We start from the raw sequence: 115,343 nt of genomic DNA on the forward strand, positions 1-115,343 counted from the left end.
AACTTCGCCGGTTGCTTTCATTTGCGTGCCAAGCTTACGGTTCGCGTTAACGAACTTGTCGAATGGCCAGCGCGGGATTTTCGATACGATATAGTCAAGGGTAGGCTCAAACATAGCGTATGTTTGACCAGTAACCGGGTTAACGATCTCGTCAAGCGTGTAGCCTACAGCGATCTTTGCCGCCATCTTCGCAATCGGGTAACCCGTAGCTTTCGATGCCAGTGCCGACGAGCGGCTTACGCGCGGGTTAACTTCGATAACGTAGTATTGGAAGCTGTGCGGATCCAGCGCGAACTGTACGTTACAGCCGCCTTCGATGTTCAGGGCGCGAATGATTTTCAGCGATGCCGAACGGAGCATTTGATACTCTCGGTCGGACAGCGTTTGGGATGGCGCTACAACAATACTGTCGCCAGTGTGCACGCCAACCGGATCGAAGTTTTCCATGTTGCAGACTACGATACAGTTGTTGTTCGCGTCGCGCATAACTTCGTACTCGACTTCTTTCATGCCGGCGATCGATTTCTCGATCAAGCATTGGCTGATCGGGCTGTAACGGATACCCGATGCAACGGTCTCGCGGAGCTCTTCTTCGTTCGCGCAAATACCGCCGCCCGTACCGCCCAGCGTGTAGGCCGGACGAACGATGATCGGATAACCGATTTCGTTGGCGAAGTTAACGGCATCTTCTACCGTCGTAACGATAACACTTTCAGGTACCGGCTGTTCCAGCTCGCGCATCAGGTCGCGGAACAGGTCGCGGTCTTCCGCCTTCTCGATCGCAGTCAGCTGCGTACCGAGAAGCTTCACGTTTTCCGCTTCCAGAACGCCTGCGCGGGCAAGCTCAACGGCCATGTTCAGGCCGGTCTGACCGCCGAGCGTTGGCAGAAGTCCGTCCGGACGTTCCTGGCGGATGATTTGGGATACGAAATCAAGCGTGATCGGCTCGATATATACTTTATCCGCCATGTTTGTATCCGTCATGATGGTTGCAGGGTTGCTGTTGATCAGAACGACTTCATAGCCTTCTTCCTTCAGCGCTTGGCAGGCTTGCGTGCCTGCGTAGTCGAATTCCGCCGCTTGTCCGATGACAATCGGGCCGGAGCCGATTACGAGAATCTTTTTGAGTTCCTTATTTTTGGGCATATTGAAGCTCTCCTTTCAACGTTGCCGCCAGCACAGCTTGACGAGGTTTTTGCGGGTTGTTTTGTTTGTGGTCGCGGATCATGTCCAGGAATTCATCGAACAGATAGCTGGAATCAAACGGGCCGGGCGCAGCTTCCGGATGGTATTGCACCGAGAATGCCGGGTATTTGTTATGTTTCAGACCTTCAATGGTCTTGTCATTGTTATTAATGTGAGTAACGGAGAGCTCCGTGCTGTTGATCGAATCTTCGAGAACCGTGTAACCATGGTTCTGCGAAGTTACGTAGCAGCGGCCGGTTGCCAGTTCTTTAACCGGATGATTGCCTCCGCGGTGACCGAATTTAAGCCTTGTCGTATCCGCGCCGCAAGCCAGAGCGAACAGCTGATGACCAAGGCAGATGCCGAAAATCGGAATCTCGCCGAGCAGCTCTTTGATCATTTGAACCGCGTAAGGAACGTCTTTCGGATCCCCAGGGCCGTTGGAGAGCTGAATGCCGTCCGGAGCCAATTTGCGAATTTCGTCCGCCGTTGTGTTATGAGGAACAACCACTACGTCGCAGCCGCGCTGCGTAAGCTCGCGAAGGATGCCGCTTTTCGCGCCGAAGTCGACAAGCACGATGCGAGGACCAAAGCCCGGGCTCGAGAAGACCGATTTGGTCGATGTGCGCGCAACTTGATCCGTCATCAGCTGAATGCCGCCAAGACGTTCTTGAAGCTCTTCCACGCGTTCGGTGCCGGTTGTCAGAACGCCTTTCATTGTACCGTGCTGACGGAGAATACGAGTCAGCATGCGCGTATCGATACCTGTGATACCCGGAATGTTGTATTCCTTCAGCAGGTCGCCGAGCGAATATTGCGCGCGCCAGTTGCTTGGCACCGGCTCATAGCGGCGTACAACAAACCCGTGAATGCTTGGGCGGATCGACTCGAAGTCATCGCGCGAAATGCCGTAGTTGCCGATCAGCGGATAAGTCATCGATACGATTTGTCCACAGTAGGACGGGTCGGATAATACTTCTTGGTAACCCGTAATCCCTGTATTAAAAACAACCTCTCCGAACGTTTGCGTCTCCGCGCCGAAAGATTGTCCGGTAAACAACGTTCCGTCTTCCAACAATAATCTTGCTTGCATCCGTATCACTCCTCATCAGGTCTTCGTATGTTCTATTAGTTAGCGGATTCGTTGTATACGATCTTGCCGTCAACGATTGTAGCCACTGGCCAGCCTTGCAGCTTCCATCCGCCAAATGGCGTGTTATTGCTCTTCGATGCGAAGGTAGACGGATCTACCGCACGCTCGCTATCCAGATCGACGATCGTCAGGTCGGCAGGCGCACCTGCTTCAATGCGGCCGGTAGGCAGGCCGAACACGCGGGCCGGGTCGGCTGTCATGCGGTCAAGCAGGAAGCCAAGCGTCCATTTGCCTGTTTGCACGAACTTCGTGTAGAGCAGCGGGAAAGCTGTCTCGAAGCCTACGATGCCGAACGGCGCAAGCTGCATGCCGCGCGCTTTCTCTTCCGCGCTATGCGGTGCGTGGTCGGTAACGATCATGTCGATCGTGCCGTCCTCCAGCGCTTCGATAACCGCTTCTACGTCGCGTGGCGTGCGCAGCGGGGGGTTCATTTTCCAGTTCGAGTCAAAGCCCGGGATATCTTCGTCGGACAAAACCAGGTGATGCGGGCAAACCTCAGCCGTTACCCGTACGCCAATCTGCTTCGCAAGGCGGATCAGGCGAACCGATTGCTCGGTGCTGACATGGCACACATGGTAGTGCGCGCCTGTTGCTTCGGAGAGAAGAACGTCGCGGCCGACATGAATGGCTTCCGATTCGTTCGGAATGCCTTTCAGCCCATGCTTGCGGGAGAAAGAGCCTTCGCTTACGTACAAGCCTTCAACCAGCGTGTTGTCTTCGCAGTGCGCAATGATTGGCATATTCATCGATTCCGCCAGCGCCATCGCGTCCTTCATCATTTGCGCGCTTTGAACGCCTACGCCGTCATCCGTGAAGCCGATTGCTCCCGCTTCTTTCAATGCGGCGAAGTCCGTCAGTTCGCGGCCCAGCTGGTTTTTCGTGATGGCTGCGTAAGGAAGAACCTTTACAACGCCTTCCGCCGCGTTTTTATCCAGAATGTATTTCACCGTCTCTGGCGTATCCACCGAAGGGCGGGTATTCGGCATGCAAGCGATTGTCGTGAAGCCGCCTTTGGCTGCCGATCTTGTGCCTGTCGCGATGTCTTCTTTATATTCGAAGCCCGGATCGCGAAGGTGAACGTGCATATCGATAAAGCCCGCCGATACGAGCTTGCCTGCTGCGTCGATTACTTCCGCAGAGCCTGTGTCCGGTGCTGCGGAGCCGTCAACGATCTCCGCGATTTGTTCGCCTTCGAGGCGGATATGTTTCTTTTGCAAGCTTCCAGAAGCTTTATCCCATACGCTACCGTTGATAATCCATACTGACATTGTTTTGTTCACCTTCCGGAATTTATTCGTGTTAGCTCAGTGCCCGTTCTACAACAGCCATCCGAATCGGTACGCCGTTTGCCATTTGCGGGAAGATACGCGATTGAGGATGCTCTACCAGCTCATCGTCGATCTCAACGCCCCGGTTGATTGGAGCCGGATGCATGATGATGGCGTGGTCAGCGATCTGGCTTGCGCGCTCGACCGTCAGGCCGAACTGCTCGCGGTAAGCTTCCGCCGAGTTCAGCATGCCGCTCTCATGGCGCTCGAGCTGCACGCGGAGCATCATAACAACGTCGGCTTTCAGTGCTTCATCCATTGTTACGTACGGTACATCAAGCTCGGGTGCCGTCATGTTGCTTGGCGAGCAGAACTGAACCTTCGCGCCAAACTTGCGGAGCGCCCACAGATTGGAGCGTGCTACGCGGCTGTGAAGAACGTCACCGATGATCGATACGGTCAGACCGTTCAGATTGCCGAAATGCTTGCGCATTGTATATAAGTCGAGCAGAGCCTGTGTCGGGTGCTCGTTGTTGCCGTCGCCTGCGTTAATAAGCGGCACTTGAATTTTTGTTGCCAGCTCGGCAAGAACGCCGATTGGTTTGAGCCGGATAATCCCGACGTCGATTCCCATCGATTCAAGCGTGCGGACCGTGTCGTAGATCGATTCGCCCTTCTGCACGCTGGATACGGCAGCCGAGAAGTTCAGAACTTCCGCTCCGAGGCGTTTCTCCGCTACTTCGAACGAGAAGCGCGTTCTTGTGCTGTTCTCGAAGAACATGTTCGCCGCGAATTTGCCCTGCATCACATTGTGAACTTTGTTCGGATGCTGTTCCCAGTAAGCCGCACGATCCAAAATCGATTCAATTTCTTCTTTGCCAAGATCTTTAAGTCCAAGCAAACTGCGTTGTTTAAGTTGTGTCATCGTCGTCATCAGACCTGCCCCCTCTGGTGTATGATCATGACTTGGTCCTTCAGATCGATTTCCGTTAACGAGACGTCAATTTGCTCTTGCTTGGAGGTCGGTACGTTTTTGCCTACGTAATCAGGCCGGATTGGGAGCTCTCTGTGGCCTCTGTCCACCAGAACGGCAAGCTGAATGCTTTCCGGTCTTCCGCAGTCCATCAGGGCATCCATTGCCGCTCGGATCGTGCGTCCGGTGAAGAGAACGTCGTCGCACAGGATAACTTTCTTATCATGTGCGGAGAACGGTTCGCCATTCAGATCGCCGATTACCGCAGCTAGTTCAACGCGTGTATCCACGAATGCTTTGCGGTCGTCCCGGTAAGAGGTAATGTCGAGCTCTCGCACTTCAACCGGCTTGCCTTCGATATCCTGAATGCGATCCGCAATTCTTCTTGCCAGGTAAATCCCTCTTGTGCGGATGCCAATCAGAACGCAGTTATCAATGCCTTTGTTCTTCTCCACGATCTCGTGCGCAATTCTTGTGAGTGCTCTTCGGATTGCTGTCTCGTCCATTATGACCAGATGCTCTTCTTCCACCGTTGCCGCCTCCCTCGCTCTCGGATTATCAATCGCGCCTGCCGGCAAGAAGACGAAAAAAGGCTCCTTGCCAACAACGCAAGGAGCCTGAGACCAGCCACACATAGAGGGTCGACTTAATCGCCGCTATCCCAGCAGGATACGGTTAGACTAAGGCCCTGTTCTAAATGTGGCAGATCTGTTATTCACGCTACCTTGCCAGCCTCACGGGGCTGATTTAAAGGTACTGCCATATATCAAAGGAATTGTACCGCGTCGGGCAAAAGTTGTCAAGAGGTGATGACAGTTAAACGGCAAACCGCGCAATCGAATGTTCTTTCAACCGCTGTTGCTCGGGGATTCCTTTGAACAATTTAAAGTGGTATGTATCCCCGAGCAAAGGCGGACTAAAAGCTTTCTGAAAGAAAGCTGCAGCGGAAGCATATCGAATAGCTCCGTTTGTATTTAACTGTAGGGGTAAAAGGAATAAAGAATGTGCTCGCATCTTATCATCTGCACCGCAGCTTAATTTATGACTGGGACATTTTATGACTCAGTCAGACTCAGTGAGAATACGACGATCCTCCCTACCCCTCTCGAAGTGTCAAGCCCTTTATGTTAAGATGAATACCATCCATAACGTACATAGACGGGACAGGTGAATGCAAGCATGGAACATTTAATTAGAGCGGATGTACGCGGAATCGAAGTTTCCGGCATTCGGAAAATGGCGAACAAGGTTAGTCAGTACGAAGGCGTGCTGTCTCTTACAATCGGGCAGCCGGACTTCCCGACGCCAAAACATATCCTCGAAGCAGCCAAGCATGCCATCGACAACGGAGAAACGGTATATACTCCTAATGCAGGGACGCTGCAATTGCGAAAAGCAGCAGCGAACTTTATGCAGCTCAAATACGGTCTGACTTATGATCCTTTAGAAGAAGTTATCGTAACGGTCGGCGCGAGCGAAGCGATTGACGTTGCGTTCCGTACGATTCTGGAGGAAGGCAGCGAGGTGCTGCTGCCGGGTCCGATCTATCCGGGCTACGAGCCGATTATCCGTATGTGCGGCGCTACGCCGGTGCATGTGGATACAACCGGCAACGGATTCAAATTAACGGCCGATTTGATCAAAGCGCATTTGACGGAGCGGACGCGCTGCATCGTGCTGGCGTCGCCTTCGAATCCGACAGGCTGCACGCTGACCCTGGACGAGCTTAAAGCGATTGCCGCGCTGGTGCAAGAGCGCGAACTGTTTGTTCTGTCCGACGAGATATATAGCGAGCTTGTGTTCGACGGTACTCATTCTTCTATTGCGGCATTGCCGGGTATGCGCGAAAAGACGATCAATATCAACGGATTGTCCAAATCGCATTCCATGACCGGATGGCGCGTTGGTCTTTTGTTCGCTCCGGCTTATTTGGCGCGGCACATCGTAAAGGTGCATCAATACAACGTAACATGCGCAAGCTCGGTCAGCCAGGCCGCAGCGGTAGAAGCATTAACGGTCGGCATCGATGACGCGCTTCCGATGAGGGACGAGTACGCACGTCGCCGCGACTATGTGTACGATCGGCTTGTTGCGGCAGGATTTGATGTCGTGAAGCCAAACGGAGCTTTCTACATTTTCCCGTCGGTGGAGAAGTTTGGACTAGATTCCACGACTTTCGCTCACCGGCTGCTTGAGGAGAAACGTGTTGCGGTCGTGCCCGGTGCCGCGTTTGCGCCGTATGGCGACAATTACATCCGCATCTCGTACGCCTGCTCCATGGAAGTACTGCGGGAAGCCATGGAACGAATTCATTCTTTTGCAGAAGGACTTTAATCTATCCGTCATACAAAAAAGCTGCTTTGCGTCACGCGCAAAAGCAGCTTTTTATTTAAGATGAACGATGCCGCAAGTAATTCGAGACAACCTCGATCGCGACTCCGATCGCGTCCTCCTGAGGCTCCAGCTTCGCATGATGCAGGCCATACGGCGTATCAACTCCAAGCCAGAACATTAGGCCCGGGATATCTTGAAGGAAATAACCGAAGTCTTCCCCGGTCATTGCTTCCGTGCATTCGATGAGCTGTACGCCGTCAAAAGCACGAACCCAATCCATAAAGCGCTCAGCTTCTTGTTCGTTATTATAGACCTGATAATAATTCGAGCCGTAATCGAGCTCCGTCTGGCAGCCAAAGCTGACTTTAAGCCCGTCGAGCAACGACTCGATACGCGCTTTTACATCGCTCATCGACTTGGCGCTCAAGGTTCTGATCGTACCTTCGAGGCGTACCCGTTCCGCGATAATGTTCTGCTTCGTACCGCCTTCGATCTTGCCTAACGTCACGACTACAGAGTCGAGCGGATCCACGTTCCGCGAAACAATCGACTGCAGCTGCATGATAAGGCTTGCCCCCGCAACGATCATATCGTTGGCACGGTGCGGATACGCCGCATGGCCGCCTTTGCCGATGATATCGATAAACAGCTCCGACGTGTTCGCGAATAATATGCCCGGTCGCGTTGCGATTGTGCCTACCGGATATTCCGGGGCGATGTGCAGCGCCATCATAAAATCCGGCTTCCACTCTTTAAACTCTTCGCTTTGCAGCATTGGCAAAGCACCGCCTGGCCCCTCTTCGGCCGGCTGAAAGACAAAAAGTACATCGTCATTGATCGGCTGCTCCACGATGGCCGTCAATACCCCAAGTCCAATGGCCATGTGCAAATCATGTCCGCAGGCATGCATATAACCGGAATGCGTTGAACGAAACTCGTAGCCGGTATCTTCTTCAATAGGCAGTCCGTCCATATCCGCCCTATAACCTAAACAACGCTCGCCGATCAGGCCCTTCACGCGAACCAAGATGCCGGTACGCCAAGTCCGCACTTCCAGCCTCTCCTGCGGCAGTCCGTTAATATACTCGAGCAGCAAGGCTTGCGTCTTAAACTCTTGAAAGCCCGGCTCGGGAATCTGGTGAAACTTCCGCCTTAACTCTACAAATTTGCTCACTCGATCAACTCCCTCCCGCAACATGCGAAAGCCAACTACAAGTATCCGTCAGCCTCTCCAAACAAGGAAACACGCGCCACATAGATGGCGCGCGCTGAAAACCTATTATTTCAAATCGCGAAGACCTTCAACGATAATCGTCTTGGACTTCGTTTTCTCGTCAACCATCTTAATGATGCGAGCAGGAACGCCTGCGACAACCGCATTTGCAGGCACGTCCTCAATAACGATGGCGCCCGCTGCGATAACAGCGCCTTTGCCTACGCGAACGCCTTCCAGAACAACCGCGTTAGCGCCGATGACAACGTCATCCTCGATAACAACCGGCAGAGCGGATGGCGGTTCAATAACGCCGGCCAGTACGGCGCCTGCGCCAACATGGCACATTTTGCCGACTTGCACGCGTCCGCCAAGCGTTGCGTTCATGTCGATCATTGTGCCTTCACCGATCGAGCAGCCGATGTTGATTGTAGCGCCCATCATGATAACCGCGTTGTTGCCGATTTCGACTTTGTCGCGAATAACCGCGCCAGGCTCGATACGGGCGTTGATGCCCTTCAGGTCGAGCATCGGAATCGCGGAATTGCGGCGATCGTTCTCCACTTCGTAATATTGAATGTTTTCTTTCTCGTTCTCGAGCAATACTTGGACTTCCGCCCAGTCGCCGAACAGCACGCCGCCGTCGCCGAAATCGAATACTTTTACTGCGTCGTTAGCCGACGAAATTTTGCCTTTGAAGTATACCTTCACCGGCGTAACTTTCTTGCCGTTCTTGATGTAATTGATAACTTCCATTGTTTGTTCCATGTTTTGCATCGCTTTTCGTCTCTCCTTCATCACCAGCAACTGTTCATTAGGACAAGCCGCTTTTTCCCGAACATTGTAGCACATGCCTTTGAACAGAGTCCATGTTTTTGATGGCTATTTATTGTAAAGCATCGTTTCTTAGAATAGCTTACTTTCCGCGTTGTAATAATGAATAATTTGCTGAAAAGTTTGCATTTTTCCGCATATGCCTTTGAACGTTCCCCCAGGCTTATTAACGAAGACGGAGAGAATTAATCACATGCTCCATGTCGGCAGGGATAGGCGCTTCGAACTCCAGGAACTCTCCCGTCCGCGGATGCTTGAAGCCCAGAACCGCCGCGTGCAATGCCTGTCCCTTGAGTGCCACCGTCTTGTTGCGGCCGTACATCGGATCTCCCGCCAGCGGATAACCGATGTATTTCATATGAACGCGAATCTGATGCGTCCGTCCTGTCTCCAGCTGCAGCTCTACAATCGTGTAGTCATCAGCAATGCGCTCGAGCACTGCAAAATGAGTAACGGCATGCTTGCTGTTGCGGTCCGTAACCGTAAACAGCTTCCGGTCATTCTGGTCGCGGCCGATCGGAGCATTGATTGTGCCTTGATCATGCGGCAGATTGCCGTGGACAAGCGCTATATATTTGCGCGAGACCGAATGATCCTTAAGCTGCTCGGCCAAGGAAACATGAGCAAGGTCATTTTTGGCTGCCATCAGCAGTCCGGATGTGTCTTTATCGATACGGTGTACAATGCCCGGGCGAAGGACGCCGTTAATGCCCGACAGATCCTTGCAATGAAACATCAAGGCGTTTACGACCGTTCCGGAGGAATGCCCGGGTGCCGGATGGACAACCATGCCTCTTGGTTTGTTGATGACGATAACGTCAGCATCCTCGTACACGATATCAAGGGGAATGTCTTCGGCCAAGATTGCCGCATCTTCAGGCTCGGGCACGCGAACGGCCACCTGATCGCCGGAAGACAGCTTGTAGTTCGGTTTTACGGTATTCTGATTCACCAGCACCGCGCCGGATTTGATCCATTCCTGCACTTGCGTGCGCGAGATGGAATCCTCGTTAAGGCTGTCGGTGACGAATTTATCGATTCGCTCTCCTGCCTGCTCCGGGGCTGCTTCAAATTCCAACAATTCTTCGTTTTCATTAAACAGGTTGCTGCTCATGCTCGTTTTGGTCCTTATCCTCTCTGTTGCCGATTCGTTTGGAATCTTCCTTCGAATTCAGCAAGGTATCAATTAGAATGCATGCTACGCCTACGCAAATAGCGGAATCCGCTATGTTAAAGATCGGGAACGTATAGCTGCCGAAATTAAACATCAGGAAATCAACCACTTCTCCGGCAATCGCCCGGTCAAGGAAGTTGCCGACCGCCCCGCCAAGCACAAGGCCAAGCCCGGTCAAAAGCCATATTTTTCCTGATTTTCTGGAGGCCTGGATATACCAGATAATTGCACTGACGATAAGAACAGTGATGATGATGAAAAACACCCGCTGTTCCTGCAAAATGCTGAATGCCGCGCCGCGGTTCCGATACGAGGTAATAAGAAAGAAATTGCCGATCACGCTGATTTGCTCACCGATTTCAAGCTGAGCCACAATGATTTTTTTGGTGATCAAGTCCAGCAAAAAAGCTGCTACCGCGATCCAGTAATAATAAAAACGCATCGTATCCCTCCTAGTTTGTACCAAACTACTGTATTGTAGCATAATGGCCCGCTTCTGAGCCAGTAGTCCCCTTTCCAAAGAAGTCCTTTATAAAAAAAGCCGGTTTGCGAAAACTATACTTAGATATGTAACGTCTTACCTATTTCATCTAAGGAAGGTGCAACCGATGCCGAATGCAACCCAGCTCGCACAGCTACGAAGCCGGCTTGAGGCTGAGAAACGGGAGATCGAGGAGCGGCAATCCCATAACGAACATAATGGACTTGCTTCTTCGCTGCGCGATAATACGGGCGAGCTATCCCCTATAGATAATCATCCGGCGGATCTTGGAACGGAGATGTTCGAACGCTCCAAGGATCTGGCTCTTCTCGAGAAAGAAGATCTTCATTTGGCCCGTATTACCGAAGCGCTTGCGGCTATGGATCACGGGACTTATGGCCGATGCCGCGCATGCGGCAAGCCTATTCCCGATGAACGGCTGGAGGCTCTCCCCGATTCCCTGTACTGCGTAGAACATGCGCCGCGGCAGGAGACATCCCATAAACAGCCGGCCGAAGAGGATTTTCTCGCTCCGCCATTCGGAAGATCCAGCCGGGATTACGACGATTACAACGGCTTCGATGGCGAGGATGCTTGGCAGATTGTCGAGCAGTGGGGTACTTCGGAATCTCCTGCTTTTTCGGAAAATAACAATGTCGACGATTATGATCATATCGGCATTGAAGCGGACGAGAACGACGGATTTGTTGAATCGTACGAAAGCTTTGTCGCCACGGATATAACCGGCAAGCATGTTTCCGTCATCCGCAACCGCCATTACAAGCAGTATATGGATCATGACGAAGGCGATCACGAGCTCGAGCAGGACCATTAAAAAAGGCGGACGGTGCGTGGGCACCGTCCGCCTTTTCCGGGTTTAATATATTTTTCCTTCCAACTGGATTTGCACAACGCGTACGATATCTGCTATGTAATCGCCGATGATCGGCAGATTAAGCGCGCCGATAATCCGCAGCACATACAGAATGGTAGCTGCAAAAAACGTAAATCCAATCGCGATTCCGACGCCCCTTGAGAGACCGCCAAGCAAATTGCGCCACATGAGCCGGAGCGGATGATTGAGCAAATCCACGTAATCCGCGATTTGAGTCCGTTCCATATCGGTAGCGATTTTGCTTAATCGCATGTCCAGTCTGCTTAATGTATGTTCCATCGTTCCATCGTCATTCTTATCTTTGCGGTCTTTCTCCAGGTCGTTATCCAGCTTTACTCGGACCATGCAGCGTCCCCCTTTGCATTCATACATCCGCTTCCGGGAAGAAAAAAACGAGGCCTTGCCATGAAGGCACTCGTTTTTTTGTGGCCATGCTCCTTATACTATATCCCGATCCCTGGCGTCTATATGCCTAAACGCGGACAAGAATACCGATTTCTTTGTCGCCAAGCAGTACGCGTTCCATACCTTCTGCTTTCTCGTAAGAAACGCTGTTCAACAGAACATTCTCATTGAGCACGTTACTGAATGTCTCCAGTGCGGCTTGCAGCTCTGCATCTACGTCGAGAACAAGATCGATGCGTTTCTCGATCGGCAGATCCAGCTTCTTGCGCGTATCCTGAACCGCGCGGATAACTTCGCGAACCCAGCCTTCCTGCTCCAGCTCAGGCGTAATATCCGTGTTAAGCGCAACGGTTACCCCGTTTGCGGAAGCCGATGCGAAGCCGGATTTCGCCTGTTTCTCTACGAGCAGCTCTTCCGTGGTTACCGTGATCGCTTCGCCTTCCGCCGAAGTGAAGACCAAGCTTCCGGATGTGACTGCTTCGCGTGTCGCCTCCGGTGCCAGACCTTTCAGGTAGCCCTGGATTGGTCCGACATGCTTGCCGTATTTTTTGCCCGCTACTTTGAGGTTGAGCTTGAGGGTGAAATCGACAAAACCGCTGTCGCTGTTTTGAACCACGATAGACTTCACGTTGATCTCGTCCTTGACGATATCCTCGTATTCCGTTACCGCAAAATCACGGTCAAGCGATACGATCAACTCGGACAATGGCTGTCGCGTCTTGATACCGGTCTCGTTGCGCACGTTGCGGGCAAGCTCTACGATTTGCTTCGCGCTGTCCATGTCGCGCTCCAGCGTCTCGTCGATTGCCGATTCGTCCGCAGCCGGGTAATCTGCCAGGTGAACGCTCGACTCGCCGCCCAGATTGCCGTATACGTCTTCCGCGAGCAGAGGAGCGTAAGGAGCAATAACGCGGGAAAGCGTCAGCAGGACATGGCGCAGCGTTTGGTACGCTGCCACTTTGTCTTCTGTCAGCCCGCTGCCCCAGAAACGGTCGCGCGAACGGCGGATGTACCAGTTGCTCAACTCGTCGACGAATAGTTCGATTGCTTTCGCAGGGTTCAGGAAGTCGTTGACTTCAAGACCTTTCACAACCGTCTTGATCAAGCTGTTCAGGCGGGATACGATCCAGCGGTCAAGCTTGCTTGCCGATGGGCGTTCTTCGTGCTCATCCGGATTAAAGCCGTCGATGGATGCATACAGGGCATAGAATGCGTGAGTATTTACGATCGTATCGATGACTTTCGATTTCGCTTCCCCTACGATACCGCGCGAGAAACGTTTGCTGTTCCATGGGGCGCTGTCAGCAAGAAGCGCCCAGCGGAAGGCATCCGTGCCGTACTCGTTGATGATCTCCCAAGGGTCGATAACGTTGCCTTTGGATTTGGACATTTTTTGCCCGTTCTCATCCAAGATATGGCCTGTAGAAATAACAGCCTTATACGGAGCTTTGCCGTTGTACAGGGTCGATACCGCCAGCAAGCTGAAGAACCAGCCGCGCGTCTGGTCGATGCCTTCGCAAATCATATCCGCCGGATACTGCTCCGCGAACTCTTCCGCATTCTCGAACGGATGATGCTGCTGCGCGAACGGCATCGAACCGCTGTCAAACCATACGTCGATAACTTCCGATGTACGGGTCATTACCGCGCCTTCCTGGAATGGCGATTTCAGCTTGATTTCGTCCACGTAAGGCTTATGAAGCTCGATATCCTCAGGCACGTAATCTACGGCGCGCTCGCGTAGGTCGGCAATGCTGCTTGGTGCATATTCTTTACCCGTCGCTTCGCATACCCAAACGTTAAGCGGTGTTCCCCAGTAACGGTTACGGCTGATATTCCAGTCCACCAGATCCTCAAGGAACTTGCCGAAGCGGCCCTCGCGGATATGACCGGGATACCAGTCAACCGTGCTGTTATTCGCGATGAGTTGATCTTTCACTTTTGTCGTTTCGATGAACCAGCTTTCTGTCGCATAGTACAAGAGCGGCGATTTGCAACGCCAGCAGAACGGATAGCTGTGCTCGTAACGCTCTTTGGAGAAGAGCAGGCCTCGTTCGCTGAGCATTTTGACAATGTCGACATCGCAGTCTTTTACGAAACGGCCGGCAAGATCCGTAACTTCGTCAATGTAACGGCCTGCGTTGTTTACAACGCTCAGCATGCTGATGCCGTTCTGACGGGAAACTTTGTAGTCATCCTCACCGTGGGCAGGCGCGATATGAACGATACCCGTACCGCTTGTGTCGCTGACGAAATCGCCCGGGATTACAACGTGACCATGCTCGATAGGCACATAGCGGAACGGAGGCTCATAGGAAAGGCCTACCAGCTCGGAGCCCTTCAGCGTCGAAAGCGTCTCGTAACCATCTTTAAGCACGCTCTCCGCCAGGTTCTGAGCAACGATGTACACTTCACCGTCCTTGGAAGCGCGGATGTAATCCAGCTCCGGATTTACCGCCAATGCCACGTTAGCCGGCAGCGTCCAAGGCGTTGTCGTCCACGCGAGAATGGATTCGCCGCTCGCGAGCTTGAATTTAACCGTTGCGGAAAGATCCTTCACGTCTTCGTAGCCTTGCGCAACCTCATGGGAGCTCAGCGTTGTCTGGCAGCATGGGCAGTACGGGCTTACGCGGTGACCGCGATAGAGCAGCCCTTTGCTGTGGATCGTCGAGAGGATATGCCACACGCTTTCGATGTACTCGTTCTTAAGCGTGATATACGGATTATCCAGATCCGTCCAATACGCGATAGCTTCTGTCAGCTCGCGCCATTGCTTCTCGTAGACAAATACGCTGTCTTTGCATTTCTTGATGAATTCTTCAACGCCGTATTTCTCGATCTCTTGTTTACCGGAGATGCCAAGCTGCTTCTCTACGCCAAGCTCCACCGGAAGACCATGCGTATCCCAGCCTGCTTTGCGGACTACGCGGTAACCGGACATGGTTTTGTAACGGCCGATAAAATCCTTGATTACGCGGCCCAATACGTGACCGATATGCGGCGCGCCGTTCGCGGTCGGAGGACCTTCGTAAAATACATAGTTCGGCTTGCCGGCACGGTTCTCGATGGATTGTTTGAACGTATCGTTCTCTGCCCATTGCTTCAGTACGCGCAATTCGCGGGCTCTTGCTTTTTCTTTGACGTCTACACGTTGCATTGTCATTACCTCCTGAAAATAATAAAGCCCCGTCCCTGTAAAGGGACGAGGCTGCGCTCGCGATACCACCCTAATTCCGCAAACAGCTGAAAAAACAACCGGATGCGGCACCTTGGCGCGAATTGTGTAAATTCGCGGTCCCTGTAACGGGGGACAAGCCGTCAGTCCTTAATAGTGGATCCGGCAGGATCTCATGTTCAGCACTGCTTCTCGGAGATGATTTTCCGAATCGGTTCGAACGCCGCCTCTCAGCAATCGACGGCTCTCTGGTGAACGAACTTGGAATCGTACTCGTTCTCGTCAATGAAGTTCCAATCAACTATCATGCAATTAATTTATTTATAGCTTATCGCAAAGCGGTTGTCAAATGACAAATGCCTATCCGCGCTGCAATTGCTCCGCCGATAAATGGGTAACGGAAGACGAAGCATGCGAAGAATGCGAGGAATGGGAAAGCTGCGGAGCTGCCGAATCCAGTGAATCCCATCCGTCTTGGCTTAACAGCTCAAGCTGTGCTTCAACCAAAGTACGGAAGCGTGCACGGTAGATCGATGCCTGCTTCTTCAGCTCTTCCACCTCAAGCGATACTTTGCGGGACTTGGCCAGCGACTCATTAATAATGCGGTCGGCATTCTTCTCCGATTCCTTGATAATGAGCTGGGCTTCTTTCTTCGCGTTGTTTCTCACTTCATCCGCAGCTTCCTGCGCAACGATAATCGTCTTGCTGAGCGTCTCTTCAATATTCGAGAAATGATTCAGTCTTTCTTGCAGACCAAGAATCTGATTCTGAAGCTCTTTGTTCTCGCGAATAATCGATTCATAATCTTTGATAACCTGGTCAAGGAATTCGTTGACCTCATCCTCGTCATACCCGCGTAATCTTCGTCCAAATTCCTTGTTATGAATGTCCAATGGCGTCAACGGCATTGGCGCACCTCCTAAAGCGTATTTGCCGCAATCGCGGATGTACTCGGAAACATCATTGTGGAATTGGATTCGACAGCTGTTTCCAAAATCCTGCAACGAATTAAATAAATTTACCAACCTTGACGCGAATTCTTCCCTTTTTTGTCATGCCGTCAATTTCCAGAACCTTAAATCTGCCCAAGCCTTTAAAAGAGACGACATCTCCCATTTTCAGCTGTTCGGACGGATTCTCGGCGGTCTTCCAGTTGACTCTGCATCTGCCTGCGCGGATTGGATCCACAATCTTCGTCCGGCTGATCCGGTAGACGTCACTAGCGATTCCATCAAGCCGCATCGAAGCGACCGTGAAGGACATTTCTTGAAGGGCAGGTACAACGGGCTGAAGCTCAGTGATGGGAATTATATCCGTTAGTACGCTCGCACGATGCACTTGTCTTAAGTGTACATTTAAGTAATCGGCAATTTCGTCCAAAACGATTATATGTGAATAGTCCTCATGAACATGAATATCTCCAATTCGATCACGTTTGACGCCGAGCCCGAGCAATGCGCCCAGGTAATCGCCGTGATCAAGCTCGCTTCCTCCGCCGGTTACGGCGAGAACGGACAGCCCTATTGGTTCATCGTCCAAGTAGCGGTACTCCGGGCCGATAATCGCTCTGCAGCGTTCAGCCTCGGGATATCCGCCGGCAAGTCTAAGCTGGACATCCGGATTCCGGTTCGCAAGCATCTGCAGGATTTGGACCTGCCTCGGATCTAAAAAATCGGTCCGCTTCAGCTGATGCAGCTGCGCGGACCGTTCAACCCACTCCAACGCCCGGTCGACAAATGGCTTCTCATCCGGATGGAAATGTTCGTATACTGCTTTATTCATAAGCTGTCCTTCCTCTAGAACATGTTCAGAATAAAATCGACAACCGCGTACAAGCCGTAAGCGATAAAGCGCAATGCAAAAATAGCAATAATCGGGGAAATATCAAGCATCCCGCCGATCGGTGGAATGAATCTGCGGAAAATTCCGAGATACGGTTCTACCAGCCGGCCCAGAAATACACCGATAAAGCTTTCACGCGCATTTGGCAGCCAGGACAGCAATACGTAGCCGATAATCATAAAGCTGTAAATGTTCTGGATGTTCATAATCAAAGAATAAACACTCAACTCAAGGTCACCTCATCTTATTGTAATCAATATCCTCTGCCAGCATTTCGGTAATGGCGCCTTGAATTTCTACGGAATCCGGCGTGCACAGGAAGATGTTTGGCCCAAGCTTCGAAATGTGGCCGTTAAGCGCGTAGACTGTGCCGCTTAAGAAATCAACAATCCGCACAGCCAAGTCTGTCCGCACACGCTGCAGATTCACGATAACCGCCCGGCGCGAACGCAAATGGTCGGCAATATCCTGCGCTTCATCGTAAGAACGCGGCTCGCTCAGCACGACGCGTACGCTCTTTTGCGTATGAATGCTCACAATATTGTTATTGCCGCCTTTGGAGTTTCTACGTGCTTCGAACGGAGAAGTTTCAACTTCCGGTTCTTCCGGATGCTGCTGCTGCGTTACCGTTTCGCGCTCAACTACCTCTTCTTCCTCCTGAAGACCAAGAAAGTTCATAAATCGGTTCATGACACTCATCGTTATCCCTCTTTTCCTACTAGTATCGTTCCTAAGCGAATCCAGGTTGCGCCTTCCTCTATCGCTACTTCGAAATCTCCTGACATGCCCATGGACAATTCCGTCATCGATTCCGGGAGGATTGCACGCTCATTCATCTCATCTCTTAGCTTGCGCAAAGAGCGAAATATGGGCCTAGTCTCTTCTGCTTCCGTCTCATAAGGCGCCATCGTCATAAGCCCGATAATACGCAGCGATGATAATTCCTTGAGCTCTGTTAGAAATGCCGGCAGCTGTTCAGGGTCAAGACCATGCTTGGATTGTTCGCCCGATACGTTAACCTGAACAAAACAAGGAACGGTAAGACCAAGCTGGGAAGCCCGTTTGTCTATCGCCTGCGCCAAAGACAGACGATCCAGCGAATGAATGTATGTAAATTTGCCTATGACTTCTTTCACTTTGTTCGTCTGCAGCGAGCCAATGAAATGCCAGACAGCTTGTCCGGCTTCTTCACCCGTAGCGCTGCCGCTAATGGCTTCCCATTTTTCCTTGGCATCCTGCCAGCGGTTCTCGCCAAGATGCCGGAGACCAAGCTGATGAGCAGCCTGAGCCGTATCCAGCGACACATATTTCGTTACCGCAATTATATTTACTTCTTCGCGGCTGCGGCCGCTACGCTCGCAGGCCTCCGCGACCCGGCGCCCCACTTCTTCGATTCTTTCCCGCAATGCTTCTTTGATTGTAGTCGTCATTCGTTCACCTTTCCCGGATACCGATCCAGCTGGCCATACGGCCCGTTTTGCCGCCTTCCTTCCGGTGGGAGAAAAATTGATCCGTGCTGCATCCCGTGCACCACTCGGATAATTCGATATGAATCGGCAAAATTCCTGCTTCAAGCATAATATGTCGGTTAATTTGTTTTAAGTTTACCATAGCTTTACCGTTTTCCACCAATGTCATCATCAGTTCCTGACTCGAATGCAGCTTGTTTGCAAGCCTTTCTACAAGCGGCTCAAGCCTGTCAATGACAAAACCGTCCACCTCGTAGCAGCAGTCGCTGATTGACGGCCCGATCGCGCAAAGCAGCTCTTCGGGCTTCGTTCCGTATTGCCGTCCCATCGCTTCGATCGTCTTGGCGGCAATTTGTTGAACCGTCCCTTTCCAGCCTGCATGAGCTAAAGCTACTGCCTGATGCTGCGGATCGTAGAAATAAAGCGGTACGCAATCGGCATAAAAGGACGCCAGCAGCACGCCCGGGATGTTCGTCATCAGACCGTCCGTGTCGGCAATTGCCGAAGCGCGCGACAATCTGCCCATTCCCCTCTCGCTCTCGGTAACCGGGAATACCTCGCAGCCGTGTACTTGTTCCCCGCAGGTCCATGCTTCAAACGGCCATCCGATGGCTTCGGCGATAAGCTGACGGTTTCGCACAACGTCTTCATCCGAATCCCCCACATGCAGGCCAACATTCAACGAAGTCCATGGCTGCTCGCTTACACCGCCGCCCCTGCCTGTAAATCCGGCGGTGAGCCTGTCGTTTTGCTCCAGCCAAGTTGACAATAAAAAAAGCGAAGGTCCCTTCGCCGTAAGTACAGATTTAAACGATTCCATACGGTCACTCACCTCTGTAAGCAGTTTAACCTGTTATGTGCGCGCGTGCAAATCTTCGTCTTCCAGCTTCTTGCTTGAATCATCCAGCCGGACCAGCACAACATCCGCCCCGATCTTCACGATATTGCGCCAAGGGATAACAACCTCCGTGCCTCCATTGCCGAACACGCCCAGAAATCTTGTAAATTGGGGGATTACGATCGCATCGATACGTCCTTGACGGAGATCCAGCTCCAGGTCGCTGATTTGCCCAAGCTTTTTGCCGTCCACGATATTAATGACATCCTTCGTTTGGAAATCGGATATCTTCATATGCTCATCACCACTTTTCTTAAATATAAGAACGCCGGTGCAGTCGTTTACGCTTGACATTGACAGGGATAAACATCCTCACTTATCTATATGTACAAAACGCCCAAAATGTCCTGTTCCCGCAAAAAAACAAGTTAGGCTTGTCTTCTTGTGCACATAAAAAAACGGCGCCTTTCGGCGCCGTTCATGTTTTTACATGCTTTTGCATTTGTTGGATGGCCGACTTCTCGAGCCTGGATACCTGTGCCTGAGAAATGCCGATTTCGTCGGCTACTTCCATTTGCGTCTTTCCTTCAAAGAAACGCATGGATAAAATCATTTTTTCGCGGTCATTCAGCTTATGCATCGCTTCGCGAAGCGCAATCTCCTCGATCCACGATACATCCTTGTTCTTGTCGTCGCTGATCTGATCCATGACATAGATCGGGTCTCCGCCGTCATGATAGATCGGCTCGAAGAGCGAGACGGGATCCTGGATCGCGTCAAGCGCGAATACGACATCTTCTTTCGGTACGTTCAGCGCTTCGGAAATTTCAAAAATCGTTGGTTCACGCGAGTTTTGATTCGTCAGGCTGTCACGAACCTGCAGCGCTTTATAGGCAATATCCCTTAAGCTCCGCGATACGCGGATCGGATTATTGTCACGCAAGTAACGGCGAATTTCACCGATAATCATCGGCACGGCATAGGTGGAAAACTTGACGTTCTGGCTAAGGTCGAAATTATCGATCGCCTTCATAAGTCCAATGCAGCCGACCTGGAATAAGTCGTCCACAAATTCTCCCCTGTTATTAAACCGTTGAATCACACTTAGAACCAGCCTTAAATTGCCGTTAACTAATTTCTCTCTGGCTGCCCATTCGTTCTGGGTTTGTAGTGCGGTAAACAACTCCCGCATTTCGGCATTGGTCAGGACAGGCAGTTTCGCGGTATCCACTCCACAGATCTCGACTTTATTTCGGGTCAACGTGATTACCTCCCAAGGAGAAACATTAATGTACATTATCTCCCTGGACCCCTATTTTATTCTTCCGAAATAGGGGTATCTGTTGCCCCGAAAATGGGTATAACATTACACCATTTTGTTAAATTCTTTGCGGAGCCGCTTAATAATACGCTTCTCCAAGCGCGAAATATAAGACTGGGAAATGCCAAGAAGATCAGCTACGTCCTTCTGGGTTTTTTCCTCGCCGTCGGCAAGCCCGAAGCGAAGCTCCATAATGATCCGCTCGCGCTCCGACAGCTTATCAAGCGCTTTATGAAGCAGCTTGCGGTCAACCTGCTCCTCGATATTCCGGTAGATGGTATCGTTCTCCGTGCCAAGGACGTCCGACAGCAGCAGCTCGTTGCCATCCCAGTCGATATTAAGCGGCTCGTCAAAAGATACCTCTGTCCGCGTCTTGCTATTGCGGCGCAGATACATTAGAATTTCATTCTCTATGCAACGGGATGCGTAGGTGGCTAGCTTGATTTTTTTCTCCGGGTCAAACGTATTTACAGCCTTGATGAGACCGATAGCCCCGATAGACACCAGGTCTTCGATATGAATGCCGGTATTTTCGAACTTGCGGGCAATGTAGACGACAAGACGCAGGTTTCGCTCAATCAGCATCGCGCGGATCGCGGTATCACCGGAAGGCAGCTTATCCAGCAAGTATTCTTCTTCTTCGCGGGTAAGGGGCGGAGGTAGCGCCTCGCTGCCGCCGATATAATAGATTTCTTCGCTTTTTAATCCGAATAAAAACAAAACACGATAATAATATAACTGCAGGACTAATTTCCATTTGACGAGCATCCGGCCCATCCCTCCCCAAAATGATGTAAACGTTCGTCTTCTTAATCCAATCATTGGCTGTTCTGAACGAGTGACGGATGGATAATCGCTTGGTAAGTGCTGTCTGACGAAAGCTTGCCGCCGTCAATGCCGACAAGCACCTTCCGTGAGACGTACACTTGCCCTTCCCGCTCAATCTGAACAAAGTCCGGCTTTAGTGCCAGCATAAATTGCGATCCGCGATTGATTCCTCTGTAAGGTACAAGTCGCAGCCGATCCTGCCAGGCAAAAGATTCATCGCCAAGGCCCGCAACAAGCCGATCTACCTGCGCTTCGCGAATGCTTTTCAGCCATGCTTCCGGCAGGTCATCTTGCCATACGTTTGCTTCCACAACCATAACCGGCGTCCGCGTCAGCGGATCGTACAGCTGGTTGCCCGTGTCGATCAATCCGGTGCAGGTATGCTCCCGGTCGCCGATCTGAATTTTCACTTCGGCCAAATGGGTTCTCACCAGCTCCCTCTCGCGCCGCTGAACATAAACCGAGCGGTATATGTAAATGCCGATACTAAACGCAGCGAGCACATAAATAAATCCCATCTTCAGCTCGACCTGCATACCGCCATTTATAAAGGTGATCGTACGCCATACTTCGCCTGAACCCTGCATCAGCAAGTAATGAATACCGATTATCGCCCCGGCCGCAACAAAATTCACGGTGTAGAAAGCTGCGATGTTCCTGAAGAAGTTCTGGATCGAGAAGAAGCCAAACGCAACCCATAACATAAGGAAAGAGATCAGTATTTTTACCGCTAACGTAAAAAGAATCGATAAGGGCGGAAACAACATCAGAACAACGTAACAAGCACCAATGCCGGCTGCCGTCAGCACCCGCCAAGGACGGGCCCGGATATGACGCACCCAGGCAGTCGTCAGCAGAATACTGCCGTCAACTAGCAGCTCCCGCACAAACATGACATCGACATAAACAGTCACAGCTTCACCTTCCAGCGGGTTCGAACGACAGAACGTTTGCCCTCCCCTCTGGAGAGAACGATTGAACCTAGTATATAAAAATCCTATTTCAAAGTCTGTCTAAACATGACGGCATGACATAGCTTTTTTTGTCGAGGGTAAAATGCGAGTTATAGGCTAACGGGTTGTTGCCATACCGGGAATATGGTAATCTTTATCCATATAATGACTATGGCTGTGAAGCACACGCCGCGTCTTCAGGATCGATTTCGGTCCTGTGACGCGGCTTTTTTATTTCCATTTGAAGGGGAGCGTGACCGGATTTGTCGTATGAGGGAGATTTTAATAGTTGGTTTGACGAGCATCTTAAGAGACGCAGCGGCGAGAATAAAAGAAGACTGATGGAAGGATTGGGATATGAGAGCATGCTGTTTCTTGAGAAAGTGTGGTGGCCTGCTTTCACACAATTCGACCATCTTCATCCGGAGTACGAGCTGGTAGATTTTCGAGATGGAAGGAGGTATCTCGATTTTGCTTACCTTTGTGATCCCGTTCGCCTTGCTATTGAGATTGACGGATATAAAACGCATGCAGCCGGCGTGAGCAGATGGCAGTTCTCGGACCACCTTGTACGGCAGAATCACCTGGTGATCGACGGCTGGAACGTCCTTCGCTTCTCTTTTGATGATGTGAAGGACAAACCGCGGATGTGTATCCAAATGCTGCAGCAGTTCTTTGGCTCGCGTCTGGGACGCGGCGAAGCATCCGCGGTTAGTGCGGATGAGATATTGGAGGCTGAGGTGCTGAAGTATGCGCTGCAGCTAGGACGGCCTGTGAGGCCGATAGATGTGGAGAAATATCTGCAAATCGGAGAAAAGCATACTAAGTCTATTCTGCAGCGCATGCTAGCGAATGCAAAACTAGCTAAGCACGGCAGCGGTGAACAACGAGTTCGTTGTTACGTTCCTAACAAGAACAAGCTAATGTGACTGGCTGTTAACCACTAGAATAGTGCGAGGAGCTGGATTGGACAAGGTAAGCCTCCTATGGAGCTTACAGCGGGCATTCGCGGATATGGTGGGCTCGATTGGACTCTGTAAGCTTCCTTTGAAGCTTACAGCACGGCATATTGGTCACTTTCTTGTGCTGTTAGCCTCCTTTGGAGCTTACAGCGTGGCATTCGGGGCTATGGTGGACTCGATTGGACTCTGTAAGCTTCCTTTGAAGCTTACAGCACGGCATATTGGTCACTTTCTTGTGCTGTTAGCCTCCTTTGGAGCTTACAGCGGGGCTTACGGTGTTATGGTGGGCTCGATTAGACTCTGTAAGCTTCCTTTCAAGCTTACAGCACGGCATATTGGTCACTTTCTTGTGCTGTTAGCCTCCTTTGGAGCTTACAGCGGGCATTCGGGCTATGATGGGCTCGATTGGACTCTGTAAGCTTCCTTTCAAGCTTACAGCAGCCATGATGGTTACTTTCTCGTGCTGTTAGCCTCTTATGGAGCTTACAGCGGTCATTCGGGGGCTTTAGTGGGCTCGATTAGACTCTGTAGACTTCCTTCGAAGCTTACAGCACGGCATATTGGTCACTTTCTCGTGCTGTTAGCCTCCTTTGGAGCTTACAGCGGGCATTCGGGCTATGATGGGCTCGATTGGCTGCTGTAAGCTTCCTTCGAAGCTTACAGCAGCCATGGCGGTTACTTTCTCGTGCTGTTAGCCGCCTTTGGAGCTTACAATGTCCAGCCTGTGCGGTAACATCCTCACACGCAAACAAAAACGCCTGACCGGCTCACCGGTCAGGCGTACAAAGATTAGCGGTCGTTGCGGCGGTTGCGCAGGAACGCAGGGATTTCGAGCTGGTCGCTCGAAGTCGATGCGCCAAACGGCTTCACAGGGGAAGCCTGCTGCTGCGGAGACGACGCGGATTGCGTCGTCTGGCGCGCTTCCGGCTCGGCTTGCGGCTGCGCTACTCGGCGGGATGCCGCTGAAGGCCTGGTTTCGAAGCCGGTTGCAATAACCGTAACCTTGATTTCGTCTTTCAGGTCTTCGTCGATAATCGCACCAAAGATCATATTAACTTCCGGATCGGATGCCGAGATAACAATCTCTGCTGCTTCGTTGACTTCATACAGGGACAGGTTGCTGCCGCCTGTGATGTTCATGATAACGCCGCGGGCGCCATCGATGGACGTCTCGAGCAGCGGGCTCATGATCGCTTTTTTCGCCGCTTCCGCAGCACGGTTCTCGCCTGTAGCGATACCGATACCCATCAGCGCCGAGCCGCGCTCCGTCATAATCGTCTTCACGTCGGCAAAGTCAAGGTTGATCAGACCAGGTACCTGGATCAAGTCCGAGATACCTTGAACCGCTTGGCGAAGCACGTTGTCCGCCTCGCGGAACGCTTCCAGCATTGGGGTCTTCTTGTCCACAATCTCAAGCAAACGGTCATTCGGGATAACGATCAGCGTATCTACTTTTTCCTTCAACGCTTCGATGCCAAGCTCCGCTTGCGCGGCGCGTTTGCGGCCTTCGAAGGTGAACGGACGCGTTACTACGCCGACTGTCAGAGCGCCGCATTCGCGGGCAATCTCGGCAATAACCGGAGCTGCACCGGTACCCGTACCGCCGCCCATGCCGGCTGTAACGAATACCATATCCGAGCCTTTCAATTGCTGCATAACCAGCTCTCTCGACTCTTCTGCCGCTTTCTTGCCCACTTCCGGATTTGCGCCGGCGCCAAGACCGCGAGTCAGCTTATCGCCGATTTGCAGCTTATGCTCGGACTTTGCCAGATGCAAAGCTTGCGCATCCGTATTAACAGTTATGAAATCGACGCCTTTAACGCCGTTTTCGATCATTCGATTAACCGCGTTGCTGCCGCCGCCGCCAACACCAATTACTTTTATTTGAGCGAGTTGCTCCAGATCCAAATCGAATTCCAACATCTTCCATTTTCCCCCGATCAAATAAATTCGCTAAACATATTTTTCAACCGTTCGAACATACCGGGTTTGGATGAAGCGGTGGTACCCGACTTGCGGCTTGCCGTTTTCTTCCCTGTACTTGCTGCTGCTCCCCGTACTCCCATATATTTCGACACGTATTGGATCATTCCTACCCCGCTGCTGTAAGCAGGGTCGCGCACGCCGATATAATCCGGCGATGCGATACGAACAGATGACTCCAGCTCCGCTTGCGCAAGTGCCAGTGTACCCGGCATCGTAACAGAACCTCCAGTCAGTACGTATCCGTTCACTTTATCCCCATAACCAAGCCTGCGCACCTCTTGACGGACAAGATGGAATATCTCCTGCATGCGCGGCTCGATAATGCTTGCCAGATCAACCTGGGAAAACTCTTTTTCTACATTGCTTCCCATGCGAGTCACTTTAAACCTCGCATCGTCAGCCGCATCGCTTACAAAAGCACAGCCATACTTCAGCTTGATCTTCTCGGCTTGCTCAGACTGCGTCCGGAGTCCGTAAGCAATATCGTTCGTTACGTACTCGCCGCCGATAGGCAAAGTCGAAATCGCAGCGAGGCTGCCCTGCTCGTAGATCGTAATGGTTGTAGAGCCTGCTCCGATATCCGTCAGCACGGTTCCGATGGTCTTCTCGTCTTTCGTCAGCGACATGACGCCTGAAGCAAGCGACATCAGGATTACACCAGAAATCCGAAGTCCGGCCTTTTCTACGCAGCGCATTAAATTATGTATAGCCGTCTTTGCCCCCGTTACAATGGTCGCCTCAACCTCTAGCCGTACGCCGATCATTCCACGAGGGTCGGATATTCCTTCCAAGCCGTCAACCAAAAACTGCTTAGGCACTAGATTAATAATTTCTCTTTCGGGAGGAAGCGCGACTACCTTGGCCGCTTGAATTACGCGTTCGATATCTTCCTCTCCTATTTCACGGTCCTCATTGGATACTGCAACTACGCCACGATTCGTCTGAAGTGCTATGTGATTCCCTTGAATCCCAACATAGACGTCTGATATTTGAATGCCAACCATTCTTTCCGCATGCTCAATCGCACTGCGAATCGACTGCACGGTTTGGTCAATATCTACAATAGCTCCCTTGCGAATACCCTCTGAGTCGGCAGATCCAACTCCAATAATATTAATGGTTCCGTTGTTCACTTCACCAATAATAGCACGAACTTTGGATGTACCGATGTCCAAACTGACGATGATGTCGTTACTGCTCAACCCGCGGCACCTCCCGTTTCAACTGATAAAATACACACAAGAATAGGGTTATAAACATTCGTCCTTCTACATATTCAACGCCTTTGATATATTCCCTCTTTTTTCAACAAAATTTTCATTTCCCTAATGTCGCGGTTCTGAGCTCTTATGTTATGAATCCTTATGAATGCTTGTTAGTCCTATGAAAATACTTTAAATCCGTGAATAAAATTCTACCATTGTTTCTATCTATTGAGTAGTCTCTTTTTGATCAGATTCCATATTTTCTGAAGCATTACTATTAAACGGAACATAAGTGTCCGCGAGCAGCATCGTAATCTTTCCCGGCTCCTGCGTCTCGATAACCGCATTTAGCGCTTCGATCTTCTCCGGCAGCAAGGATACCGCCGTGACGACCTCAAACTTGGTCCTGGTATAGATCTTAATCCGATCCGGATAAGCCTTAGAAGGATCAGGAATAATCTCCGACAAGTCGGACAGCTGCTTTTCCGAGATTTTGCCGAGCTGCTTCGTCAATTCCGCCCGGTTGGGATCATCGGGCTTCCATCCGGAGAGAACGGGCTTGTCCATCAGAAATTCGTCGCTTAATGCCGAAACGTTGGTTCCATTCGACATAATTGCGGTCATTTCGCCGCTTGCTGACAGTTCGAACGCGACAACGGGAAACTCTTTTACCGTAATTTTGACATTACCGGGGAAGGACTTGGAAACGCTCGCCTCCTCGATCGGCTTCAAGGCTTTGACGATATGCTTCTCCGACTTGGTTTCAGATACGCCAAAATAAGCGTCCCCTGCAGTAATGCCTGCCGCCGCTTGAATATCGCTTTTGGAAGTATATTGCGCGCCTTCTATTGTTATCGTCGTAATCTTGCTAATTGATGAGTTGAAAAATAATACAGATAAGAGAATAACAAACAACAAAAAAAGAACGGCCAGCAGTTTGCGGCTGCCCTTTCTCTTTCGCTCGGGCTCTTTTAATACAGGCACTAGCTCGCTCATAACTTGTCCCTTCCTTCTAAAAAAACATCCGGACCTCCTTGGTGGCAGGGCCGGTCGTTTCTAGCCAGCTGCGATTCGAGTCATCCCCGGTTAATTCTTCGGCACGGGAGAATAACGCGAAATGCGCGCGCCGAGTCGGCTTAACATCGTTTCAATGCAATCATAACCTCGGTCAATATGATGGATTTGCTCCACAATCGTCTTGCCTTGCGCGGCCAAGCCGGCAATGACAAGCGCCGCGCCCGCCCTCAGGTCGGTAGCTTCCACCGTTGCGCCGTACAGACGCGGTACGCCTCGGATAAATGCCGAGTTGAGATCGACGCGGATATCGGCGCCCATGCGGGATAATTCATCCACATGCTTCAGACGTCCCTCGAAGATCGTTTCTTTCAATATGCTGACTCCGTCCGCCAGCGCAAGCAGTACCATCACCTGCGACTGAAGATCGGTCGGGAAGGCAGGATACGGGGCCGTGACGACCCTTTCCACTGCTCTTGGCCGCCCCGGGCAGCCCACTTTGATTATATCACCGTCAACCGCGATTTGAACACCTGCCCGGCGGAGCACATGGATAAGCGAAGATAAATGCGCCGGATTCGTATTTAATAACGTGACCTGCCCTCGGGTTGCGGCTGCGGCCACCATGATGGTGCCGGCAACAATGCGGTCCGGAATGACTGTATACGTGCAAGGCGTTAGCGACTGTACCCCTTCGATCGTAATCGTATCCGTTCCGGCACCCATGATTTTTGCGCCCATCGCGTTCAGAAACTTCTGTAAATCCTGAATCTCCGGCTCGCGCGCTGCGTTACTGATCGTTGTCCGACCTTCGGCAAGCACGGCTGCCATCATAATGTTCTCCGTTGCCCCGACGCTTGGGAAGGCCAGATGGATATCAGCCCCGTACAGCTTATCTGCACGGCAGATGATCCGGTTGCCGATCTCCTCAATTTCTGCGCCGAGAGCTTGAAGACCTTCCAAATGCAAATCGATTTTTCTCTCGCCGATTGCGCAGCCGCCAGGCTGATACACCTGCGTTTCTCCAAATCTAGCTAATAACGGCCCCATCAAAAAGATAGACGAGCGCATCTGTCCCATTAACGATTCCGGCACATGCGAGGTGTGAGCAGTTTCCGTATTCAGAATAACTGTATCCCCCACATGCTCAGCGCGGCATCCTAGTTCGCGCAAAATGTTAAGCATTACGTCGATATCAAGCAGCCTAGGCACATGTTCAATGGTTGACGTGCCTTCCGCAAGCATACAGGCTGCCAATATTGGCAAAGCGGCATTTTTCGCTCCTTGGATAACAATGGATCCTGAGAGAGGTTTCCCGCCTTCAATCACCAATTTGTCCAATGTATCACCTCCGAATTACCGCTCACCCACCACCAATACTTCCGGTACCAGTTGAACGCCGTAGCGGTCTGCAATCGTACCCTGGATGTGAGTCATGAGGGTGAGAACATCTTCAGCTGTCGCTTGCCCTCTGTTTACTATGAAATTGGCGTGAAGCTCCGAAACTTCAGCTCCTCCGAATCGAACGCCCTTTAAGCCCGCCTCCTGAATGAGCCTAGCGGCAAAATCATTGGGCGGATTGCGGAACACGCTGCCTGCGCATGCGAGCTGCAGCGGCTGCGTGCGTAACCGCCGTTCTTGATAAGCAGCGAGTGTTGCCGAAATTTCATTGCGGTCTCCTTCCGCAAGCTCGAACGTAGCTTCTACGACAACGCCCTTCTTTTCGTGAAGGATAGAGTGGCGGTAAGAGAATTGCATCGCCTCTCGGTCGAATCGAACCAATTCACCTGTCTCCAGCACAATCTCAGCTGATCTAAAAATACGTGACACATCGGAACCATGCGCGCCTGCGTTCATATAGACAGCTCCGCCTACCGTCCCCGGAATTCCCCCCGCGAATTCGAGACCGGTAAGCCCTTCCCTGCCTGACATTCTTGATAACTTTACGAACGAGAACGATGCGCCCGCATGAACGAGCGTTCCTTCAAAGCGCGCATAATCCAGCCCTTCGCGCGTTTTGATCACAACGCCGCGGATTCCTTTGTCGCTCACCAGCATATTGGAGCCGCGTCCGAGATTCGTCCACGGTACGCCATGCTTATGAAGCAGGCGGATGGCCGACACGAGCTGATCTTTGCCGTGTGGGATAAACAGAACGTCAGCGGGTCCGCCGATTTTCCAGGTCGTATGTTTAGCAAGCGGCTCATTGTACAGGATCTGACCGAGACCTGCTTGTTCCAATTCCGCAATATATGTTTCCATGTTGTCGAACCTCCTTATAGCTTCTTGTTGAGAGAATCAGGCTCCGCTTTCGGCTGCCAGCAACCGGTGCTAACCGCCTCAGCGTTTGTGACAAACGGCCCGAGCAGGGCGACGGTCACGATTTATAGAGTATCTTATGCCCTCTCCATTCCGAATGTGACAATCGCCTAGGCCGCCCGTAAACACAAAAATGGACGTCAGGCGGCCACCTCGAAAGGCGGCGCCATGCCGGCCATTTAAGCCAATATGTCTTCCTTCGTCATCTTGAATAACGGGATATATTGAGCAAAATGCCAAGAGCGGTAAGCAGCAGTGTCAATGACGATCCGCCGTAACTGATCAGCGGCAGCGTAATCCCGGTTACCGGCATTGCGCCGATAACGACACCTATATTGATTAGCACCTGAACGCCTATGATCCCCGTAATCCCTACCGCAAGCAGGCTGCCGAATGTGTCGGGAGCCGATATCGCGGTCCGGACCCCTCTCCAGACGAGGATCGTGAACAGGATAATAAGCGCGGATCCGCCTATAAAGCCAAGCTCCTCGGATATAATGGAAAATATAAAATCCGTCTGAGGCTCCGGCAAATAGCTGAATTTCTGGCGGCTCATGCCAAGCCCAAGCCCTACGAGGCCGCCTGGCCCTATCGCGTATAGGGATTGAATGATTTGATAGCCTGTACCAAGCGGGTCCGCCCAAGGATCGAGGAAGCCTGTAATCCTCTTCATCCTATAAGGTTCGGCAATAACCAGCGCTATAAGTCCAAGCAGCCCGCTTGATCCAAGCAAGGCCAGATGGCTGACTCTTGCGCCAGCCGCGAAAATGAGAATAAGCGCAGCTCCTACCATAACGGCGCCGGACCCCAAATCCGGCTGCAGCATAATGAGGCCAAAGGCTAGTCCAACCAGACCAAGGGGCGGAAGCAGGCCTTTCGTAAAATGGGTAATGGTCTGCTGCTTGTCTGACAGCCATTTGGCCAGGAACAGGATCATCGCCAGCTTCATAAACTCGGAAGGCTGTATGCCAAAGGAGCTGATGCCAAGCCAGCTTCGGGCACCGCCGCGCACGACGCCGATACCGGGGATAAGTACGATTATAAGCAGAACGAAGCAAATAAGCAGAGCCGCCTTCGCCCAATTTTTCCATATGAGATAATTCGCGTTCATCGTAAATAGTAACGCACCAACGCCAAGTACGGCAAATATAAGTTGGCGCTTCACGTAATAGAATTTATCGCCGAATTCATGGAAAGCGAGCACTGCGCTCGCGCTGTATACCATTACTAATCCAATCGTAAGGATAAGCGCAATCGATACGATCATCCAAACGTCCGGGGCGGACCTGGCTTTGGCCATAGCAAACACACCTCTTGTTTAGCGTAAAGTAGGGACAAGCCCCCTACTTACAAGGTATGCGCCGATTCTTTAAAAATGCGTCCTCGATCCTCAAAGGATGCAAACATATCCCAACTTGCGCAGGCGGGCGACAACAAAACAATGTCTCCGGGCTCCGCAAGTCCGGCTGCCTCCCGTACGGCCCTCCGCAAAGTGGACTCGGCGTCCTCCTCAGGTTCGACCATTCGGACATTCGTTAAACCTGCAAGCTCCGCCACCTTCGCCAGCTTCCCTCTTGTTTGGCCCAGCGTTACGAGTCCTTTCAGCCGGTCCCGGAATACCGGAAGAAGCTCCATATAGTCGGAGCCGCGGTCAAGACCGCCGGCAATAAGAATAATAGGCGCGCTCAAGGATCCGACAGACATGGTGGTTGCCGTTGGATTTGTCGCCTTGGAATCGTTGTAATATTTGACGCCGCTCACTTCTCCCGCGTATTCAAGACGGTGCTCTACGCCCCTGAACCCTTTCAAGACAGGCAACATCGCTTCGGGCGCAACTCCCGCTGCGAGGCAGGCCGCAATAGCCGCCAGCGCGTTTGCGGTGTTGTGGCGGCCCGGAATGCCCAGCTCCGAAACCGGCAAAATCGTCTGTTCGGTACCGTCTTCCTTGCGCCATACGATCATATGGTCCGCATCGGAATCCTTGCCGCGCTCAAACGGCGGTTCGATGCCAAGCCCTTTGTCCAGCCGCACATAAAGCGAGAACGGCAGAACTTTTGCGGCAAGCCGGTCGGCAATCGCCCGGCAGGTCGCATCATCCCAGTTCAGAACGGCAATATCGTCCGCCGTCTGATTGGCGAATAGCTTCGCCTTCGAAGCGACGTAATCCTCCATTCCGCCATGATAGTCCAAATGCGTCTCCACAACATTAAGCAACAGGGCTACACGCGGACGGAACGCGGAAGTTCCTTTTAGCTGGAAGCTGCTCAGCTCCGCCACAATCCAATTGTCTTTTGTCGCTTCGGCTGCCGCTTCGCAGAGCGGTATGCCGATATTGCCCGCCACGATGGGATTGAAGCCCGCACCGCCAAGCAGCTCGCCGATCCAGGTCGTTGTTGTTGTTTTACCGTTTGAGCCGGTAATACCGATAATCGGAGCCGCCGACAGCCAATAAGCGACCTCGACCTCCGTCACAATCTCCACGCCATGCGTCTCTGCCTGCTGAACGGGACTTGCCGTGTACGGGATGCCCGGGTTTTTCACCAGCAACGCCGTTTCGCTTGTAACAAGATCGTCCGGATGATAACCGCATAGCACAGAAATGCCCAAAGCAGTTAATTCATCCGCTTCGGGGCATAGTTCTCGTTCTTTTTTATCGTTTACAATTACTTCCGCTCCAAGAGCATGGAACACTTTTGCTACGCTCACGCCGCTTCTGGCAAGTCCTAATACAACGACGCGGCGGCCCCGATAAGTCGCCGGATGGTTCATAAGTACAACTCCTTTGTATAAGAAGCGGAGCTAGCCGCTTAGTAGTCTTCGTTATGTATAGTCTGGCCTCTTACCAGACTTCCATGGAAGCCGGCAAGAGATCCGCCATACTATTGTCATTATACCTTATAGGGCAAGAAGAAGTCCGACTACGGCAAGCAGCAGGCCTACCGACCAGAACGTCGTTACGACGCGCCATTCGGACCACCCGCTCAATTCGAAGTGATGGTGAATGGGACTCATCTTGAAAATCCGCTTGCCGCGGAGCTTAAACGATCCAACCTGCAGAATAACCGAAAGCATTTCCAGTACAAACACGCCGCCTACAATGACGAGCATAAGCTCCATCTTGGTCAATATCGCGACGGCCGCGATGCCGCCCCCAATACCAAGCGAGCCGGTATCTCCCATAAATACTTTTGCCGGATGGGCGTTGAAGATCAGGAAACCAAGCACCGCGCCAACCATTGCCGCGGAGAAAATAGCCGATTCATGCTCGGATACTTGAAGCGCTAGAATGGTAAAGGCGCCAAAGGCAATTGCGCTGGTACCCGACAAAAGGCCGTCCAGGCCATCCGTAAAGTTTACCGCGTTGCTCGCCCCGAACAGGATGATCACGACAAACGGATAATAGAACCAGCCAAGATCAAAGCCCCAGGAAGTACCCGGTACCGTGATCATCGTGCTGTGATTCATATTGTACAGCTCCGCGCATACGATGATGGAGAACAACAGCTGACCGAACAGCTTCTGGCGCGCCGTGAGGCCAAGCGAACGTTTAAATACGATTTTAATATAATCATCAAGAAATCCAACAAGTCCAAAACCTAATGAAGCCGTAAACAGCACCCAAAAATCAGGGGTCTTATCCGAAAATTTCAAAAAGGCGATTAGCAGCGCAAGCATAATGATAATGCCGCCCATTGTTGGGGTGCCGCTTTTCTTCAAGTGGCTTTGCGGACCGTCGGTCCGGATTTGCTGTCCAAACTTCATGCGCCGGAGAAGCGGAATGAACAATGGTCCAAGCAGAACCGCTATTAAGAATGATGCACCTAATGAAAATAAGATGACCATCGTGTCCATTATCTATCTCACCCCGCTTCCAAAGTTTGGACAATCTGTTCCATGCGCACGCCGCGCGAGCCTTTGACCAGGACAAGATCCTGCGGCTCTACATGCTCTTTCAACCATTCTCCAAGCTTCCCTTTATCATCAAAATGTACAATCGCCGTTCCCTTAGCTTCCGCCGGGAATTGCGACAAAGCTCCTGCTGACGTATGCTCCGACAAGGGTCCAAACGTAATGACCGCATCAGCCTTGTCCGGCGTAATATAAGCTCCCGTCTCGAAATGAAGCGATTCTTCCTCCGGACCAAGCTCCCGCATATCGCCAAGAACAATCCATTTGCGCCGGAATCCGGTCAACTGGCCGACAAGATCGATTGCTGCGCGCACGGCGGTCGGATTGGCGTTATACGCGTCATTGAGAATCATCGCGCCGTTATAGGCCTTCACCGGCTGTATCCTCATGCCCGTCAGTTCAAGACCAATCAGCCCACCCCGGATATTTTCCTCCGAAATGCCGAACCGTCGTCCAATCGCAATGGCCGCAAGCGCGTTGCTGACGTTATGCTGGCCGGGAACCGGAATGGTGTATGGCGAGGACGACGTATCCAGCCCTTTACGCTTAACGGCAAAGGTTGAGGATACAGCCCCTACCTCGATATCGGCTGCCGACCAATCGTTCGTTTCTCCAAGGCCGAAAGTCTGAAGCTGCGTGCCTTCCGGCAAGCTCATTCTCGCAAGCTCTGCCGCCAGCAGAGGCTCATCGCCGTTATAAAGAAGAATGCCGCCCGAATGAAGCCCTTGCGCAATCTCCAGCTTTGCCTTGGCAATCCCTTCGCGGGAGCCGAGCTGAAGCAGATGCGCATCGCCGATATTCGTAATAACCGCAATGTCTGGACGGGCAATATTCGTAAGCAGCTCAATCTCCCCAAAGCCGCTCATGCCCATCTCGAGGACCGCCGCATCCGTTTCCTCATCAAGCTGAAGGACGGTGAGAGGCAGGCCGATATGATTATTCAGATTGCCAGCGGTCTTGTGAACTTTATAAGCTGTTCCAAGAACGGCGGCAACCATGTCTTTGGTTGTTGTTTTGCCGTTGCTGCCGGTAATGCCGATGACGCGGACATACAGCTCTTCCCGGTAGGAAGTTGCCAGCTGCTGCAGCGCCTTCAGCGTGTCTCTCACAAACAGCAGAGGTGCGCCCGCCAGTTCCTCCGGCACTTCGCGCTTCGTTTCCCACAACGAAGCGGCCGCTCCCTGCTCAAGCGCTTGAGCGACATAGTTGTGACCGTCAAAGTTTTCTCCGACAAGCGGAACGAACAGCTGACCCGGCTGAATGCTGCGCGTGTCCGTGCTGACGCCGGCAATCCGGACGGGCTCGCCTTTATAAGCTCTTGCGCCGCACATGTCGGCGACTTGCTCCAATGTACGATTGATCAATGTAATAATCCCCTTATCGCTTCTTTCGCCACTAAACGGTCGTCAAAAGGATGCGTAACGCTTCCTATAATTTGATACGTTTCATGACCTTTCCCCGCAATCAATACTACATCTCCCGGGCTTGCCATTTCAACCGCTTTTTCAATCGCGGCACGGCGGTCAACCATCAGTTCGTAACGGTCGGAGGTTACTCCGTCCTCGAGGAGGCCGGCTTCAATATCCTTCAGAATAAGGTCCGGATCCTCCGTTCTCGGGTTATCGGAGGTGACAAGCACGTAATCCGCGTAACGGGCGGCAATCGAGCCCATAATCGGACGTTTCGTCCGGTCGCGGTCGCCGCCGCAGCCAAATACGCAGATGATCCGGGGCGGAGCCAGCTCCTTCACCGCGAGAAGCACATTCTCCAGACCGTCAGGCGTATGCGCATAGTCCACAACAACGGCGAACTCCTGCCCTGCCTGCACGGATTCGACACGGCCCGGCACGCCGGGAACCGCTTCAAGACTTGCCTTGATCCGCTCAAGCGCAACGCCTTCAATGAGAGCTGCCGAGAGGGCTGCCAGCGCATTATAGACGTTAAACTTGCCGACCATCTGCAGAGCAATATCCGTCTCGCCGCGGAACGTGCTTACGCGGAACGTTGTACCCTGCGCGGAAATCCGGATATTCGAAGCCCGGACATCAGCATGGTTGTCAATGCCGTAAGTAATGACCTCGGCTGCAGTCAGCTTGGCGAATTGCTCGGATACGGGATCATCCGCATTCAGAACCGCATAAGCGCGATCTTCGGCATTTGCCGCGTATTCATTGCCGAGACGGGAGAAGAACAGCCCTTTTGCCGCCGCATACTTCTCCATCGTTCCGTGGTAGTCCAGATGATCCTGGGTCAGGTTCGTAAAGACCGCCGTACGGAACCGGCAGCCCTTCACGCGTCCCTGCTCCAGAGCATGCGAGGAGACTTCAATCGCGCAATACGCCGTACCCTCCTTACGCATGTCAGACAAATATTGCTGCAGCTGAAGCGCTTCTGGCGTAGTGCCCGACATCGGGAACGATTTTCCCGCATATCGCATTTCTACCGTGCCGATTACACCGGAGCTTCTGTCGTTATCGTTTAAAATCCGTTCGATCAAATAAGTCGTAGTCGTCTTGCCATTCGTCCCCGTTACCCCAATCAATTGAAGAGCCTTGCTGGGATGACCGTAGAAATGATCGGCCAATATTGCCATTGCCAGCCGGCTGTCCTTCACGATCAATTGAGGAGCTTCCAGCTCCAGCTCACGTTCGACGACGAATGCGACTGCGCCTCTGGCTGCCGCTTGAGGCGCGTAAGCATGACCGTCAACCGTATGACCCGGCAGACAGATGAATAACTGTCCCGGCTCTACTTTGCGGGAATCCGTCTCGATCCCCGCTATTTCCGTATCGCCTGCTCCTGTTAGCCTCGCCGTAATAAGCAGTTCTGCCAATTCGCTTAATCGCATGTTGTTTTCCTCCCGTATGCTGGTCGTTATCCCTCATTATAGTCAAGGAAAATGAAGAATATCATCTTCCTTGACTATGGTTAGTCAAGGAAAATAAAGAATATCATCTTCCTTGACTATGTAAGTCAATGAGAATCCGCTATATCATCCTCATCGCCCAAATAAATACGTATCGTGGAACCTTTCTCTACCCTCGCGCCAACTGCCGGAGCCTGGCGGATGACCGTATTGCCCGAACCGGCCGAGGTCAAATTGAAATTCATGTTCATATCCTCGTAAATGTCCGATACCGATTTTCCTACCAGATTAGGAACCGTAACGATCGGCGTCTCGCCAAGCTTATATTTCTTGTTGATCTGCTTGTCGCGAGGGGGTACCTGCAGGATCGTAAGGGCATCCTCCATAATATTGCGTACGATAGGGGCCGCCACGACGCCGCCGAACTGAATGCCCTGCGGATTGTCTACCGCCACATAGATGACGATCTCCGGCTTATCGGCAGGAGCAAAGCCGACAAAGGATACGATATGCTCATTCGGAGAATAACGTCCGTTGATTACTTTTTGCGCGGTACCTGTTTTGCCTCCCACTCTGTAACCGTCGATAAACGCATTGCCGCCCGTCCCGAGCGCTACGACGCTTTCAAGCGCTTCGCGCACCTGCTTCGACGTATCGTCCGAAATGACCTTGCGGACAGCCTCGGGCTCAATTCGCTGCACCGTCTCGCCGGTTTGCGGATTAATCCATGCCTTGGTTACATGAGGTTTGTACAAGGTACCACCGTTGATTGCGGCCGATACGGCAGCAATCTGTTGAATCGGCGTTACCGATACGCCTTGACCGAAAGCGGTAGTCGCAAGCTCGACGGGACCAACCTTATCCAGCTTGAACAAGATGCCGTTTGCTTCTCCAGGAATATCAATGCCTGTTTTTGAACCAAATCCGAAGTTTTTAATATAATCGAAAAGCTTCTCTTTGCCAAGCCGATTACCAAGGTTTACAAATCCCGGGTTGCAGGAATTTTGCACGACCTCGAGGAAGGTTTGGCTTCCGTGACCGCCTTTCTTCCAGCAGCGCAGCCTGGCTCCGCCGATCTCGACGGCGCCAGGATCAAAGAAGGTTTCGTTCTTGAGGTCTACCTTTTTCTCTTCGATCGCTGCTGCAAGAGTAATAATCTTAAACGTCGAACCCGGCTCGTACGTCATCCAGATCGGAAGATTCCGGTTATAGATCTCGCTTGGGAATTCCCTGTAATTGGCAGGCTCATAGGTTGGCCGGCTGGCCATCCCGAGAATTTCTCCCGTGTTCGGATTCATCGCTATCGCAATAATATCGTCCGGCTGGAGCGCCGTCATTGCCTGATCGAGTTCCCGCTCCATGACCGCCTGAATCTGCTTGTCGATCGTTAATTCCAGTGATAAGCCTTGCTGCGGCGCCTGATAGGTATCCGTGGAATTCGGCATTGTTTTGCCCGATGCCGTAGACAAATAAGAGACGTTGCCGTCAATCCCCTTCAGCATATCATTATATTTGGCTTCCACGCCTGTTAGCCCTTTATCCACTCCCGTGAAGCCCAGCAAATGCGCGGCGAGGCTTCCGTACGGGTAATAGCGGTTATTATCCTCTGCGACGACAACGCCGTTAAGATGCAGGTTTCTTACCTGCTGCGCCTTATCCAGCGTCATTCGTTTCCCGCCGGGCTTTAACTCTACAATACTTGTTTTCTTGGAGAGAAGCTTGACCAGCGTTTCCTCCGTCATGTCCAAATAAGGCGCAAGCTTGGCCGCCGTTGCCTGTTTGTCCGGAATTTGCACGGGAATAGCCAGCACGGTTGGCGTGCTCACGTCATAAGCCAGCTTGGTCCCGTTGCGGTCCAGAATATCGCCGCGCTTCGCCTTATAAGGAATTTCGCGCCGCCAGTTATCTTCCGCTTGGGCGGACAACTTCTCGCCCTGCCACAACTGAACGTAAGCAAGCCGGAAAATCAGCCCCGCAAAAGCTGTCACGCTGATTAATAGCACAATAAACAGCCGGCGACGCAACGTTACATTTGATACCTTCATCCTTGTTCCCCCTTACGCCTCATCCTTCGGCTGAGCGTACGCTGACGCTCATTCCCAACCTATGAGGGACAAGTGGGGGATAGAACAAGCTATCGATTAATTATTGCGTATTGGCCGTATCGACTTTCTGATCGTCTGCCGTATTCGTCCCGTTGGCCGTATTTGCGTTGCCATCCTCCGTGTCTGAAGAATCGGCCTGACTGTTCGCCGGGTCCGTCTGCGGCGAGAGCGTGAGCTCAACGAGACGTTCGCCGTTTTTCGTCACCTGTTTCTGGGAGACCACGTAGCCTTCCCCCTTAACCGTTACGCGGATGTTCAGCACAGAAGCGATTTCGAGTGCGTCACGCAATGAAATACCCGTCATATCCGGGATTTTCAGCTTGTCCCGCTGTTCCGTAATCAAGTATACCTTCTGGGCCGGATGAACGGAGGCCCCGGATGCAGGCACTTGCTGGATGACTTTTGTTCCGCCGCCGACTACCTCAACGTTCAAGCCGCGCGATTTCAATTGCGTTTTTGCCTGGGATACCGTCAGGCTTTCAAGCTTCGGCACGGAAACCGTTACTTCTTTCTTCCCATTCTCGGTGACTTTAATATCCGGCGCAATGCCCATATGCTTTAAGCTCTTGTAAACAATATCCTTGAACGCAGGGGCCGCAACGGCGCCGCCGCCGGCTTTCGGATCGTTCGGCTCGTCAACGACGATATAAAGGACAATCTTCGGATTCTCGACGGGTGCGTAGCCGATAAACGATACGACGAACTTGTCTTGCGAATATTTTCCGTTAATGACCTTTTGCGCCGTACCCGTCTTGCCCGCTACCCTATAGCCTTCGATATAGGCATTGCGGCCGGTACCGATCTCTTGGTCCGATACAACCTGTTCCAAGTATTCGCCCACCTTCTTCGAGGCTTGCTGCGAAATGACCTGTCTTACAACCTTAGGCTGCGTCTTTACGGTTGTCTTCGTGTTAGGATCATAAATCTGTTTTACAATATGCGGTTCCATCAGCTTGCCGCCGTTCGCAACGGCGGCAACTGCCGCAATCTGCTGAATGGCGGTCACTTGTACCTTGCCTTGACCAAATGAAGCGCGGGCAATGTCGGAAGGAATGGATAAGTTCACATTGATTGCGCCCGATGCTTCACCGCCAAGCTCGATACCCGTTTTTTGGCCGAACCCGAACCGGTTGATATAATCCATAAGCTTTACGCCGCCAAGCTGCTCCCAGCCGAGCTTAACAAACGCAACGTTACTGGAGCGCTTCAAGCCTTCCAGATAGGTAATGGTCCCCCAGCCGACTTTGTTAATGTCTTTTACCGGAGCGCCCGGTACCGAGATATAACCGGACTTATAAGTGGCGTTCGGGTTAAAGATCCCTTCCTGTACGGCGGCAGCAAGTGTTACAATCTTGAACGTGGAACCAGGCTCGTACAAGGATTTGATCGAGTGGTTATAGGCATTCTCATAGTTCATATTCCAATATGCATTTGGATCAAACGTCGGATAATTGGCCATGGCCAGAATATCCATCGTATTCGGATCTGCCGCAATGGCGGTAATACTTTTTGGATGATACTTCTGATTGATGTCCTCGAGTGCTTTCTCGACGTAATTCTGAATGTCCATGTCGATCGTAAGAGCAATATCCTGACCGTCTTTCGCCGGTTTGTATTCGACTTGGCCTCCCGCAAGCTGGACGCGTTTGCCGTCTTTTTCGTACTTGAGCTCCCCGTCTTCGCCTTTCAGTTTATCGTTATAGAACGACTCAATCCCCGAGGCTGCCTGGCCTTCCTTCGTCACGTAACCGAGCAGCTGCGAAGCCATGGAATGACGAGGGTAGTACCGCTTCTGATCTTCAAACAAATAGATGCCGACGTCTTTCGTCTTGTATTTGTCGTAAAGACCCTGCCGGAACTTAACCACCTTGTCGGCAAGCTCCTTGTCGATCTTCCAGCCTTCCTCGTGAATCTCGCGCTGCTGATAGTAGTCGCCGTTATCCTTTTGCGCCGTCACGATCTTGAGCAGATCGTCTTCCGGCTTGCCCAGCAAAGTATGTAATCCCGCTGCTACTTCGTCGGCTATATTCAAGGAATGGATCACTTTAGGGTTAACCGCGATATCATAAGCGATGGAGTCCATGGCGAGCATATTGCCGTCTCTGTCTGTTATAGACCCCCTCTTCGCTAAGAGCTTCTCTTCAGCCGCCCATCTTGTCTTGGCCTTATCGTACCAAAAGTCTCCTTTGACCACCTGCACCCAATAGATTCTGCCGATTAGAACAACAAAAAGGAGGGTCATTATCCCTCCAAACAACAACGTACGAAGTTTAATTCGTTTCACCATATGCGTCACCTATTCCGTCTTGGCGGATTGTGTATTTACCATGATGTCCGGCTGTTCAGTGCTCGCCATGCCTTGCGTTTCTGCCATTTTGCGGATCCTCTCCGGATCGTTAAGCATTTCTACTTGCTTCTGCAGCTCTTTCATATCAATGTTCATCGTTGCGTATTGCGTCTTCATTTGCTTGATTTGGACGCGCATATCATAGTTTTTCGCGTATTGATTGACAATGACCCCAAGTACGATTACGCAAAAAACGACCGTAAACATGTACAGCAGCTTCTCTTGAACCGGAATCGACTTGCGCTTCACAACAATCCGTTTCGTCTCGCGGACGACCGTCCGCTGATCCGGCTTACGCTTTGGCTGCATGGCCAAATTGCCGTTGATATAAGCCAATGAAAGAACCCCCTCTAACCTACAATTTTTCTGCGACACGCAGCTTGGCCGAGCGAGAGCGAGGGTTAACTTCAAGTTCCTGCTCTGTCGGAACAATCGGCTTGCGGTTCACTAACCGAAGCTTTCCTGTGCCGCCGCACACGCATTTCGGGAAATCCGGCGGACAAGTGCATTTTTCAACATAACTCGCAAATAATTGCTTGCAGATGCGATCCTCTAACGAATGGAAAGTAATAACGGATATTCTGCCGCCTGGACTAATGCATTTCACTGCTTGTTCCAATGCATCTTCCTCGGCGCCGAGCTCGTCATTCACGGCAATCCGAAGGGCCTGGAAGGAACGCTTGGCCGGATGACCGCCAGTTCGTCTTGCTGCAGCCGGAATGCCGGCTTTGACCAGTTCAGCCAGTTCACCGGTTGTTTCAATCGGCGCATTCTCGCGGGCCTGGACAATTTTACGTGCGATCGATCTAGCGAATTTCTCTTCCCCGTACACATGCAGAATCCGGGAAATCTCCCGTTCTTCCCAGCTGTTTACGATATCATAAGCCGTTAAGGCTCCTCCTTGATCCATCCTCATGTCAAGAGGAGCATCATGGTTGTAGCTGAAGCCGCGCTCCGCCTCGTCCAGTTGGGGACTGGAAACGCCAAGATCGAACAATATACCGTCGACCTGAGGGACACCGTCTACCGTTGGAACATCACACGTGAGAAGCATTTCTTCCAAATAACGAAAATTGCTCTTGACTAGCGTTACTCTATCCATATAGGGAGCAAGCCTTACGCGTGCGTTATCCAGCGCAGCATCATCCTGGTCAAATGCGATCAAACGCCCTCCACCGCTCAGCCGGGACACAATTCTTTCACTATGACCTGCGCCGCCAAGCGTACAGTCGACGTATATGCCGCCTGGCTTGATCGCCAGTCCGTCAACCGCCTCTTCCAATAGCACTGTAATATGCTGAAACACGCTAACATCCTCCCATTCCTGTTGTTTACTCTAGAAGTTGAAGTCGAAATCGACCAATTTCTCCGCGATTTCGTTGAACGCCTGCTCGGATTGCTCATAATAGCCTTCCCACGTGGATTTGCTCCAAATCTCCACGCGGCTCGAAACGCCAAGCACCATACAATCCTTATCCAGCTTCGCATATTCGCGAAGGTGGGCTGGTATGTTTACCCTTCCCTGTTTGTCGAGCTCGCATTCCGTTGCCCCGGAAAAGAAAAACCGGGTAAACGCGCGGGCATCCGACTTCATGAGAGGCAGTGACTTCAGCTTTTGCTCCAGCACGCTCCACTCGCTCATAGGGTAAACAAACAAGCAGTTATCCAATCCGCGGGTTGCGATAAAGCTGGTACCGAGTGATTCCCGGAACTTTGAAGGAATGATGATGCGGCCCTTCTCATCAATGGTATGTTGATATTCACCCATAAACATGAGATGCGCCCCACTCCTTCCCCCATATCCTCCACTTCGCACCACATTTCCCCACTAAGATAGAGTAGTTCGCCACCTAAAATAAAAATCCTGCTCAGTGAGCAGGATTTTTGAAAAATAATTTATATGATTAACCGTTAGGCTGATTCGGATCTTCTTCCTTCTCCTCTTCTTTGACAGGAGGGGCTGCAGGGTGCCTTGGCGGAGCTTGATATTTCGGCTTGGAGCGGAATTTGCCACGCAGCCAGTATACCGGAAGACCAACAATAACAAGCAGAAGCAGAATCGGCAATGCACCGGCAACAAAGATAAGCAGTCCCTGCAGGACGGTGATCATGGCGTTTACGCTGTCTTGCAGCGCTTTAGACATTTTATCGCCAAGACCGTCTTCCACCGACAATGTATCCGACTTCGCGTTTGGCTGATACAGCCTGAGCTCAACCGTAGAATAAGAAACGTTGTTATCCAGGTAGCGGATGCGGCCCTTCAACCGCTCGATATTTTCCTGAACCGTCGCAAGCTGCTCCGAAAATTTCACCAGATCATCCGCTTTTGTCGCCTTATCCATAAAAGCAAGCAGCCTTTCCTCCACCACCTGCTGCGCTTTCAGCCGCGACTGCAGGTCCACATACTCTTCGGTTACATCCGTTCCGCTGATCTGCCGCTCAAATTTCTTATGCTCGATACCGGCAAGGCGGTCAATAAAATCCATAAAGCCTGCCGCCGGCACTTTGATGGTATAGGTTGAGCTCTTCTCCCCGTCGTATTGACCATCCTGGAATTGCAAAATATATCCGCCTGACTGGTGGATCGTGTTGCGAAGCGCCGTTGCGGCCTTATCATAATCTACGGCTTCTATCGTTAAATTCGCTTTGTAAATCAGTTTTTGATTCAAGCCCGTTCCCGTGCCGTCTGCGGCAATCTCTCCAATAGAACCGCCGCCCGCTTCGCCGCCTACCGCTGCAGCCGGCGCTTGGGCAGAGCTTGCCGCGCTCTCCGAATTGACGGCCGCCTTGGCATCCGAGGATTGTTCGGTTACGGCCGCGCCGCTGTTCGCCGTTGAAGATGCCGAGTTCATGTCTCCGCTTCCTGTTGAGCACCCTCCGAGAAATAGCGCAATCGCCATCATCATAAGCAAGAACGCGTAACCGTACTTTTTGATACGCATCGATACTCCCCCTTTTCTCTGGTTCACCGTCCTAGACGCACAAGATCTGGAAAGGTTGCACAGGGGAGGAAATACAATATCTAACTTTTCATGCTGCTTAAAAAGAGCACGATCAGCTCCATTGCAAGCATTGAGGTCTGATCCTTGCGGTCAAGCATAGGATTCACCTCCACGAACTCGGCGGAGGTCATTCGTTTCGATAACCCGAGCAGGCGGATAGCCTCCCGCGCTTCGTCTGCAGTTAAGCCATCCCGTACGGGCGTTCCCGTCCCCGGAGCAACGGATGGGTCAACGCTGTCGATATCAAAGCTCAGATGGATGCCGTCAGCCGCATTTCCCGCAAGCCGGAGCGCTTCGGAGATGACCGCATGAATCCCAAGCCGTCTAATGTCGGCCATGCGGAAACAAGCAATTCCTTCGGCTTGGATAAGCGCTTCCTCCGCAGGATCCAGGTCGCGCGCTCCGATAAGGACGATATTGCCGGGAGCGATTGTACCCGCTCCCGGCAAGAAGTGCGATAAAGACAGCTGGGCCCTTCCTTGGGCGACGGCAAGCGGAATGCCGTGCATGTTGCCGGAAGGGCTGGTTAACTCCGTGTTCATATCGGCATGCGCGTCTATCCATATGACGCCAAGCTTCTTGTAATGCGAGGTCAAGCCGGCTAAGGTCCCCATCGCCAGACTATGGTCTCCGCCAAGAACGAAAGGAAACTGTCCGGAAGAGACAACGGCTTTTACAGCCCGGGCCAATGCGGTTCCGGTCTTGATGACTTCCTCGGAATGGTTCATCGCGACCGGGATAGCAGGAGCAGGCATTCCGGCGTTAATGATCTCCTTCAGCTGTTGAATCGTGCAGCCCTGCTGCTGAAGCTTCTGAAAAAGACCCAGCCGAAAGATGTGGCGGGGGGCCTGCTCACTGCCGGGGATTCCGGCGCCCAGGCCAAAGGGAACGGATAACAAAGTAAGCTTATTCATATTTGGAACACTTCCTTGATCCGCTCCAGCGCCCAGTCGAGCTCATCCTTCGATATGACTAACGGCGGAGCGAAGCGGATGGCCGTCTCGTGGGTTTCCTTGCACAGCAGTCCGATCTGAAACAAAGCTTCGCAATAGGCCCTTGCTTGCACGGATAGCTGCAACCCGATAAATAAACCTTTTCCCCTTACTTCGATAATATCTTCATGGCTTAGCGCCTCAAGGGATTGTTTGAAATAATGGCCAAGCCGTTCCGACCGTTCAGCCAGCTTCTCATCTTCCATTACCGCAAGCGCGGCCAACGCCACTGCGCATGCTAAAGGATTGCCGCCAAAGGTTGAGCCATGCGAGCCAGGCTCGAACAAGCCAAGCACGTCATCCCCGGCCGCAACGGCCGAGACAGGCAGAACGCCTCCGCCAAGCGCCTTGCCCAATATATACACATCCGGAACGACGTCTTCCCAGTCGCAGGCAAACCGCTTGCCCGTCCGGCCAAAACCCGTTTGTATCTCATCGGCCATAAACAATACATGATGCTGTCTGCATAATTCATAGGCCTGCTTCAAATAACCGTCAGGCGGCACAATCACACCGGCTTCGCCTTGAATCGGTTCTACAAGAAAAGCCGCCGTGTTCGGCGTTATCGCATTGGCTAGCGCTTCGACATCGCCGTAAGGGATAATTTTAAATCCCGGCGTAAACGGCCCAAAACCGGCACGGTACTGCGCATCCGAGGAAAACGACGTAATCGTAATGGTCCGGCCGTGAAAATTGCCTTCGCAGACGATAATTTCGGCTTGGCCGGAAGGGATCCCCTTAATCCGGTAAGCCCAGCGGCGCGCTGCCTTTAACGCTGTTTCTACCGCTTCGGCCCCCGTATTCATCGCTAGGATTTTGGACTTGCCCGTAAATTCAGCCAGCTTCTTGGATAACTGGCCAAGCTGCTCGCTATGGAAGGCCCTTGAAGTCAACGTCACCTTATCCGCCTGTTCCTTAAGCGCACGAATGATTGCGGGATGCCGGTGACCGTGATTCAACGCGGAATAAGCGCTTAGCATATCCATATAACGTCGGCCTTCCGGATCCTCCACCCAAACACCCTCTGCCCTCTCGATTACAACAGGAAGCGGACTATAGTTGCGTGCACCGAAACGATCCATGAGACGTATCGTGTCAACGGAGCTTTTCATTTGCACAATCCCCCCTGAAATGAATTGCGAAGCAACTCATTCTTCGTAAGCATGCTCTTGTTTCATTGTACGGTGATTGCCGCAAGTCCCATGACCGCAAAAAAAAAAGAACGCGCCAAACGGCGCGTCCCTTTTAAATCAAATCTATTCTTCTTTCCAGCTGTCAAGATAAGCAACCTGCTCGGGCGTAAGCTTGTCGATGCTGATGTTCAGCGAATCCAGCTTGAATCGCGCTACCTGCTCGTCAAGCTCGTAAGGTACGTTTACGACTTTTTTGCCGATATTCGCATATTGTTCGTTCACGTACCTAAGGCCAAGTGCCTGAAGGGCAAACGTGGTATCCATGATCTCTGCCGGATGCCCGTCGCCTGCAGCCAGGTTGACAAGACGTCCTTCAGCCAGCACATAAATGCTGCGGCCGTCCTTCAGCTTATATTCTTCGATATTGCGGCGTACGGTGCGGATATGCGTCGACATCGCCGCAAGTTCCGGCTTGTTGAACTCCACGTCGAAGTGGCCGGCGTTCGAGAGAATCGCGCCATTTTTCATGACTTCGTAATGCTCGGCACGGATGCAGTCTTTATTGCCCGTTACGGTGATGAACAATTCGCCTACTTTGGCCGCTTCCGCCATCGGAAGAACGGTAAAGCCATCCATGTAAGCCTCAACCGCTTTGATGGCATCCACTTCGGTTACCACCACGTTCGCGCCAAGGCCTTTGGCACGCATCGCAACGCCCTTACCGCACCAGCCATAGCCGACCACAACGACCGTTTTGCCTGCAACAACGAGGTTTGTCGTCCGGTTGATGCCATCAAAAACGGATTGGCCGGTACCGTAACGGTTGTCGAACAAATATTTGCAATAAGCGTCGTTTACGGCAACCATCGGGAAGCTTAGCGTGCCTTCCTTCTCCATTGCCTTCAGACGGATAATTCCCGTTGTTGTTTCCTCTGCGCCGCCGCGAAGGTTCTCGCGGAGATCCGGACGTTCGGTATGCAGAATCGTAACCAGGTCGCCGCCGTCATCGATAATCAAATCCGGCTTGGTCTCAAGCGATTTGACAAGCAGCTCCTTGTACTCTTCCGGCTCCGGATTGTATTTGGCAAACACCGTAATGCCGTCTTCCACAAGAGCCGCGCAAATATCGTCCTGCGTGGACAACGGGTTGCTGCCCGTAATGGTCACGTCGGCGCCGCCTGCTTTTACCACCTTCGCAAGATAAGCGGTTTTGGCTTCCAGGTGGAGCGAAATGGTAACCTTCAGGCCTTTAAAAGGCAGATCCTTCTCGAATTGCTCTCGGATCCGGTTCAAAACCGGCATATGCGCGCTTGCCCAGTCGATTTTCAAATGCCCTTCCGGTGCAAGGGCGATATCGCGGATAATGCTTTTTTCCAATGTACTCATGCTTTTTAATTGCCTCCTACAACATTCTTACCACAATAGAACTTACAAGTTTCAAGACAATCGAAAAATTGAAGTTCTATTTGGCGATTAAACCTACCTCTAAACGCGGTCGCCCATCTTCGAATTACCTCGAGAAAGGTTTACTCACATCACAAATAGACAAGCTGATGTCCGCCTGTTGGGCTGAACGGAAGCTCGAGCAGCTTCTCCAGCCAAGCGGAGCCGTATCGGTTCCAATAGCCGGTCATGTTGATGACTCTCTCCTGCGGTTTGCCGCTCGGCCAGAGCGAAAGCGCGATGCGGTCAAGCTGACGTATCGATGCGTCGTATTGCTTATGGAATGCATCCTTCGTTTTCGATTCCAAATATTCGATCTGTTCAACAATCTTCTGGCGGTTCGTCTCGCCCAGCTTCAGCAGACCAGGCTGTATGGAACCGGCAAGCTCAAGCAGCGGTCCATACATCGCAATAAACGACTGCTTCACCTCTTGGAACCGCTCTTCGATGGAAAGCTGGTCCTGCTCGGACAGCCACGCTTGCTTGCGGTCTTCGAATCGTTTGGCCACATCCTCGAAAGACAGCTCATACTTCAGCATATGCTTCGCAATGGTACCTTCTACAAGGGTGAAAGACATCCGCGGCACAATAATCGGCATTTCCATTCCTAGCTTACGGAAAGCTTCGCCGGTTAATGCCCAATAAGCTATTTCGCCCGGACCCAGGACGGTACCAAGTACCGGGAACAAATAATCCTGCATAATCGGTCTCGTGAGCACGTTATTGCTGAGCTGGGATGGCTGCTCCTCCGCCAGCTGAAGCAGCTGCTCCTTCGTCCAGAAAGCGGTCGCCTTCCGGTCCTGGAACTGCCCTTCCCGCTTGTGCAGCAAAGTCCGCTCATCTCCGCTAGCCGGGTTAAACACAAACAGGTTCGCGCTTCCGTCGACTACATCCGCCTGCAACTGGTAGCCAAGCGATTTCACTTTCTCCGCCGCGGATTTATAAGCCGCTTCCAGCTCATCGTTCTCCTCGATCATCCGGCGGAACATCGGAGCTTCGAGTTTACGGAGTTTAGGATCATCCGCATCCAGCAGCACGAGTCCTTCCTTGCCGAACAAAAAGGCCAGAATGCCGGCGAACATGTCCGATAACGACCGGGATTGACCTGCAATTTGCCTTAGCTGCTCCAGAAGCCCAGGCTTAAAGTCGGAATGCGGAAGCGTCTGCTCGAGCTCTTCCAGCAGCGCGTTCCAGCTGTCCGTATCCACAGCCGTACGGCTGACGGATGTTCTTGGACCTTCAGGACGCTGCACGATCAGCTTGCGCAGCTCATGCTCCGCATTCAGCACGTAAGTATGATTCGCTTCATCCCAATCATGATCCTCGCCGGCAATCCAGAAGACCGGCACAACCGTGCGGCCCAGCTTCTCCGAAGCCCATTTAGCCCCGCTGACGATGGAGACCGCTTTATGTATCACAAGCAGCGCTCCTGACCACAAGCCGGCTTGCTGTCCGCCGATAACAACCGGTGCGCCTTCCGCAATAGCGCGAATGGAAGCGTCCACTTCCGGCGTTGTGTACGGACTGTTGTATTGGCGCAGCACTTCGGCCAATTCTGCCGCGTTTGCCCGGCTTCCCGCAAGCCCTTCCAGTTTCTTAAGGCGCTCCGCCCAATCCTGCTCGCGTCCGGCATGATAGCCGTACAGCGAATCGATATTTGCGTCCGTACAATGTATATAAGCCTCTGTTAAAGGCTGGGCGCTTGGCAAGTCATAATGTTCCGTATTCATAGCGCAGCCAGTTCCTCCCAAATCAATCATTTATTTTTGTATAACTGTAACCATTCAAGCAACAATTTGATTGTACACAAAGGATAAGCCGCGCGTCAAAAGAAAAAAGACCCGCAACCTCTTGGTTACAGGCCAGCCGTACTTAAGCGGAAAAGATTTTTTGTCCGATCGCAATAAACATCAGAAGCAAGTACGCCATGCTCATCGCAAAAAATCCCAGCCGCCACACGGCGCGAAACACCCGCTTCACATTTACGTTCCCGCGTTTGCGGAACTGCATATTGCCCAGCAATCCGCCGCCAAGCAGCATAAAAAGAATTATGGCATACAGTCCGAATGAGCTGTTAAATATGGAATCAAACAATACGGCCACGCATCCGATCAGAAGCGCCGTTGTAACATCCATCGCCAGCTGGAACGCTTTTTTTCTATCGTCCGAAAACATGCCATACCCGAAATAAACCAGAAGAAACGGAATGACAGGTATGACTGCCAAATAGGCGTAGACATATTTTATGCTGTCCCATAAAAAGCCCATGTCATTCGCACCTTTCCTCGTTTTCTTATTGAAGCTGCTTTACGAATGCCGTAACAGCATCATTTAACGGAGAGGCCATACCGTGGATTCTGGCAAGCCCGGAAACACCGCCGTTGATCCAATCGACTTCCGTCTGCCTCCCAGCTCTGACGTCGCTGAGCATGGAGGATACGTTTGCTGCCGTAGCCGAGCAGACCTGCATTACAAGCTGCCATCCGTCAACGCCCGGCTTCATTCCGTCTGCCGCAAGAATGGCAGATGTTTCCTGGAACAAGGACCTCATCAGCTTCAGCCTCGACGGATGCTGCGGGAGCTCCCCGTTTGTCGTATCATAAATTGCCGTAAGCGGATTAATAACCGCATTAATAAGCAGCTTTTGGTAAATCCGGTCCTTCATCTCATTCGACAAACCCGCACGTAATCCTGCCGATTTCAGTATATTTAGCAACAAATTTTGGAGATTATCGTCCTTTTTGTCTTCCGTATATGGTCCAAACCATAAAGGACCGTCCCCTGTATGCCTCACCTGGCGGGCATCGTCCAGCCGTCTGGCTCCAACGGAAGTGACGCCCGCATAGAGGAAAGCGCCAGGCAGAGCGGCAGCCAGCTTTTCCATATGGCCGATTCCGTTCTGAAGGCATAATAGCGCCGTTTGCCTTCCGCCAAGCTTCTGAAGCTGACGCAGCAGCCGTTCGTCGATATGGCTTTGCTTGACCGTCAAAATGATCCAGGCCTCGGATTGCCCGGCATCCATTCGAGCTTGTCCCGCTTGAGAGGCCTCAAGGCTTGCAAGAGAATGGCTGTTCACTCCTATATCCCGTATAATCCCATTCAGCATTTCGAGCCTAATGCCTTCCGTCCGAAGCCGCTCCGCCTGCATCTCGGTTCGTGTCCACACGGTAACGTCTTCTCCCGCCTGAGCGAGCAGACCGGCATGCAGGAGACCAATCGCTCCGCCTCCAACTATATGTATTTTCAAACTCGGATCACCACTTCAGAAGTATTGGGCATAAAAAAAAGTATGCTCGTATATATAGCATACTTGTTTCTTGATAAAAAGCGAACACCCCGCCGTACATCGACAGGCGGGGCACTCACCTATTCAATTCGTTCCAAATTTCCGTTTGCATCCATTTTAAAGCGAGGCTTTGCTTCCTCTTCATGCGTCAACACCGCCAGACGGCGTGCCCGGTCCATAATTTGAATCAATGTTTTATAATCATCATTGACGGCCCGGTAATCGGTTTGAACATTATTTACTTCTCTAGACAATCTTTCATTCTCTTCGCGCAAACGGTCGATTTCATCGTCCTTTTCCTTCAGCTCTTTTTCAAAGGACTTGATCTGACGGCTTACATCCTGATAAGTGGTCTTGAACTGTCTAAGAAAACGAATAATGGAATCAACGGATAAACCTTCTTCCGTCGTTACCGCATTAGCGTTAAATGCTCTTTCTTCTGCATCGTAAACGGCAATAGAAGAGACATGAGGGGTTGCGACGATCGCCTGTTTTTTCAAATAATTGCGCTTCTGGCGCTGCTGCTTGGCGATTTGAATCGCTTCTTCATAACGTTTGCGGACACAGCTGTTCCAGCGGAATCCGCAAGCGGCAGAAGTCCGTCCTATACGTTCCCCTACCTCTTCAAATGCCGCTAGCTGGGTACTACCTTCGCGAATATGGCGTAGTGTAACTTCGGCGAGTATAAGATCGTCGTCGGGACTCCACGCATCTTGTCTGACTGCTGTCATGCGACCAAAACCTCCTTACGTAAAGGCGCTTACTTTATCTCTATGCCCTTGGTAGAGTTCATAGAATCTATCGGATACTAATTTGTATAACCAAATTTCAAAAAGCTCATACATAATTCATCCGATTAACGAGCAAACTGATATCGTAACGCTTTCAATTTACACAAAATAGTTGATTTTGTTCGTACTTGCTTGTTTACACTGCCAAATTCAACCGTTATAATGTACAATAGAAATTCGGGTCAGAGCGAAGGGGGGATGGTTTCATGGCACGCATGTATCGGGTACTCGGTTTTTGGACTCTTGTGATCGGCTTGATGGCCTTCGCAGGTCACATGACTGAATTCGCACTTCTGTTTTTTGCACAAGCGGTAGCTTTCGTTTTCCTGGGTTATCTCAAATTTAGCGAACGAACATACATACTCATGTTCTGGGGATATATGGTTATTTCGTTTGTAGGCTTTACTTACTGGACCGTATTCAAGATGGGCAACCCATTCTAAAGTTTGCGAACGACAAAAAAGGTGCGGCTCCTGAGGAGCCGCACCTTTTTTCATTTATCCAGCACGAGTACCTTAAACGTCTCGCTCATTCCGTCGCTCAGCAGCAGCTGACGAACCGCCCGGTTCGTTCTTGCCGCTTGGCCGAACGGATCGGTTTCCGCATGGTTTTGCAGGAGCTCAAAAGCCCCGTGATCAATCAGAAATTGCTTCTGGGTACCATAATAGGCAATTCGCCAACCTCCGGCTTCAGCGGCATGGCAGAGCGATGTAAACGGCACATGCGCCGTTATATCCTGCTCCCCGATCCGAAGGTAGGGCTCGTCGGACGCGGTATGATCCGAATAGCACAGCAAAGTCCCCTTCATGCGGTGCCCCGCCGTATATTCCTCTGCCTCATGACCGTAATCGATGATGATGACTCGCCCCTTTCCCATCGCTTCGGCCAGCCCGGCAAGCCATTGTTCCGCATCAAGGTTAATCTCCGTCTGTTGTCCTTCCATTATCCGAATCCCGTCTCTTTGCATTGCTGCAGCAATCCGATCATCCGAGAGCGGCATATGCACCTCGTAAAAGCCGTCTTCCGCATTACCGGTCACGCCAAGCTCAACAAGCTCCCCCTGCTCCATCGTCACCCGATGCACCGGAAACGCATCCAGCAGCTCATTGGCGAGCACAACCGCAGGAAGCTCCTGCCAATGTCCACCGCTTTGCATGGCTTCGTCAGAAGACAGGAATAACGCGGTACCGCTTGCATTTGAGCCCAATGCCCGCTTCGCTTCTTCCAAGTGGCCCGGATGATCGTCAACCAGAACAGGCCGGCATTGAAGCGCGGAGGATTCTGCTTTGGCTTGCCAGGCTTCTTGCATTTGCATCGTCAGCCGCCCGGTCCCCGCTCCCCATTCCACGAGCTGAATATCTCCCCCTATAGCCTGGACCGCGTAGTCATACACATAATTCGTCAAGCAATGCGCCATCACGGCACCTACGGCAGAGCTGGTGTAAAAATCGCCTTCCCGCCCCACTCGCACAGGTCCTGAGCGGTAATAGCCGTCATTCTTGTCATATAAACATAAACTCATATATTGTTTGAACGTTATGCAGCGAAGGTCTGAAGAGTCCTTGCTGCCCGCCCGCCAGCCGACCGCAGGCATTCCGGCTATCTCATCCGAAATCCGGTTGATCAACGATTTTTTGCCTATTTTCACCTGCTCAACTCCCGCTTATAAGATATAATAAATGGAACCGTCGCATACAATGTTAGCTGTACAGGCCTAGCAACGTAAGAAAGGAGGCGGCTGGTGGCATTCCATCGCATTTATGTTCGAGGCAGATGGCTCTTTATCCTTCTTATCGTTCTTATGCTTGCCATGTGCAAGCTCCCCGTCATGGCCGAACCTCAATTAACGGAGGACGAGCAGGTTAATCAAATTTTAGAGAAGAGCTTGTCTATCGTTGAGATAGACAAAGAAATTGCACGCATACAAGCAGAAAAAGAGAAGGTTGCAGGCGACATGTCCGTCACCGACAAACGGATTGCGCAGCGTGAGCAGGAAATCAAGGAGAAGCGTGAAGAAGCCGGAAAAGTGCTTCGCGCTTATTATATGGGCGAACGCGAAATTCTGCTGCGCGCGGTTCTTTCCTTCAATTCGATCCACGATTTATTCGCTATGCTGGACTATGTGGACATTATTTTTTCGCAGGACCGGAACACGCTTGATTCTTACACGCAGGAATATAAGAGCTTGAAAGAGGAATACGCCCAATTGGACGGAAGAAAAACGGAGCTTGAAGATATTGAAAGCCGGCTTCAAACCCAGCGCAGCCGGGTTGCGCAGCTGGAGCAGCAGATTGACGGCCAGCTCGCCGGACGTTCCGATGCGGATCGGCTTCGCCTGCTGATGCAGGAGCTGACGAATTATTGGGAATCGGCCGGACTTAAAGAAGTAGAGCAGTATTTCGGCGCTTTGTCCGAAGCGATGAACAAGCTGCCTAGCTGGATTGAGGACAACAAGCAGTACCTGGAAATAAACGGGTTTAATTATACGATTCATATTCCGGAAGACGCTTTGAACACTTTCCTCAGGGAGCAGGATAAACGATTTAACGATTTCTCCTTCCGCTTTGAAGACGGCAAAGTAATCGCGTCAGGCAAGCACGATAACATGGAGATTGCCGTCTCCGGCCATTACACTGTGGAAGAAAAGCCGAAGAACGGCATTGTATTCCATGTCGATGAGCTGTTGTTCAACGGGTTTGCGCTGCCGGATACGACACGGAAAGCGCTTGAGAATAAATTTGATCTCGGCTTTTATCCTGGCGACATCATTAAATTCATACAAGCTAAATCGGTTGAAATGAAAGAAAAGGAACTTATTGTTTATTTGAAGATGAAGCTGTAACCGATTGGATAAAGGCGGTAATGTCTGCTGACCCGCTCGTATAGAGCTGCCATAAAGCTTCCCAATGGCTCCATTCCTTATGCCAGTTCGGAGCAGGAGGTTCTCCGATAGGCTCATCATTCAGTAAAGACAACCACCATGTAGGCGGATATTGGGCCGTTGAGCCCGAATATCCGCCTATTTCGTATATCGAATTTTTCGCAGGCAGTTTGCCAAGGCGTTCATAATTACGCCCCTGCTCGGTCACGCTCGTCATCTCTTTAATCCAGGTGAACGCCGCCACTGTCCGATCCGTATTTGCCGAGACCACAAAGCTGCGGCTCCCGAGCCACAAGTTGCGTAGCTTGATCTTGTCGATTAACAGCTTATCCTGCTCCGATTGCGAAAGTCCTTTATAATCCGACCACCGTACAACCGAGACAAGCACACGTTGATTATCCATCTCTGTGCCAAGCAAGCGGTTGTTTACGGCTATTGACGGAACCGTCAAAGAAGCCGTCTCCTTTAGACGGTTAGCAGACTCTTCATTCAGGATTAAGGCAGCCGCTCCGCGTTTGTCCGCGCTGCTCCAGGCATCCAGCCAAGCTGCCGTTCCGCTGAAATCCGCAGGCAAATATAGCAAGGACTCCGGCGAAGCCCCACGAGCCGATAGGCGGTCCGCGAGCTGCAGGAAGCTTGTCCAATCCTTAGGAGGATCGCTCATGTTCTGTTCAGTCAACATGGCCTTATTCCACACAAGGATGAATGGGTCCGCATCAAAAGGAATACCCCAGAGATAGCTGTTCCACTTGAGCGGAGCAAGCAGCTTCGCCGGCTGGTCGGACAAAGTGCTTGCCGTATTGACGCTGTCAACGGGCTTAAGCAGGCCCATGACGGCAAACTCTCTTACCCAGCCGCTGTCCATCAGCATAATATCGGAAGAAGAGCCAAGCAAAAGATCCTGCTTCCAGGTCGCATAAGCCTCTTCCTTCGATTCGATATTCATCAGCTCTACATGGATGTTGGGATATTTGAATCTGAATCGTTCATTTGCCTCTTCTAAATAAGCAAATTGCTCAGGCGGCATGAAAACGGTTACAACAATGGATTCCACCGGTTCGTCATCAAGCTCGTTAGCGACGGGTCCAGTGTTTGAGTCATGGGAGCTGCCGCCGGATGATGCCGGCTTATGCGGGTCCATGTTGGGAATAAGCAAAATAACGGACAACAACACTGCTCCTGCAAGGATCATTACGAATCTCCTTGTAGCCACACACTTCTCCCTTTCCGATATGTCTTAAGCCCCCGCACTCTAGTCTATTAAAACCTATCATAGCAATAAAACGCAGAGTTGTCCAAACAAGTCTAGGACTTTATCCCCCCCGGCCTATAGGTTAATGAGGCAAACTGCGTATTTGAATGTTCTTTCGATCGCCATTGCTCGGGGATTCCTCTCATCCACAATGACAAGGAAGGAATCCCCGAGCAAAAGCGACCACTACGTTTCTCCAGAATCATTCAAATACTCCGTTTGTCCTATTAACCTTTGCCTTTAAACCGCATAGAAGCGGTGCTGGGATTTTCCCGGCACCGCTACATTTTTAAAGATTATAACAAATCCGCTGCGAGCTGAGCGAGCTTGGAACGCTCGCCTTTTTCCAGGGTGATGTGACCGCTGATCCCTTCGCTCTTGAAATGCTCTACGATGTGCGTAAGCCCGTTGCTCACGGCGTCGAGATAAGGATGGTCGATCTGCTCCGGATCGCCCATCAGAACGATTTTGCTGCCCTCCCCTACGCGGGAGACAATCGTTTTGACTTCATGCTTCGTTAAGTTTTGAGCTTCGTCGATAATGATAAACTGACCCGGAATCGAGCGGCCGCGGATATAAGTCAGCGCTTCGACCTGTATGCTTCCGAGTCCCATCAATATTTTATCGATGTCGCCGGATTTTTTGGTATCAAACAGGTACTCCAGATTGTCGTAGATCGGCTGCATCCATGGGCGCAGCTTCTCTTCCTTCTCGCCCGGCAGATAACCGATATCCTTGCCCATCGGTACGACCGGACGGGCAATCAGCAGTTTTTTGTATTTATGCTCATCCTCCACCTTCAAGAGGCCTGCGGCAAGCGCGAGCAGCGTCTTGCCCGTGCCGGCTTTGCCGGTCAGAGTGACAAGCGGGATTTCGTCGTTGAGCAGCAGCTCAAGAGCCATGCGCTGCTGGGCGTTACGGGCCGTAATTCCCCAGATCGGATCATTGCTTAAGAACAACGGCTCTAGGCGTACGCCATCCTGGCTGACCTTCAGCAGAGCGGATTTGGAGGTTCCCATCTCATCCCGCAGGATCACGAATTCGTTTGGCTTCAGCCTGGCGATATGCTGCAAGCTTTTGACCGTCAGGAACCGGTACGTATAAAATTCATCGATAACAGACGGATGGACGAACAAGGTCTCGTAGCCGGCATAAAAATCAGTCGTGGACACGGTCCGGTCGGACAAATAATCCTGGGCTTTCAGGCCCAGCACATCCGCTTTGATTCGGACCAGCACATCTTTGCTTACAAGAACGACAGTGCTGGATTGTTCATTCTCCAGCTGTTCCAAGTGATAGTTGAGCGCGACCGCAAGAATTCGGTTGTCATTGGTCATTTCTCCAAACATCTCTTGCACGCGCATGAAACTCCGATGATTAAGCTCCACCTTTAACAGTCCGCCGTTAGGAAGCGTTATGCCCTCGTGTAGATGCCCTTCCACACGCATACCATCAAGCAACCGGGATATGGAACGCGCATTGCGCCCTAGTTCGTCTGCCAGCCTCTTCTTGGAGTCGATTTCTTCGAGCACCACCGCGGGAATGATGACTTCGTTATCATCGAAGGCAAAGAGCGATTGCGGATCATGAAGCAGCACATTAGTGTCGAGCACGAATATTTTTTTCATGAGAACCCTCCCGGCGTCGGTCATTCAATAGATAGACATACATAGCCATACTTGGCTGCGGGTACACTACATTCTGATTAGACGATGTGCAACAAGATAAAAGAGGTGGAATCAACAATGTACCGGAAACTTATTGCGGCGATCGCTATTGCGGCAATTACGGCTGGCTGCGGCACCGTCGCTCGAAACAAAACATCACCCTCTCCTCAAAATAATGGCTCCGTTCACGCACAGCAGACAAATCCTCAGAAGAAAGAAATTACGAATCCTGAGCAAGTCTCCAGGCATTTGGAACAGCTGGCCATGGGCATCAAAGGTGTTACGAATGCGCACTGCGTGGTACTCGGAAACACCGCCGTGGTGGGGATCGATGTCGACAGCAAGCTTGATCGCTCCAGAGTAGGCACAATCAAATATTCCGTCGCCGAAGCTTTCCATAAAGATCCCTACGGCATTGATGCTATCGTAACAGCCGATATGGATTTGTCACAGCGGCTGAACGAAATCGGTGCGGATATCCGGCGCGGCAGGCCGATCAGCGGCTTTGCCGAAGAGATGGCTGACATTATCGGCCGTATCGTACCGCAGATCCCTCGAGAGGTTATGCCGCAGGATCCGGAAGTACAACAGCGGGTAAACAATTTACACAATCTTCATTAGCTTGTATACCGCGCCATAAGACACAAAAAGCCTAGTGATCAAATCACTAGGCTTTCCTTACGACAGTGTGCCCCTTCGGACAAGCCTGTCATCAGTTTATTCGGTTCCATCCGGATACATGCCGAGATCGGCACACAGATGCAGTCGTCAACCGCCAGGCTCAAGAATTTTCCAGAGCGCTTATCCCCGCTTCTTCTTTTAAGTGTGAATGTCGCGGTTACGGCGTTGGGCATCCGCATGACCTCCTCTTGAAAGGAATTCATATCCGTACACCCATTATAGCGGTAAAAGAACCGCCAGTCTATGGTTATTCAGCCATTTTTGCTTGCAATGCGGCGCGAGCTTCGCTCAGCTTGGCCTCATCCAGGTAGACGTAAGGGCTTTTCCATACGCCCTCCAGCGGAATAAACTGAACATCCGAGCTGCTAATGCCGAAATACGTCTTCATCAGGTTCTGAATTTCCTTCGGCGGCATATCGATTTCCATGTTGTCGCCGACAGCGTCGATAACTTCGCCCATTTTCGTAATTCCGCTCAGCGATTTCATCTTGTCCACAATCTTCGCTACAACTTCGCTCTCGCGCTTGTTGCGGTCGAAATCGCTGGACATGTTTTTGCCGTCATTGGATTTCCGGTAACGGACAAAGTCAAGCGCTTGGTCTCCGTTAAGCTTCTGGAAACCCTTCTTCAGATTGATGTTGGTGCCGTCATAATTATCGACGTATTTCATATCCATATCGACGTCCACTTCAATACCGCCAAGCGCGTCAACAACGTCCTCGAAACCTTTGAAGTTAACAACCGCCGTATATTTCAGATCTACGCCAAAAAATTTGCCCAGCATATCCCGAATCGCGCGTTTTGCATCCTCTTCGGCCGCTTCCTTGTCCATTCCTTTCTCGGAACGGGCTTGGCTGAAGAACGTAGCATAGTTGGCATTCGCCTTACGCTCCCCATATCCCTCCAGCTGCAGCAAGGAGTCGCGCGGAATCGAAATGACCGTAGCCGATTTGGTATTCGGATTAAAGACGGCCACCATCATGACGTCGGTGTTCATGCCGCCGCCCTTGGCCCTTGTGTCGAGGCCCAGCAACACCATTCCGACTGCTTTCTTCTTGACGGATTCCGAACTCGGAATCTTTACGTCATCGTTTGATACTGTGCCAATTTGCTGAATCGCATTGTTCGCCTTGCTAGCCAAAAATCCGAAGTACGCCACGATAATCAAAATAACAGCTAATAATAGCAGTAATACGACTTTCCACACGCGTCTTTTCTTCGGTTTCTTAGGCGATCTAGGAGCGGTCTTGGCATTTGCTCTACGGGAGGGCAGTTCAGCCGAGCCTTGCGTCATGAGATCATCACCTTTATGTCAGTTATATTTCGGATTGGACCGGATATCAACGAGAAGCTGCTCGGCAGCCTCCCGCGGATACATTTGCAGCTTTGTGCGTCCGTTGCGCTCATATTTGACATGAACCATAGTCGCATCCGTTGCCGAAATATGCGGACCGGCAACCCCGTGATCTTCCGACAAAATTTGCGCGAAAAAGTCACGGGTATCCAGTGCCGCCCGATCATCCGGCCGGTCTTCGGCTACGATATGAATCTGCAGCCAGTTGAACAAGGCATCATCAAAGGTCATTTGCCCGAATCAGCTTCCTTTACGGCGCCGCTCTCGGCCCGGTTATTTTTCCATTTGTCGTAGATCTGCCGGCCGCGAAGCATAAGCATCATCAGCACGGCAATTCCCATACATTGAATAATAGGAAGCTTGTCGACCTGCAGGACCATCAGCACAAACGAGCCGATGGCCATCAGGATGTAGACAAGAACCTCTTTCAGGATCGGAAGCTTCTGATTGTTAGCCCTGAACACTTTGTTGAAGATATAAATCGTAAATCCAAGAATAAGCAAATACGATACGGCGTGATGGTCGCTCAACCATTGCTGCATGCCGTGACCCCCTTATGCCTGCCAGGTGATTATGCGTTTGCTTGCGCCATTTTGCGGTGCTTCTCGGCACGCTCGCGCTCGCTCTTATTCAAGATTTTTTTACGCAGACGAATCGATTTCGGCGTAATTTCGCAATACTCGTCGTCGTTCAGATACTCGAGCGCTTGCTCAAGGGAGAACAGACGAGGCGTTTTGAGCTTAACGGTATCATCTTTACCGGCGGAACGCACGTTAGTCAGTGCCTTCTCTTTACAGATGTTTACAATGATGTCGTTATCGCGGGTATGCTCGCCAACGATCATGCCTTCGTAAATTTCGGTGCCTGGCTCAACAAATTGAATACCGCGGTCTTCTACACCCAGCATGCCGTAGAAGGTCGATGTTCCTGTCTCGCTCGATACGAGAACGCCCTGGTGACGTCCGCCAACTCCAGCTGCCAATGGACCGTAGCTGTCGAATGCATGGTTCATAATGCCATAGCCGCGTGTCAAAGTCAGGAACGAAGTACGGTAGCCGATCAAACCGCGTGCGGGAATAATGAATTCCAGACGAACTTGGCCGTTGCCGTTGTTGATCATGTTCACCATTTCGGCTTTGCGTGTTCCAAGGCTCTCCATAACGGCGCCCATGCTGTCTTCCGGAACGTCAATCAAAAGGCGCTCGTACGGCTCGGACTTCACGCCGTCAATTTCCTTAACGATTACTTCCGGCTTCGATACTTGAAGCTCGAAACCTTCGCGGCGCATATTCTCGATCAGAATGCCGAGGTGAAGCTCGCCGCGGCCCGACACGATAAAGGCGTCTGGGCTTTCCGTCTCTTCAACGCGCAGCGCAACGTCCGTCTCAAGCTCCTTGAACAGACGCTCGCGAAGCTTACGGGAAGTAACCCATTTGCCTTCGCGGCCCGCGAACGGAGAGTTGTTGACAAGGAACGTCATTTGCAGCGTAGGCTCGTCAATCTTCAGAACCGGCAAAGCTTCCGGTTTGGAAGGATCGGCAATGGTCTCGCCGATATTAATGTCTTTAATACCAGCAATTGCAACGATGTCGCCTGCGCCTGCTTCTTCAATCTCAATGCGCTTCAGACCCTGGAAGCCAAACAGCTTCTCGATGCGGGCTTGCTTCACGGCACCCTCGCGGTTGATAACCGCAACGGATTGTCCTTGACGAACGATACCGCGGTTTACGCGGCCAACCGCGATGCGGCCCAGATATTCATTGTAGTCAAGCAAGGTTACAAGATATTGAAGCGGCTCATCAACCGTTTCGGTTGGATGAGGGATGTGGCTTACGATCGTTTCGTACAAAGCCTGCATGTTGTCATCTTGCTTCTCTGGATCAAGGCTTGAAGTACCCATCAATGCGGAAGCATACACAACCGGGAACTCCAGCTGATCGTCATTCGCGCCAAGCTCGATGAACAGGTCGAGCACTTCATCAATAACTTCCGTAGGGCGGGCATTCGGACGGTCAATTTTATTAACGACAACAATTGGCGTAAGGTTGCTCTCGAGTGCTTTCCGCAATACGAATTTTGTTTGCGGCATGCAGCCTTCAAACGCATCGACAACGAGCAATACGCCGTCAACCATCTTCATAATCCGTTCTACTTCACCGCCAAAGTCCGCGTGTCCAGGTGTATCGACGATATTAATCAGGTAGTCTTTATAAGTAATCGCCGTATTTTTCGCCAGGATGGTAATACCGCGTTCGCGTTCCAAGTCGTTGGAATCCATTGCGCGCTCCTGAACAGCCTCATGTTCTCTGAATGTACCTGACTGCTGCAGCAGCTTATCGACCAGAGTCGTTTTGCCGTGGTCTACGTGGGCGATAATCGCAATATTCCGGATGTTTTCTCTTGCTTGCATAACTAATAATCCACTCCATTTTGTCTAATTTTCTTTCCTTGCACACAACACTTGCCGGACATTACCAGCGGCGCGAGCGGTTTGTGATGACCATCCAGCCACCGGCCACCATCAGAACAAGCGCAACAAGATAAATTCCCCAGCTCCATAACAAGACGAGCAACAGAAAAACAGCTGAAGCAACGGCAAGCGCTACAGACGCCGTAAGCGCAAATCGCGGGCGGGACGAGCCAAATAAATAATATTCGTAGAGACCGATGGCTGCGCCAAGCAGGAACAGCGGCCACAAATATTTCAGTGCATCCCATCCAGAAATGTTACAAACCATAAACAGCAGCGCAGACACGGTTAGTATTCCACCCGGTACGAGCGCTGCCGCGGGAAGAAGCCTGCCGAAATAAAAAACATGCAGCAAAATTCCCGGAATGAGGACGAGCAGCGGCCAGAAAATAGCCCCCAAAAAGCTGAATACACCAAGTTTGCCCAGTAAAATAACGACCCCAGCTAGTAACACAATAATTCCAGCGGAATATTTGTTATTAGGCATTTGCGTTCCGCTCCTTACAACGTCTACCCCCATACAGACGTACGACGCCAGTTTTTATCTATCATAGTTTAAAGGAACTGCGATGAAAATACCAGCGGGAACAGAAGGAACATTGCAAAAAAATACCGTTCACCTGTGAACGGTTTGTGAAAATGGATTAAGTTCTCCGCTTCAATAATCCAATAATAACGACAAACGGGATGCAGAGCAGCGGTATAGCTTCGGCAGCCGTTCGGGAACCGTTGAACAATAGGGAGTCCATTCCGGGGTCGTGGACAAGCATTCCTCCTGCCGCATAACCAAGCAGCCCGGCTCCAATATACACAAGCGGAGGAAATTTGTGTAGCAGAGTGCCCAGAAGCTGGCTTCCCCAAATAATCATCGGAATGCTCAGCGCGATCCCGAGCAGTATAAGCACCGTATCGCCGTCCGCTACCGCGGCAATCGCCAGGACGTTGTCCAGACTCATGATAAAATCCGCTGCCACGATTGTACGCACTGCCTGGGACAACGATTTGGATTTCTTGCGGGACATTTGCAGGTCGCCCCCGCTTTCCTGTCCTGCATCCGCCAGGAGCTTTGCCGCAATATACAGCAATAATACGGATCCTACAGCCTGCAGATAAGGAATCTGGAGCAGGGAGATTGCAGCCAGCGTCAGCAGGCATCGCAGTCCAACCGCAGCAAGCGCCCCCCACCAGACAGCCCTTTTGCGCTCCTTCGAAGGAAGCTGTTGGCTGGCCATTGCGATAACGACGGCATTATCTCCGCTTAATAACAGGTTGATCAGGACAATTTGAAGAAAAGTCAGCACACTATCCACTTTACGTTCGCCCCCTCTCTTACCACCTGTATGAGAAACGGACAAGTTTTATGAAAGGATGTCCAAAAAATTTTTGAATCCTCCCCCGTCCTTCATCCGTAGTAAATGAAGTCTTTCGAGACTATCGGGAATTTGTCGGAAGGGAGGGTCACGAATAATGGATGTATTTTCAGTTGATTTTTGGCTGGCACTGCTTAATATCGTCTTTATCGATCTCATTTTGGCAGGCGACAACGCCATTGTTATCGGTATGGCCGCCCGCAACTTGCCGCAGCATCAGCAGAAGAAAGCCGTCCTGTGGGGTACGGTGGGCGCAATCGGCATCCGGATCATCGCTACCGTCGTTGTGGTGAGGCTGCTCGATTTGCCTTGGCTCCATCTGGCTGGCGGTATTCTGCTTCTATGGATTGCATATAAGCTGCTTGTACAGGAAGATGATCAGCATGGCGGCATCAAAGCCGGCAACACGCTTTGGCAGTCGATTCAGACCATCATTATCGCCGATGCGGCAATGGGACTGGATAACGTCATCGCGGTCGCAGGGGCTTCGCACGGCAGCATGCTGCTTGTCACATTAGGCCTGCTGATCAGTGTACCGGTGATCGTATGGGGCTCCACGCTCTTTATTAAGCTGATCAACAAATTTACATGGATCATTTATCTGGGCTCCGGTGTACTCGGTTATACAGCGGCCAAAATGATTACCCATGAAAAAGCGTATGAGGATTTCTTCAAGGAAAGCCCCGCTTTCTATTGGTCTTTCATCATCCTCATCATTGTTCTAATCATCGCTGCCGGACTGTTTACAAACAACCGCAGAAAACAAGCTGCACACAAGCGTAAACGACTGCGCCGTCCTTAGGAGGGGCAGCCTACGTTTCGCGAATGAAATATAAGCACAGTATAAAAAACTTATACTTTCTTATATTTAGAAAAAAGCAGGGAAACCCTTTAACGGGTACCCTGCTTTCTTGTATTTTAGAACCAGCTGTCTTCGCCTGCCGTTTCCTCCTCCGGCTGCGCTTCCGGCGTCAGCTCCATGACTTCTGTACGCTTAACGGCCTCAAGCAGCATCTGCTCCAACTCTGGAATATAAGATTCCGCCCGCTCTACAACGTTCAAGTTCGGATTCGTGGTCGGCGATTTCGGCAAGAACAACGTACAGCAATCCTCATATGGAAGGATGGACGTTTCGAAGGTTCCGATCCGCACCGCTTCGTTAATAATTTCCTGTTTATCCATCATAATAAGCGGCTTCAGCATTGGCAGTGCCGTTGCCCGTCCGATTACGTTCATGCTGGACAGCGTCTGGCTGGCCACCTGACCAAGGCTCTCCCCCGTTACGATGCCTCCGGCACCGTTTCTGACGGCCAGCTGCTCGGTAATGCGAAGCATGGCGCGGCGCATTAGCGTAATCATCATACTATCCTGCTTGGCCTGCACCAGCCTTGTCTGAATATCGGTAAAAGGCACCAGATGGAGCTTCAGCGGCGCTCCCGCATAGTAGGACAGTCTTCTCGCGAGATCAATAACCTTCTCCTTCGCCTTGTCGCTGGTGAACGGATAGCTGTGGAAATGCACCGCCTCCAGCTCCAGCCCCTTGCGCATGGCCATCCAGCCCGCTACCGGGCTGTCAATGCCGCCTGACAGCAGAAGCATCGCTTTGCCGTTGGAGCCAAACGGGAACCCTCCGGCCCCCGGGATCACCGTGTTGTAAACGAAGGTGCCTTCCTGGTACGTATCGACGCGCAGCTCAACCTCCGGCTTGCGAACGTCTACCTTCAGATCGGCAAAAGCGCGCAGCACATGGGAACCCACTAAGTGGTTCATTTCCTGCGAAGAATGTGCAAACGGCTTCCAAGCTCGCTTCGCGTTTACTTTAAAGGTCGCCGGTTCTTTCTCCAGCCCTTTCATCAATTGCAAGGCCGCAGCTTGAATGTTCTCCAGCTCGTTCTCCACCTGGATAACCGGACTGAACGAAATAATGCCGAATACATCCTTCAGCCGCTCTGCTATCGGTTCAAACGATTCGCCGTTCAAGGAGATGGTCATCCTGCCGAAGGACTTGGCGTAAGTCAACGCGGCAAAGCTTTTCAGGGCCAGCTTGATCTGCTGCTGCATCCGCTTCTCGAATTGATTGCGGTTGCGTCCCTTCATGACGAGGTCCCCGTAACGGACAATTATTTTATCGTAAATCACGTTAAGATTTGCTCCTTTCAAGCGGCTTCAGCTGCGCAACGGTCTTGCTAAGCATGTCAACCAGCTTGTCGATGTCCTGCTCCGTATGCTCGTCGCCAAAGCTTATGCGGATTCCTCCCGCCGCACGCTCGGGGGTCGCTCCCATCGCCAGCAGCACCTTGCTTGGCTTATTATCCTTCGAGGAGCAGGCCGATTTCGTCGAGATGACGGCCCCTTGCTCCTCCATCATATGGACGATTACCTCCGGCTTCATGCCCGGATACGAAAAATGCACGATATGCGGCGCCATAATTGCCGCATCCTGGCTGCCGTTCAGCAGCAGCTGCGGAATGTCCGCAACCTGCCGGATCAGCCGTTCCCGAAGCGCATACATCCGGTTGCGGTTCTTCTCTTCCGCTTGCATGCTCATTCGCAGCGCTTTGGCGGAAGCGACGATGCCCGGTACATTCTGCGTGCCGGCCCGCATCCCGCGTTCCTGCGAGCCCCCGGATTGAAGCGGCTGCAATTGCAGTCCCTCCCGCACATACAGGTATCCAACGCCTTTAGGGCCGCGAAGCTTATGCGCCGATCCGCTGAGCAGATCGATTCTCCACTCTTTTAGTTTGACCGGGAGCTTACTGATGCTCTGCACCGCATCCACATGGAACAGGATACGCGGGTAATCGGACAGCAACCGGCCAATCTTCTCAATCGGCTGTACGGACCCCACTTCATTATTTACATGCATGATGCTGATCAGTATCGTCTCATCGGTTATAGACGCCTGTAATTGTTTGAGATCCACATGCCCCGTCGTACTGACCGGCAAATAGGTTACCCGGAAGCCTTCCTGTTCAAGCTGACGGAAGGCGTCATTGACGGAAGAATGCTCGATTTGGGTCGTAATCAGATGATTGCCCCGGCTGCGGAATTGTCTGGCCGCCCCTTTTATCGCGAGGTTATTGCTTTCCGTCCCGCCCGAAGTAAACAGCCATTCCTCCGGCTTTACGCCGAACTGCTCCGCAAGCACGGCCCGGGAACGGGCGATCAGCTTGTCGGCTTCGGCTCCTGCGCGATGAATAGAGGAAGGATTAGCGTAATGGGCCTTCATCACTTCCGCGAATGTATCCACGACTTCAGCATAAGGCGGAGTGGATGCGCAATGATCGAAATACAGCATATATTCAACACCTTTCCTAAAAAGAGAAAACCTCTATCGGGACCGTTCATGCGGAAGCGGCCGCGTTTAGAGGCAAGTTGTATCTCCAAACTAATTATCCAATAATCACTCGACTAATAGCGGGCTCCAAGAACCTTGCCAATGTACTGCCGCGTTTCTTCCGGAAGCTTGTCCAGGTTAGCAAGCAGTTCGCCGTCCGTCGAAATACCAAGCCGGTCAATCCGGCCAGGCCCTGCGTTATAAGCGGCGAGAGCCACTTGTTCATTACCGTTGTATTTGCCTAGCAGATAGGATAAATATTTCGAACCGCCGTCAATGTTCTGCTGTGGATCGAGGGAATCCGTGACCCCAAGACCGCGGGCAGTCGAATCCATCAGCTGCATAAGTCCTTTGGCTCCTACGGAAGATACCGCGTCGGAATTAAATCCGGACTCTGTACGAATGACCCCTCTGATGAGCTCGGGATCAATGCCGTATTTGGCCGCTGCCTCTGCAATCAGAGCGTCATAATCGGATGCCGCGGAGCTGCCTGTCTGGCCGGTTCCCCCGCTTAATACGGCACTGTACAAACTAGGCACGCTCGCAAGCTTGGCAAGCGAATCGGAAGTAAGCGTGCTTGGCTCGATATTATCCATATCGGCGAAATCGCCGTTCATATATTGAGACAGCAAGAAGTCAAACATGGAAGTACTGCCGTCGCCGCTATTCACGTCAAGCGGATTTGCCGCCGTTTGAAAATCCAGAGTTGGGGATAGCTGCAGCTGGAGCAGCTGCTTCAACGTACGCGAATCGATACTCATAGGGTCCTCCAGTCGAATAATAAGGGTATAAATGATGTATCGGTTTTTATTGTACATGTTTTTACTTATAACGGCTAGTATTCCATGCATAGAAAAAGCAGCTCCAACATGGAGCTGCTTTATTTGTAGCGATATTATTTGAAAATTTTCACGCGCTCGTCGATTGGTTGGAATTGTTTCTCTCCCGGCTCGGCGGTTGGAGCACCAAATGGCATTTGGGCAATCAGCTGCCAGCTGGCCGGAATGTTCCAAGTTTGCTTCACTTCTTCGTCGATCAGCGGATTGTAGTGCTGAAGGGAAGCACCCAGACCCTCTTCTTCCAACAACGTCCATACCACATATTGAACGATACCCGAAGATTGCTGCGACCATTTCGGGAAGTTGTCGGCATAGCTTGGGAACTGCTTCTGAAGACCTTCAATAACGGTTGCATCTTCAAAGAACAGTACCGAACCGTAACCGGCTTTGAAGCTGTCAACACGTTGTTCCGTCGAGGCGAATTGATCGGCAGGCACAATTTTGCGAAGCGTTTCTTTTACGATATTCCAAAGCTTATCGTGATTATCGCCAAGCAACACAACTGCGCGAGCGCTTTGGGAGTTGAAAGACGACGGCGAGTATTTTACGGCTTCTTGTACCAAGCTGATGATTTGGTCGTCAGTGATCGTCGATTTTTTGCTGATTCCATAATAAGTGCGTCTTGCTTTTACGGCTTCAAGAAACGTTTTTGCGGTAGTAGAAGTATTTGACATTTTTGTCCGCCTCCTAGGTGATTTATAAGTAACTTTATTTATGTTAGTAACATTACAATAATCCGAAGGCCGTGTCAAGCACTTCGCCTTTTATGTTGTCTAATCCGCTCCCTAATATAAGTGTTAATGATTGGCGCAGCAACGCAAAAAAGCCGCTCCCACAGGAACGGCCTCGTCATCGCGCTTATTCGGTTACCGTAATCGTAATTGGCGAATATTCACCGATGACCGTCTGGCCATGAACGGATACGCTGCCTTCCGGCGTCAAATCCTTTTCCGTCATAATGCCAAGCGCTACCGTGAACTGGTTGAATTTTACCGGTACGTTATGCTCCCTGCGTACTTCCGTACCGTTAACGTAGAAGACAATCTCGTCATTTACGCGGTTATACGTAATTTTGTACGTATTGAATTCGCGGGCTTGAAATTCGGTTGATTCCTTAAATACGCAGAAAAATCTTGTCTTGTCCGTCTCCGGTACGGAAACGCCCGGGAATGGCAGGACCGCATAGACGCTTGCGTATTTATCGTTGCCTGCGAAGAAGTCCAGCGCGCCGCCAGTTGTGAAGTCCAGCAGATTGAGCGAAGCATAACCGTCGTACAAGTCTCCAGGCGCCGTATTCTGCGTACGGGCACGAATCCGGAGCTCGAAGCTGATCTCGCCTTTCTCCGGCACTTCCACCGGTTTGGCCGAATAATACATATGCTTGGCATTGTCGAGAATCTGAATCTTGTCATGCTTGCGGCTAAGCGGAGCGCGTACGTACAGAATTCCATTGCGTACAATAACAACGGCATCCGGCTCGCGGTACTGCCAGAACGTTCCGTCCGGCAGCGGGAATCCGCCAATCGTCCATACCTTGCCTTCGTCAAGGATCGTATCGAAATCTCCAAGCACCCATTGTTTGCTCATTTTCTATTCCCTCAGCTTTCTATTATGAGATTCCGGCCTTCTTTTCTTATAAAAGGCCTTGAATGATTAACGCAGCAATCAGAATAACGCCGCACCGGTTCGTCGCCTTAACCGAATTGCCCATTAACGGCAAATAGGCTTGGGATGGATTATGCTCCTTCAGCTTGCCGTATACCGCATACAGCGGAACGGCCGTTGCCAATCCAAGCAGCGCATACCAAGGCAGCGCACCCGCAAGCACGCAAATAACGAGCGAGACGTAAGCAAGCACCAGCAGCCATCTGGAGAAGACAAGCGCTCTCCATTCTCCCCATACGACAACAAGCGTTTTTTTGCCGGCCTGCTTGTCCGCCTGCCAATGCAGGAAATGGTGATTGAATAAAATAAGCGTGGTAAGCAGTCCGATCGGCAGCGAAAGCAATAACGCCCGGTAGTCGAGCTGCGAGGACTGCACATAATACGCACCGGCAACGGGCAAAATACCAAACGACAGCAGGATTGCGATTTCGCTGTAGCCTTTGCCGCGGTAGCCGAAGCGAATTGGCGGCGCTACATAGAAGTAAGCGATCAACCCGCCAAGTCCGCCGAAAACGATAACCGGCCATCCGCTGATCACCGACAAAATAATACCGCTGATCGCGGCAATTCCGAATAAGGACCAAGTCACGGCTGCAAAAGTGCGAATAGTCCAGGTTCCGTTCGTCAAATAACCGGAGTTTGTCGAGATAACCCCTTCCGCCTGTTTGGCAGCTTCATCCGTTCCGTTGTAGTAGTCCCACAAATCATTGATCATATTCGAGAACAAATGCGCTGCGCCCGAACCAACAAGCGTGAGCAGGAGCAGCCAAATATTAAAGTTGCCATCCCACACGAAAGCCCCCAATGCGCCAAGCGCAACGGGAATAAGCATAACCGGAAGGACGCGTATCCGCGATGCCTTCATAAACTGCTTCATGATGTTTTTCAAAGCCGCATGTCTCTCCCTTCTTCTCATCCAATTGAAACACTTTGAGCAAGGGACCGTCAACTGAAAGAATAGGGCGAAAGCATCAATTTCTGACAAAAAGAGAGCTTCCCTGGGCGCTTGGCACCTAGAGAAGCTCTATCGTAAATCCTATCCTCTGATTTGAATCTTCCGGTTAATCAGGTAGGTCATCATATAGACGAGCAGAACAATGATGACGGCTTCATAGAGCAGCGGTCCCCAAAAATTCGGAACGTTTGCCTGTACGTGAACGACCTGATCGCCGGAATCGGTAATCCTCACGTTAACCGATTGAAAAAACTGATCCGTAGAGACGTTCATGCTTGGGAACAGCTTCGTTTCCACCCATTGAATGGCGAGCTGCAGCCCGATAAATAGTGCTGCGCCTATCCAGGAGCCCTTTTTCCCTCTGAATACCTTCCCTACCGTAATGCTTGAAAAGATGATGATCACGAACAAGATGCTGGATGTCATCATCGCCCAGAAGCCTCTGTCCGCCAGAATATCAAATACCCGCAAATGCACCGTATCCACAACAGCGCCAAGCACCATCAGATGAATGACGCCGATCACTCCGATGGCAGCGAGACCCGCGATCCCCAGCAATAACGGAGACAGAACCGTGTGCAGGGCAGGCAAGGGAAGGAGCCGGCGGTTAAAATACCTGAGATTGCGCTCATACGTCCTGCAGATGGTTACGCAAAGCGAAATCGTTACGGCCAAATAGACAATAAAGGTCAGCACATAAATCAGATCCGTATCCAGGTTCTTAACCTCGCCGAACACGGTAACCGCGGCTCCGGTTAATAAGAACAAGGCCCCCATGATAAGCAAAAAGCCAGCGTTTCGTTTCCAATCGTATTTAACCAGCTTAAGCAAATTCATCATTCCGCGAACACCTCTTTAAACAGCTCATCCACGCTTTTGCCTTGCGAGAACCGGATCGTCTCCACTTCCTCCTGAAGGACAATGCTTCCGTTCTTGATCAAAATGACCTCGTCGAAAATCCGTTCAATATCCCGTACCAAATGAGTGGATATAATCAAACAGCTCTCTTCGTTATAATATTTAACGATCGCATCCAATATTTTCTCACGGGCAACCGGATCTACGCCGCCAATCGGTTCATCGAGCAAATACAGCTTGGCGTTGCGGGACAAAGCCAAGGTTAGCTGCAGCCGTTCATTCATCCCTTTGGACAACGTGCTGATCCTGTCCGCAGGCTGCAATTTCATGAATTGCAGCATTTCATCGGCTTTTGCGGCATCAAAGTCCGGGTAGAAATCCTTATAGAAGCCAATCGCGTCCTTCACCCGCATCCAGGATTCCGTCAGCGGTTTATCCGGCATAAAAGAAGTCAAAGCTTTGGTCCGCTGACCGCTTGGTTCCCCGCAGACGAGCAATTTGCCGGAAGAGGGCTGCATAAGGCCCGCGGCGATTTTCATCAAAGTGCTTTTGCCGCTGCCGTTGCTGCCAAGCAAGCCTATAATCCTGCCGGGCTGGATGTTGAAAGAAACATTGTCCAGCGCACGCTTGGCTCCATACGTTTTTGTTACTCCCGATAGCTCCAAGATCGATTCCACGTCTCTTATTCACTCCTGTCAGTACGGCTTACCGCTTTGCCGTCTTTTACGGCATCCTTCACAATGGCTACGATATCGTCCTTCTCGAAGCCAAGCTCCTTCATTCCTTGCACAAACCGCTCGAGCAGCTCGCCCGCCATCTCTTTCTTGATTTGCATAATCGTTGACTCCTCACTGGTCACAAATCGGCCAAGTCCTCGTCTTGTCTCTACAATGCCTTCCCGCTCCAGCTCTTGGAACGTGCGTTGAATCGTATTGGGGTTGATTTGCAGCTCAAGGGCCAGGTCCCGCACCGATTCGATTTTGTCCCCGGGATTTAATCTGCCGGTAATAATCTGCTTCTTCACGTAGTTCATAATCTGAATATAAATCGGCATATTGTTGTCAAATACAATTGTCACGGGTCAAGATTCTCCTTTCCATCTGTCGGCCCCAAACGCCTCGCTTAAGCGATGTCGCGCTTCTTGAACACGGCGAAGCTGACGGATAGGAACAGTGCCATATATACAAGCAGTATAACAACGGAAAAGGCAAGCGTCATCCCTTCAACCGGCACGGTGTTGCTTCGGTAGACCGACAAGTCTGTATTGGCGAACAACAAATATTTCGTAATCGCATAACGGGAGAGCAGCATGACCAGAACGCTTCCGACCATCATGGAGAAAATACCGATGCCGATTGCCGCCCCATTCGACTTCGTCAGAATGCCAATCATAAAGGTCAACGTAACGAACACAATGGAGTAAACCGCCAAGCTGGCTACATTGCTTAGAAAATCCGCCCATGTCGAATCTCCTGCGCCGCTGCCGTAAACGATATAACCGGCAATAACGGCAAACACGGCTGCGGTGACGACTAACGTCAGTGCGTAAAGCACGGAGACGATATACTTGGAAGCTAAAATTTTGTGACGGCTTTGCGCCCGAATCAGCAGAAACTTAATGGTGCCGTAACGATATTCCTGCGTAACGCTTCCCGCTGCAGCAAGAACGGCAAGGACCGGAACCAGCTGGCCCGCGGCTTGCAGCATAATCGTGCCCGTTGCGAAATCAACCGTTGAAGCCACGCCTTCCGGCGACAATCTGTAGAAAGCAAAGGCTAAAATCCCGAAAACAACTGCGAGAATGGCATAGGCGACGAAGAAAGATTTCTTTTTGCTGAGCTTAAGCCATTCATTTGTTAATAATCCCGTAAAATTACGCAATGCGGTTACCTCCCGTCAGCTTCATAAACTCTTCTTCCAAGGTTGCGCGTACTTCTTCAATCCGGTAGATCGCAACGCCTTCCGCCGCAAGCTTCGCGACAAGACCGGGAATCTGGTCATGCAGCAGCTTAATCGTAATCCGGTTGGTGAAGGAATCGCTTTGCGTCACCTCAACCCCGTCGATTTGGCCGATCGCTTCCTGCGCTTGCCCTGCATTTCCTACTTGCATAGAGATGGTGAGCACCTTCTGCTTCGGCGATTCCGTCTCCCCGATGGAACGGGCGGTGACAAACTTGCCTTCCTGTATGACAATAACCCGGCTGCACATCAGCTCAATCTCGCTGAGCAAATGGCTGGAGACCAGAATCGCAATCCCTTCGGATTCCGCTATCTGCTTCAAGTATTCACGCATTTCCTTGATACCCGCCGGATCCAAGCCGTTGGTCGGCTCATCCAGAATTAGCAGCTTTGGCTCATGGAGCAGCGCTTGCGCGATGCCAAGACGCTGGCGCATGCCTAGCGAATACGCTTTTACCTTTTTGCCGAGCGCTTCCTGCATGCCGACCAGCTTCGTAACTTCCTGAATCCGATCGTCGGTAACTCCCTCCGTCATTCGCTGGTACTGCTTCAAGTTATCGTAGCCCGTCATATACGGATAAAACTCGGGGTTTTCGATAATTCCTCCGACATGCCTGATCGCCTTCTCGAAGTTCGTCCGGACGCTTTGCCCGCAAATCCGCACGTCCCCTTCCGACATTCCGATTAATCCCACAATCATCCGCATCGTTGTCGTTTTGCCTGCGCCGTTTGGACCAAGCAATCCAACAACCTCTCCCTTTGCAATATCAAAGGATAATCCGTCCACAATCGCTTTGCTGCCGATCTTCTTCGTCAAACCGTCCAATTGAAGCACGATCGACGGATTCGTAATTTTTGCCGTTGTCATAGCGCCGCTCCCTTTGTATTAGTGTTATAGTTGAATAGTACACTAGATCATTAGTGATGTAAAGGGGTCAAATAGAAAATATCCATTTTTTTACGAAAAATAGTTGTTTGCCCAGGGGGACTGTCCTAGAATAGATAAGCACTAATGACCGTTTCCATTGGAGGTTATGATGATGAGGCTGTTTCATTTCAGCGAGGAAAGCGCGATTGACGTCTTTATTCCGAGGGTAAAAGCGAACCGGACCGATATGCCGCCCGTTGTCTGGGCGATTGACGAGGAGCATCAATTCACGTTCTTCTTCCCGAGGGATTGTCCCCGAATCGTCTATACGAGATCGGAAGGATTAACCCCCGAAGATGAACAGAAATTTTTCGGCACGACGGCTGCCAACATTGTGATCGCCGTTGAGACCGGCTGGCATGAACGGATGAAGCAAACAACCTTATACCGGTATGAGCTGCCTCCCGAGTCCTTCGAGCTGTTTGACGAATATGCCGGGTACTACATATCCAAGGAAACCTTGGTCCCACTTGGGGTACAACCGCTTTCCAATCTGCTAGAACTCCTGATAGAGCTTGGCATTGAAGTCCGCTTCACTCCAAGCCTTCATCCGCTTAGAGAAGCTATTCTCCAATCCTCCCTCCATGACTTTGGAATTCACCGGTTCCAGAATGCGCAAATCGAATCAAGGTAAAAAACGCGGCAAAGGCTGTCCTCCTCGGTTGGAGAACAGCCTTTGTCTTCTAACTGTAAGATTGGAATTAAACCTTAAAGATTGCCGCTTTTTCTTTCAGCTCATAAGAGGATTGCTGCAGATTTTGCGCCATCCCTTGCAGATCGTCGGAAATGTTGTTCTGCTCGACGGACAGATGCCCCATCTGCTCCATCTTGCCATTTACCTCCGAGGACGTAAGCAGCAGCTTGTCCACGGCGGTTACGATGTGAGTGATGCCGGTCGTAATTTCGTTGATAGCCGTTGAGATCTCGCTGACTTGCTCCGACAACGTATTGCTCTGCTTCTCCAGCCCTTTGAACACGTCGCTTGCTGCGGTAGAAGCCTGCTTAGTGGAGAAGATCACCTCAGCGAAAGCGCCCATGCTCTTGCTGCTGGCCGCCACATCCTCTTGAATCAGGTGCATTTCCTTCGAAATATTTTTGGAGATCTGTTCGGTCTGGCTCGACAGCTTGCGGATCTCCTCGGCAACAACCGCAAAGCCCCGCCCATGCTCGCCTGCGCGCGCAGACTCAATTGAGGCATTAAGCGACAGCAGGTTTGTCTGCGTATTGACATCCTGGATGCTCTCCAGAAACTTCGATACATTGCTGTAGCGCTCGGTAATGCGGTTAAAAGCTTCCGTTACCTGATTGAATTGCTCAACCGTCTGGTTAACCATTTGGACAACGCCTTCCATATCCACCGAACCGGAATGGGAATCGTCTCTCATCTGCTGCATGTCTTTGTTGATATAATCGCTTGAAGCCGCAATTTCCTGGGAGCTTGCCGAGATCTGCTCCGTTACGGCCGAGATGGAGGTCGCATCGTCATATTGGGAGAGCAGGACGGTCGTTCCGAGATCGATCTGCCCTTTCACCTGCTCGGATGCCGTACGGTTGCGCGAGATCATATCGCCCATCTGATTGGACATCTGGAGAACCGTCTGGCTCACGCTTAGCGTAGCTTTGATCGTTGCTTTCAAATTATCGCCCATGGCCGCAAGCGAACGGTCGATATCGCCAAATTCGTCTTTGCGGTCAAGCGCCTGATTATAAGTAAAGTCATTATGTTGATAAGCTTGAATTCGTCCCATAATCCCTTGAAGACCGGACCGAATGCTTCGGATCAGACCAACCGTGAACAGGAACGGAATAACCGCCAGAATGAGTACGTTAATCAGGATGATCATATTCGCCGTATTCACGCTATCGGACAGTACCTTGTCCGTGTGCGCAGCATCCACGGTAATCCTGGAATTCACGTTCTGGTTGGCAAACTCCAGCTCATTCAAGTAAATATTAACAAGCCTAAGCACAAGCGCCGATTTCATTTCGGCTGTCACATTTTCAAATTGAGTGACATTAGAGCTCTTCAAATCATTGTAGGCAATCTCATAGATATTCGCCTGACCGATGTATGTTTGCTGCTCCTCCGCTGCGGGGAACATCTTGTCCAGCTTCTCAAACGTCTTCTTCAAATGCTCGATCTGACCCGGCATATCGGCCAAACGTTCTTTCGGATCGACCACTTCCGCATTCTTGCTGTCATTGTTGTTCTCGATCGAGTTGATCATCAACAAAAGCGTTTGAAGCAGCGAATTGGAAATCCCTTCGTATTCGCGCTGCGCGCTAGTCAACGTATTGGCATTTTTGACGGCATGGGATACCGACAAATTTTGCGTATAAATAAATACGCCCGCCACAACGTTAAATAAGGTGATGATACTGGTCAGCAGAAGCAGCCGCACTCCGATCTTTCTTCTGCCCTCCACAAGCTGTTTTCTTGCACCTAGCCATTGCAATGCCTTCTTAACCCATTCCTTCATCCTCGTCGTCTCTCCTCGCTGTCACTGAAAAAACAAAATAAGCTATCCTTCCATGGACGGGCGGATAGCTTTTTAAGGCACTATGTCCTGCGTCCGGCGGTCTGGCAGCCATCGCTTCTATGCAGCATTAGGCCCATAACTTTGCGTCCTTGCCTTTCGGCAAGTTTGCCTTTTTCAGTTTAATTACGCATATTTTCGACACACAAGGACTAGTGTAGGATATATATACCTATTTGTAAACAAAAAATGGTTCAATTCCCAACACTCCTACTTTAGTCTCATCTCTATTTGAATCGCTGCCCGAAGACGTTATAATAGATTCCATGGCGAAACGGCTATCGCCGTCCTTTGCGGAGCGATAATAACAGAGACAGGAGCAGTAAACGATGGAATTCCGGTTGGATCTGATTGACGATAAAGTAGAGTTCTTTGAGGCTAGCGATCTGCGCACGCTGGAGCTGAAGATCGAACAGCAGATCGAGAACAATAAAGCGCTTCTTCTCCAGGTTCATCACGTTCAGCACCATGCCGCATTTAACGCCAATACAGGTAAAATGCTGTATAGCGCCGTTGTTCATTTCAAGGCTAAAAAGCGCTAGAAAACTTTCTCAAAAAAAGGCTTGCATAATCCGTACAAGCTGTGGCATAATACGTTTTGTGCCCGACACAAGCACTATGCCGGTGTAGCTCAGTTGGTAGAGCAACTGACTTGTAATCAGTAGGTCGTGGGTTCGACTCCTATCGCCGGCACCATTCTTTTCCGGGACGTAGCTCAGCTTGGTAGAGCACCTGGTTTGGGACCAGGGGGTCGCATGTTCAAATCGTGTCGTCCCGACCATAGAGCAAACACGGAAGCTTGATAGGGATCAGGCTTTTTTTGTTTTTCTTCTATTATATACGTTCGAATACATCCTTTAACGTTTGAATGATAAAGGCAACATCCTCATCCGCAGAAGACAACGGCGGACTGATCGTAAGCACATTATTGTAGCCTGCGACGGTATCGCCGTTTTTGCCTATAATAAGCCCTTTCGCTTTACACTCCCCTATGATCCGGACCACGCCAGACAGCGGATAAGGCTCCTTCGTTTGTTTATCGCTAACCAGCTCAATGCCCATCAGAAAACCAAAGCTCCGGATATCTCCGACTATCGGATGGTCTTTCAAGTGAGATAATCCCTCGAAAAGCCGTTCGCCAAGCGTTGCCGACCGTTCAACCAGCTGTTCCCGCTCCAGAATTTCGAGATTCGCCAGCGCAAGGGCGCAAGCGGCCGGCGCGCCGCCAAACGTGTTCAGATGACGGAAATGGCTGTACATGTCTTTCCCTTTGAAGGATTCGTAAATGTCTTTGCGTACCGCCGTCGCGGATAAAGGCAGATACCCGCTCGTTAATCCTTTCGCCATCGTAACGATATCCGGCTTGATGCCGTAATTCATATGGCCAAACTTGCGGCCCGAACGGCCAAAGCCGCAAATCACTTCGTCGATAATGAGCAGCACGCCATACCTTGTGCAGATGTCCCGGACCTTCTCGAGATAAAGGCGTTCAGGCACTAGGACTCCCCCGCCGGTAATTGCCGGTTCCATTATGACCGCCGCGATCGTCTCCTGCCCTTCCCATACGATCGTCTCTTCGATCGCATGAGCGCATTGCAGATTAAATTGCTCGACCGTCATCCCTTCCGGACGCCGGTAGCTGTCTGGCGGACGGACATGAAGGAAACCTCCCGCAAGCGGTTCGTACATGTATTTACGCTGGGCTTGCCCGGTTGCCGCTAAAGCACCCATCGAATTGCCATGGTACGCCCGGTAACGGGAAATAAACTTGTAGCGGCTTGGAGCGCCCGATTGCTCATGGTATTGCCTTGCTATCTTAAAGGCTACTTCATTCGCGTCAGACCCGCTGTTCGAGTAGAAGATGACATAGTCATCCTCCAGCCATTCATTCAACTTCTCCGCCAGTCGAATTGCCGGCTCATGGCTTTGCGTCAGCGGGTAGTAGGACATCGTTTTGAGCTGCTCATAAGCCGCACGCGCCAGCTCCTCCCGGCCGTATCCCACATTCACGCACCAGAGACCGGACATCCCGTCCAAATACCGGTTACCCCGGCTATCCGCAATCCACGAGCCTTGTCCTTCCGTAACGACCATCGGAGGTGCCTGCTCATTATAAGGCGTCATGGCATGCCATACATATTGACGATCCTTGGCAATCAGATCAGATTCATCCTGGTTAATGGACATTGCTGCGCACTCCTCTCCCAAATCCTGCGGTTCATTCACTTACATCTATGTCTAGTATAGGGGTGAATATTACCGTTTACATTAGACAGAATGTCACGAAGTACAGGGGCTTTTTCAACCTGAACGTTACAAAAAACCGGAGCAGACTCAGGCTGTTCCGGCTAATTGTCCCTAACGATACTCTTAACGATATGACGCATTGTTAAGATCATCTTCTTTTCCATTTTGGCTATCCTTAACGATGTGGCGTATCCTTAAGCCTCGAAATCATACGATCCCTGGTCTCACGCAGTCGCAATTCCGCACCATGGGAAGTTTCTGGCTCGCTCCAGGAGAAGCCGTCTCCTTTGTATCTTGGAATGAGATGCAAATGATAATGCGTCAAATCGTTGAAGATACCGCCGTTCTGGCAGATACTAATCCCGTCCGGACGAAAAACCTGCTTCAAGACGATGGACAGCTTCTGAGAAAGCGGTCATAATCGCTTGAGCCGTCTCCGAATCTAGCTCTTCTACATCGAGGAAATGCTGCTTAGGCAAAATTAGGAGATGCCCTTCGTTAAACGGCGCAATATCAAGCACGCAGGTCAAATAGTCATTTTCATAAACAATATTCAGCTCCGGTTCAATTCCGTTCGCAATGCGGCAGCCTAAACAATCCATGAGTTTAGATTTTCCTCTCCAGCTTGATGACGAAGTCGGGTTTTGTAACATAATCCATGTAAGTGACCGCGCCTTCAAAATCCAAATAAGCCTGGAACCTTGTCCGTATCGCCGGGGATTGGATCAAGTCCAGCGCCTTCTCCTTCTGAACCCAGGATACCTCTGACGTTTCTTCGGAGGTTTGTAAAGAACCGCCTACTGGGCGGCATATAAAATCCAGCATCAGCTTGGTTGGCACATCCGTTACCCCGTCATGCCATTTATACATGCAAGTATTGGAGTACACGCCAATCAATTGCGAGACAACGCATGCGATCCCGCTCTCTTCCTCAATTTCGCGTATAAGAGCATCGCTCAAATTCTCTCCGACTTCCACCTGCCCGCCGGGAAACACCCAACCGTCATGCTGAGTTTTCACAAGCAGGATATCGCCCTGATCATTCTCCACAATACCGCCAACAGCCACGATATGAGTAGGCATCGCCATAAATCTTCCCTCCCCTCAGTTTGTACGACGAACGATATAAGTCAGCCAATTCCCTCGGTATTCGATAGACTTCCCGTATTTGATTTCTTGAACGGCCTGGGGGATGACTCGCTCAAGCACAATTTCCCAACCGCTATAACATTCTCTCAAGAGATGAAGAGCATCGTCTGTCGACAGGTTTAATTCTATTAATCCTTCCGACACTACGCCGGTACTGTAATCCAGCTCTTCAGTCTCCGTACTCATTAAGATGGCATGAATGCCGCGGGGCTTTGTCCCTTCTATCATTCGGCCAATGACGGTTCGAAATGCATCTTCGGAGGATACATGCTCAAGGGAAGAGCAAGCAATGATATAGTCATAGGATTGCGCTGGAATCTGGTAATGCTCAATATCTGCAATGACGGCTTCAAGATGATCTTTAACACCGTATTTTTCCGCATTATCCTGTAAAATCGCGACAGCAGACGGAAGGAGATCAACAGCCGTCACCTTTCCGTTAGAAGCTTTAATCGCTTGCGCAATCGGAATCGCGTTTCGCCCAACACCGCTGCCAAGGTCCAATACACGCATCCGATTAGGATCCAGCAATACGAAAGTATCCATAATGGCTTTCACAGGCTTAGCCATCCATGTTCCGGGAGCAAACAATTCATGTTCGGCATAAAACTTCTCATGGTACTTTATTTCTTCGGTTCTCGCCTGGAGAAATCTCGAATCCAAGATAGCTTCACCCCTCTCTTCCTATTAATCCCTTAATTTTCCCTATATTTCCCATGAAAAGCAACTCATTTCTCACTTACTTTACACTTATCTTTGCACTTTGTTATCCAGCAAACGGTACAAATAATGGATCCCTCGCAGCTGTTCGCGTAAGGTTGTGTTCAAGTATTCGAGAGATTCCCGCGCGATACGGAGAGCATTCTCCATGTGGTTATGATCAAGCTCCTGAATGACTTGGCGGATGACTTCAAGCGGTAAATTCGCTGCCCGCAATGTACCGATAATTCTAATCTTGTTGAACTCGACGGAATGAAAAATGCGATATCCGCTTACTTCATCACGTGTTAACTTAATTAGTCCAGCCTTCTCCCAATGACGAATCGCAGAGGCTGGAACGGAGGTCTCACTCGATACTTCGCCAATGGTCCAGTTCTTTTTGGAGGACCGGATTTCAAGATCATTATTCAACCCAGCTGTCTCCAGAACTTGCACCGTTTGCTCAGCCATTCTCCTCTTTTGATTTAATTTGGTTTGGCTATCATTTACCGTCCACATTGCTTTAGCAATTTCCCGCTTGAGAAGCAGCTTCATCACTTCAACCGTTGTATCCATGCCAAAGCCAATACGCATGGCCCGGATACATTCAAAATAAGCGACATGCTCTGCTGTATAAATCCGATATCCATTCGACGCCCGTTCAACAGGAGGAACAATCCCCCACTCTTCATAATGACGAAGAGCATTTGTGCTGATACCGAGCTTCTTTGCTATATCCGAAGGTTTATGCCGCATGATCTCCACCTCATAAGATTCAACTAAAACCTTAAAGCTGCATTTCAATGTATGTCATCTGACATCCTATTGTTTGTTAGAAGCTTCTCAACGCAACTTTAACTATTGCATCCATGTTATACAATTCAATTGATAATCATAATAAAGCAGGAGGAGAAGCCATGGATCTAACAGTCGCTGAAACGTTTTTCCGTATTTCAACCGCCGGGTCGGAAGCTCCACTCTATTCCAAAGCAGCAATGGAATTGCTTGATAGGAATCAGATGGCGGACTTATTGACGATATACGGCGCTGAGGAAAAAGCAACTGGCCCTGAGCTAGCCGCGTCCTTTTTCGGAATAAGCATCTATGGACTTGTAGCCGTCAAGCATATGGTCCTTTCGCAATATAACCGTGTGTTGGATTTATCTCTCCATCATTTAACGGTCCAATATGAGAAAACTCCGGATGGCCGTGTACAGTTTGTGTTTAAGCTCGGAGAGGTGAGATGGGCGGAACTGCCTGCGGTTGGACGTGAGGAAGCAATCATTGAGGAGTGGCAGAAATTCTTTAAGGAAGATATAAATCCGATCATTGAAGCAGCTGCCGTTGCTGCAGGTGTTAAACCGGATTTGATCTGGAACCAGTATGGTTCGACAGGAGCTTTTACAATGGAATATGCGGACTCGATGTTCGAAGGCCAGGTGTTGCAAAGATACAGGGATGACTTCATGACTCTTTGCAGCTTGCACGGCTCCGTCTTCAACCGCAGGAAGAACCCTTTCCAACATACGCCAAGATATGGGAACAATCCTTATACACCTGGCCAAAAAATAATGATTCGCTCGGCTTGGTGTATGTACGATAAGCGCGAGGGCAGGAGTAAGTGTTTGTATTGTCCTGTGATGGCGGGATTAGAAAAGGGATAGCCAAGGCCATCCCTTTTCAATCAAACCAATCATTTCGCCATAACATACTCATTAATGAAATCGTTACGGAATTTCCCGTCCGGATCGCATTCCAGCATCAATTCACGGAATTCCGGCAGCTTCTCAAACAGCGATTGGACTCGCTCAGCAGGCATCGTAAATACCTTGCCCCAATGGGGCTTTGCGCTAAACTTCTCCAGCTTGGCTTCGATAAGCGGCAGCACCTGCTTCACGGCTTCCCAATCCGGTTTCCAAGTAAAGTGGAAGCCAACGGTGTCCTGCTTATAGCTTGGACTTAACCACAGTTGATCCGCAGCAATGGTGCGAATCTCGGAAATAAACAACAGCGGGGCGATCTGCTCGCCAAGCTCGCGGATTGCGCAAATCGCTTCAAAGGCATGCTCACGCGCCACAAAATATTCCGTTTGCAGCTCTTCGCCGGCACTCGGAGTGAAATCCATGCGGAAATGAGGCAGACGCTCATGCCATGGGCCCGGCACGCCAAACTGCTCGCTGCAGTTTTCGGCGGTTTGCTCCGGCACCGGATGGCGCTTTGCTTCCGCAAGGCTGGCCCCATAAAATTCCGCTTGCGCATCCCCTGCAGAGCCCTCTTGGACCAATCTCTTCTGCCAGACTTGATTAATGGCAGAGCCCTTCCAGTCCGTAAAGAGACTGACGCTATATGCGCTGGAGTAAATAGCGTCAAAGTTATTCTCGAGCTCTGCCATTGGGAGTAGATCATAGATGTATTGACTAATTTCAAAAGATGGCTGAATATCCAGCGTAATGGCCGTTACGATGCCTAAAGCTCCTAAGCCAACGACGGCTCCATTAAACTTTCCATCCTTGTCATCCCGGGTAAATACGGCGATGGTTCCGTCCGCTTTAACAATTTCAAGGGCATAAACAGCCGTTGCCAGGTTTCCGTTCCGGTCACCGGAGCCATGGGTTGCCGTTGCAATAGCTCCCGCAATCGTAATATGCGGCAGCGACGCCAGATTATGAAGCGCGTAGCCCTCCCGATGCAAATATTCGCCCAGATCCCCGTAACGAATGCCGCCTTCTACCTTAACGCGGTTATTTTCCTTATCCAACTCAAGTACGCGATTCATCTTCTGAAGCGACAACAGGCTTGCGTGCGAATCCGCGATCCCGTTAAAGGAATGTCTCGAGCCTAGTACTCTCAGCTTGCTGTTTCGGACAACAATCTCTTGCACTTGTTCCACATTCTCCGGATAAAGATATTCCAAGGCATTATACGTGTAATTGCCTGCCCAATTTTTCTCTTTTGCCACAACCTGCACTCTCCAGTCATTCAAGATGATAAAGCCTACTTATAGTCATTAACCGTCAGCGCTTCTTTTCCTGCCCCGGAAAAAAATAAAAAACCGGCCTCAAGGACCGGTTATATCTTTACAGCATAAACGCCTTCAATTCTCCGCGCTCAAATACCGCTTCGAATTCGTCTTCGTCCATCTGGTTTATTTCATCAATACGCGCAATAAGCAGCCTTCCCGCTTCAAGGAGTTCTGGCCGATACTCAAAAATCCGCTCGATCTCTTCGGTTAGTCTTGCCGCTGTCCATTCTGTTGCTGCTTCCGTGCCGGTTACTTGATCAATAGTCCATTCACGGCTCTGAAAGCTGAAGCTAAGCCTTGCGTTTATCCTCTCTTCCAAGCCTTCAAGCTGCAGTACCAACGTATTATCCAGCATTTGCAAGCCCTGAGGCAATGCATGATACTCAAAGCCCTTCTCTATTAACGAAGAAATACGGATCAATCCAATCGACTCCCCCCATAAAACTCGTCAATATAATACCAAATATTCGCGAAAAATCAACAAAATTCGCCAAAAAAAGCTGCCTCTACTATTAGAGACAGCCTCTTGTTTACTCCGCGCAATACATAAAGCCTATAGCCCCCGGGCCTGTATGGGTCGTAATAACCGGAGTTGCCGGGCGTATCCGGACTGGCGTTGCCGTGATCCGGCTAATCTCTTCGCGCAGCCGCACGGCTAAGGTAAGATTATCGGCATGCGAGATTCCGATCTCGGTTATTTCCTTGCCTTCGGTATCGCTCTTGAATCGTTCCATTAAGCTCTTAATAATCTGGGATGAAGTCCGGACCTTGGTTATCGGGGTATACACGCCTTCCTGCAACATCGCAATGGGCTTAATGCTGAGCACCGAGCTGATCCAGCCCTTTGCTTTGCCGATTCGGCCGCCCTTTACAAGATTTTCCAACGTATCCACGACAACTAATAATGAAGTGTTCTCTAACATGCTTTTTAATCTCATCTTAATTTGCTGAACGGTGTGGCCTTCCCTAGCAAGCTTCGCCGCTTCAATGACTTGAAACCCAAGCGCCTGGGAGATCATTTGAGAGTCGATTACGACAACATTGCTGGCGGACATCTCGGCTGCGGCGCTAGCTGACGCAAAGGTACCGCTCAGACCGCTTGTCATATGAATGGAAATAATGGTGTCGCCATCCTTGCCAAGCCGGTCGTACGTATCTAGGAATACGCCAACGGCTGGCTGCGAGGTTTTCGGGAGCTCTGAGGCCGTTTTCATTTTTTGAATAAAATCAAGCGGAGAAATCGTTACGTTATCTTCGTACGTCTCCCCGTCAACATATACCGACAGAGGAATCACCTCCACTTCATGCTGTTCGAGCAGTTCCTTAGGTAAATCCGTTGTGGAATCGGTAACAATCCTGATGCCGGGCATAAATAGCCTCCTAAAATGAATTATCACCAGAATGACCGTTATTCGGTCATCGTGATGATTCATACTTCGTAAGCATGTGCTTATTAAAAATAAACTTGTGAACAATACGTAAAGCTATGAAAATGGTTTCATAATTTTTTAATGGAATATAAAGGTAAAAAGAAACAACCCAGCTAAGCCAGCCGGGTTGTTCTTTTCCTGCTTATAAATCACCAGTTATTGCCTGAACCGGTTACGGTAAAGCTGCTTGAGGTATTGGAAAACTTGCCGGATGGCGCGCCGTTCACCGTATTATTGTTAAAGACGGAGCTGCCGGTTGCCGTTCCCCGGATATACACCCCGTAAGTTCCTGCATTGGTAATCGTGTTCGAAGAATACGTGACCGAAAGGCCTGGAGCCGGTTCTTCAATAAAAATACCGCTGTAGATGCTATCCTGAATCGTATTGCCGGATACGGTAACCGTCAGGTTTTGGGCTTTGCCCGTATTATTCAGCCAATATGCCCAGATCGCGCCGATTTGATAGCCGTAATCTTTATGATAGGAACCCGTCCGGATCAGTACGTTATCTTGTATAGTCAGCGTCCCAGTCATCGATGGAGGATTAAAGTTGGTTCCAAACGAAATCCCCGAACCGTTAACCACCGTATCGGTCAGCAGATTGCCGATCACCTTGTTGTCCTTGCCGCCGTAAATGGCAATGTTGTTCGCGAGAGTAGGAATTTGAACCGTATTGTAACTGAACGTATTGTTCGTGTCCAGATAAGTATCCGACCACATTGCCAGTCCATCGTCACCGCTGTTGCGGATCGAGTTATTCGTTACCGTTGTATTGGATGTCCCGTAATGAAGATTCAGTCCGTCCGCCCAGACGTCACGAATTCGGGAATTCGAGATCGTTGCGTTATTCGTCTGGTTGGTCAGCCAGAAGCCTACCTTCGCATGCTCGATCCACAGGTTTGTCAGAGTAGAATTCGTTCCGTTGCCCTCTATGCCGGATACGCCGTTATAATCATCGCGGATGATATCGCTCGCGCTGATTTTGAAGTCGGAGATCGTAACGTTTCCGCCTCGAAGGTACAGCCCCGCATAGTTGCCGGACAAAGTCGAATACCAGATGCCCGCGCCTTTCATCGAGATGCCGCTGTCGAGGTAAAGCCTGGTGCCGCTGCCGTCATAACCCGCACCTTTATTCCCGTTATTCAAGGTAAATGTACCTGCCGGTATCCATACGCCTTTATAAGTTCCGCCGGAATTTTTCACCGCGTTGATGGCGTTATTGATTGCTGTTGTATCATCCGCACCGTCATTGGCTACGGCACCGTAACTGGTGATGGATACATAATCGGCCGGCATCGTTAGTGCAGCAGGAATCGCTTCCGTTTCGATCAGGTCGATTGTGACATTGGCCGTTGAGCTGAAATTCAGGTTTGATGCATTGCGCTGCAGCTTGATAACCGTACCTGCCGGATACTCCTGATTCAGCGCAACCGACACTTCGTCATACAAATGATGCGGAGTTGTTGGCGCTGCGTTTGGATTATTCGACCAACGGATCTCCCCGCCTTCGGTTCCCCAAGCCCCGTAGTTCCAGCTGTATTTGGACGTCAGATTGATATCTTTGAACAACGTGCCTCCAATGTACATGCTGATGGCCGAATCGATGCCTGTTCCCGCCGCGTTATCCGGAATGGAGTAACGGATCGTTACGCCTTTTGCCGCTCTCGCTAATGTAAACTGCACGTATTGACCAGCTGCCGTAAGCTGCACGGCCTTCCGGCCGGAAGCTTCCGATGCAAGGCTGCCAAAGGTCGTATTTGGCCCCGCAACGGTTCCCGTATACGTCACCAACTCAGCTTCGTAAGTGTCATAAGGCATTGTTGCCCCATAAGTTCCGGCTGGCGGAGGAGTGACCGGAGGCGTTTCCACAATCGCTACATCGATTTTGTCGATATTCACATTGCCGGTGTCGGTTGTATCGTACTTGTACATAATGGTATTGTTGCCGGCATTCAAGGTGACCGTATCGGCTTTTGTACTCCATGTATCCCAGTTTGCGGTTGCCGGAAGGGAAGTTTGCAACGCTTTTGTTCCGTTCGTATAGAGACTAAGCGTTTGCGCTGCCGTCGAACCGTTTGCATATTTTAACGTAACCGTATAGCTGCCTGCAGCTGCCGCGTTTACATTAAAAGTTGCCGAAGCATTTCCTTTATTGGAATCAATAAATCCTCCAACAAAACCGGATCCGCTGTAACCCGCGTGATCCGTTGCAACGGAAGCACCGCCGGACAATACGGCTGCCTCTGCTTCATAGGTTCCGGCCGGAGAATCAGGCGGAGTTACGACCCCCCCGCCTCCGCTTCCATATACCTCAAGCTCAGAGACCTGCCCGCCTGTAGAACCGGAGTTCGCGGTAAAGTTTACTCGGATGTATCTGGCTGACGTTGGCGTAAAAGAAAGCGCAACCATATTGCCGGAAGACGGTTTAAACGTGTACGTATTGGAAGCTGCAACGGTATTGAAGGTATTATTATCGGTGCTTGCCGCGATAGATAAAGTCTGTGTTCTCGTTCCCCAAGAAGCCGGAAGCTTGAGGACAACGGAGTTTACGCTTTGCGCGCTTCCGAGGTCTACTGTAAGGGTGTTTGGATACGAGTTGGCTGCACCTTCGTAATAAGTGGAGGCGTTTCCGTCCACGGCATTGGTTGCGGCGAACCCGGAGTAATTATTGTTCGATGCAATCGGCTTGTTCAGTGCCAAGTTCGTTTCGGATCCAGTTGAGGTATCGCTGACGACGATATTGTCCAAATTCACATTGCCGGAGTCTGCGGTATCGAATTTATAAGCGATTGTATTGCTGCCCGAATTCAAGGATACGGTCTCGGTTTGAGTAGACCAGGTATTCCAGTCCGCCGTAGCCGGCAGCGAAATTTGCTTCAGCTTCGTGCCGTTGACGTACAAGCTTAATGTTTTCGCCGAACCTGTTCCGTTTGAATATCTTAACGCTGCGGTGTAGCTGCCAGCGGTACTGACACTTACTGCAAAGGCTGTTGCCGCATTGCCTTTATTCGCATCCGTATATCCTCCAACAAAGCCGGAGCCGGTATAGCCAGTATGGTCGGACGCAACAACCACACCGCCGGAACGGGCTGCCGTCTCGGCTTCGTAGGTGGCGGATGCTGCGGATACAACCGCGGAGTAAGGCAACTGAAGAACCAATAAAGCCAGGGTGAGTACATAAATGAACATCTTGCTGATTCTTGTCTTTCTGGGCATAAGAATACCTCCAATGGTTTAGGGTCTGAACCGTTAACGAACGCTTCCTCCTCCCCTGTAGGCTGACTCCATAAGCCATTGTAGAAATCTCCTTCCATCCCGGACTACCACGCCAGTGACTTCTAAGGTAAAAATTGTGACCTCGAGAAAAGAAAATACCATCTATACGCCAATTCTGCGTGTAGATGGTATTTGGATTTACATAGGAGTTAGTTTTGTTCCTCTTTCTTAAAAGGGTCCGTTTCGTTCCCCTTCCCGTCTAAATAAACGGAAGCTTCACCGTCACTGTAGCTCCAATAAAGATTATGATTGATCTCAAAAAGATGAAGATTCATCTCATTAGACGCTTGATTAATCTTATATCCCTTGCGCTGAAGCGAATCAATAATCTCTTCGTACACTACCGGCAGCTTCTCCTGCCTGACTTCCCCCGACCTATCAAAAATCACCGCATATTGCTGCCCGCTTTTATCTTCAGCTACCGTAATAAACGGACTCGAGAAATAGGGAAGCGGGGCAACCTCGGCTAAATTTAATTCCTGCAGCTTCTCGGCATATCCATCCGGTATAAACAATTTATCGCCGATGGCCACGTCATGATTAGAGGAACAGCCTGCTATAATAATAGTGAATACCAATACTAACATCGGCCATATTTTTATCATCCTAACTCCCGCCTCTCCTGCATAGGATCATGAATCTATAACGAACGCAGCATCCCAATAGTTACAGAATTATTTTCCATTTGCGCTTGTCTTCATTAGCTTTTTACTGGAGAAACTGAAATCCATTCAAAATAATAGGTATAAATAAAAACAGGCAAGGGACCTTCTCCCTTACCTGTTTTTCTAAATAATCAGGCTGCTGACAGCAAAGCTTGTTCCTATAAATACGAAGCACAGAAGCGCTCCAATGGCGATATTCCCCTTTTGCAGATGCTCGGAGATTCTGATACCCGGCGTTACAAGCTCGAAGATCCAATAGGACGCCACGAGAATGAAGTATCCCACCAGGAACCACAACATCATATTCCATATCGACGTATTCGTATAAGCCGCAACGCCAACGATCAGTGCCGTGGACAAAAACTTCCCGCCAAACGCGAGTCCTACGGCCATATTCCCTTTCTTTAATTCCTCCAGATCGTTAAACGGCGTCATCAAGCTAAATAACAGCATACCGGCCAGTTGCAAAATAATAATGACGATAACGCTAACAACAAGATTGATTACAACGGTCACTGCGCCCACCCCCGGAATTTCGAATACACCTGATCATAGTTATCGTACAAATGAACCTGCTCAATCGTTACTTTAACCTTGGATTTCGATTTGAGCTGCGCATATTTCTCGTCGCTGATCGGCTGTTTCACGACGTTGCCGGACGGCAGCGCGAGAACGGCAAACTCGCGTGTTTTACCTGCATTTTCCGTCTTGTATACACCAATTAGGTCAACTTCCGTTTGAATCGATTCCTTTAAGCTGCCCAGGTCTGCCAGAGCGCTCTTCTCATCCTTAAATGATTTCAACGTGTCCCAGGAGGACAGCTTGATCTGGCTGCGTCTATCATCGTCCGTTGTTAACATCGCATCCATGTATTGAAGAATCCATACCTTATCTCCCGTTGCATAGTTACCGTCATTAGGAAGGAGCGTATTGTCCGGAATGATCGTCATATCGCTCCCGACGAGATCGCCAACCTCCTCTTCAACGACCCGGTAATCCCACGGCACATTCCTTACCGGATGAACAGGAGTTGCGGAAGCAACGGCCGTATCTTGTGAAGACGTGTAGTTACTGGTGCCATACACGTAATCCGAATTGTTCGTGCATGAGCTCAGGATGAAACAAAACAGCAATGCACTAGCGATTATCGTTAATTTCTTCATCGGGTTCCAACACTCCAATCGGGATAAAATGACTTGAATTGCCGGTAATAGGTCCCCCGGCGCGCCCAAGAAGACCGGCCGTCTCTCCGTTAATCATAAACATGCCAACCAAGAGGTGCAGCTCTCCGGCCGCGGTGCGGATACGGGACAGCTGGGTTCTTTTTTGATACACAACAGGAAATAACTCGCTTGTATCAAACGCTTCTTGATCCTCCATCTCTAGCTCGCCCGACCGATCGAACATCTTGACCGAACCGCCTTCGCGTCCAAACATCGATTTGGATACGAAATCCCCGTCAAATACCGGCTTGTTGTATGTCGGCAGCATATACCGCTCGATCATTTCGCGTTCATGTTTATCAAATAGAACATCAAGCTCATATAATCCCCATGCCGCGGCTTGCAGACCTTTCGATTGAAGCAGAATGCTATGAACGGAATTGAACAGGTGCAAGTAACCTTTCTCTATCGCATAAGCCAACGCTTCTCCCCCGTCGTCATGCGCCATCCATTCCTTCGGATAGAGAGCAAACATTCTATGGATCGGTTTTCCTTGCCCGTTTTTTAAAATACCGTCATCCACCCACAGGTTTAAGCAATCCTCCAGTTGGACGTTTAGACCGCTATGCTTAGCTAAGGCTTCTATTGTCCCGGAATCCTCCAAATGCGAGCCGTAAGCGACGCAAGCAACAGTATCCGGCTTCTCAATCCCCCAGGCGGATGCGACTAACTGCTTCATTTTACCGTTAACGCTTCGGATCCCGGCCAGCTCGCACAACCACGGCGTTGCGATAGACGCTTCTACGTAACCGGTAGGCGTATCCGCGTTTAACTCTAGCATCTTGATGCTTCCGTCAGGCGAAATGGCATAATCAAATCTAGCGTATCTGCTCATAACTCCCTTTTCCGGTATAGGCAACAGATCTATCAAATCCCATAATACAGCCGGGATGCCGATCAGCTGGTATAAGTCATGTTTGCCGTGTATGTATCGCGCGGTTTTGTCCAGAATCAGCCATAGCTCCCTTGAGGCTTGTTCAAGCTCTTCGTAAATCGAACGGTCCATTCCAACCGCCTGATCAATCCAGTAGGTCTCCGACTCGAGATCCGCCCAGGTAAATCCCATTTCCTTCAGAATCTCAACCTTACGGGCCCGGTCTGTATCCGGCTCTCCAATTACCGTGAATACCTCCGTTGTAATCGTCATCCTCCAAAACCTCCCGTAGAAATAGAGCTGGAATGAGAGCTGGAGGAGCTTGAAGAGGAGCTGAATCCGCTGGATTTGCCTCCGATGCCTCCAGGCGAAGACGAGGTCGAACGGCGGGTAACCGAACCGGTGGAATTGGAGGTCTTAGGCGGCGATACCGTTGAACCTACAACCGGCTTGTTCTGGAATTTTCCGTTGGAATAGCTTTTGGGCTCATAAGGGCGGGTGCTGCCGTAATAGTAGGAACGATGGGAGGATGCCCAGGTTTGCGAAGAATACGAACTGCCATTGTTGAACAGCAGATGATAAAGCATCAGGTCGTCCCAGCCAAAACCGGACGATTGATGAACAATCGTTGTACTCCCGCCGGAACCGCCGCCGGCCGTTACTTGAGGACTCTCTTGCACCGCTTCTTTGTCCAGCTCTTTATCCGATGGCAGCGGCAGATTCCAGTCAACGGCAGGGTCATAGTAACGCTTGACGGCTTCGCTTGACCATTCAACCAGCTTGGGACCCGTTGTGGTACTGGATACCGCAGGGGTTGAAGTAGGAGATTCGGCCGGGGTTGTTGTTCCCGCATGAGCCGGTACGGCTGCCAGATTAGCCAGCAAAGCGATACCGAGCGATGTGGTTAGAACCTTAAGAGGAATCCCTTCTTTGACGGACTTTAACGAATCCTTTTTATTATCTTCCTGCATATCAAATCCCCTCTTTCCGTCTATTTATGATTCATCTTTACAACCAGGAGCTCGAGCTGCGCGGCGTCCAGGTTAAGCTTCCCTTCAAGCGTCTGATACTCCTCGCCATGAACGGTCAAATAATTGACATGTTCGAGCGCTGCGATCATGGAGGCATCCCACTCCCGGTCATCCATTTGTTTTATGCCCTGCCCAGAATCTTTTACAAACAGAACTACCCGCATCTGTTTACTTGCCCCTTTCAGTTGGATGTTCATTGTATACGACGATCGCAAAACGACGTTTCAATTTTTTGGAAGCATAATATTTACTCCTAAAACATAAAAAACACGATCACTCTAAACGCGATCGTGCTTTATTAGCTCAGTACGATTAAAAATCCGAAACATCTCCCTATGGATAAACGTCTATATTGTATTAGAGATTGCTTAGAGATGGAGGTCGTTGGGTCATGAAGGAACAAGCACAGACCTGCTGTGATTTTACAATCGAGGTTATGGGAGAAGGGGTGGCAACAGCCGTACCGGACGAAACCGTCGTCACTCTTGGGGTTTCGGGAGAAAGCGAAAGCCTGGGAACGCTCCAGACCGATCAGGCCAAATCGATAGAGGCCATTATAAATGCAGTGCTTGCCCTCGGCGTGCCGCGGGAGAGCATCTCCACTGCGCAATACTCGATAGAACCGCAATATGATTTTGTCGACGGAAAGCAAGTTTTTCGGGGATATAGAGCGGTACATCTGCTGCGGATTACCATTGACGGGGCGAAGGATGCGGGGCGCGTCATTGATGCGGCAGTTGCTCAAGGAGCCAATATGGTATCCGACGTAACGTTCCAATCCTCTCATGCGGACGAAGCCCGGCGAAAGGCATTAACGCTGGCCGTTCGCGATGCCGAGGCGAAGGCGCTTGCGATTGCCGCTACACTTGGCGTCTCCCTCTCTTCTGTTCCTTGCAAGGTTATGGAGTCGCCGGGAAACCGATTCGAGCCGGTCATGTTCAAAGCCGCTTCCGTACCCGCCGGCGATGTCGGCACCACCATTGAACCCGGAACCTTAACGTTTAAAGCATCCGTAAGAGTATGGTATGTATACGGCTGATTAAAAAACGGCGGCGCGAACAAAGTCTCGCACCGCCTTTATCATCGTATTTAATATACCTTTTTCATCAACTCAATTACTTCATCCAGCGTAAGACTACCCCTTCATTCCGCCCTGCATGCTGAAGCCTTTGGACATAAAGCGCTGGGATAAAATATACAGTACGACGGACGGGATGGCGTACATAACCGAGAATGCGGCCAATTTTCCGTAATCAGCCATGCCGTACTGCCCAAAGAACTGATAGATCTTGAGAGATGCCGGGAATTTCTCCGGCGATTGGAGCAGGATATACGGCACGAAGAAATTGCCCCAGCTGCCGGAGAAGGTGAAGATCGCAACCGTGCAGATGCCGGGGATCATTAGCGGGGCAACTACCTTCCTTATGCCGACAAACACGGAAGCTCCATCGATCCATGCCGCTTCTTCAAGCTCCGAGGGCACGGAATCCATGAAGTTTTTGAGCATCCATATACCGTAAGGCATCGCCGAAGCGACGAAGAAAAGGATGACGCCAAAAATATTGTTGTACAGCTTCAAGGTAAGAAACAGCTGATACACCGGTACCATCACGGCGGTAATCGGCAAGGAAGTCATGAACAGAATCGTCAGCATAAATGGCTTCTTGTATCTAAGTTGATAACGCGACAACGGATAAGCCGCCAGAAGTCCGAGGATAACGACCAATACAGCTTGGCAGCCGGACATCAAGAGGCCGATAAGATAGGCGCGCTGATTTTCTTTGTTCGTGAGGACATCCACATAATTGTTCCCCGTCAGATGGGTAGGCGTCTTAAGCGACTGCAGCGCGTTTGTATCAACGGATGCTACAAGCACCCATAGGAGCGGCAGCAGAAAGCAAATCCCAATGACCGTTAATATGGTATAGGGCAGCAACTGATAGATCCATTTGCGTTGTTTTGCACTCATACAATTGTTCTCCTTGTCCGTTTACTCTTTCATTGAGCGGATATAGAACAAGCTTAGAATAATGCCGATAAACAGCAGCAATAAGGAAATGGCCGTGCCGTAACCAAGCTGGTAATTGACGAATGCCTGATTGTACATAAAGATCGGCAGCGTGGTTGTTGACGTTCCCGGCCCCCCGCCCGTCATCGCGTAGATGAGGCCAAACACGCCTAATGTCTGCAGCGTAACGAGCATTGCGTTGGTTGTGATCGAGTCCTTGATATACGGGATGGTTACTCTTGTCAGTACCTGCCATTTCGAAGCGCCGTCCACTATAGCAGCCTCTTCAATTTCGCTAGGCACATCATCCAGCGCAGCTTGGAATACAAGCATGGAAAACGCTGTACCATGCCAAATATTAGCCAGAATGATCGTAATCATCGGTACCGTGTACAGCCAGGTGACCTCGGTGAAGCCGAATGAGGTCAGAATCGCGTTAAGCGTTCCTTCATCGGCGAAAAAGCTGTACAAGCATAACGCGCACACGATTTCAGGCGTAACCCAGCCTGCCAATACGATGGTGCCAATAATTCTCCGGAACCATTTGTTTTTGTTTTTCATCAATAGCGCAATCAGGAAACCCAAGACCTGCTGGCCAATAACAGCCGAACCAATCAGGAATACGAGCGTATTCCATATACTCGTCCGAACCGTAGGATCCTCGAACATGCGCGAATAGTTATCCAAGCCGACAAAAGTCAGATTCTTGGCCGCTTCACCGGTAAGCGCCAGGTTGGTGAAGGAATAGAATACGGTCAGCAGAATCGGATAAATAAAAAACACAAGCATAATGGCCACGGAGGGCAGCAAAAAATACAGCCACGTCCATGTCCGCTTTCGCTTCGCCACGCCATTTAAGGCTATACTGCTCATTCTCGTCTACCTCCTCCGCCTTCAGAAAAGAAGACTTGCTCAAGCAGCCGCGTCTCTGAGGAAGTGCTTGAGCAAGCCGTTTTCTATTATTTTTCTACCGTCTTATCCGCGCCGACGATACGCGTCACATCCTGCGCGTATTTGTTCGCTGCATCCTTCGGCGACGTGCCGGAGGCAACGGATTCGACCATCGTCTGAATTTGCGTCGACACTTCCGGATATTTATCCTGCGCCGGGCGGAACTCCGCATTTTTCAGATAGTCGGTTGCGATTTGGTTAAACGGCATTTGAGTATATTCCGGATCCGAGCCCACGTCCGCGCGAACGGTAATATTACCCGATGCGATAACCAGCTTTTTCGAATTTTCTTTGTTCAAGGCGAATTTGATTACATCCCACGCTTCGTCTTTATGCTGTGCGTTCGCAGGAATCGACAATGCCCAGCCTCCAGCGAGCGTAATGGAGCCAGGTGCCTGACCTTTGCTAGTTGGCATTGGCGCAAAGCCGAGGACATCCTTGTACTCCGGCCATGGAGCGGCGCCGCCGTCCAGATAGTTGCCGGTAATCCAGGAGCCGTCGAGCGAGATCGCAAGCTTCCCTTGCGGCAAATATTCACGGGTAGCCGTATTGCCCGCTTGACCGTTCAGAACCTTCGAGAGCGGCGGTCCAAGCTTTTCTTTGTTTATCGTTTGAATAAACGTGAGCGCATCGTTAATGCCTTGGCTCTTCGTAATCCATTTGCCGGTAGCGTTATCGTACAGTCTCTCGCCTGTGCCGTAGAGAAGCATTTCGTAAGTCTGCATGGAGGTCGCTTCGCCGGTTGCCTTGCCCATGTTCATCCAGATTGGCACGACGTCAGGCAGCTTGCTCTTGATGGTTCTGGCTGCATCAAGCACTTCATCCCAGTTCTTTGGCGTCCACTCTTCCGGCAATCCCGCTTTTTTGAAGAGCTCTTTGTTATACCAGAGACCCCTGGAATCCGTATTGTAAGGAACGCCGTACACCTTGCCGTCGCTTGCGGTAACGCCTTTTTTCAGCGCTTCGATGAAGGAGCCGTTCGTCCAGTCCTCCCATGCGCTTACTTTATCGTCCAGAGGCGTCAGATATCCCGCGCTAGCGTCGGAGTTCAGAATGAACGTATCCTCCGTTACGATATCCGGCGCGGTATCCTTCGACTTGAGCGCAAGAGCAATTTTGGCGAAATAGTCTCCTTCGGACGCCTGGATTGGAGTTGCCTTAATCTCTATGCTTTTGTCAGGGAAATTCGCAGCAAGCTCTTGAATCCATTTGTACATGACGCCTTGCTCGCCAATGCCGTCATCGCGATAAGTAATCGTAATGACCTTTTTCTCCGTATTCCCCGTTGTGCCCCCGTCGTTTGTTGGACCGGCATTCGTCTCTTTTGCGCCTGTGTCAGCCGAAGTACTTGGACTGCTGCTTGGCGTGTTTGTGTTGTTCGCGTTATTCGAACAAGCAAACAGCAAAGTCGAACACAGAACAAGCGATGTGGAAATGGACCAGAATCTTTTACCGCGAGCCATCGTAATCCCTCCCTATTAGTCAACCACCCTTGGTTAAGCGCTTCCATGCGGTTATAATTCATAGATATTTATCTGCCTCCGCCTTTATTCAATGAAAATCGGAAGATTCGACTACAAGATTACGACATAACACTCTGTTTAAATGACTTCCGAAAATCGCTTCAATTAATGGCGCAACATGGCATGAAAAAAAGAGCTCCGGCACTTGTCGTCCGGAACTCTGGATTAACGATCCTTTTTTAAGAATAAAGCTCAATATATGCGGCTCTCCGCTGCCTTATCGATTGCTGCCTGCCTTCGGATGCTCTCACTTCATTATCCAAGCTTACAAGCAGCCCTGTCGCTTCCGATAGCTGGGACTCTACTTCGCTGATGGAAGATTTGATTTGACCTTGAACCACCCAATCCGTAATGAAACTATCAAAGAAAAAGTCGGCGAACTTGTCCATTGCCCCAATTCCAACGGATAGATCTGCCGTACGTTTCAGATCTTTCAGCTCCATCTGAAGCTGACGAAGATGGTACTGGGCTTCATGAATATAATCCTGAGCATCATCTATTCGGGAATGCTTGATGGAGGTGCTGATTAATCCTCCGCCAAACATATCATGCGTTCCCCAGTCTTTCGCAGAATCAAGCTTCTCGCTTGCGTTGCTTAACGCATCAACCAATTTTCTGCAGGCAGCCGCCGCTTCGCGCAGCTCCCTCGCTTCCGCCTGCTCCCGGAACAATTGCTCATCCAGCTTGGATAGCTCGGAAGAGGCCTCCGTAACGGATCCGCGCATATATTGCTCCTTTTGCAGAAGCGTTTGGTTATAAAGGTCAGCAGCATCTTGCACCGCAGCCAGCTTTGCCGCCACCTCATCCCTCTCCTGCTCCAGCTTTTCGCTAGCCGTGTGGGCCTCCTGCAGCTTAAGAGCAGCAGCGAGCGCTTCCTGCTTCTCCTTCTTCAGCCGTTCTTCCTTGTTCCCCAGTATACTGGTTATTAAATTAGTCCAGGATTTCCGCTCGAGCTTGTTAACGTCCTCTTGTTCTCTATTGAAATCGGCTGTTAAAATCACGATTTGATTGGCTGCGTTCCGAAGCAACCGCTGCAATTGTTCATGCCTGCGATCCAAATACTCTTTCTCGGAGGCCTTTTCCCTTCGTTCCTCTAACTCTTCATTCCATTCCTTCAGCGAACCCGGCATTCCGCTTCACCCTCCCTATCGCGACAACCGTTGCTCGAAGCTCCCATTCGTTGAGCTCGTTGATAGATTCTTTGTAACGGTTCATCCATTCCACCTCTCATACTACTCTACCATAAATTTCTAATAGGTTACAAAAAAACACCGTGATGTACCCAAGCGGATACTCACGGCGTGTCTATTAAGCGGCCAGTTTCACTGGATTTCTCGCAACATATTTGCCGAACAAGAAACGTACCAGCGGTCCCATCACAATCAATTGGAGCGGAAAGGCGAGCATGTAATTATGAAGGACAATCGTGAAATAATGCTTGATTAACGATCCTTCTCCCAAGCTGTCCGCCAAAGAAGAACTGATCAGTCCATAGAGCGACATGCTAAGCACCATCCCCGTTACCATGCAGAAGGCAAGCGCCAAGATCACATACAGTTTCTTTGATTTATCATACGGCAGCGCGACCACGTATACGCACATCTAATACAGCCCTTTTTACTGTAGCAGCTCAACGTAAGCCACCTTCGGTTCTAGCCCGCAAAAAAAGCTGAAGCCCTCTTCCTAAGAGGCTTCAGCTTTTTTACTTTCGCGGGGTTAAGGTATCGTCTGCGCTTCCGGCGAGGTTTCTCCCAAGGCTGCCGCCGCCTCGCCTTGCGAGTGGCGGTACAACTCCTCGTACACGCCTTGCCGCTCAATCAGCTCGGCATGCGTTCCCGATTCGACGATCGTTCCGTGACTAAGCACGATAATCCGGTCCGCGTGCATAATGGTGGACAAGCGATGGGCGATCACGATCGTCGTCCGTCCTTCGGACACGACCTGCAGCGCGCGTTGAATGAGCTGCTCCGTCTGGGAATCGAGGTTCGCCGTCGCTTCGTCGAGAATCAGAATCTTTGGACGGAACACGATAATCCGGGCAAAAGAGATCAGCTGCCGCTCGCCGGCGGACAATCCGCTGCCGCGTTCGGACAGCTTCGTCTCGTAGCCGTCCGCCATTCGGTTAATCAGCTGATCCGCTCCGACAAATTCGCAGGCTCGGATAACGTCTTCCCGGGAGATCGACTCGTCAAACATCCGGACGTTGTCGATAATGCTTCCCGCGTACAGATAAGGCTCCTGCTGTACCAGACCTACAATCCGGTGAAGCTCCGCCTGCGGGATATGCCGGACATCATTCCCGTCAATTTGGACGCTGCCTTCGTTCACGTCATAGAACCGGCATAACAGACTCATCAGCGAGCTCTTGCCCGCGCCGGTCGTCCCGACAATACCGACCATCTCGCCTGGACGGATATGGAGATCAAGTCCGCGGAAGATGGGAGTGCCGTTCCCATAGCTGAACGAGATACGGTTATAATCAACACGACCCTTTACGGCGTCATGGTTTATTTTCACAGGTCTGGCCTCGTCTTTGATTTCGGGCTCGACATCGAGAACGCCCCAAATCCGGTTAACCGCTACCGTAGCCGACTGCAGCGTATTCCACTGCTGGGTAATGGCGTTAATCGGCTGGAAGAACTGCCGGATGTACGTGATAAAGGCGTACAATACGCCAAATTCCATCGTATGCCCAAGCACCGCCTTCCCTCCGGTCCAGACAACAAAAGCAATGGTCAGATTCCCAAGCAGATCAAAGGTTCGGTTAAAAGTAACCGCCGTACGGATCTCGCGGACATTAGCCTTGAAATAATCCTCGTTCCGCTCCTTGTACAATTCGCCTTGCGCCTTTTGCTGATGGAAGACTTGAATCAAGCTCATGCCCGCCAGATTCTCCGCCACAAACGCCACAAGACGGGACAAGCGCGTCCGCGCCATCTGATAAGTCGTTCGCATGAAGGACCGGAAACCAATGGCGATAAGCGCAATAATCGGCAGCAGAAGCAGACAGTACAGCCCTAGCGTCGTATCCAGATAAAACATCATAACCAGAATAGAAACCAGCGTTAGGCCATCCCTCAGCAGGGTCAGCAAAACCTGGTTAAAAAATTGGTTAACCGCCTCCGTATCGCTGGATACATGCGTAATGAGACTGCCGCTTGAAGTTTTATCGAAGTAGGACATCGAGAGCTTGGTAATATGCTCAAACAGTTGTTTCCGGATTCGGGCTACGATGCTTTGGCCGGCATCCTGCAGCAGGTTATTTTGCAAATAAGTAAACAACAAGCTTGAAAGGGATAAGCCAAGATAGATCGCACAGATCACAATCAAGCTGCCGTAATCGTTCTTGCCGACCATCAGGTTATCGTCGATCGCGATTTTTACCAAATAAGGCTGGAACAGCTCGGAGGCAATCGCAATAATCGTACAGATGGCTACCAACGTAAACGTCTTCCGGTGCGGGCTAATATAAGATCTCAGTATGCGAAAAGCGGACTTGTATTGCGGCTTAGGCTGCTTGCCATTGCCATTGCCGGCCTTCTGGTCCATCTGCCAGTTATTAACGGCTGTCGGCATATTGGCTTCCCTCCTCTTGAATCGCATGGAGCTCGGCATAAGGTCCAGGTTCCGCAAGCAGCTCCTCATGCCTGCCCCGCTGAACGATCTTCCCTTCATCCAATACGATGATGAGATCCGCATGCTTTAAAGCGCTGAGCCGGTGCGCGATAATAATGGTTGTTTTCCCTTGACGCTCGTGCTGTATCGTGTGCACAATCTCGGATTCGGTCACCGCGTCAACCGCGCTGACGCTGTCATCCAGGACCATAAGAGGCGCCTGCATGATAAAGCCGCGCGCCAGACTTGTTCGCTGACGCTGCCCGCCGGATAACGTAACGCCCCTCTCTCCCAGCTTCGTCTCGAAGCCTTCCGGGAACTCGGCAATATTGTCATAAATCCGTGCCTGCTTGGCAGCCGCGTGAATCTCGCCTTGCCCCGCCTGCCGTCTCGCAAAGGCAATGTTCTCGCCAATCGTTGTGCTGAACAGGAAGCCGTCCTGCGGGACGTATGCAATCTGCGTGCGCAGGCTCTCAAGCGTAACCTCCCGTATGTCCGCGGATCCGATATGGATGGCGCCGGCTGGCGGATCGTATACCCGGAGCAGCTGCTTGACTAGCGTGGTTTTGCCGCTGCCCGTACGCCCTACGATGCCAAGCGTCATTCCAGGCTGAATAACCAGATCAATATGCTGGAGCGAAGGCTGGGAAGCACCGGGATAAGCAAACGTCAAATCCTTCATTCGAATCGGAGTTGCCGAGAGATCAATCGTTGTCGCATGATCGGTCTCCACAATATCCGGCTGAACCGCGATTAATTCGTTAAGCCGCTGCAAGGATGCACGCGACCGCTGAACCGTATTGATAACGTTGCCAATTTGCTGCAGAGGGTTCATCAGCATCCGTACGTACAGCGTTAGCGCAACGAAATTGCCAAGCGAAATATCCCCTTGTATCGTTAAATAACCGCCGTAGGCCAAGGACACAATGAGTGACAGGTTGCCAAGGAAAGGCACCGTTGCCTGGAACAGCGAGCTGATCCGCACCAGCGACAGCTGGTTGGTCTTAATCTGGTCGACCTTGGCGCCAAACCGCTTAATCATAATAGGTTCCACTGCAAACTTCTTCGTCACGCGGATACCGCCAAACTGCTCCTCCGCCGATTCCGTCATCGTGCCAAGCGCCTCCTGCACTTTGCGGGAACGCTGACGGATAACGGGACCAAACTTGATGACGATCCAAGGAATGAAGAGGAGCGGTCCTACGGAAGCTGCAATGAGATAGAGCGGGATATCGCTAAGAATCATGGCTCCTATGCAGGAGACGAGCAGCATGGAAGCCATAGCCGTCTGGTTGATGCCCATGGAGATGGATTCGCGGACGCCGGTTACGTCGTTCATGAAGTAGTTGAGCATCTTGCCGACGCCGTTCTTCGAATAGTAGTGCTCGCTAAGACCGGAAAAATGAGTAAATAGACGACGACGGGTCATGTACTCGAACAACCGTCCGACGTACATGACAAGGTATTGACCGTATCCTCCCAGCAGGGCATATCCCGCTCCAATCAGAACGAGCATCAGGCTGTAATGCACAACATCCTGGGAGCCAAGCGCTCCCCCCTTCAGCTTATCCGTAAAGTCCCCAAGCACCTTCGGAAAATAAGCGAATACGATACTGGCTGCCGCATGAAGGGTAAACGATCCGAGATAAATAGGCCAGGTCTGCTTGAAATACGGTTTTAAAACGCCTTCTGACTTCAAGACTCATCACTTCCATTAGCGGATTCGGAGCTGCTCTCTCCCCCAGCCGCGGCTTCTTCGGAAGGAATATCCTCCTCGGGCAGCTCGTGCAGCTGAAATACGTGAATAAACTCTTCCATAATGGCTTCCGTCGCCTTCAGTTCTCCGCTGATTACCGGTTTAATCGCTTCGAAAGCCGGATCATTCAGCTGGCGTTGCAGCGTTGCGCGGGTAATCGTAAGCTTTTCCAGGAAAGCAAGCGCCCTGCCGCGCCGGAACGTTTGCGCCTTGCCACCGTCCCGATTCTTGCACTCCTCCTTGAAGGGATGCCTGCCTCGGTGTCCTTGCCCGTTACGCATATGTCTATGCCTCCTTTAATCGACGTATACATTCGTATACATTTAACTTTATGTATACAAATGTATACGCAGCACAAAAGACTGTCAAGTTATAATTTTCAAATAATTTACAATCGATTCTCAGGAGCGCAGAAAAAAGCGCCATCCAGGTTCGAGAACCCAGATGGCGCTAAGCTGTTTCTTTCGTTAAGCTATTAACCGCAAGAATAAAATGCCGCCAAACGCGCATGCCATTCCGGTTACTTCAAGCCTCGTGAAGCTTTCCTTCACCACAAACCGGGTATAGAGCAGTACGATCAATACATTCAAAGCGGTAACTGCGGATACCAGCCCTGCCTTGCCATGATCAAAGGCCGTGACAATCATCATCATGCCTAACGCGTTGGTTGTGCCGACCAGCATTCCCGTCAGGTAAGTGCGGCGTTCACTCCACGTTTTGCCCGGATTCCGGCCATCCTCGGCGGCAGCTGCCACGGTTGCTTCCGCTGCTTCAGCCGCGGCAGCCGGGCCGTAACTCCTTGCCGCAAGTCGGTCCTTCAGCCACCAAATGCCATAGCAAATGGAGCCGGAGGCAAACATAAAGAACAACGTTGGGAACAGCGGCGCCTCAAGCTTGGTTGACCAGGATCCGGACAAGTCGTTGCAGGCGAACATGACGAGAGACAGAAGTCCCCACTGCGCGCCTTGAAGATTTTTGAGCGACAAATCATTGGAGTAACGGACAAGCAAAATCCCCGCCACGATAACTACAAAGGCGGCCAGCTGGGTATATTTAAGCGCCTCTCCCCACATCAGGTAAGCCCCTATGACAACCAGCACGGCAGGAAGTGCCGTAATAATCGCGACAAGCGATGCTTTTCCGACGGCAAAGCCCTTGAACATGCTGGCATTCGCCACAAAGGAAAACACGCCCATCTGAATACCCACCAGGGCTGTCGTCGGCCAAGGCTGACCGGACCATACGGCTGTAATGCCGCATATTACTGCCCCCATCGAGAACGCGCCGCATAGCAGCACGGTCCGGCTTAACGGAAGCTGGCTCGTATAATGATACAATATTCCTCTTAATCCAAAGCATAGGGCGGCAAGCCCTGCAAATACAATCCACATAACGTAAACGGTCCCCTTCCCATTCTCCTAATCTTAGACAGGAAAACGCCAAGTGGCAATGCTCTTGCAGGATAAAATTTCGTAAGCAAAAAGCTGTTGCCACACCTGACGTATCATGTTAATATGTGGAAAACGTTTTTCGGAAGGGCTTCTAGGGATCCGACTCCATCAGGATGGCGAACCAAGCGAAGCCGGCTTGCGCGGGTAGACGCCAAGCTACACCGTGAGGAATAAAAGACCTTCGGAAAGTTCCGCCTGCAAGACTAGGGCGAGACTTTGCGAAGGTCTTTCCTTTTTGCGGGAAATTAACTAAGGGGTGAGCAGAGTGAGGTCTATCGAGGTTGAGCAGTTGGAGAAGATCTTTCAAATCAAGAAAAAGCAAGCCGGACTTATGGGCAGTCTCAAATCGCTGATTAAGCCGCATTATGCGGACAAAGCTGCCGTTGAAGGCATTACGTTCTCCGTTGATCAAGGAGAAACGGTCGCTTTCCTCGGGCCAAACGGTGCGGGCAAATCAACAACGATCAAAATGCTGACCGGCATTCTGCATCCAACCTCCGGAAAGGCGGAAGTGCTGGGCTGTTGTCCGTGGACGGAACGGTCAAAGCTGGCTTACCGCATCGGCTCCGTATTCGGGCAGAAGTCGCAGCTGTGGTACCATCTCCCGCCTCTTGATACCTTTGAGCTGATGAGCCGGATTTATGAGCTCCGCCGGGAGGATTACAAGGCGCGGCGCGACAATCTGATCGAACGGTTCGAGCTTGGTCCTTACTTGAATATCCCCGTGCGGAAGTTGTCCCTAGGCGAACGGATGCGCTGCGAAATTGCCGCTTCTCTCATTCACCGTCCGCAGGCTCTGTTTCTCGATGAGCCAACGATTGGACTGGACGCTGTCGTCAAGCAAAGAATCCGGGAGCTGATTCTGGAGATGAACCGCGAGGAAGGCACGACGGTCTTCCTTACCTCCCATGATGCCGGCGATGTCGAGAAGCTATGCGAACGCGCGATTGTGATTAATCATGGAGGACTTGTATTTGACGGACGGGTCGACTTCATGAAGCAGCAATTCCTGACGCATAAAACAATTCAGCTCCTTCTGGAGGATGATCCGGGCCAAATGGCGCTTGAAGGCGTAGAGGTGCTGAACCGGGACGGATCGCGTTTAACGCTTAGCGTCGACACTGGATTGACATCGATCGAATTCGTCCTGTCCGCCTTAATGGCGAGCCGCCGGATCGTCGACATGACCGTGCAGGATCCGCCAATGGAGGATATCATTACCCGAATGTACGGAACGTTCCAAAGAAAGGAGGCGGCGGGATGATCAGCTTGTCAAAGCCGGCCAAATATATTTTTATCGGCAAAATCACCTTGCGCAACCAGCTTGCATACGTCGTTGATTTTGTAGTAAGGTCGCTCTTTCTCCTTTTGATCTTATATATTTTTATGCAGCTGTGGCAGACAACTTATGATGGCGTAGGTACGGCGACGATAGCCGGATACTCGTTCAAACAGATCATGTGGTATCTCGTGTTAACCGAATCGATGGTGCTTGCTTCGCCTAGCCTCAGCACCCGGATTGAGGAGGAAGTCAAAAGCGGGGATGTCGCCTTCAAGCTTATCCGGCCGGTCAGCTTTCTGGCGTTTCATTACGTCGAGTACATGAGCGAGGTTGCTATCCGGTTTGTCATTAACCTGCTGCTAGGCTCGTTCATTGGGCTGCTGCTGGTCGGATTACCTCCACTGGGAGCCGGAATTGCGTGGTTGCCCTTATTAGCGCTTGGCGGATTCACCGTTAATTTTATGCTCGGGATGCTTATCGCTTTAAGCGCGTTTTGGGTAGAGGAGACCCGGGGTCTTGAGTTCGTGTACAATAAAATCTTATTTACCGTTGGCGGGATGCTGATGCCGCTGGAGCTGTTTCCGGAGACGCTGCAGAAGATCGGGCACTGGCTGCCTTTTCAGGCTATCGTCTATTTTCCGGCCCGAACGGCGGTTGGCATGTTTCACGGGGAAATTCTCCGCATGCTTGCGGTTCAATGGTTCTGGGCGGCAATGTTTGGGGGAATCGTATGGTTTGTTTATCGGAAAGGGGTGCGGAAGCTGAATGTTAATGGAGGATAACAAGGGCCTGGTAAACATATCGGAGCATGACCAGCCTGGCCGGCTTCGCCGCCTGCTCCTGTTCACGACGGCAAGCTGGAGGCTCAACTTGGCCGGAGCAATGGAATTTCGCTTCAGCTTCCTCCTCACGGTAGGCACGATGATCGTAAACAACATCGTTTGGATTATTTTCTGGGGGATGTATTTCCGGCGATTCCCCGTGCTCAACGGCTGGACGCTGCAGGATGTCATGATGATGTGGGCGGCTGCTGCCGGGGGCTTTGGCATTATGTCCGTCTTCTTCGGCAACGCGACCCGGCTTGCCAGCCTGATTGCTACCGGACAGCTGGATGTCTATCTGGCACAGCCAAAGCCGGTGCTTCTGAACGTTCTAATCAGCCGAATGTCGGTAAGCGCGATAGGCGATCTCGTGTTTGCTTTTTTTATCTTTATAGGGTTCGGAGATGTCTCGCTGCTTGGCATTATCAAATTTGCGGCCGCGTTATTCCTCTCGGGTCTTATCTTTATCTTCTTCTGCGTGATGGCCGGCTGCTTGTCCTTCTGGCTTGGCAATACCGAAGGACTAAGCTTTCAATTATTTAACGCGCTGCTCACCTTTGCCACCTACCCTACGGGGATCTTCAAAGGCTTTGGCCGAATTATATTATTTACGGTGATCCCAGCCGGCTTCATAAGCAGTATGCCGGTATCGTTCATTCGCGAGATCGACTTACCTTTCGTGTACGGGGCTCTTGGCATGGCAGCTCTCTTATGCGCCGGAGGAATCCTGCTCTTTTATAGAGGTTTAAGAAAATACACCTCGGGCAATATGATGGGACTAAGGCGGTAATGGGAACAAAATATTCGACATACGTAAGATATAGATCAAACCACCGGACATGTCCAGGGTTTGATCTTTTTGCTTAAAGCCGCTGCTGCGTTAGAATCCCTAGCCGCTTTGTTTACATTGAGCCGACTGATAACAGGTACGCTGTCGGGTTATTTACACAAGCGCTTCTAAGCTTCTGCTTTTAATCTTCTTTCCAGAACAAACGGTCCAAATGGCAAAAAAGCGGCCAGTATTGCTCCCGCAATGCGGATCATCTTCCATTTGAACAGAACTGCCATCACCGCAATCGCTACCAAATAAACAGAGAATAAGAACCCGTGAATACCGCCCGTAACCGCAACGGCCTCCGGACTATCGAACATGTATTTCAAAGGCATCGCTATTCCCAATAGAACTAGAAACGAGATGGCTTCCAAATAGCTGATCCAGCGAAACCATGTCCGGACAGATTGCTCCATTCCTACACTTCCCTCCCTTGTCTTCCATCGAGTCTATTACGTATGCCGCCTGCACTACGTTTCCGTATATATCAAAAATTCGTGTCCATTCCATGACCAAATATCTCTTTGCTTTTCTTCACGTGGAGCGGATTAACCACAGCGCACGTAACATGCTGTTCTCTTAAAAAATGGGCCAGGTTCAGCCGGTAGTGCCGGTCGGTTCCATGCCAACGATGACGTCCTGGAACCCTTGCTCCGTCGCAAGCTTTCTGAACCAGCTAACGAACATTTCGAAGAAGTTCTTGTCCAAATACGGCTTTGTATAGAGTTCTTGTCTTGAGCTGACGACAAAAACTTCTACACAATAAATAAAAAAAGCCGCTGTTTATGCGACTTTGATTGTATAGATGTTGTTGTCGTCCGACAAGAAAATAGTCTAGTTTTCCCCTCAAGAGTCCAGCCCATTAATCTTTGTTATAGAAGTCTTTTTGTGTACAAATATTTATATTATTGGATAATTCATTATATAATTTGTTTGCTCGAAAGACGATTTCATTCCCAGTCGGGTTATCCCTTAACAGGGTACCGAACAATTCCCGGAATCGGCGGTTATATCGAGCAGCCATTGTAGCTTGTATAAAGCTCCTGTCGACGAATTTGCTTGCAGCAACGAGTGACTCTTTGCTATTCCTCCTATGATTACTTATTAGTTATCTAATCGACGGTCCCATCGGCGAACCGACCAACCTTTTTCATAACAACCATCCCCTCGCTGAACTAAAAGTGAAATACGCTTCCAGTCACCAGAAGTTGCACATAACTACCTTTTACTTAAACAACAAACCGGCAGCGGATCTCTGATCTGCTGCCGGTTTTGCGAGAGTACCTTCTACTGAACACGGGCCTATATAGCTTAGTCGTTGTATGACTCTTATATATTTTCTGTCTCATTTGCTTATCTAAAAGTTCCAATGGCTAATATAATCGGTCTCAATCGTAAATATTACTCACACTGCCAGACGAGAAGGAGGTGAGATGTGGGCGTGCTTTGTTAAGGCCGGAAAACTTCCTGACCGTTTAGAATCAATCTGTAGCTGATGTCGGCTTTCAGCGAATCCGATACGGCACAATATTTTTCCTTGCCCATTTCAATGGCTTTCCAAATCCGGTAATCCGGAATTTCCCCTTCAACGCGGAAAATCAGCTCAATTGCGGTAAAGCCGGTCGGATTCTGCTCTTTCCGGGTGCCGTCCGTTTCGATCTCAAGCGAAGCGATCTGACCAAGGAACGAATCCAGAATCATGGTGATGTCAATGCCGATACAGCCGGCCAGTCCGGCCAGCAGCAGCTCCATAGGCGTCGCGCCTTTGCCGTCGCCGCCGTATTTCGGCGTTGCGTCCATTCCTACCGGATAACCGGAATCCCCGACTGATGTGAACAAACGTTTTCCATTCCATGTTGTCATGACTTTCATGATGATTACCCGCTTTCTGTATTTTAATGCTCCTGAAGTTGATTGATAAACTTTCTGGATCTTTCGGACTTCGGATTCTGAAAAAATATCTCCGGCTCCTGCTCCTCCACGATCACGCCGCCGTCCATAAACACGATACGGTTTGCGACCTGGCGGGCAAATTTCATTTCATGGGTGACGATGACCATCGTCATCCCATCCCGGGCCAGCTGGCGCATAACCTCCAGCACCTCCCCGACAAGCTCGGGATCAAGAGCTGAGGTAGGCTCGTCAAACAGCATGATCGCCGGCTCCATCGCCAGCGCCCGAGCAATGGCCACCCGCTGCTGCTGGCCGCCGGAAAGCCTGGAGGGATATTCGTCCTTCTTAACCAGCAGCCCAACCCGGTCCAGCAATCGTTCGCCGATCTGCACGGCTTCTGCCTTCTTCATCTTCTTCACCGTCATCAGCGATTCGATCACATTGCCAAGCGCCGTCTTGTGCGGATACAGGTTAAACTGTTGAAAAACCATTCCCGTGTGACGACGGATTTCCCGAAAGCCGGCTTGTTTCTTCTTGGAGGGCATGGCCGCCTCCACCCGAACGCCATTAACCTCAAGCGATCCGCCGTCCAGCTCCTCAAGCCCGTTCAAGCTCCTCAGCAGCGTGCTTTTTCCGGAACCGCTTGGTCCTAGCAGAACGACGATTTCTTTAGGGGCTACGCGCAGGTCGATGCTTTTCAAAACCTCTAAACCGTTAAATGATTTGGATAGTCCTGTCGTTTGAATCATGTTTTGCTCCACCTCAAGCCTTTAATATACTTTGGACAGCTGCTTCTCGACCGCATTCAGAATGGCCGAGAACACCGTGCTCATGATCCAATACATGGCGGCGATCCCAAGAAAGAAAGGCATGTAGACGTAATATTGGGCGATCAGCAGCTGCGCTGAGCGCAGCAGCTCGGTTACCGTAATGGCGGACACCAGAGCCGTCTCTTTCAGCATGCCGATAAAGGTATTGCCCATAGGCGCAATGGCCACCCTGGCCGCTTGCGGAAGAATAATCCTTCTCATCGTCATCCAGCCCGTCATGCCTGTCGCATAAGCGGCCTCCGTCTGACCTTTGGGAATCGACTGAATCGCCCCTCTAAAGGTTTCGGACAGATAGGCACCTACGTTAATGCTCAACGCCACATAGGCTGCTGTCAGCGGCCCCAGCGTAATCCCGTAATCGACAAGTCCATAATAGACGATAAAAATTTGAACGAGAAGCGGCGTTCCGCGAATAATGGATACATATACGCGGGCGATTCCGCGGATCAGCCGGTTACCCTTTAATCGGGCAATCGCGACTACCAAGCCGATAATAAGTCCGAAAAACATGGATATAACGGTAACAAGCAGCGTATAATAAGCGCCTTTAAGCAAGAAAGGCAAGTTATCCCATACCAGATTCATTGTCGTTTGAATCCCCTTTTGATTCCTTGGTTAAAACGAGAAGGCCATGGCAGAATACGCATTCCTCATGGCCTTGTCCTTTTCACTTTTCTTACTCCGCCGGCGGCTCTTCCCCAAACCATTTTTTGAAGATGGCCTTATAGGTACCGTCAGCTTTCATATCGGTCAAAGCCTTATCGAGTGCGGCCAGGAATTCCGGATTGTTTTTGCGGACCGCGATACCCGCCTGGTCGGATTTGATCGCGTCGCCTACCGCTTTAATTTTAAAGCCGTTTTTGTCTACAATTGGTTTCAAAGCGTACAGGTTGTTGATCGTGGCATCGATCCGGCCAGCATTCAAATCCTGCAGGGAAGTAATCACATCGTCATACGTTTTGATCTTGAAGCTCCCAACCTTCGGCAGCACTTCATTCCGCAGATAGGATTCATCGTTTGTGCCGAGTCCTACGCCGATATTTTTTCCTTTAAAGTCTTCCAGCTTCGTGATCGAGTTATTATTCTCTTTTACGATGATTTTAACTTGATTCGTAATATACGGCTGGGTGAAATCAATTTGCTGCTTGCGTTCATCGGTAATCGTAACCTGGCTTATAATGGCATCGATTTTGCCGGCCTGCAGGCTAGGGATTAATCCCGAGAATTCCTGCGGAGCAAACTCGACTTTAACGCCGATACGTTTGGCAGCTTCTTTTGCAATGTCGGCATCAAAACCATCGATTTCCTTGTTGTCATTCAAGAAGTTGTAAGGCGCGTAAGTACCCATTAATCCTACTTTTATAACGCCAGCTGTTTTAACCTTGTTCAATAAATTATCTTCATTTCCGGCATTTGCGGAGCTGCCGCCGCTCGCGGCTTCATTGGCAGGAGACGAGGTTGGCGCATTATTGCTTTTATTATTAGAACCGCAACCGGCCAATGCCAGAACAACGAGCAATACGACGGACAACGTTAGAAAAAGAGTATTTCTGGATTTCTTTTTGGTTAACATGCTTTTCTCTCCTATGTCTTTAATCTGTATAAACTATAAATTAAACGCCAAGCAGACCGAAAAATTCAAACCTGGCAGTCTCAGCGGCAAGCTGCTCAGCCGTTTTGGATTCGATCCCGCTGCCTGGCGGGGCAAACCCAAGCAACCAGCGTGAAATGACGCCTTCGATCAAGCTCATAATCATCGTGGCGCGGAACTCGGCATCGATGGAACCCGGAAGCATCCCTAACTCGATTGCTCTGCGGATGTTAAGAAGAAAGGCATTCTCCAGAGCGGCTCTTGTCTCCCCAATCGCATGACGGATGGTTTCAACGCCTCCACCGCTGCCAAGAATAAGCTCTATTAAATACCGGTTAGACTCCGCAAACCGAAACAGCCTTTCGAGCAGAGCTTCGGAGGCGTGTACCATGTCCTGTACGGACCCTGCTTCCCTCCGGTATCCTTGGCCAATGACGTCAAGCAGCTTTTCCCTTCCCTCTTTCACAAGTTCCAGCGCAATCGCTTCTTTGCTTTTGAAATACCAGTAAAACGTCCCTTGGGCTACACCGGCCTCAGCGACAATATCGGAAATTTTTGTAGCGTGATAGCCGTCCTTAGCAAATCGCTTTAAGGCGATTTGCAGAATATGTTCTCTTCGCTCACTATTGATTTGGGCTTCTTTCTCTCCGTTCAATCTGTTCCCACCCCCACCCGATTGACTAGTCAGTCAGTTAATGATTAAATCCTATAGGTTTTCTATGATATTGTCAAGCATTTATGCATTGCTTTGTTACGCAATCGATATCAAGCGCATAAAGCTTGCTTTATTGTTAGGTTTTACCATTCTGTCAGCCATTATTCTTGCCTATTGAAAAGACCATGTGATATAGCTTCGTCCAGATGATATTCGGTTTACGCCTAGCTTCTTCCCTTCTCGGACGACAAGAACTTCTATACCTACTTGTTAACGCAATGAAGCTGCCGATTGTGCCGGCAGCTTCGTCCTAGTTGCTTAATTGAACTCCCTCTTTCGTTAGTTCAATCACTTATGATATTACCGCTTCATTCTGCAATCTCGTGATAATTTCATCAACGGTTTTTTCAGGGGTTAATTCAGATGAATCTAACCACAGTCCAATTCGAGGTGTTTCATTTCGTAATACACTATCTAACCCTTCAACGGTCCAAACACCATAACCTTTCTTTGAACGAATAGATTCCCTTAACGTAACAACCGACGAGTGCGGGCAAAGCACCACCACATATAGAGGGCGGCTTTCGATATAAGAGATAAAATCATACAGCAAAGGTCCAATGACGACATCTTGAACTACAACCGTAAACCCTGCTTCGTGATACGTCTCCGCGGATAGTGCAGCCAACCGATATCGTAGGCGTAGCTGATCCAATTCTTCACTTCCCGCGTCTGGACGGACTTCTTTACGATTATGCACAATCATTCTTCGGAAAATATCTCCCCGCAAATGCACCGATTTCTCAAATCGTTCGGAGAGTAGCTGCGCCACTGTTGATTTTCCACTTGCCATTATCCCGGTAATTAAAATAATGCTGGGACCTTCCGACAACATAGGAGCGTCATCCTTTTCTTTTTACCTGTATTGTACAGGGAAGAAATAACTGATCAAAGGGCGAATTTCGCCAGTTGACATTAAACAACCATATTTGCGATTGCATAAAACACAAAAAAAAGCCCGAATCCACAGGGGATTCGGGCTTTGACATTATAATCGATTTTAGTGACATTTTATCTTACGAATTGTGACAAAAGATAATACAGCGGACATTTTACACTCACACTGGTCTTTCTTCTTATGAATTAATTACACTTGCTATAGCCGCAGTTGCTGCATTGCTTGCAGCCTTCGATATTGATCAGCGAAGCCGATCCGCAGGATGGACATAGGTCGCGAGAGGTCACCTCGCCGTGCTTGTGCGAATCCTCCGCAGCCGGCGCTGCAGCAAAGGCTAAGGCTGGAGCCGCTTTGACCGGCTCATAAGCAGCCGCCTGCTCGTTGGTACTCTCGATATGAATCTCCAGCGCCTTCGCAACCGCGTCCGCAATTGATTCTACGCGGTTTGCTCCAAATCCGATGGCGCCGGTGCCGCCAATGCCTTTAAGATGTTTGATCAGCAGCTTCACTTTGTTGCCGTGATCACCGTAACGCAGGAACAAGGAGCATACGCGGCCAAGCGCTTCCGCCATTGCAAATACGTCGGAACCTGCTTTGCCTACGTTCAGGAAGATCTCGCCTGGCGTACCGTTCAGGTCGTTAATCGTGATATAGGCCATTCCAAACGGCGTGTTTACTTTATAAGTTGCCCCGCGAAGAATTTGCGGACGGCGTTTGTATTGCTTGTCGAAGTCCTGCTCCGCCTGAGGCGATACCTTGGCGTTAAGCGTCGTATTCAGGGTCTCGAGTTTATCTTCTTCTTTTACCGCTTCCGCTGCCGCAGCGGCTTCGCCCGCCGCATCCGGCTTCGCGTCGTCCTTCTTCGTCGACAATACCTGTACGTCCCGGCTGCCGTCGCGGTAGATCGTGACGCCTTTGCAGCCCAGATCAAAGGCCATCTCGTACAGCTCTTTTGTTTCCTCAACCGTAAAGTCGCTTGGACAGTTCGCCGTCTTCGAGATCGAGCTGTCGACCCAGCGCTGAATCGCTGCTTGCACGCGGATATGATCCTTCGCCGACAAATCCATCGCCGTTACGAAATAATCCGGCAGCTCTTCGCCAGGATGCGCGTCCTTCCATGCTTGCGCGATTGGCACCAGCTGCTTGTCGAAGCCGAGGCGGCTTTGACGGAAATATTCGAAGGCAAAATAAGGCTCGATGCCTGTCGACGTCCCCACCATCGTACCGGTGCTGCCTGTCGGAGCCTGCGTAATGACGGTAACGTTGCGCATTCCTTTAGCCAACACCGCTTCGCCTACCTCCGGGAATTCCGACACCATGTTTTTCATAAAGCCGCTTTGCAGAAACTTCTCCGCGTCAAACGCTTCAAACGAGCCTTTCTCCGATGCGATCTCCGCGGAAGCGAGATAAGCCTCTCGTGCCATAAAACCGTATATTTTATCGAGGAACAGAAGAGATTCCGGACTGCCGTAACGGACGCCGAGCTTGATCATGAGCTCGGCAAGACCCATCGTGCCAAGGCCTACGCGGCGCTCCTTCTTCTGATTCTTCTCATTCTCTTCAAAATGATAAGGGGTTGTATCAATGACGTTATCGAGGAAGCGAACGGACCACTGGGTTACCTTCGCAAGCTCTTCCCAATTCACGTCATGCTTGCTCTCATCGTAAAATTTGGACAAGTTAATCGCCGACAGGTTGCAAACTCCCCAGCCCGGCAGCCCTTGCTCGCCGCAAGGATTCGTGCAAATAATCGGGTTGAAATACCAGCTGTTCGACATCTGGTTGTAGTACTCCATAAACACTACGCCAGGCTCAGCCGATTTCCATGCCGACTCAATAATGGTGTGCCATACATCGCGCGCGCGAACCGTTTTATAATGAATAACCTTCTTGCCCAGCTTCTTCCAAGCCTCCAGATCGCCGTTCCACAGCTCGTCATAATCGGCTTCCTTGGTATCCGGGAATACGAGCTCCCAATCCAAATCTTCCTTCACGGCTTTCATAAACGCATTGCTTACGCATACCGACAGGTTCGCATTCGTCACTTGCCCCATCGTTTGCTTGACGGTAATGAAATCAAGCACGTCCGGATGCCAGTCGTTAATCATCAGCATGAGCGCGCCTCTTCGGCTGCCGCCCTGCTCGATCAGGCCGGTTGTATAGCTGAACAGACCGCCCCAGGATACGGCACCGCTGGAGGATCCGTTAACGCCCGCAACGACAGCCCGTCTAGGACGCAGCGAAGACAGGTTAATCCCCACGCCGCCGCCGCGCGCCATGATTTCCGTCATCTCGGACAGAGTTGTCATAATGCCGCCCCGGCTGTCCTTTGGCGAAGGAATAACGTAACAATTGAACAGCGTCAATTCTTCGCTCGCGCCGGCACCGGCAGCAATGCGGCCGCCCGGAACCAGCTTCCAGTCATCCAGAATGTAACGGAACCTTTCCGACCAGGTACGCTGCTTCTCTTCACTTTGCTCAACGCCAGCCATGGCGCCTGCCAGACGGTCCCACATCTCTTCCGGAGTCTTCTCTATAGTAAGCGTGAGCTTCTCCACGCTGGATGTAACCGTATCCCCGCTTCTTAGCTTTACGGTCACTTCATCGCCGCTGCGACCGATCACTTCCCCAACCTCTTTGGCCGGGAATTTTGGATCATCCTTCGTCAGGACCAGTACGACATCCCCTACTGCCGTATTTTTTGTGTCCGCGTTTTTCCAAGCATAGCGGTCCAAAAATATTTTTTCGCTAAGACCTTCCAATTTCTGCGTCATTGCCATCCGATTGGTCCTTCCTCCCATGTCCCTTATATCGTATACACACCTCTTATCGCATGTGTCGGGCACCATATATTGTGTGTACTGCTTATTATACTATACTACATATCGGTATCCACAGCTGTTTTTACCTATTTCGCCGCTTTTCTCCGCTTACATTGGCCTTTCTCTTTCTATAGCTTGTCTTATCGCTAATTTTACTGCTTATTTACTAAGATTTGATGAAAAAGGCCATACTAGTGACAACTATCTCTATTCGCAAAAAGGAGCTGCCTATCGTGACCTTTACTATGAATGATCAGGCGAATGTGAATCCCGCCTCTACGGAAG

At 50.8% G+C, this 115,343-nt stretch carries 112 protein-coding genes, 2 tRNA genes, 1 pseudogene, 1 riboswitch and 1 other annotated feature (2 of these 117 cut by a window edge); of the genes and pseudogenes, 18 read left to right on the plus strand and 97 right to left on the minus strand.

The features are described from left to right. The 5 genes in view from carB to pyrR are tightly spaced (at most 35 nt apart) and all read right to left on the minus strand, a layout consistent with a single transcriptional unit that may run on beyond the window. Positions 1–1,146: the 5' portion of a carbamoyl-phosphate synthase large subunit gene (carB, locus tag WFK81_RS10350; protein WP_336786312.1), read on the minus strand. It extends 2,073 nt beyond the left edge of the window; only the first 1,146 of its 3,219 coding nucleotides appear in the window; the start codon lies at positions 1,144–1,146; its stop codon lies off the left edge, out of view. Continuing rightward, the gene (locus WFK81_RS10355; RefSeq protein WP_248757754.1) at positions 1,133–2,278 is read right to left on the minus strand and encodes a carbamoyl phosphate synthase small subunit; all 1,146 of its coding nucleotides are present in this window, start codon (positions 2,276–2,278) and stop codon (positions 1,133–1,135) included. Before WFK81_RS10355 ends, carB begins: the two co-directional genes overlap by 14 nt. A gap of 35 nt (positions 2,279–2,313) precedes the next feature. Further along, the gene (locus WFK81_RS10360; protein ID WP_336786313.1) at positions 2,314–3,606 is read right to left on the minus strand and encodes a dihydroorotase; all 1,293 of its coding nucleotides are present in this window, start codon (positions 3,604–3,606) and stop codon (positions 2,314–2,316) included. 31 nt (positions 3,607–3,637) lie between these two features. Further along, on the minus strand, positions 3,638–4,543 hold the full coding sequence (locus WFK81_RS10365) for an aspartate carbamoyltransferase catalytic subunit (protein ID WP_336786466.1): 906 nt from the start codon (positions 4,541–4,543) through the stop codon (positions 3,638–3,640). Next, positions 4,540–5,085 carry a bifunctional pyr operon transcriptional regulator/uracil phosphoribosyltransferase PyrR gene (pyrR, locus tag WFK81_RS10370; protein WP_442956050.1) on the minus strand — a complete coding sequence of 182 codons (546 nt, stop codon included), beginning with the start codon at positions 5,083–5,085 and terminating at the stop codon, positions 4,540–4,542. The genes WFK81_RS10365 and pyrR overlap by 4 nt, the downstream gene beginning before the upstream one ends. A 673-nt stretch (positions 5,086–5,758) precedes the next feature. On the opposite strand from pyrR, the gene WFK81_RS10375 reads away from it, so the two are divergent. Then, positions 5,759–6,913, plus strand: a complete 1,155-nt coding sequence (locus tag WFK81_RS10375) for an aminotransferase A (protein ID WP_336786314.1) — start codon at positions 5,759–5,761, stop codon at positions 6,911–6,913. Positions 6,914–6,968: 55 nt separating this feature from the next. Here the strand turns inward: WFK81_RS10375 and WFK81_RS10380 are convergent, their stop codons facing one another. The 4 genes from WFK81_RS10380 to lspA all read right to left on the minus strand — a co-directional run bounded on the left by WFK81_RS10380 (position 6,969) and on the right by lspA (position 10,576). Then, on the minus strand, positions 6,969–8,087 hold the full coding sequence (locus tag WFK81_RS10380; protein ID WP_442956039.1) for an N-acetyldiaminopimelate deacetylase: 1,119 nt from the start codon (positions 8,085–8,087) through the stop codon (positions 6,969–6,971). A gap of 105 nt (positions 8,088–8,192) precedes the next feature. Then, the gene (dapD, locus tag WFK81_RS10385) at positions 8,193–8,903 is read right to left on the minus strand and encodes a 2,3,4,5-tetrahydropyridine-2,6-dicarboxylate N-acetyltransferase (protein ID WP_336786316.1); all 711 of its coding nucleotides are present in this window, start codon (positions 8,901–8,903) and stop codon (positions 8,193–8,195) included. A gap of 223 nt (positions 8,904–9,126) precedes the next feature. After that, positions 9,127–10,074 carry an RluA family pseudouridine synthase gene (locus tag WFK81_RS10390; protein WP_336786317.1) on the minus strand — a complete coding sequence of 316 codons (948 nt, stop codon included), beginning with the start codon at positions 10,072–10,074 and terminating at the stop codon, positions 9,127–9,129. After that, positions 10,055–10,576, minus strand: a complete 522-nt coding sequence (gene lspA, locus WFK81_RS10395) for a signal peptidase II (protein WP_336786318.1) — start codon at positions 10,574–10,576, stop codon at positions 10,055–10,057. Before lspA ends, WFK81_RS10390 begins: the two co-directional genes overlap by 20 nt. 166 nt (positions 10,577–10,742) lie before the next feature. On the opposite strand from lspA, the gene WFK81_RS10400 reads away from it, so the two are divergent. Next, a complete protein-coding gene (locus tag WFK81_RS10400; protein ID WP_336786319.1) occupies positions 10,743–11,450 on the plus strand; it encodes a TraR/DksA C4-type zinc finger protein in 708 nt (235 codons plus the stop codon). 42 nt (positions 11,451–11,492) lie between these two features. On the opposite strand, the gene WFK81_RS10405 is transcribed toward WFK81_RS10400, so the two are convergent. The 12 genes from WFK81_RS10405 to spoIIGA form a co-directional block, all read right to left on the minus strand. After that, positions 11,493–11,789 carry a DUF5665 domain-containing protein gene (locus tag WFK81_RS10405; RefSeq protein ID WP_190276227.1) on the minus strand — a complete coding sequence of 99 codons (297 nt, stop codon included), beginning with the start codon at positions 11,787–11,789 and terminating at the stop codon, positions 11,493–11,495. Positions 11,790–11,982: 193 nt separating this feature from the next. Further along, positions 11,983–15,072 (minus strand): isoleucine--tRNA ligase, encoded by a 3,090-nt coding sequence (gene ileS / locus WFK81_RS10410; RefSeq protein WP_336786320.1) that lies wholly within the window; start codon positions 15,070–15,072, stop codon positions 11,983–11,985. A gap of 38 nt (positions 15,073–15,110) precedes the next feature. Beyond that, positions 15,111–15,385, minus strand: a binding site (T-box leader). A gap of 65 nt (positions 15,386–15,450) precedes the next feature. Then, the gene (locus tag WFK81_RS10415; RefSeq protein WP_336786321.1) at positions 15,451–15,999 is read right to left on the minus strand and encodes a DivIVA domain-containing protein; all 549 of its coding nucleotides are present in this window, start codon (positions 15,997–15,999) and stop codon (positions 15,451–15,453) included. 100 nt (positions 16,000–16,099) lie between these two features. Beyond that, a complete protein-coding gene (locus WFK81_RS10420) occupies positions 16,100–16,873 on the minus strand; it encodes a YlmH family RNA-binding protein (protein ID WP_336786322.1) in 774 nt (257 codons plus the stop codon). Positions 16,874–16,887: 14 nt separating this feature from the next. Then, on the minus strand, positions 16,888–17,139 hold the full coding sequence (locus tag WFK81_RS10425; protein ID WP_336786323.1) for a YggT family protein: 252 nt from the start codon (positions 17,137–17,139) through the stop codon (positions 16,888–16,890). Between the two features lie 28 nt (positions 17,140–17,167). Beyond that, on the minus strand, positions 17,168–17,632 hold the full coding sequence (locus tag WFK81_RS10430) for a cell division protein SepF (RefSeq protein WP_336786324.1): 465 nt from the start codon (positions 17,630–17,632) through the stop codon (positions 17,168–17,170). Positions 17,633–17,634: 2 nt separating this feature from the next. Further along, positions 17,635–18,363 carry a YggS family pyridoxal phosphate-dependent enzyme gene (locus WFK81_RS10435; protein ID WP_336786325.1) on the minus strand — a complete coding sequence of 243 codons (729 nt, stop codon included), beginning with the start codon at positions 18,361–18,363 and terminating at the stop codon, positions 17,635–17,637. A gap of 4 nt (positions 18,364–18,367) precedes the next feature. Continuing rightward, positions 18,368–19,222 (minus strand): peptidoglycan editing factor PgeF, encoded by an 855-nt coding sequence (gene pgeF / locus WFK81_RS10440; protein WP_336786326.1) that lies wholly within the window; start codon positions 19,220–19,222, stop codon positions 18,368–18,370. Positions 19,223–19,255: 33 nt separating this feature from the next. Then, positions 19,256–19,534, minus strand: a complete 279-nt coding sequence (locus WFK81_RS10445; RefSeq protein WP_127497737.1) for a PRC-barrel domain-containing protein — start codon at positions 19,532–19,534, stop codon at positions 19,256–19,258. A 184-nt stretch (positions 19,535–19,718) separates the two neighbouring features. Then, positions 19,719–20,501 carry an RNA polymerase sporulation sigma factor SigG gene (gene sigG, locus WFK81_RS10450; RefSeq protein ID WP_015845451.1) on the minus strand — a complete coding sequence of 261 codons (783 nt, stop codon included), beginning with the start codon at positions 20,499–20,501 and terminating at the stop codon, positions 19,719–19,721. A gap of 105 nt (positions 20,502–20,606) precedes the next feature. After that, positions 20,607–21,329 (minus strand): RNA polymerase sporulation sigma factor SigE, encoded by a 723-nt coding sequence (gene sigE, locus WFK81_RS10455; protein ID WP_015845452.1) that lies wholly within the window; start codon positions 21,327–21,329, stop codon positions 20,607–20,609. 50 nt (positions 21,330–21,379) lie between these two features. Next, positions 21,380–22,303, minus strand: coding sequence for a sigma-E processing peptidase SpoIIGA (spoIIGA, locus tag WFK81_RS10460; RefSeq protein ID WP_336786327.1), 924 nt, complete (start codon positions 22,301–22,303; stop codon positions 21,380–21,382). A gap of 302 nt (positions 22,304–22,605) precedes the next feature. Here spoIIGA and WFK81_RS10465 point away from each other — a divergent pair, with 302 nt between their 5' ends. Next, the gene (locus WFK81_RS10465; protein WP_336786328.1) at positions 22,606–23,271 is read left to right on the plus strand and encodes a DUF559 domain-containing protein; all 666 of its coding nucleotides are present in this window, start codon (positions 22,606–22,608) and stop codon (positions 23,269–23,271) included. An 822-nt stretch (positions 23,272–24,093) separates the two neighbouring features. On the opposite strand, the gene ftsZ is transcribed toward WFK81_RS10465, so the two are convergent. The 23 genes from ftsZ to WFK81_RS10580 all read right to left on the minus strand — a co-directional run bounded on the left by ftsZ (position 24,094) and on the right by WFK81_RS10580 (position 51,642). Next, the gene (ftsZ, locus tag WFK81_RS10470) at positions 24,094–25,227 is read right to left on the minus strand and encodes a cell division protein FtsZ (protein ID WP_336786329.1); all 1,134 of its coding nucleotides are present in this window, start codon (positions 25,225–25,227) and stop codon (positions 24,094–24,096) included. 17 nt (positions 25,228–25,244) lie between these two features. Beyond that, the gene (gene ftsA, locus WFK81_RS10475) at positions 25,245–26,492 is read right to left on the minus strand and encodes a cell division protein FtsA (protein ID WP_336786330.1); all 1,248 of its coding nucleotides are present in this window, start codon (positions 26,490–26,492) and stop codon (positions 25,245–25,247) included. Between the two features lie 228 nt (positions 26,493–26,720). Next, on the minus strand, positions 26,721–27,491 hold the full coding sequence (locus WFK81_RS10480; RefSeq protein WP_336786331.1) for a cell division protein FtsQ/DivIB: 771 nt from the start codon (positions 27,489–27,491) through the stop codon (positions 26,721–26,723). A gap of 90 nt (positions 27,492–27,581) precedes the next feature. Further along, entirely contained in the window at positions 27,582–28,850 is a 1,269-nt protein-coding gene (gene murA, locus WFK81_RS10485; protein ID WP_336786332.1) for a UDP-N-acetylglucosamine 1-carboxyvinyltransferase, read from the minus strand. Between the two features lie 15 nt (positions 28,851–28,865). Further along, on the minus strand, positions 28,866–29,771 hold the full coding sequence (murB, locus tag WFK81_RS10490; protein ID WP_336786333.1) for a UDP-N-acetylmuramate dehydrogenase: 906 nt from the start codon (positions 29,769–29,771) through the stop codon (positions 28,866–28,868). Positions 29,772–30,030: 259 nt separating this feature from the next. Continuing rightward, on the minus strand, positions 30,031–31,128 hold the full coding sequence (spoVE, locus tag WFK81_RS10495) for a stage V sporulation protein E (RefSeq protein ID WP_336786334.1): 1,098 nt from the start codon (positions 31,126–31,128) through the stop codon (positions 30,031–30,033). Positions 31,129–31,175: 47 nt separating this feature from the next. Beyond that, the gene (murD, locus tag WFK81_RS10500; protein ID WP_336786335.1) at positions 31,176–32,597 is read right to left on the minus strand and encodes a UDP-N-acetylmuramoyl-L-alanine--D-glutamate ligase; all 1,422 of its coding nucleotides are present in this window, start codon (positions 32,595–32,597) and stop codon (positions 31,176–31,178) included. Positions 32,598–32,723: 126 nt separating this feature from the next. Beyond that, positions 32,724–33,680, minus strand: coding sequence for a phospho-N-acetylmuramoyl-pentapeptide-transferase (mraY, locus tag WFK81_RS10505; protein ID WP_336786336.1), 957 nt, complete (start codon positions 33,678–33,680; stop codon positions 32,724–32,726). Between the two features lie 8 nt (positions 33,681–33,688). After that, the gene (locus tag WFK81_RS10510; RefSeq protein ID WP_336786337.1) at positions 33,689–35,101 is read right to left on the minus strand and encodes a UDP-N-acetylmuramoyl-tripeptide--D-alanyl-D-alanine ligase; all 1,413 of its coding nucleotides are present in this window, start codon (positions 35,099–35,101) and stop codon (positions 33,689–33,691) included. Continuing rightward, positions 35,098–36,585 carry a UDP-N-acetylmuramoyl-L-alanyl-D-glutamate--2,6-diaminopimelate ligase gene (locus tag WFK81_RS10515; protein WP_336786338.1) on the minus strand — a complete coding sequence of 496 codons (1,488 nt, stop codon included), beginning with the start codon at positions 36,583–36,585 and terminating at the stop codon, positions 35,098–35,100. Before WFK81_RS10515 ends, WFK81_RS10510 begins: the two co-directional genes overlap by 4 nt. A gap of 125 nt (positions 36,586–36,710) precedes the next feature. Then, positions 36,711–38,648, minus strand: a complete 1,938-nt coding sequence (locus WFK81_RS10520) for a stage V sporulation protein D (RefSeq protein WP_336786339.1) — start codon at positions 38,646–38,648, stop codon at positions 36,711–36,713. A 100-nt stretch (positions 38,649–38,748) separates the two neighbouring features. Beyond that, complete coding sequence (locus WFK81_RS10525) at positions 38,749–40,995, minus strand: penicillin-binding transpeptidase domain-containing protein (protein ID WP_336786340.1); 2,247 nt, start codon at positions 40,993–40,995, stop codon at positions 38,749–38,751. A 9-nt stretch (positions 40,996–41,004) separates the two neighbouring features. Beyond that, positions 41,005–41,391: a cell division protein FtsL gene (gene ftsL / locus WFK81_RS10530; protein WP_336786341.1), complete on the minus strand. Its 387-nt coding sequence runs from the start codon at positions 41,389–41,391 to the stop codon at positions 41,005–41,007. 19 nt (positions 41,392–41,410) lie between these two features. Next, positions 41,411–42,361 (minus strand): 16S rRNA (cytosine(1402)-N(4))-methyltransferase RsmH, encoded by a 951-nt coding sequence (gene rsmH, locus WFK81_RS10535; protein WP_336786342.1) that lies wholly within the window; start codon positions 42,359–42,361, stop codon positions 41,411–41,413. Between the two features lie 30 nt (positions 42,362–42,391). Then, a complete protein-coding gene (mraZ, locus tag WFK81_RS10540) occupies positions 42,392–42,829 on the minus strand; it encodes a division/cell wall cluster transcriptional repressor MraZ (RefSeq protein WP_132306296.1) in 438 nt (145 codons plus the stop codon). A gap of 130 nt (positions 42,830–42,959) precedes the next feature. Beyond that, a complete protein-coding gene (locus tag WFK81_RS10545) occupies positions 42,960–43,997 on the minus strand; it encodes a DUF4349 domain-containing protein (RefSeq protein WP_336786343.1) in 1,038 nt (345 codons plus the stop codon). Between the two features lie 80 nt (positions 43,998–44,077). Beyond that, a complete protein-coding gene (rocF, locus tag WFK81_RS10550) occupies positions 44,078–44,971 on the minus strand; it encodes an arginase (protein WP_336786344.1) in 894 nt (297 codons plus the stop codon). Beyond that, complete coding sequence (locus tag WFK81_RS10555) at positions 44,968–46,161, minus strand: ornithine--oxo-acid transaminase (protein ID WP_336786345.1); 1,194 nt, start codon at positions 46,159–46,161, stop codon at positions 44,968–44,970. Before WFK81_RS10555 ends, rocF begins: the two co-directional genes overlap by 4 nt. A 144-nt stretch (positions 46,162–46,305) precedes the next feature. Continuing rightward, positions 46,306–47,568 carry an adenosylhomocysteinase gene (locus WFK81_RS10560; RefSeq protein ID WP_336786346.1) on the minus strand — a complete coding sequence of 421 codons (1,263 nt, stop codon included), beginning with the start codon at positions 47,566–47,568 and terminating at the stop codon, positions 46,306–46,308. Positions 47,569–47,717: 149 nt separating this feature from the next. Then, positions 47,718–49,355 (minus strand): bacillithiol biosynthesis cysteine-adding enzyme BshC, encoded by a 1,638-nt coding sequence (bshC, locus tag WFK81_RS10565; RefSeq protein ID WP_336786347.1) that lies wholly within the window; start codon positions 49,353–49,355, stop codon positions 47,718–47,720. A gap of 142 nt (positions 49,356–49,497) precedes the next feature. After that, the gene (locus tag WFK81_RS10570; protein ID WP_336786348.1) at positions 49,498–49,893 is read right to left on the minus strand and encodes a DUF3397 domain-containing protein; all 396 of its coding nucleotides are present in this window, start codon (positions 49,891–49,893) and stop codon (positions 49,498–49,500) included. 25 nt (positions 49,894–49,918) lie between these two features. Further along, positions 49,919–50,872, minus strand: a complete 954-nt coding sequence (locus WFK81_RS10575) for a ketopantoate reductase family protein (protein WP_336786349.1) — start codon at positions 50,870–50,872, stop codon at positions 49,919–49,921. A 119-nt stretch (positions 50,873–50,991) separates the two neighbouring features. Beyond that, entirely contained in the window at positions 50,992–51,642 is a 651-nt protein-coding gene (locus WFK81_RS10580; protein WP_336786350.1) for an RsfA family transcriptional regulator, read from the minus strand. A 266-nt stretch (positions 51,643–51,908) separates the two neighbouring features. Between WFK81_RS10580 and WFK81_RS10585 the strand changes: the two genes are divergently transcribed. Beyond that, positions 51,909–52,145 carry a DUF2626 domain-containing protein gene (locus WFK81_RS10585; RefSeq protein WP_132306314.1) on the plus strand — a complete coding sequence of 79 codons (237 nt, stop codon included), beginning with the start codon at positions 51,909–51,911 and terminating at the stop codon, positions 52,143–52,145. A gap of 50 nt (positions 52,146–52,195) precedes the next feature. Here WFK81_RS10585 and WFK81_RS10590 read toward each other — a convergent pair whose 3' ends face one another. Beyond that, on the minus strand, positions 52,196–53,350 hold the full coding sequence (locus tag WFK81_RS10590) for a class I SAM-dependent methyltransferase (RefSeq protein ID WP_336786351.1): 1,155 nt from the start codon (positions 53,348–53,350) through the stop codon (positions 52,196–52,198). Positions 53,351–53,443: 93 nt separating this feature from the next. Here WFK81_RS10590 and WFK81_RS10595 point away from each other — a divergent pair, with 93 nt between their 5' ends. Further along, positions 53,444–54,544 (plus strand): coiled-coil domain-containing protein, encoded by a 1,101-nt coding sequence (locus WFK81_RS10595; RefSeq protein ID WP_336786352.1) that lies wholly within the window; start codon positions 53,444–53,446, stop codon positions 54,542–54,544. Here WFK81_RS10595 and WFK81_RS10600 read toward each other — a convergent pair. Beyond that, positions 54,516–55,775 (minus strand): extracellular solute-binding protein, encoded by a 1,260-nt coding sequence (locus WFK81_RS10600; protein WP_336786353.1) that lies wholly within the window; start codon positions 55,773–55,775, stop codon positions 54,516–54,518. The two genes, WFK81_RS10595 and WFK81_RS10600, sit on opposite strands and share 29 nt — an antisense overlap. Before the next feature lie 356 nt (positions 55,776–56,131). Further along, positions 56,132–57,463 carry a PhoH family protein gene (locus tag WFK81_RS10605; RefSeq protein WP_336786354.1) on the minus strand — a complete coding sequence of 444 codons (1,332 nt, stop codon included), beginning with the start codon at positions 57,461–57,463 and terminating at the stop codon, positions 56,132–56,134. A 117-nt stretch (positions 57,464–57,580) separates the two neighbouring features. Here WFK81_RS10605 and WFK81_RS10610 point away from each other — a divergent pair, with 117 nt between their 5' ends. Continuing rightward, positions 57,581–58,123 (plus strand): YhcN/YlaJ family sporulation lipoprotein, encoded by a 543-nt coding sequence (locus tag WFK81_RS10610; RefSeq protein ID WP_336786355.1) that lies wholly within the window; start codon positions 57,581–57,583, stop codon positions 58,121–58,123. Positions 58,124–58,430: 307 nt separating this feature from the next. Here the strand turns inward: WFK81_RS10610 and WFK81_RS10615 are convergent, their stop codons facing one another. The 6 genes from WFK81_RS10615 to WFK81_RS10640 all read right to left on the minus strand — a co-directional run bounded on the left by WFK81_RS10615 (position 58,431) and on the right by WFK81_RS10640 (position 63,317). Further along, on the minus strand, positions 58,431–59,477 hold the full coding sequence (locus WFK81_RS10615) for an LCP family protein (protein WP_336786356.1): 1,047 nt from the start codon (positions 59,475–59,477) through the stop codon (positions 58,431–58,433). 18 nt (positions 59,478–59,495) lie between these two features. Continuing rightward, positions 59,496–59,768 (minus strand): hypothetical protein, encoded by a 273-nt coding sequence (locus WFK81_RS10620; RefSeq protein WP_336786357.1) that lies wholly within the window; start codon positions 59,766–59,768, stop codon positions 59,496–59,498. Further along, complete coding sequence (locus WFK81_RS10625) at positions 59,765–60,079, minus strand: YlaH-like family protein (RefSeq protein ID WP_336786358.1); 315 nt, start codon at positions 60,077–60,079, stop codon at positions 59,765–59,767. Before WFK81_RS10625 ends, WFK81_RS10620 begins: the two co-directional genes overlap by 4 nt. Before the next feature lie 29 nt (positions 60,080–60,108). After that, positions 60,109–61,947 carry a translational GTPase TypA gene (gene typA / locus WFK81_RS10630; protein ID WP_336786359.1) on the minus strand — a complete coding sequence of 613 codons (1,839 nt, stop codon included), beginning with the start codon at positions 61,945–61,947 and terminating at the stop codon, positions 60,109–60,111. Positions 61,948–62,008: 61 nt separating this feature from the next. Next, positions 62,009–62,494 (minus strand): hypothetical protein, encoded by a 486-nt coding sequence (locus tag WFK81_RS10635; RefSeq protein WP_336786360.1) that lies wholly within the window; start codon positions 62,492–62,494, stop codon positions 62,009–62,011. A 157-nt stretch (positions 62,495–62,651) separates the two neighbouring features. Continuing rightward, positions 62,652–63,317 carry a TerC family protein gene (locus WFK81_RS10640; protein ID WP_336786361.1) on the minus strand — a complete coding sequence of 222 codons (666 nt, stop codon included), beginning with the start codon at positions 63,315–63,317 and terminating at the stop codon, positions 62,652–62,654. Between the two features lie 157 nt (positions 63,318–63,474). On the opposite strand from WFK81_RS10640, the gene WFK81_RS10645 reads away from it, so the two are divergent. Then, entirely contained in the window at positions 63,475–64,179 is a 705-nt protein-coding gene (locus tag WFK81_RS10645; RefSeq protein ID WP_336786362.1) for a TerC family protein, read from the plus strand. A 116-nt stretch (positions 64,180–64,295) separates the two neighbouring features. Here the strand turns inward: WFK81_RS10645 and thiI are convergent, their stop codons facing one another. From thiI to WFK81_RS10700, 11 genes are all read right to left on the minus strand, one after another. Next, entirely contained in the window at positions 64,296–65,516 is a 1,221-nt protein-coding gene (gene thiI / locus WFK81_RS10650) for a tRNA uracil 4-sulfurtransferase ThiI (protein ID WP_336786363.1), read from the minus strand. 1 nt (position 65,517) lies between these two features. Further along, positions 65,518–66,675 (minus strand): cysteine desulfurase family protein, encoded by a 1,158-nt coding sequence (locus WFK81_RS10655; protein WP_336786364.1) that lies wholly within the window; start codon positions 66,673–66,675, stop codon positions 65,518–65,520. 113 nt (positions 66,676–66,788) lie between these two features. Then, positions 66,789–67,475 (minus strand): lytic transglycosylase domain-containing protein, encoded by a 687-nt coding sequence (locus WFK81_RS10660; RefSeq protein WP_336786365.1) that lies wholly within the window; start codon positions 67,473–67,475, stop codon positions 66,789–66,791. A gap of 134 nt (positions 67,476–67,609) precedes the next feature. Then, entirely contained in the window at positions 67,610–68,227 is a 618-nt protein-coding gene (locus tag WFK81_RS10665) for a nitroreductase family protein (RefSeq protein ID WP_336786366.1), read from the minus strand. Between the two features lie 184 nt (positions 68,228–68,411). Then, positions 68,412–69,140 carry a DUF6081 family protein gene (locus tag WFK81_RS10670; RefSeq protein WP_336786367.1) on the minus strand — a complete coding sequence of 243 codons (729 nt, stop codon included), beginning with the start codon at positions 69,138–69,140 and terminating at the stop codon, positions 68,412–68,414. 46 nt (positions 69,141–69,186) lie between these two features. Then, positions 69,187–70,107, minus strand: coding sequence for a prenyltransferase (locus WFK81_RS10675; RefSeq protein WP_336786368.1), 921 nt, complete (start codon positions 70,105–70,107; stop codon positions 69,187–69,189). A gap of 147 nt (positions 70,108–70,254) precedes the next feature. Next, positions 70,255–71,013, minus strand: a complete 759-nt coding sequence (locus WFK81_RS10680) for a hypothetical protein (RefSeq protein WP_336786369.1) — start codon at positions 71,011–71,013, stop codon at positions 70,255–70,257. Beyond that, complete coding sequence (locus WFK81_RS10685) at positions 71,010–71,708, minus strand: ABC transporter ATP-binding protein (protein WP_336786370.1); 699 nt, start codon at positions 71,706–71,708, stop codon at positions 71,010–71,012. Before WFK81_RS10685 ends, WFK81_RS10680 begins: the two co-directional genes overlap by 4 nt. Positions 71,709–71,713: 5 nt before the next feature. Next, complete coding sequence (locus tag WFK81_RS10690) at positions 71,714–72,109, minus strand: GntR family transcriptional regulator (RefSeq protein WP_336786371.1); 396 nt, start codon at positions 72,107–72,109, stop codon at positions 71,714–71,716. 44 nt (positions 72,110–72,153) lie between these two features. Continuing rightward, the gene (locus WFK81_RS10695; RefSeq protein ID WP_336786372.1) at positions 72,154–72,912 is read right to left on the minus strand and encodes a DUF2705 family protein; all 759 of its coding nucleotides are present in this window, start codon (positions 72,910–72,912) and stop codon (positions 72,154–72,156) included. Further along, positions 72,905–73,858: an ABC transporter ATP-binding protein gene (locus tag WFK81_RS10700; RefSeq protein ID WP_336786373.1), complete on the minus strand. Its 954-nt coding sequence runs from the start codon at positions 73,856–73,858 to the stop codon at positions 72,905–72,907. The genes WFK81_RS10695 and WFK81_RS10700 overlap by 8 nt, the downstream gene beginning before the upstream one ends. Before the next feature lie 172 nt (positions 73,859–74,030). Between WFK81_RS10700 and WFK81_RS10705 the strand changes: the two genes are divergently transcribed. After that, on the plus strand, positions 74,031–74,552 hold the full coding sequence (locus WFK81_RS10705) for a DUF6886 family protein (protein ID WP_336786374.1): 522 nt from the start codon (positions 74,031–74,033) through the stop codon (positions 74,550–74,552). Positions 74,553–74,619: 67 nt separating this feature from the next. Here WFK81_RS10705 and WFK81_RS10710 read toward each other — a convergent pair whose 3' ends face one another. Then, positions 74,620–76,398, minus strand: a complete 1,779-nt coding sequence (locus tag WFK81_RS10710; RefSeq protein ID WP_336786375.1) for a methyl-accepting chemotaxis protein — start codon at positions 76,396–76,398, stop codon at positions 74,620–74,622. A gap of 92 nt (positions 76,399–76,490) precedes the next feature. Then, positions 76,491–76,578: riboswitch (cyclic di-GMP riboswitch) on the minus strand. A gap of 206 nt (positions 76,579–76,784) precedes the next feature. On the opposite strand from WFK81_RS10710, the gene WFK81_RS10715 reads away from it, so the two are divergent. From WFK81_RS10715 to WFK81_RS10725, 3 genes are all read left to right on the plus strand, one after another. Next, positions 76,785–76,997 (plus strand): YrzA family protein, encoded by a 213-nt coding sequence (locus WFK81_RS10715; RefSeq protein WP_336786376.1) that lies wholly within the window; start codon positions 76,785–76,787, stop codon positions 76,995–76,997. Between the two features lie 78 nt (positions 76,998–77,075). Beyond that, positions 77,076–77,151: transfer RNA gene (locus WFK81_RS10720), tRNA-Thr, on the plus strand. An 8-nt stretch (positions 77,152–77,159) separates the two neighbouring features. Continuing rightward, a tRNA-Pro gene (locus WFK81_RS10725) sits at positions 77,160–77,236 on the plus strand. A 53-nt stretch (positions 77,237–77,289) separates the two neighbouring features. Here WFK81_RS10725 and WFK81_RS10730 read toward each other — a convergent pair. The 5 genes and pseudogenes from WFK81_RS10730 to WFK81_RS10750 form a co-directional block, all read right to left on the minus strand. Then, positions 77,290–78,642, minus strand: coding sequence for an aspartate aminotransferase family protein (locus tag WFK81_RS10730; protein ID WP_336786377.1), 1,353 nt, complete (start codon positions 78,640–78,642; stop codon positions 77,290–77,292). A gap of 235 nt (positions 78,643–78,877) precedes the next feature. Further along, positions 78,878–79,304 (minus strand): annotated as a pseudogene (locus WFK81_RS10735) (HIT family protein). 4 nt (positions 79,305–79,308) lie between these two features. Continuing rightward, the gene (locus tag WFK81_RS10740) at positions 79,309–79,791 is read right to left on the minus strand and encodes an NUDIX hydrolase (protein ID WP_336786378.1); all 483 of its coding nucleotides are present in this window, start codon (positions 79,789–79,791) and stop codon (positions 79,309–79,311) included. A 15-nt stretch (positions 79,792–79,806) separates the two neighbouring features. Next, positions 79,807–80,514 carry a class I SAM-dependent methyltransferase gene (locus tag WFK81_RS10745; RefSeq protein WP_336786379.1) on the minus strand — a complete coding sequence of 236 codons (708 nt, stop codon included), beginning with the start codon at positions 80,512–80,514 and terminating at the stop codon, positions 79,807–79,809. 87 nt (positions 80,515–80,601) lie between these two features. After that, complete coding sequence (locus WFK81_RS10750; RefSeq protein ID WP_336786380.1) at positions 80,602–81,306, minus strand: MerR family transcriptional regulator; 705 nt, start codon at positions 81,304–81,306, stop codon at positions 80,602–80,604. Between the two features lie 161 nt (positions 81,307–81,467). Here WFK81_RS10750 and WFK81_RS10755 point away from each other — a divergent pair, with 161 nt between their 5' ends. Next, positions 81,468–82,214 (plus strand): hypothetical protein, encoded by a 747-nt coding sequence (locus WFK81_RS10755; protein WP_336786381.1) that lies wholly within the window; start codon positions 81,468–81,470, stop codon positions 82,212–82,214. Between the two features lie 29 nt (positions 82,215–82,243). Here the strand turns inward: WFK81_RS10755 and WFK81_RS10760 are convergent, their stop codons facing one another. The 10 genes from WFK81_RS10760 to WFK81_RS10805 form a co-directional block, all read right to left on the minus strand. Beyond that, positions 82,244–83,509, minus strand: a complete 1,266-nt coding sequence (locus tag WFK81_RS10760; RefSeq protein ID WP_442956051.1) for an FAD-binding protein — start codon at positions 83,507–83,509, stop codon at positions 82,244–82,246. Positions 83,510–83,627: 118 nt separating this feature from the next. Beyond that, on the minus strand, positions 83,628–83,993 hold the full coding sequence (locus WFK81_RS10765; RefSeq protein ID WP_336786383.1) for a hypothetical protein: 366 nt from the start codon (positions 83,991–83,993) through the stop codon (positions 83,628–83,630). A gap of 109 nt (positions 83,994–84,102) precedes the next feature. Then, a complete protein-coding gene (locus WFK81_RS10770; protein ID WP_336786384.1) occupies positions 84,103–84,942 on the minus strand; it encodes a DegV family protein in 840 nt (279 codons plus the stop codon). A 209-nt stretch (positions 84,943–85,151) separates the two neighbouring features. Beyond that, complete coding sequence (locus tag WFK81_RS10775; RefSeq protein ID WP_336786385.1) at positions 85,152–88,217, minus strand: discoidin domain-containing protein; 3,066 nt, start codon at positions 88,215–88,217, stop codon at positions 85,152–85,154. A 209-nt stretch (positions 88,218–88,426) separates the two neighbouring features. Then, a complete protein-coding gene (locus tag WFK81_RS10780; protein WP_336786386.1) occupies positions 88,427–88,882 on the minus strand; it encodes a hypothetical protein in 456 nt (151 codons plus the stop codon). A gap of 183 nt (positions 88,883–89,065) precedes the next feature. Then, positions 89,066–89,458 (minus strand): DUF350 domain-containing protein, encoded by a 393-nt coding sequence (locus WFK81_RS10785; RefSeq protein ID WP_336786387.1) that lies wholly within the window; start codon positions 89,456–89,458, stop codon positions 89,066–89,068. Then, positions 89,455–90,105 (minus strand): signal peptide protein, encoded by a 651-nt coding sequence (locus WFK81_RS10790; RefSeq protein WP_336786388.1) that lies wholly within the window; start codon positions 90,103–90,105, stop codon positions 89,455–89,457. The genes WFK81_RS10785 and WFK81_RS10790 overlap by 4 nt, the downstream gene beginning before the upstream one ends. Beyond that, on the minus strand, positions 90,080–91,312 hold the full coding sequence (locus WFK81_RS10795) for a glutathionylspermidine synthase family protein (protein WP_336786389.1): 1,233 nt from the start codon (positions 91,310–91,312) through the stop codon (positions 90,080–90,082). Before WFK81_RS10795 ends, WFK81_RS10790 begins: the two co-directional genes overlap by 26 nt. After that, entirely contained in the window at positions 91,309–92,010 is a 702-nt protein-coding gene (locus WFK81_RS10800; protein WP_336786390.1) for a hypothetical protein, read from the minus strand. The genes WFK81_RS10795 and WFK81_RS10800 overlap by 4 nt, the downstream gene beginning before the upstream one ends. Before the next feature lie 20 nt (positions 92,011–92,030). Next, positions 92,031–92,267: a hypothetical protein gene (locus WFK81_RS10805; protein ID WP_336786391.1), complete on the minus strand. Its 237-nt coding sequence runs from the start codon at positions 92,265–92,267 to the stop codon at positions 92,031–92,033. Positions 92,268–92,461: 194 nt separating this feature from the next. On the opposite strand from WFK81_RS10805, the gene WFK81_RS10810 reads away from it, so the two are divergent. Then, the gene (locus WFK81_RS10810; protein WP_336786392.1) at positions 92,462–93,109 is read left to right on the plus strand and encodes an SIMPL domain-containing protein; all 648 of its coding nucleotides are present in this window, start codon (positions 92,462–92,464) and stop codon (positions 93,107–93,109) included. Positions 93,110–93,205: 96 nt separating this feature from the next. Here WFK81_RS10810 and WFK81_RS10815 read toward each other — a convergent pair whose 3' ends face one another. The 9 genes from WFK81_RS10815 to WFK81_RS10855 form a co-directional block, all read right to left on the minus strand. After that, a complete protein-coding gene (locus WFK81_RS10815) occupies positions 93,206–94,039 on the minus strand; it encodes a carbohydrate ABC transporter permease (protein WP_336786393.1) in 834 nt (277 codons plus the stop codon). 21 nt (positions 94,040–94,060) lie between these two features. Then, complete coding sequence (locus WFK81_RS10820) at positions 94,061–94,951, minus strand: carbohydrate ABC transporter permease (protein ID WP_336786394.1); 891 nt, start codon at positions 94,949–94,951, stop codon at positions 94,061–94,063. Positions 94,952–95,037: 86 nt separating this feature from the next. Further along, the gene (locus WFK81_RS10825; protein WP_336786395.1) at positions 95,038–96,492 is read right to left on the minus strand and encodes an ABC transporter substrate-binding protein; all 1,455 of its coding nucleotides are present in this window, start codon (positions 96,490–96,492) and stop codon (positions 95,038–95,040) included. A gap of 239 nt (positions 96,493–96,731) precedes the next feature. Then, positions 96,732–97,682 (minus strand): hypothetical protein, encoded by a 951-nt coding sequence (locus WFK81_RS10830; RefSeq protein ID WP_336786396.1) that lies wholly within the window; start codon positions 97,680–97,682, stop codon positions 96,732–96,734. Positions 97,683–97,860: 178 nt separating this feature from the next. Further along, positions 97,861–98,154 (minus strand): hypothetical protein, encoded by a 294-nt coding sequence (locus WFK81_RS10835; protein WP_336786397.1) that lies wholly within the window; start codon positions 98,152–98,154, stop codon positions 97,861–97,863. A 114-nt stretch (positions 98,155–98,268) separates the two neighbouring features. After that, complete coding sequence (locus tag WFK81_RS10840; protein WP_336786398.1) at positions 98,269–100,128, minus strand: ABC transporter ATP-binding protein; 1,860 nt, start codon at positions 100,126–100,128, stop codon at positions 98,269–98,271. Further along, positions 100,112–101,866, minus strand: coding sequence for an ABC transporter ATP-binding protein (locus WFK81_RS10845; RefSeq protein ID WP_336786399.1), 1,755 nt, complete (start codon positions 101,864–101,866; stop codon positions 100,112–100,114). Before WFK81_RS10845 ends, WFK81_RS10840 begins: the two co-directional genes overlap by 17 nt. Continuing rightward, the gene (locus WFK81_RS10850; RefSeq protein ID WP_336786400.1) at positions 101,863–102,204 is read right to left on the minus strand and encodes a hypothetical protein; all 342 of its coding nucleotides are present in this window, start codon (positions 102,202–102,204) and stop codon (positions 101,863–101,865) included. Before WFK81_RS10850 ends, WFK81_RS10845 begins: the two co-directional genes overlap by 4 nt. 186 nt (positions 102,205–102,390) lie before the next feature. Next, positions 102,391–103,314 (minus strand): EamA family transporter, encoded by a 924-nt coding sequence (locus WFK81_RS10855; protein WP_336786401.1) that lies wholly within the window; start codon positions 103,312–103,314, stop codon positions 102,391–102,393. Positions 103,315–103,639: 325 nt separating this feature from the next. Here WFK81_RS10855 and WFK81_RS10860 point away from each other — a divergent pair, with 325 nt between their 5' ends. The 3 genes from WFK81_RS10860 to WFK81_RS10870 are packed head-to-tail and all read left to right on the plus strand — an operon-like array spanning position 103,640 to position 106,267. Then, a complete protein-coding gene (locus WFK81_RS10860) occupies positions 103,640–104,638 on the plus strand; it encodes an ABC transporter ATP-binding protein (RefSeq protein ID WP_336786402.1) in 999 nt (332 codons plus the stop codon). Beyond that, a complete protein-coding gene (locus WFK81_RS10865; RefSeq protein ID WP_336786403.1) occupies positions 104,635–105,438 on the plus strand; it encodes an ABC transporter permease in 804 nt (267 codons plus the stop codon). Before WFK81_RS10860 ends, WFK81_RS10865 begins: the two co-directional genes overlap by 4 nt. Then, positions 105,428–106,267, plus strand: coding sequence for an ABC transporter permease (locus WFK81_RS10870; RefSeq protein ID WP_336786404.1), 840 nt, complete (start codon positions 105,428–105,430; stop codon positions 106,265–106,267). Before WFK81_RS10865 ends, WFK81_RS10870 begins: the two co-directional genes overlap by 11 nt. A 167-nt stretch (positions 106,268–106,434) precedes the next feature. On the opposite strand, the gene WFK81_RS10875 is transcribed toward WFK81_RS10870, so the two are convergent. Further along, entirely contained in the window at positions 106,435–106,725 is a 291-nt protein-coding gene (locus WFK81_RS10875) for a DUF3817 domain-containing protein (protein WP_336786405.1), read from the minus strand. 170 nt (positions 106,726–106,895) lie between these two features. Here WFK81_RS10875 and WFK81_RS30970 point away from each other — a divergent pair, with 170 nt between their 5' ends. Continuing rightward, positions 106,896–107,033, plus strand: a complete 138-nt coding sequence (locus tag WFK81_RS30970; protein ID WP_442956040.1) for a hypothetical protein — start codon at positions 106,896–106,898, stop codon at positions 107,031–107,033. A gap of 725 nt (positions 107,034–107,758) precedes the next feature. Here the strand turns inward: WFK81_RS30970 and WFK81_RS10885 are convergent. The 7 genes from WFK81_RS10885 to WFK81_RS10915 all read right to left on the minus strand — a co-directional run bounded on the left by WFK81_RS10885 (position 107,759) and on the right by WFK81_RS10915 (position 115,016). Beyond that, positions 107,759–108,181: an OsmC family protein gene (locus WFK81_RS10885; RefSeq protein ID WP_336786406.1), complete on the minus strand. Its 423-nt coding sequence runs from the start codon at positions 108,179–108,181 to the stop codon at positions 107,759–107,761. 23 nt (positions 108,182–108,204) lie between these two features. After that, the gene (locus tag WFK81_RS10890; RefSeq protein WP_336786407.1) at positions 108,205–108,951 is read right to left on the minus strand and encodes an amino acid ABC transporter ATP-binding protein; all 747 of its coding nucleotides are present in this window, start codon (positions 108,949–108,951) and stop codon (positions 108,205–108,207) included. Between the two features lie 21 nt (positions 108,952–108,972). Beyond that, on the minus strand, positions 108,973–109,617 hold the full coding sequence (locus WFK81_RS10895) for an amino acid ABC transporter permease (RefSeq protein WP_116393762.1): 645 nt from the start codon (positions 109,615–109,617) through the stop codon (positions 108,973–108,975). A gap of 91 nt (positions 109,618–109,708) precedes the next feature. After that, positions 109,709–110,605, minus strand: a complete 897-nt coding sequence (locus tag WFK81_RS10900; RefSeq protein ID WP_336786408.1) for a substrate-binding periplasmic protein — start codon at positions 110,603–110,605, stop codon at positions 109,709–109,711. A gap of 40 nt (positions 110,606–110,645) precedes the next feature. Then, the gene (locus WFK81_RS10905; protein ID WP_336786409.1) at positions 110,646–111,278 is read right to left on the minus strand and encodes a TetR/AcrR family transcriptional regulator; all 633 of its coding nucleotides are present in this window, start codon (positions 111,276–111,278) and stop codon (positions 110,646–110,648) included. Between the two features lie 352 nt (positions 111,279–111,630). Beyond that, complete coding sequence (locus WFK81_RS10910; RefSeq protein WP_336786410.1) at positions 111,631–112,173, minus strand: AAA family ATPase; 543 nt, start codon at positions 112,171–112,173, stop codon at positions 111,631–111,633. A gap of 248 nt (positions 112,174–112,421) precedes the next feature. After that, a complete protein-coding gene (locus tag WFK81_RS10915; protein WP_336786411.1) occupies positions 112,422–115,016 on the minus strand; it encodes an adenosylcobalamin-dependent ribonucleoside-diphosphate reductase in 2,595 nt (864 codons plus the stop codon). A 287-nt stretch (positions 115,017–115,303) separates the two neighbouring features. On the opposite strand from WFK81_RS10915, the gene WFK81_RS10920 reads away from it, so the two are divergent. Beyond that, positions 115,304–115,343, plus strand: the 5' portion of a protein-coding gene (locus WFK81_RS10920) for a DEAD/DEAH box helicase (protein WP_336786468.1). The gene runs 1,775 nt beyond the window's last position; only the first 40 of its 1,815 coding nucleotides appear in the window; the start codon lies at positions 115,304–115,306; the stop codon falls past the right edge of the window.

Source organism: Paenibacillus sp. MMO-177 (assembly GCF_037147795.1).
Classification (GTDB): Bacteria; Bacillota; Bacilli; order Paenibacillales; family Paenibacillaceae; genus Pristimantibacillus.

What these genes read in the sequence shown, in the direction of transcription:
- WFK81_RS10355 (WP_248757754.1), bottom strand. Translation starts at nt 2,278, where the DNA reads ATGCAAGCAAGATTATTGTTGGAAGACGGAACGTTGTTTACCGGACAA.
- WFK81_RS10360 (WP_336786313.1), bottom strand. Translation starts at nt 3,606, where the DNA reads ATGTCAGTATGGATTATCAACGGTAGCGTATGGGATAAAGCTTCTGGA.
- pyrR (WP_442956050.1), bottom strand. Translation starts at nt 5,085, where the DNA reads ATGGACGAGACAGCAATCCGAAGAGCACTCACAAGAATTGCGCACGAG.
- WFK81_RS10375 (WP_336786314.1), top strand. Translation starts at nt 5,759, where the DNA reads ATGGAACATTTAATTAGAGCGGATGTACGCGGAATCGAAGTTTCCGGC.
- dapD (WP_336786316.1), bottom strand. Translation starts at nt 8,903, where the DNA reads ATGCAAAACATGGAACAAACAATGGAAGTTATCAATTACATCAAGAAC.
- WFK81_RS10390 (WP_336786317.1), bottom strand. Translation starts at nt 10,074, where the DNA reads ATGAGCAGCAACCTGTTTAATGAAAACGAAGAATTGTTGGAATTTGAA.
- lspA (WP_336786318.1), bottom strand. Translation starts at nt 10,576, where the DNA reads ATGCGTTTTTATTATTACTGGATCGCGGTAGCAGCTTTTTTGCTGGAC.
- WFK81_RS10400 (WP_336786319.1), top strand. Translation starts at nt 10,743, where the DNA reads ATGCCGAATGCAACCCAGCTCGCACAGCTACGAAGCCGGCTTGAGGCT.
- WFK81_RS10405 (WP_190276227.1), bottom strand. Translation starts at nt 11,789, where the DNA reads ATGGAACATACATTAAGCAGACTGGACATGCGATTAAGCAAAATCGCT.
- ileS (WP_336786320.1), bottom strand. Translation starts at nt 15,072, where the DNA reads ATGCAACGTGTAGACGTCAAAGAAAAAGCAAGAGCCCGCGAATTGCGC.
- WFK81_RS10415 (WP_336786321.1), bottom strand. Translation starts at nt 15,999, where the DNA reads ATGCCGTTGACGCCATTGGACATTCATAACAAGGAATTTGGACGAAGA.
- WFK81_RS10420 (WP_336786322.1), bottom strand. Translation starts at nt 16,873, where the DNA reads ATGAATAAAGCAGTATACGAACATTTCCATCCGGATGAGAAGCCATTT.
- WFK81_RS10425 (WP_336786323.1), bottom strand. Translation starts at nt 17,139, where the DNA reads ATGAACATCCAGAACATTTACAGCTTTATGATTATCGGCTACGTATTG.
- WFK81_RS10430 (WP_336786324.1), bottom strand. Translation starts at nt 17,632, where the DNA reads ATGAGTGTCATGAACCGATTTATGAACTTTCTTGGTCTTCAGGAGGAA.
- WFK81_RS10435 (WP_336786325.1), bottom strand. Translation starts at nt 18,363, where the DNA reads ATGACGACTACAATCAAAGAAGCATTGCGGGAAAGAATCGAAGAAGTG.
- pgeF (WP_336786326.1), bottom strand. Translation starts at nt 19,222, where the DNA reads ATGGAATCGTTTAAATCTGTACTTACGGCGAAGGGACCTTCGCTTTTT.
- WFK81_RS10445 (WP_127497737.1), bottom strand. Translation starts at nt 19,534, where the DNA reads ATGAAGATATCCGATTTCCAAACGAAGGATGTCATTAATATCGTGGAC.
- sigE (WP_015845452.1), bottom strand. Translation starts at nt 21,329, where the DNA reads ATGCTCGTCAAATGGAAATTAGTCCTGCAGTTATATTATTATCGTGTT.
- ftsZ (WP_336786329.1), bottom strand. Translation starts at nt 25,227, where the DNA reads ATGTTGGAATTCGATTTGGATCTGGAGCAACTCGCTCAAATAAAAGTA.
- WFK81_RS10480 (WP_336786331.1), bottom strand. Translation starts at nt 27,491, where the DNA reads ATGAGCGAGCTAGTGCCTGTATTAAAAGAGCCCGAGCGAAAGAGAAAG.
- murB (WP_336786333.1), bottom strand. Translation starts at nt 29,771, where the DNA reads ATGGAAACATATATTGCGGAATTGGAACAAGCAGGTCTCGGTCAGATC.
- spoVE (WP_336786334.1), bottom strand. Translation starts at nt 31,128, where the DNA reads ATGGCCAAAGCCAGGTCCGCCCCGGACGTTTGGATGATCGTATCGATT.
- murD (WP_336786335.1), bottom strand. Translation starts at nt 32,597, where the DNA reads ATGAACCATCCGGCGACTTATCGGGGCCGCCGCGTCGTTGTATTAGGA.
- mraY (WP_336786336.1), bottom strand. Translation starts at nt 33,680, where the DNA reads ATGGACACGATGGTCATCTTATTTTCATTAGGTGCATCATTCTTAATA.
- WFK81_RS10515 (WP_336786338.1), bottom strand. Translation starts at nt 36,585, where the DNA reads ATGCGATTAAGCGAATTGGCAGAACTGCTTATTACGGCGAGGCTAACA.
- WFK81_RS10520 (WP_336786339.1), bottom strand. Translation starts at nt 38,648, where the DNA reads ATGAAGGTATCAAATGTAACGTTGCGTCGCCGGCTGTTTATTGTGCTA.
- WFK81_RS10525 (WP_336786340.1), bottom strand. Translation starts at nt 40,995, where the DNA reads ATGGTGAAACGAATTAAACTTCGTACGTTGTTGTTTGGAGGGATAATG.
- mraZ (WP_132306296.1), bottom strand. Translation starts at nt 42,829, where the DNA reads ATGTTTATGGGTGAATATCAACATACCATTGATGAGAAGGGCCGCATC.
- WFK81_RS10545 (WP_336786343.1), bottom strand. Translation starts at nt 43,997, where the DNA reads ATGCGTATCAAAAAGTACGGTTACGCGTTCTTGCTTATGATGATGGCG.
- rocF (WP_336786344.1), bottom strand. Translation starts at nt 44,971, where the DNA reads ATGAATAAGCTTACTTTGTTATCCGTTCCCTTTGGCCTGGGCGCCGGA.
- WFK81_RS10555 (WP_336786345.1), bottom strand. Translation starts at nt 46,161, where the DNA reads ATGAAAAGCTCCGTTGACACGATACGTCTCATGGATCGTTTCGGTGCA.
- WFK81_RS10560 (WP_336786346.1), bottom strand. Translation starts at nt 47,568, where the DNA reads ATGAGTACATTGGAAAAAAGCATTATCCGCGATATCGCCCTTGCACCG.
- bshC (WP_336786347.1), bottom strand. Translation starts at nt 49,355, where the DNA reads ATGAATACGGAACATTATGACTTGCCAAGCGCCCAGCCTTTAACAGAG.
- WFK81_RS10570 (WP_336786348.1), bottom strand. Translation starts at nt 49,893, where the DNA reads ATGGGCTTTTTATGGGACAGCATAAAATATGTCTACGCCTATTTGGCA.
- WFK81_RS10580 (WP_336786350.1), bottom strand. Translation starts at nt 51,642, where the DNA reads ATGACAGCAGTCAGACAAGATGCGTGGAGTCCCGACGACGATCTTATA.
- WFK81_RS10585 (WP_132306314.1), top strand. Translation starts at nt 51,909, where the DNA reads ATGGCACGCATGTATCGGGTACTCGGTTTTTGGACTCTTGTGATCGGC.
- WFK81_RS10600 (WP_336786353.1), bottom strand. Translation starts at nt 55,775, where the DNA reads ATGATCCTTGCAGGAGCAGTGTTGTTGTCCGTTATTTTGCTTATTCCC.
- WFK81_RS10605 (WP_336786354.1), bottom strand. Translation starts at nt 57,463, where the DNA reads ATGAAAAAAATATTCGTGCTCGACACTAATGTGCTGCTTCATGATCCG.
- WFK81_RS10610 (WP_336786355.1), top strand. Translation starts at nt 57,581, where the DNA reads ATGTACCGGAAACTTATTGCGGCGATCGCTATTGCGGCAATTACGGCT.
- WFK81_RS10615 (WP_336786356.1), bottom strand. Translation starts at nt 59,477, where the DNA reads ATGACGCAAGGCTCGGCTGAACTGCCCTCCCGTAGAGCAAATGCCAAG.
- WFK81_RS10620 (WP_336786357.1), bottom strand. Translation starts at nt 59,768, where the DNA reads ATGACCTTTGATGATGCCTTGTTCAACTGGCTGCAGATTCATATCGTA.
- WFK81_RS10625 (WP_336786358.1), bottom strand. Translation starts at nt 60,079, where the DNA reads ATGCAGCAATGGTTGAGCGACCATCACGCCGTATCGTATTTGCTTATT.
- typA (WP_336786359.1), bottom strand. Translation starts at nt 61,947, where the DNA reads ATGCAAGCAAGAGAAAACATCCGGAATATTGCGATTATCGCCCACGTA.
- WFK81_RS10635 (WP_336786360.1), bottom strand. Translation starts at nt 62,494, where the DNA reads ATGCCTAATAACAAATATTCCGCTGGAATTATTGTGTTACTAGCTGGG.
- WFK81_RS10645 (WP_336786362.1), top strand. Translation starts at nt 63,475, where the DNA reads ATGGATGTATTTTCAGTTGATTTTTGGCTGGCACTGCTTAATATCGTC.
- WFK81_RS10655 (WP_336786364.1), bottom strand. Translation starts at nt 66,675, where the DNA reads ATGCTGTATTTCGATCATTGCGCATCCACTCCGCCTTATGCTGAAGTC.
- WFK81_RS10660 (WP_336786365.1), bottom strand. Translation starts at nt 67,475, where the DNA reads ATGAGTATCGATTCGCGTACGTTGAAGCAGCTGCTCCAGCTGCAGCTA.
- WFK81_RS10665 (WP_336786366.1), bottom strand. Translation starts at nt 68,227, where the DNA reads ATGTCAAATACTTCTACTACCGCAAAAACGTTTCTTGAAGCCGTAAAA.
- WFK81_RS10670 (WP_336786367.1), bottom strand. Translation starts at nt 69,140, where the DNA reads ATGAGCAAACAATGGGTGCTTGGAGATTTCGATACGATCCTTGACGAA.
- WFK81_RS10680 (WP_336786369.1), bottom strand. Translation starts at nt 71,013, where the DNA reads ATGATGAATTTGCTTAAGCTGGTTAAATACGATTGGAAACGAAACGCT.
- WFK81_RS10700 (WP_336786373.1), bottom strand. Translation starts at nt 73,858, where the DNA reads ATGACAACGGCAAAAATTACGAATCCGTCGATCGTGCTTCAATTGGAC.
- WFK81_RS10705 (WP_336786374.1), top strand. Translation starts at nt 74,031, where the DNA reads ATGAGGCTGTTTCATTTCAGCGAGGAAAGCGCGATTGACGTCTTTATT.
- WFK81_RS10710 (WP_336786375.1), bottom strand. Translation starts at nt 76,398, where the DNA reads ATGAAGGAATGGGTTAAGAAGGCATTGCAATGGCTAGGTGCAAGAAAA.
- WFK81_RS10715 (WP_336786376.1), top strand. Translation starts at nt 76,785, where the DNA reads ATGGAATTCCGGTTGGATCTGATTGACGATAAAGTAGAGTTCTTTGAG.
- WFK81_RS10730 (WP_336786377.1), bottom strand. Translation starts at nt 78,642, where the DNA reads ATGTCCATTAACCAGGATGAATCTGATCTGATTGCCAAGGATCGTCAA.
- WFK81_RS10740 (WP_336786378.1), bottom strand. Translation starts at nt 79,791, where the DNA reads ATGGCGATGCCTACTCATATCGTGGCTGTTGGCGGTATTGTGGAGAAT.
- WFK81_RS10750 (WP_336786380.1), bottom strand. Translation starts at nt 81,306, where the DNA reads ATGCGGCATAAACCTTCGGATATAGCAAAGAAGCTCGGTATCAGCACA.
- WFK81_RS10755 (WP_336786381.1), top strand. Translation starts at nt 81,468, where the DNA reads ATGGATCTAACAGTCGCTGAAACGTTTTTCCGTATTTCAACCGCCGGG.
- WFK81_RS10770 (WP_336786384.1), bottom strand. Translation starts at nt 84,942, where the DNA reads ATGCCCGGCATCAGGATTGTTACCGATTCCACAACGGATTTACCTAAG.
- WFK81_RS10775 (WP_336786385.1), bottom strand. Translation starts at nt 88,217, where the DNA reads ATGCCCAGAAAGACAAGAATCAGCAAGATGTTCATTTATGTACTCACC.
- WFK81_RS10780 (WP_336786386.1), bottom strand. Translation starts at nt 88,882, where the DNA reads ATGATAAAAATATGGCCGATGTTAGTATTGGTATTCACTATTATTATA.
- WFK81_RS10790 (WP_336786388.1), bottom strand. Translation starts at nt 90,105, where the DNA reads ATGAAGAAATTAACGATAATCGCTAGTGCATTGCTGTTTTGTTTCATC.
- WFK81_RS10795 (WP_336786389.1), bottom strand. Translation starts at nt 91,312, where the DNA reads ATGACGATTACAACGGAGGTATTCACGGTAATTGGAGAGCCGGATACA.
- WFK81_RS10800 (WP_336786390.1), bottom strand. Translation starts at nt 92,010, where the DNA reads ATGCAGGAAGATAATAAAAAGGATTCGTTAAAGTCCGTCAAAGAAGGG.
- WFK81_RS10805 (WP_336786391.1), bottom strand. Translation starts at nt 92,267, where the DNA reads ATGAACATCCAACTGAAAGGGGCAAGTAAACAGATGCGGGTAGTTCTG.
- WFK81_RS10810 (WP_336786392.1), top strand. Translation starts at nt 92,462, where the DNA reads ATGAAGGAACAAGCACAGACCTGCTGTGATTTTACAATCGAGGTTATG.
- WFK81_RS10815 (WP_336786393.1), bottom strand. Translation starts at nt 94,039, where the DNA reads ATGAGTGCAAAACAACGCAAATGGATCTATCAGTTGCTGCCCTATACC.
- WFK81_RS10820 (WP_336786394.1), bottom strand. Translation starts at nt 94,951, where the DNA reads ATGAGCAGTATAGCCTTAAATGGCGTGGCGAAGCGAAAGCGGACATGG.
- WFK81_RS10825 (WP_336786395.1), bottom strand. Translation starts at nt 96,492, where the DNA reads ATGGCTCGCGGTAAAAGATTCTGGTCCATTTCCACATCGCTTGTTCTG.
- WFK81_RS10830 (WP_336786396.1), bottom strand. Translation starts at nt 97,682, where the DNA reads ATGCCGGGTTCGCTGAAGGAATGGAATGAAGAGTTAGAGGAACGAAGG.
- WFK81_RS10835 (WP_336786397.1), bottom strand. Translation starts at nt 98,154, where the DNA reads ATGTGCGTATACGTGGTCGCGCTGCCGTATGATAAATCAAAGAAACTG.
- WFK81_RS10840 (WP_336786398.1), bottom strand. Translation starts at nt 100,128, where the DNA reads ATGCCGACAGCCGTTAATAACTGGCAGATGGACCAGAAGGCCGGCAAT.
- WFK81_RS10850 (WP_336786400.1), bottom strand. Translation starts at nt 102,204, where the DNA reads ATGCGTAACGGGCAAGGACACCGAGGCAGGCATCCCTTCAAGGAGGAG.
- WFK81_RS10855 (WP_336786401.1), bottom strand. Translation starts at nt 103,314, where the DNA reads ATGTGGATTGTATTTGCAGGGCTTGCCGCCCTATGCTTTGGATTAAGA.
- WFK81_RS10865 (WP_336786403.1), top strand. Translation starts at nt 104,635, where the DNA reads ATGATCAGCTTGTCAAAGCCGGCCAAATATATTTTTATCGGCAAAATC.
- WFK81_RS10870 (WP_336786404.1), top strand. Translation starts at nt 105,428, where the DNA reads ATGGAGGATAACAAGGGCCTGGTAAACATATCGGAGCATGACCAGCCT.
- WFK81_RS10875 (WP_336786405.1), bottom strand. Translation starts at nt 106,725, where the DNA reads ATGGAGCAATCTGTCCGGACATGGTTTCGCTGGATCAGCTATTTGGAA.
- WFK81_RS30970 (WP_442956040.1), top strand. Translation starts at nt 106,896, where the DNA reads ATGGGCCAGGTTCAGCCGGTAGTGCCGGTCGGTTCCATGCCAACGATG.
- WFK81_RS10885 (WP_336786406.1), bottom strand. Translation starts at nt 108,181, where the DNA reads ATGAAAGTCATGACAACATGGAATGGAAAACGTTTGTTCACATCAGTC.
- WFK81_RS10890 (WP_336786407.1), bottom strand. Translation starts at nt 108,951, where the DNA reads ATGATTCAAACGACAGGACTATCCAAATCATTTAACGGTTTAGAGGTT.
- WFK81_RS10895 (WP_116393762.1), bottom strand. Translation starts at nt 109,617, where the DNA reads ATGAATCTGGTATGGGATAACTTGCCTTTCTTGCTTAAAGGCGCTTAT.
- WFK81_RS10900 (WP_336786408.1), bottom strand. Translation starts at nt 110,605, where the DNA reads ATGTTAACCAAAAAGAAATCCAGAAATACTCTTTTTCTAACGTTGTCC.
- WFK81_RS10910 (WP_336786410.1), bottom strand. Translation starts at nt 112,173, where the DNA reads ATGTTGTCGGAAGGTCCCAGCATTATTTTAATTACCGGGATAATGGCA.
- WFK81_RS10915 (WP_336786411.1), bottom strand. Translation starts at nt 115,016, where the DNA reads ATGGCAATGACGCAGAAATTGGAAGGTCTTAGCGAAAAAATATTTTTG.